A 114752-nucleotide genomic window follows, 5' to 3' on the forward strand; every position below is an offset into this window, starting at 1 on the left:
GAATTTGAGACTTCAAGATATTTCAGAAAAAGATTATTTAACAGATCTTGGCAATAGAAATTTTATAGCAAATGAGCTTGATAAAATCTGCAAAAGGATTCATAGTAAAGAAGAGATTGCGATTTACTATATAGACATAAGTCATTTCAAAAACATAAATACATCTTATGGCCATGAGATGGGAGATAAAATTTTAAAATTAGTTGCAAAAAGGATACTTGAAGTTTGTAACAGGCAAGAGACTATCGCAAGAATTAGTGCTGATGAGTTTATAGTATTAGCAAGGATGGAATTAAACAGTCATACAAAACGTATGAATCTTGGTATTGCACTAAAAGATGCCATAGAAAAGCCAATTGAGCTAGAAAGATACCATTTTAGCATTAAGTGCGCTATAGGCATTCATGTTGTTACAAAAGAAAATGTCGCGAGTCCAAGAAGTATTATAAAAAATGCTGATATGGCAATGTATTACGCCAAGAAAAATCCGACATTAAATCCTATGATGTATAGCGACAAAATTAGTAAGGAAACGCATCTAAGCTCTAGCATTGAACTGGCCCTTAAAAAGTCAAATTTGCAAGAAGACTATCACATTTATTTTCAACCTATATTTGACATAAAAAATTCAAAGATGGTATGCGCTGAGGCACTTTTGAGATGGCAATCACAAGAATATGGACTAATGGATGCAAGAGATTTTATGAGCATAGCTAGCCTAAATAGTGAGATATTAGGCGATATCTGTACACTTGCTGTTTCAAAAACAATAGAACAAGCTGTTATGTGGAAAAGTAGTGGTCTAACGATTCCAAAAATAAGTATAAACGTAGCTCAAATCCAAAGCACCTCTGACAAATTTGTGAACGATTTTATGATCGCGTTACATTCTCACCATTTAAATCCAAAGCAATTTGAGCTAGAATTTAGTGAAGAAATCTGGAAAAACAATGAAGATACTCTTGATAAAATTTTCACTATTTTAAAGAAAAATGGTGTTGATGTTTGTATAGATGATTTTGGCTCTGGATATACGTCTTTTGTCTATATCAGAAAATATGGTATTAACCGAATAAAAATAGCAAGCGAATTTGTTACCCAAGCGCTTAATAGTAAAATTGATGCTCAGATCGTTGCAGCAATTATAAATTTGGCGAGATCTATGAAGATAAAAGTTAGCGCAAAAGGTGTAGAAAGGTCTGAAGATATAGAATTCTTAAAGAGACTTGAATGTAATGAGATGCAGGGATATTTCTTGTCATATCCAATGAGCACAGCTAATTTTGAGGATTTTATAAAACAAAATCCTCACATGGTGGCCGATATTTAAATTTCAGCCTTTATCTCTTCGTTTGATTTTACGACCATGCCTGAGCCATGTATCACGCTTGGGATACAGCTTGTGCAGATATCAACCTCTTCGCCGTTTTTGTGAGCGTGGATGAAAACTGCATTTTTATCATCGCTGCTTTTTAGTCCGCAAACGTTGCAAACTACTAGATCTTTCTCTCTCATCTTTTCTCCTTTGAAATTTTGGGTGATTTTACATCTTGTAAGCTTGCATTAAGATGATTTGGGTCAAGCTTGTCGCTTAAGCATTAATTGTTTTTTGTTATAATCATTTAAAATTTAAAAGGTTTAAAAATGGATGAAAGAACTATTGTTTTAGAGATGTTAAAGATGCAACAAAGCCTAAATGACGAGACAAACGGGCTTGGTTGGGAAAATGGCTATACAAATAAAAATAAACTCATAAGCTGGAGGCGCTGCATATATATGGAGTGCGCTGAGCTCATTGATAGCTTTGCTTGGAAGCACTGGAAGAGCATAGATGCTAAGACTGATGAGCAAAATTTACGTATCGAGGTTGTCGATATCTGGCACTTTATAATGAGCCTAGCGCTACAAATTTACAAGGCAAAACAGCTTGGTGATGTTGAGACATTAGCTGAGGATATCTGCCAGTCAAGTGGCTTTAGCGACTATTGCAAAGAGCCATTAAAGGTCGAAGATGAGAGCATTTATGAGATCATGAACGACGTTGAGATGCTCATACATGAGTGCAGTGGCTTTGACTATGACATCTTTGATATTTTTAAAATTTATTTCTCAATGTCTTTAAAATGTGGCGTAAATTTATACTCACTTTATGAGTGCTACATCGCTAAAAACGTACTAAATCGCTTCCGTCAAAATAATGGCTACAAAGAGGGTAGCTATAAGAAAATTTGGAACGGACGCGAAGATAACGAAGTAATGAGCGAAATTTTATCAAACGGCGTTAGTAAGATTGATGAAATTTACGCCGCACTTGAGCGTGAGTACAAAAAGGTAAAATGATAAATCTTCTTCGTCTTGGCTTTAAAGACTTTTTTACAGCCAAATTTATAACGCTATCTATATTACCGCTTTTTCTTAGCATTTGTAGCCTTGCGTGGCTTACGATCTGGGGCGGCGGCGAGATATTTGACTTTTTAAGTGACGGCGCTAAAAACGAAAATTTCGCCTTTTTAGAGTCAAACTCGACGCTATCTTTTATAGCTATTAAAATTTTAAGCTTTAGCGCTACAAAGTGGATAGTTAGCATACTTTTTTATGTTCTAAGCACCTTTTTAACGATCATCATTAGCATCGTGATCGCTCTAATCGTGGCTGGCTTTTTAACGCCAGTTGTAGCTAAAGAGATAAACAAAAGGCACTACAACTACGTGCTTAAAAGTGAGGCTAGCACGGCTAGAGTGCTAAAGGTGATGATGGTTGAGATCATGAAATTTCTTGGGATCTTGCTCGTTTGCTTGCCACTTTTGTTTGTACCGGTCTTAAATTTCTTCATCATCAACGTGCCGTTTTATTACATATACTATAAACTTTTACTCATAGACGTTGGCTCAAACACGCTTGATAGCGATAAATTTGAGCTAGCACTGCTTGAGGGTGGCGGGGTTAAATTTATAGTTTTTACGCTTTTATTTTATCTGATCTCGCTTGTGCCGCTTGTGGGGTTATTTTTTCAGCTTTATTTTGTGATAGTCTTGTCGCACCTCTTTTATCAAAGAGAGGCGCTAGTTAAAATTTAGAGCCAAAAAGCTCTAAATTTATGCGTAGTAAGATACTTTTTTGCTCTCATCAAGCAATGTGTCAAATAGCCTTTTTGTCGCACTTAGTAGATTTTTATTGGCATCATTTTTAGCTAAAAGTTCGTCAAACATTTTTAGCATATTGTCATTTATGAAATTTTTGTGATCCATATCTTTTGCGTCAGGCAACATCTGCTTGATCTTGTTTGAAAGCTCGCTTATGCTTTGGCTACTACCTGCGATCTTGTCGCCCTCTTTGACATTTTTCATAAACTCATCAACCTGTGGGCGAATTTGCTTCATCGCCTCTTCGATCTCTTTCATATCTTGCTTGTCTATACCGTTGCCTTTATAGGCAAACTCATAGCCGTATTCGTGCGTGAGAGTTAAGCTCCTTTGGCTTGAACTGCCATTTTTCTGGCTTGAAAACTCCAAACTTTTGTTGTCATACATAGAAAAACTTATCTCATCGCCTGAGCTAGTCTTCATCGAAAAGCTCATATTGTTGTAGCTTCCTTGAGAGTAAAAATTTGTTTGCATTTTAAATCCTTTTGAGGCTAAATCGGCAAATTTTTAATTTCATAAAGCAAAATTTTGTAAAATGTGTCAAAAAAGGACGGGCGATGTGTTGTTTTGGGACTAGGATCTTTTTGCTGATGCTTATCACTGTTTTAAGCTTTGTTTTTGCTAAGCTTTGCCCAGTTTTGCCAGTCGTTGGCTACTACTTGATACTTGCAAATTTGCTTGCCATTTTGATGTTTTCACTATTTTTTAAAGGGCTTTTGCCAAGCTTTGTAAAGGTAAATGCGATCCACTATTTTTCGCTAATTGGTGGCTTTTTTGGAGCATTTTTAACAATGCTTGCCTTCAAAAAGGTTGCAAAAGATAAATTTACTTTAATAGAGCTCATTATTTTTACGCTTTGGGTGCTGATAATCGCCATAGTCATCTTTAAATTTCAAACCATTCTTGACATTTTTAGGGGAATTTAGATGGATGAGAGGATAGTTAAATTTTTAAAAAAGATGCATCTTGCAAGTGTCAGCGCCATTGATGATGATGGGCAGCCTTACGCTTTTAGCGCGTTTTACGCCTTTGATGAGCTAAATTTTTGCCTTTTGCTAGCTAGCTGTGATGAGAGCTCGCATGTTAAATTTTTAAAAAACTCAAAGCTCGTTGCTGGCACGGTCGCTCTTGATACAAAGATCGTTGGTAAGATAGAGGGCGTGCAGTTTCAAGGAGCGATGAGTGAGGCTAGCGAAAGTGAGCGAGAAATTTACTTTAAAAGATTTTTTTATGCAAAAGCGATGGATCCAAAAATTTGGTCTATAAGCCTTGAAAAGGTTAAATTTACTAGCAACACTCTAGGTTTTGGCAAGAAAATAAAGTGGGAAAGAGGTGATAAAATTTAGACGTTAAGCTTACATAAGCTACAATCAGTTTAAAAACAAAAACCAAGGAGAATCTATGAAATTTAGCGGAAAAAACGTGCTAATAACAGGTGCAAGCAGAGGTATTGGCGCACAGATCGCAAAGACGCTTGCAAATATGGGCTTAAAAGTGTGGATAAACTACCGCTCAAAGCCTGAGATAGCAGACGCTTTGCAGGCTGAGATCGAGCAAAATGGCGGCAAGGCTGCGGTGATAAAATTTGACGCAACAGACGAAGATGAGTTTATAAAAGGTATAAATTTGATAGTCGATAGCGACGGCGAGCTAAGCTACCTCGTAAATAACGCCGGCATCACAAATGACAAGCTAGCGCTTCGCATGAAAACTAGCGAATTTACAGATGTGATAAATGCAAATTTAACTTCAGCTTTCATAGGATGTAGAGAGGCTTTAAAGGTGATGAGTAAAAAGCGCTTTGGAGCGGTCGTAAATGTCGCATCTATCGTTGGTGAGATGGGAAATGCTGGACAGGTGAATTATTCAGCCAGCAAGGGCGGACTAATCGCTATGAGTAAGAGCTTTGCAAAAGAGGGCGCAAGTAGAAATATCCGCTTTAACAGCGTAACTCCAGGCTTTATCGAGACTGATATGACGCATGGGCTAAGTGATGAGGTGAAAAAAACTTATAGCGATAATATCCCGCTAAAACGCTTTGGTAGCGCTAGCGAGGTGGCCGAGGCTGTGGCATTTTTACTAAGTGATCACGCAAGCTATGTGACTGGCGAGACGCTAAAAATAAACGGCGGACTTTATATGTAATGAAATTTCAACAAGTTTTGAAATTTAAAATAAATAAAAGCGTAAATATTATAAGATAACAGACATTTTTTATAAGGAGACCTTAAATGGCAGTATTTGAAGACGTAAGAGACGTAGTTGTAGAGCAACTAAGCGTAGATCCACAAGCGGTAAAACTAGAGTCTAAAATCATCGAAGATTTGGGCGCTGATTCACTTGACGTTGTAGAGCTAGTTATGGCTTTAGAAGAGAAATTTGAAGTAGAAATTCCTGATAGCGAAGCAGAGAAATTAGTAAGCATTCAAGACGTTGTAAATTATATAGAAAAACTAGGCAAATAATTTAAATTTGCATAGTTTGATTTAAGGAGATGTATTGAAACGAGTCGTTGTAACTGGTATTGGCATGATAAACGCACTTGGTCTTGATAAAGAGAGCTCTTTTAAGGCTATTTGCGAGGGTAAAACAGGTGTGAAAGAGATCACGAGCTTTGATGTAAGCGAATTCCCTGTTAAAATTGCTGCCGAGATAACTGATTTTGATCCAAATAGCATTTTAGACGGCAAAGAGGTGAAAAAAGTAGATCGTTTCATACAGCTTGGCATAAAAGCATCTAACGAAGCTATGGCTGATGCGAATTTTAAGGAGTTTGATGCTCATAAATTTGGTGTTAGCTCAGCTGCTGGTATAGGTGGTTTGCCAAATATTGAGAAAAACTCAATCACATATTTTGAAAAAGGTGTAAAGAGAATTTCGCCATTTTTCATCCCATCTGCACTTGTAAATATGCTAGGTGGCATAGTTTCAATAAATCACGGACTAAAAGGCCCAAATTTATCAAGCGTAACAGCTTGTGCAGCAAGCACTCATGCGATATCACAAGCTGCAAAATGCATAATGATCGGTCAAGCAACAAATATGCTAGTTATCGGTGCTGAGTCTACTATCTGTGGCGTTGGCATAGGTGGTTTTGCAGCGATGAAAGCACTCTCAACTAGAAATGATGAGCCAAGTAAGGCATCAAGGCCATTTGATGCAAACCGCGACGGCTTTGTAATGGGTGAGGGCGCTGGCGCACTTGTGCTTGAAGAGTACGAGTCGGCTGTCGCAAGAGGTGCTAAAATTTACGCTGAAGTAGTTGGATTTGGTGAGAGCGGAGATGCACACCACATCACATCACCAACACTTGAAGGTCCATTAAGCGCGATGAAACAAGCACTTGATATGGCAAAAGGTGTAAAGATAGACTATGTCAATGCACATGGTACTTCAACGCCAGTAAATGATAAAAACGAAACAGCTGCGTTAAAGGCTGTTTTTGGCGATAAGTGCCCACCAGTTAGCTCAACCAAAGGTCAGACTGGACACTGTTTAGGCGGTGCTGGTGCGATCGAAGCTGTCATATCTATAATGGCAATGAGAGATGGCATCATCCCTCCAACGATAAACTACGAAACGCCAGATCCAGATTGCGATCTAGACTACGTTCCAAATAAAGCCAGAAAAGCTGATATAAAAGCTGTTATGAGCAACTCATTTGGCTTTGGTGGAACAAACGGCGTCGTGATATTTAAAAAGTTGGATTAAGATGTCAAATTATTTAGATTTTGAAAAGAGCATAAAGCAAATTGATGAAGATATAGCAAATGCTAAGATCAGAGGCGATGAACATGCTGTTGAAATTTTAAATAAGAACCTATCTAAAGAGATATCAAAAGTATATAAAAATTTAAACGAATATCAACGTTTGCAACTTGCTCGTCACCCAGATAGACCATACGCTATTGATTATATAAATTCATTTTTAGTTGATGGCTATGAGATCCATGGCGATAGGGCATTTCGCGATGACCCAGCAATAGTCTGCTACATCGGCTATATCGGAGGCAAAAAGACTGTCGTTATAGGCGAGCAAAAAGGTCGTGGCACTAAAAATAAACTAAAAAGAAATTTTGGTATGCCTCATCCGGAGGGTTACCGAAAGGCTTTACGCGTAGCAAAATTGGCTGAGAAATTTAATCTACCTATCTTATTTTTGATAGACACTCCGGGCGCATATCCTGGCGTTGGTGCTGAAGAGCGAGGTCAAAGCGAAGCCATAGCTAGAAATTTATTTGAATTTGCAAATTTAAAAACTCCAATAATAGCTGTCGTTATCGGCGAAGGCGGAAGCGGTGGTGCTTTAGCTATTGGCGTGGCTGATAGACTTGCTATGATGAAAAACTCTGTCTTTTCAGTCATTTCACCAGAGGGTTGTGCTGCGATACTTTGGAATGACCCAGCTAAACAAGAGCAAGCTACAAAATCTATGAAGATAACGGCTGATGACTTAAAAAATTTATCGCTTATAGATGACGTGATAAACGAGCCGATAAATGGAGCTCATAGAGATAAAGACGGTGCTGCAAAGGCACTTGCAAACTACTTCATCTCAGAGCTAGCCGAGCTTGAGAAGCTTGATATAAACGAGCTTGTCGCAAAAAGAATAGACAAAATCCTCTCTATCGGGGCTTATGAAGAGTAAAATTTATAGTCGCAAGTGAGTTGAAAGTTTAAGTAAATTCGCTTGTGGCTCTCCTTTACGCTAAATTTAATGTGCCTTTTTTTTAAATTTTAAAAATTAAACAATTTTATATTTTTATCCCGCTCTTTTAAATTTTAATAACTCATCTATGCGACTTTTAAGTCTTTAAAGCTAAAATTCTTAGCAAATTTCATAAAGGCTATTTGTGGATAAATTTCAAGAAAAATATATAAAGCTTTCAAAAGATTACTACAAAAATAATGGCAATGCTACAAGCGTGGAGGCTTTGTATCAGTTCAAAGAAGAGCTTGAGGTAAGCGAGGATATGCAGGCAAAGAGCGTTTTAGTAGATCTTTATCAGCTTTTGTCTATGCAAAAGAGCGCTTACGAGCTACTTTTAAAGATACACGATAAAAACGACAAAAAGCAGCTAAAAACGCTTGGCTACCTTGTGCAGTTTGTGGATGAGGGCGACAAATGGGCGGTGCCAAGGCCAAAGAGCAAAGAGCAAATTTTATCCCAAAAGGCAAAGGCTGCCACCTTGCCAAAGTTTCGCTATCACCCAGAGCCATTAAAAACTGGCGCATTTAAAGATGATATGAGTGTCATCTGCGAGTGTTGCGGTAAAAACACAGAAATTTATTACAACAATGGCGTCTATAGTGAGCAAGACGTCACCTATCTTTGCCCAGTCTGCATCGCAAATGGTGAAGCTGCCAAGAAATTTGACGCTACCTTTGTGCAGGACGCCGACAAACTCGCCACTGAGGATGCTAAAAAAAATGACGAGCTTTTTAATAGAACACCTGGCTATGAGAGCTGGCAGGGCGAGCACTGGGTGGTGTGCTGTGATGATTATTGCGCATTTTTGGGCGATGTGGGCACGAAGGAGCTTTTAGAGCTTGGCATCGCAGACGAGGTTTTTGATGACTACGCAAAAAGAGATGAATATGACGTCAAAATGGCGCGCGAGGTGCTTGTAGCGGGCGGCAACTTTGCTGGATATTTGTTTCGTTGCTTGCACTGCAAAAAGTATCACATCTACATTGATGCTTGCTAGAAAGGTAAAATATGGATCTAAATGAAATTTATAAAGGCTGCAAAGAGCGCGGTCTGGAGGGACTTTTTGAGTTTTTAAAGCCAATGGCTAAAAATGCTATAAAGATAGATACGCAGGCTAAAGATGACGGTGATACCTCCGTTGGAGCGTCTAAATTTGGCGGACAGCCTGATCTGCCAGCTAGCGTACCTTGGCCGTCAAATGAAAACGGCGCGCTTAGCTTTGTGGCGCAGATAAATTTTGCTGAAGTTAGCAAATTTGACACCGATGGGTTACTACCAAAAAGTGGCATGCTCTATCTTTTTTATGATATAAATTTACGCATTTGGGGCTACGACCCTGCTGATAAAAAGGGCTTTGCCGTGATCTTTAGTGAGGCAGCTAAAGACCAGCTTGTTCGACAAAACATGGAGGGCGGAAATTTCACATTTGGCGCACGCTCTCTTAGCTTTAAAAACGAGCTAAATTTGCCAAGTTTGCAAAGCTCGCTCGTACCGTTTGGTAAATTTAGCGAGGAGGAGTGGGAGGCATATCACGAGGTCATCGAGCCAAGCTGGCAGGCCAAAGAAAACAAGCTACTTGGTCACTCTGACAACATTCAAGACGGCATGGAGCTAGAGTGTGAGCTCGTGGCAAATGGCCTTGACTGCGGCGATGGTAGCGCTTATCACCACCAAAATATCGCGGAGTTTGAGAAAAATGCCGCCCAGTGGCAGCTGCTTTTGCAGATAGATAGTGACTGGGATAGCGATATGGACTGGGACGGAGAGGGTAGAGTTTATCTGTGGATAAAGAGGGATGACCTGGCGGCGCGCGACTTTAGCAAGACGTGGCTAGTTTTGCAGACAAGCTAATTATGAAAATTTATTAAGATCGCTTGTTTTTTGTATCATTGACAATCCTTTTAAAGGGATTTATACCTAAAATTTCATCACGTAGGCACTTTCTTGCTACGACTGCTTTGCTTGCAGTAAGTGCCATTTTGCCTACTTTTGCTCACACATCGCCCACAAAAGGTCAAAACCAAACAAATTTAAAAAAGATGATTAAAAATATCGTTTTAGTTCATGGCACATTTGTCGATGGCTCTTGCTACGCTGAGTTGATCCGCCACTTGCAAGAAGCTGGCATTAACGCCGTTGCTGTGCAAAAAGCACCGATGAAAGGTCTTAGCCCAGAAGCAAATGGCGAGATCATCTTGCCAGTAAAGCCACGTTTTAGCAGCGCTTCAAACGCCTATGAATGCAGCTGCATTTAGCGATAAGATAGGCACGGCTGCTTGGCACAAAAGCCATCTCTTTATCTTTTAACTAAAAACGATCACGCTTTGGCGTATGAGGTGCAGCAGCGTTTTACAAAGCAGATAAATGCAAAGCCAAAAGAGCTTGATAGCGGACATCTTTTGATGATCTCAAAGCCAAAAGGGCTGGCAAACTGGCTCATTGAGATTGCGGATTTGATCTAAATTTATACCAAGCAAGCCACTTTAAATGAGTGGCTTGAGGCTAAATTTTGCTAGAATTTTTACTCATCAAAGCTTTAAATTTATATTTTCTTTTTATAAAATACCAAGCTTATCGATGCCCAAATTTAGGCAAAATTTAGTAAAATCCTTAAAAAATTTAAAGGCAAAATATGTTTAATGGCTTAATCAGAGAGCTTGCCGAGGTCATTAGCTACTCGCAAAATGTTTTACGCCTAAAGGCTAAATTTCGCCCAAATTTAGGCGACAGCATCGCAGTAAATGGCGCTTGCCTAAGTGTCATAAAACTATATGATGATGGCTTTAGCGTGGAGCTAAGCGCAGAGAGCAGGGCAAATGTCGCGGTTGAAAATTTAACTGGCGTGGTGCATATCGAGCCTGCGATGAAGCTTGGAGAGCGAGTAGATGGGCATTTGATGCAAGGCCACATCGACTTTATCGGCGTGATCTCAGCTATAAAAAAGCATGAAAACGGCGTTGATTTCTACATCGATCTACCGCGCGAGGCGATGGCTCTTATGGCAAATAAGGGCTCGGTGGGCGTTGAGGGTGTGAGCCTTACGATAAATGAAATTTTGCCAAAGGGCATCAGGCTAACTATCATTCCCATCACATTTAGAGATAGCCTTTTTGGCACTTTCAAGATCGGCAGACGCGTAAATATCGAGAGCGACCTGCTGGCTCGCTACGTGGCTAGAATGCTTGAAGCTAAGCAAAATGGCGGCCTTAGCTGGGATGAGGTCGAGAGAATTTCGAGCCTTTACTAAGCGAGCGAATATGCGTGAAAATTTAGAGATCGTTTTTGATAAAAATGGCATCACTGCTGGCTTTACAAACAGGTTTGGCGGCGTGAGTGAGGGTAAATTTAGCTCGCTAAATTTAGGCGATCATGTGGGTGACAACCCAGCAGATGTCATCAAAAATAGAGAAATTTTAGCTCAAAATTTAGGCGTGAAAAAGCTTAAATTTATGAAGCAGGTTCATTCAGACAAGGTTTTTGTCCTTGAAAACGAGGACGACGAGCTGCCAGAGTGCGACGCTGTGATCACAAATTTAAGCGATGTTGGTATCTGCGTTTTGGTGGCGGACTGCTCGCCAGTTGTGATGATAGATGAGAGGCAGGGCGCTATCTGCGTGGCTCATGCGGGCAGAGCTGGCGTGACGCTAAAAATTTGCACAAAAGCAGTTATGCTCATGGGCGAGAAATTTGGCTCAAGAGCAGATGAAATGAGCGTCTTTGTCGGAGCAAATATAAAAGGTGGCTGCTACGAGGTGGGTGAGCTTGATCTTGGGGAATTTAACACATATAAGATAGGCAGAAATTTTGATATGAACGCAGCCTTGAGAGATGAATTTAAGGCGCTTGGGGTTAGAAATTTAAACTTTAGCGAGGTCTGCACGCACTGCGATGAGAGATATTTTTCGTACCGAAGAGACGGCGTGTGCGGTAGATTTTGCGGATTTGCGGTGAAATTTAAGGATAAAAATGGGATATGAGAGCATTAAAAATCCACTAGCGGCAAAAATAGCTCAAAATGCTAGAAATTTGGGCTTTGAGCAGCTTATGAATGAAGAGTTTGTGCAGATGCTTCTTAGCTCAAAAAAGATGGAGCTAAGTGCCGTGGATAGGGAAAATTTGGAGCAAATTTTTATAAAACTGATGGAGATAGAAGAAAAAGTACAACTTAGCAAATAAAGGAGAAAATATGCTTTTGCTTAAAAATGCTAATCTATACACGCCAAAATTTCTTGGCAAATGCGATATTTTGGTAGGTGGTGGTAAAATTTTAGCTATCGGCGAGGGGCTAAGCTTTAGTGCAGAAGGGCTAGAAATTTACGACCTAAAAGGCAAAATTTTAGCTCCAGGCCTCATTGATCAGCACGTGCATATCACGGGTGGCGGCGGCGAGGCTGGATATCACTCAAGAACGCCTGAGATCACGCTTAGCCAGATCGTAAAATACGGCACTACGACGCTTGTTGGCGTTTTGGGGACTGATGGAGTGACTAGAAGCTTGGAAAATCTCTACTCCAAAGCAAAAGCGCTCGAGTTTGAGGGCATCTCGACCTTCATCCACACCGGCTCATACGCAAGCCCCTGTGTGACATTTACCGGCGACATCGCAAAGGATCTCATACTAATCGACAAAGTGATCGGCGTAAAGATCGCTCTGACCGATAACCGCGGCAGCTACGTCTCAAAAGAGGAGCTCATCAAAATTCTAAGCAAGATACGCATAGGCGGCATGGTCTCTAAAAAAGGCGGCGTGCTTCACATGCACATGGGCGGACTAAGCGAGAAATTTGACAACGTATTTAAGGTGATAAAAGACTACGAATTCCCAGTTCATTACTTCTCGCCGACGCACTGCGCTAGGACGAAAGACTTGTTTAACGAGGCTTTGAAATTTCAAAAAATGGGCGGAAACGTCGATATCACAAGTGGTGGGAGTAAATTTGCCCCACTTCACGAGGTGGTGGCTTACGGCCTTGAAAATGGGCTAAATTTAGAGCGCCTAACGATGAGCTCAGATGGCAACGGCAGCGTGCCTAAATTTAACGAAAATGGCGAGCTAGTGGGATATGGCTGCGCCTCATGTGCATCAAATTTAGAGGTATTGCAAGCTTTGGTGAGAAATAAAATTTTAAAGATAGAAGATGCCTTGGCTTTGATGAGTAAAAACGTGGCGAGATATCTAAATTTAAGCCAAAAAGGCGAAGTGAAAGTTGGCAACGACGCTGATCTTTGCGTCTTTGACGAGGAGCTAAATTTATGCGACGTGATCGCAAAAGGCGAGTTTTGCGTCAAGGATGAAAAGGTCGTTAAAAAAGGCTTTTTCGAGTAAATTTAAAGAAATTTGAGCTTTATTTGTAGCTAAAGAAATCTTTAAATTTAGCTTCAATAAAGCCAAGTTTCAATATAATCCAAGCTTTATTTCACACACGACAATCCTAAATTTGGTTGTGCGAAAGCATTAATGGTCGTGGAGGATAAAACTAAATTCAAGGCAAAATGCCTAAAACAAGGAGAAACTCATGGTAACTATGAGAGATTTATTAGAGTGTGGCGTACATTTTGGTCACCAAACACGCCGCTGGAACCCAAAGATGAAAAAATTTATCTTTGGTGAGAGAAAAGGTATCTATATTATAGATCTACAAAAGACTATCCGCTACTTCCGCTACACTTACAACATCGTTCGTGATGCAGCTGCTGAAGGCAAGTCAGTGCTATTTGTCGGTACTAAAAAACAAGCTATCGATGCTATCAAAGAGTACGCTGAAAAATGTGGAATGCCTTATGTAAATCACCGCTGGTTAGGTGGTATGATGACAAACTTCGGTACTATCCGCCAGTCTATCCGCAAATTAGAAGTTATCGAGACTATGGAAGAAGATGGTTCGATAAATTTACTAACTAAAAAAGAGGCTTTGATGCTTCGCCGCAAAAAAGAGAAACTTATCGCAACTCTTGGCGGTATCCGCAATATGAAAAGCCTACCTGATATGATATTTGTTGTTGATACAGTTAAAGAAAAGATCGCTGTTCAAGAGGCAAATCGCCTAAAAATCCCAGTTGTAGCACCGATCGATACAAACTGCGATCCTGACGTTGTTGATTATCCGATCCCAGGAAATGATGACGCGATCCGCTCTGTTCAGCTTTTCTGCCAAGAGATGGCTGAGGCGATCAATGAAGGTAAATCACTTCTTGAGCAAGATGGTGGCGAGCAAGCTGCTGGCGAAGAAGTAAGCCAAGATGAGAAAGACGCAGTTGTAGCTGAGGCTATGAGCGAAGAAGACTTTGGCGAGGACGAAGAGTAATGGAAATAACTGCACAAATGGTAAAAGAGCTCCGCGAATCAACCGGAGCTGGCATGATGGACTGCAAAAAGGCACTTGGCGAAGCAAATGGCGACATGGAAAAAGCTGTTGATATCCTTCGCGAAAAAGGTCTAGGTCAAGCTGCTAAAAAGGCTGACCGCCTTGCAAGCGAGGGCTTAGTAAGCGTTGAAGTTTGCTCAAAATGCAAAAAAGCAACTATCAGCGAGATCAACTCTGAGACTGACTTTGTTGCTAGAAACCCACAGTTTCAAGCACTTGCAAAAGACGCAACAGCTCACATCCAATCAAGTGGCATAAAAACAGTTGAAGAGCTAAACGCGAGCACTTTAAATGGTGTTAAATTTGAAGAATACTTCAAAACTCAGATCGCAACTATCGGTGAAAACCTTGTAGTTCGCCGCTTTGAGACTATTAGCGCTGATGATAAGGGCGTGGTAAACGGCTATGTTCACTCAAATGGCCGTGTTGGCGTGCTTATCGGTGCAGCTTGCGAAAGTGCTGAAGTTGCAAACAAAGCAGCCGAATTTATAAGAAATTTATGTATGCATGCAGCTGCTATGAAGCCAAGTGTTATAAGCTACAAAGACCTTGATAAAGATTTTGTTGAGAAAGAATTTATCGCACTTCGCGCTGAGCTTGAAAAAGAAAATGAAGAGCTAAAACGCCTAGGCAAACCACTTCACCACATCCCTGAGTATGCTAGCCGCTGCCAGATAGGTGAGGCTGAACTTGCAAAAGCTACAAAAGCGATCGAAGAAGAGCTAAAAGCTGAGGGCAAACCTGAGAAAATTTGGGACAAGATCATTCCTGGTAAGATCGAGAGATTTTACGCTGATAACACAGTGCTTGATCAACGCCTCACACTTTTAGGTCAGTTTTATGTAATGGACGATAAAAAGACTATCGAACAAGTTATCGAAGAGAAGAGCAAAGAGCTTGGCGGCAAGATCGAGATCGTAAAATACGTTCGTTTCGAGCTTGGTGAAGGCTTAGAGAAAAAAGTAGATGACTTTGCTGCAGAAGTTGCTGCTCAAATAGGCTAATGGAAATTTTAAGAGCGTCTAATCTAGGCTTTGCGTATGATTATACGCTCTTTAACAATATAAATTTAACTCTCAATCAAAAACAAAGCATCGCGATAACCGGCGTTAGCGGTTGTGGCAAATCAACACTTTTACACATACTTTCAACACTTTTAAAGCCAAATTTTGGCGAGGTCATCTACCAAGATAGATCGATCTATGAGCTTTCTCAAAACGAGCTTTTGGCCATTAGAAGGCTTCATTTTGGCATTATTTTTCAGTCGCACTATCTTTTTAAAGGCTTTAGCGCTTATGAAAATATCGAGCTTGCAAGCATCTTATCTGGCGAAAATATAGAAAAAAATGATCTTGAAGCGCTAAAAATTTCAAGTGTGATAAATCAAAAAGTTGGCGAGCTAAGCGGCGGTCAGCAGCAGCGCGTCAGCATCGCTAGAGTGCTTACCAAAAAGCCAAAGATCATCTTTGCAGACGAGCCAACGGGCAACCTTGATAAGCAAACAGCAAATGAAGTGATGCAAGTTTTATTTGACTATATAAATGAAAATAATGCTGCCCTTGTTCTAGTCACTCACGACAACGACCTAGCCGCAAAATGCAACAACTCATACAAGCTTGAGAACAAAGAGCTTGTGCAAATTTCTTAAATTTTTAGAAATAGTCCTATCTTTATAATGCAAAAATTTTTAATGTTAAAAATTTATATGTGGAATAAAAATAAAAATTAGAGAAGCCTTAACGTTTATATATTTTAAAAGTTTTTAGCCAGCCATTCGCACTCGCCACATATAGCTGTTTTTATCTTAATCCTCTTTTTGATTACTACACTATCGTAAATTTTATATATGATGATCTCAACTTTCAATGAGTTATAATCAAATGCTATAACATGTGCTATAGCGGTAACCTACACAAAATTTTATCTCTACTAGTCTCATTAAGCCTCTAACAACTGATCAAATGACTCGAAAAAACGTCTTTAATCTTTTATTTGGAACACCTGATTAATTAGATAAATAACTTCAAAATGCAATATAAAAAGAATAAATGGTGCGATAAATTTAAATTATATTATTTTAAATTTCATCTTTTATTTTTTTATAAAGCTCTAGAATTTCATCCTTTTTAATTATAAAACTATTTTTATTTGCGATCAGATAGGCTGAGCTTTGCATGATGTCACCAGCTACTTTTAGCCCATTTTGCTTCATGGTTGAGCCAGTTTCGACCACATCGACAATCGCGTCGCTTAGTCCAACAAGTGGTGCTAGCTCGATCGAGCCATAGAGTTTGATGATCTTCACGCCAACGGCAAGCTTTGCAAAGTAGTTTCTAGTGATATTTGGCATCTTAGTAGCGATCTTTAGCTCAGACCTTGAAAAATCAAGCTCATCTTCGTTTTTTATGCCGATGCAGACCTTGCACTTGCCTATTTGTAGATCAAGCAACCTCACTACATTTGGTTTATGCTCTTCAAGCACGTCAAGGCCGACCACGCCGATATCTGCAGCGCCTTCGGTGACGTATGTTGGAATATCTTGGTTGCGAACCATTAAAAATCTAAAATTTCCCTCTTCAAGGATGAGTTTTCTATCCTCAAACATAAAGCTCGAACCAAAAATTTTTTTAAAAATTTCAAGTGTATCTTCTGCTATTCTGCCTTTTGGTAGTGCTATTGTTAACATATTATTTCATCTCTCTTTTCGGTTATTAATTTTTGCATTGAACGAAAGATTAACATCTTATCTGAAATGGCATTTTTAAAAAATTTAGACAAAAAATCTCCATCTCCGCCCGTAAAATACACTTTTTTATCGCCTGCAAGTTTGTGTAAAAGAGTAATTATAGGTTTAATGATGCCATAACTTACCGCATCGCTTGTTTTTTGTGGTAGAGCATCAATATCTATTTGAGAATTTATAGTTATATCAAGACGCGGAGAAATGCTTTTATAGGCATTTAACATGCTAGATATCCCTGGCAAGATATAGCCTCCAAGATGGATTGAGTTTGCCATTATATCAACTGTTATAGCGCTTCCAGCATCAACTATCACACCGTTTTTTATGGAATAACATGCTGCAATCCTATCTATACCAAGTCCTTGATATATTGTATCTATCGCAAAATAAGGCTCTAAGTTTATAAACATTTTATTATTTTTTAGAAAAGATAAAACTTCATCATTCACAGATATAAAGAATACTTTTTCTTCTGGTTTGTAGTTTTTGAAATCAGATATTTTTAAACGAGTGATTACCCCATCTTTTAAAAATGTAGCATTGGTGTTGCCTATATTACATAAAGTCATAACATCGCCAATTGCTATTTTGTAGCTCTTTTAATGCCTTAGAGCAGATTTCTGAACTATAAAATATTATTTTTTTCTTCAAGCTTATTTGAAATTTTGTTTCTATTTTTTTACAAATTTCTTCAAGTTCTAGGGCTTCTTTACGCAATAATCTACTTTTTGCTGTTCTCAAAAAGATGAGATTATAAAATTTTTTTTCATCAACTCCCCAAAAGATCTCAAGCGTTTTTTTGGAACAAAATTCTTTCGTATCTATTGTCTTGAGATCCCTTAGCAAGATCTTTTTAGCTTCAAAAAGCTCCCAAATTTTTTGGTTCATTGCCCTAGATTAACATACTCGTTATCGTAGTAAAATGCGCCATTACCCATGAAGCTTTTATCTTTTATCTCGTCGCTAAATTCATAAATTTCAGCTCCGCTAAGGTCTAAATTTGTCTTTATAACATAGCCTGTTTTTTCGATGACATAGAGCTTATTGTTGATGATAGTAGCCGCTGAGAAGATAGCAAATTTAAAATTTACCTTATTTTGCTCTTTTAGCATGAGGTCTGTTCTTACTATCGTGCCATCTTTTTTAAAGATGTAAATTTCATCGTTATGAACTAGCACGTCTTTGATCTCGCCGTCATAATAGACTGTCTGACTTGGGTTGATGACGATTAGTTTTTTGGCTGTTGCTGCGATTAGGTTATCGCCCTCAACGCCTAAAAATATGATATTGTTAAAGAAATTTTCAGAGCTTACGACAACGTCGCGTAAAATTCTACCAGTCTCTTTTTGTACGATATAAATTTTACCATCAAGCGCTGGATAGACGATGAGTGAGCTCATAAAGTAAGGTGCCACAACTCTTGAATCAACCGCTGCGATGTCAGATGAGCTATACTCCATTAGTGTCGTAGCTGTGTTGATATCGATAAGGTAAATGTGGTTTGATGCGCTGATAGCTGCAAGTTGGTTTTGATCAAGTGAGGCTGCTACGATCGCAGTTGGGAATTTACCACTATAAACGCTGTGACCGCTAGGATCAGTCACGTTTAGATCGCCATTTATGCTAGCTGAGATGACAAAGCCGTTGTTTTCGTTTAAGAAGTTGAAATTTTCAGGCAAAGTAACGCTTTTGTTTAGCCCATTTTTAGTGATGATGTTGCCATTATCCAGCGTTGCGCCATTTGCATTTGCTGATTTGATGTAAGAAGGAAGATCTTTTGATAAAGATATCTCACCAGAAGTTTGTGCAGGCTCAAAATATTGTCTTTTTGTGCCGCATCCGCTTAGAACTAAAGCCAAGGCAAAAGCCAAGAATAGTGTAAGTTTTTTCATTATTTTATTCCCTGATAGTGTTTTAAATTTTTAACTAAAGTTTGTAGTTGTGAGTCAAGTGCGATCTTGTCAAATTCCACATTTGCCTCTTTGATTTTATTTTGTTTTAAAAGCTCAAAACCTTTTAAAAGTGCGTTATATTCGCTTAAAATTTGAGTATTTGCGTCGCCAGTTTGTGAAAGGATGATATCTTTTACGATCGGATTTACCTTTAAATTTGCAAGCTCGCTAATGCCTTTTGTATCGTTTTTATCAAGCATTTGCCCAAGTGAAAAAAGTGCATATAAGCTTGGCTCTTTCTCCTTTAAAACATTTAAAGCACTTGCATCATTTGGATTTAAGATAAGCTTTGAATAGGCTAAATTTGCCTCCTCAACTCTGTTGTCGTTTAAAACCTTACTAGCGTAAAACCCGATGAGTGCGACGATAGCTGCCACGCAGAGCACGATCAGCAAAGTTTTGTATTTCCTAAAAAAACGCTCTCCCTTTATCATACTCTCAAGAAACTGTTCCTGGGCGTCGATCTCTTTTTTTATCTCGGTTAAGTCTTCTTTTATAGCCAACGTTTTTCCTTGCTTTTGAAAAATTTTAATTCGCAGATTTTAGCATAATTAAATTAAAAGTAGCCCAAAATTAAAGCTTGAATGTGATATAATGCCTCAAAATCAATTAAAAGGTTGCTTAATAATGCAAATAGACGACACTCTCTTAAATAAACTAGAAAAACTCTCAGCATTACAAATTAATGATGAAAAAAGAGAAGAGATCAAGAAGCAATTAAGTGAAATCGTATCTTTTGTCGATATTTTAAACGAGCTTGATCTAAGCAGCGATGAGGCCGTAGTCAGCTCTATAAAAGGTGGCACTCCATTAAGAGAAGATGAGCCACATTTAAGTGACGTTGTCGATGAAATTTTAAAGCACGCCCCTTCACGCGAAGGACACTTTTTTGCTGTGCCAAAGATCATAGAGTAAAATATGGATCTAATCGAACAACTAAGAGCGCAAAGCTCGGATGCCCAAACCAAAGCATCAGAGAGCAATCTCTCTGGTGACATCCAAACGCTTTTAAAAACCGTTGTTTTTAATAAAGCCAGTGACCTCCACCTAGTCTCAAGGTCTGAGCCTCAAATAAGGATAGATGGCACTTTAAGGCCGCTTGAATTTGGCGTGCTAAGTGGCAAAGATATAGAAAATTTATGCTACGCTCTAATCACAGACGCCCAAAAGAGTGAGCTTGAAAATAATAAAGAGCTTGACTTTGCTATTGAGCTTCCAAATATCGGACGCTTTCGTGGTAACTACTACTACACGATGAATGGCGATCTAGCCGCAGCTTTTCGTATCATACCTATCGACATCCCTTCGCTTGATGATCTAAATGCACCACAAATTTTTAAATATATCATCAAACGAGAAAAGGGTCTTATCCTGGTTACTGGACCAACAGGCAGTGGTAAATCAACGACGCTTGCTGCGATGCTTAATGAGATAAATTTAAATTATAGAAAGCACATTATCACCGTTGAGGACCCAGTCGAGTTTGTGCATAACAACAAAAAAGCCCTATTTTCACATAGAAATATCGGCACCGACACGCACTCTTACTCAAAGGCGCTAAAATTTGCACTTCGTGAGGATCCAGATATTATACTTGTGGGCGAGATGAGGGATAGAGAGACGATCTCTACGGCTATTACAGCAGCTGAGACTGGGCACCTAGTCTTTGGCACTCTTCACACAAACTCAGCTATACAAACTATAAATAGGATCGTTGATAGCTTTGATGGAAGCGAGCAGCTTCAAGTAAGAAATATGCTTAGCGTTTCGCTAACTGCTGTCATCTCACAAAGTCTGATCCCAAAAATAGGCGGCGGAAGGTGCGCTGTGCATGAAATTTTGATAAATAACATGGCAATTTCAAACTTGATACGCGAAAACAAAGTGCATCAAATTTACTCTCAAATGCAGCTAAATCAGCAACAAACTGGCATGAGCACGCAGACTCAAGCCCTGATGAAAGCGCTAAAAGAGGGCTTGATCACAAAAGAAAACGCGCTAGCCTACTCAACTAGCCAACAAGAACTTCAAAATTTAATAGGAACTGTATGATGGATTTAGTAACTTGGTTTGACATTATCGTCATCGCCCTTGTCCTGATACTTGGTGTAAAAGGCATAATAAACGGGCTTATAAAAGAGACTTTTGGACTTATCGGACTTATCGGCGGTCTAGTTGTCGCTAGTAGATTTTCAGATGTAGCTGAGAGCTTCATAAGCAAAAATATCTATAAATTTGAAAATCCTTCATTTTTACAATTTGTCGCATTTATCGGACTTTGGCTAGTCTTTTGGCTAGTTTGTCTGCTAGTTGGCAAATTTTTATCAAAGATGGTTTCAGTAAGCGGGCTTGGCTTTTTAGATAGGCTTGGTGGATTTGTCATGGGAAGTGGCAAAATTTTCCTCACATTTTCAGCAGTAGTCGCCGTGATGTCAGGCACTTCGCTAAATAAAATGATCGAGCCATACTTCACAAACAGCAAAGTCTATCCGCTCCTACTTGAAACTGGTAGATGGATAACAAATATTGATGTGAAAAACATCAAAAATGAGCTAGATGAGATGGTAGTAAGACCAAAGGATACAAACAAGAGTGATGCATTTATATCAATGGATGCAAATGCAAGCACAAACACCGACACAAACGTCACTAAAGGGGAAGAAAAATGATAGAAAATTTAGAATATGATGCCTTGCTTGAGAAATTTAAAAGAGTTCTTCGCGACAACGGTTTAAAATATACAAAACAGCGTGAAATTTTACTAAAAACGCTTTATAACAACGACGAGCACTTTACGCCAGAGAGGCTATATCTTTTCATAAAAGAGACCTATCCTGAGCTAAATATCGGCATCGCAACTGTTTATAGAACGCTAAATTTACTAGAAGAATCAGAGATGGTAACATCTATCAGCTTTGGCTCGCAGGGCAAGAAATTTGAGCTTGCCACAAAGCCACACCACGACCACATGATATGTAGAAAGTGCGGCCTTATCATAGAATTTGAAGATCCTATGATAGAAAAAAGGCAGATAAGCATCGCAAAAGAGCATGGCTTTAAACTAACTGGTCACATGATGCAGCTTTATGGAATTTGCGAAAAATGTTCAAAAAATAATATAAAGGGAAAGTAAGGTGATATTTGACAACCAACACGAAATTCAAAGATTAGAAAGCATAGATGAGCTTAGAAATTTAGGTATAAATCCATATCCACATTTTCTTAGAAGAGATATGAATATCTCTAAATTTAGACTTAAATTTAACTATATAAAAGATACAGAAGAGAAAAAAGCAGAGGGGCAGCTAGTTGGCCTTGCAGGCAGGATAAAGCTGATCCGTGACGCTGGTAAAGCGGTCTTTGCAAACATAGAAGACGAAAATGGAAATTTACAAATTTATTTTAGCAACAAGACACTTGACCCAGAGTGGTTTAAAATCGTTAAAAAATATGTAGAAATAGGCGACATCGTCTATGTTAGAGGCTACGCTTTTATAACAAAAACTGGCGAATTTTCAATGCATGTAAATGAGCTTAGCTTAGCTACAAAATCAATTAGTCCGCTTCCAGAGAAGTACCACGGGCTAGTTGATGTTGAGACAAGATACCGCCAAAGATACCTTGATATGATAATGAACCCTGAAGTTAGGGCTGATTTTAAAAAGCGCTCGGTGATTATAAGCACGATTAGAAGATTTTTTGAAGAAAAGGGCTTTTTAGAGGTTGAAACTCCGATGCTTCACCCAATAGCTGGAGGCGCAAATGCAAAACCATTTGTGACATTTCACAACGCCCTTGGAGTTGAGAGATACCTAAGGATCGCTCCTGAGCTATATCTAAAACGCCTTGTAGTTGGTGGTTTTGAAGCTGTTTATGAGATGAACAGAAACTTCAGAAATGAGGGCATGGATCTAACCCACAATCCTGAATTTACAAGTATTGAGTTTTACTGGGCATATCACAACTACCACGATCTAATGGGCATTACAGAGGATCTATTTAATGTCATTTTAGAAAAACTTGGCATGGAGAAAGTGATAAATTTTGATGGCATGGAGATTGATTTTAGTAAGCCATTTAAACGCATAAGCTATAAAAAAGCCCTAGTCGAGATAGGCGGACTTGCTGAAGATATCGTAAGCGATAAGGCTAAAATTTTAGCAAAACTAAGAGCTGATGGCTTTGAAGCAAACGAGAAGCTTGACCTTGGTCACTTGCAGGCTGAACTCTTTGACAACTACGTAGAGAGTAAGCTCATCCACCCAACTTTTGTCATCGACTATCCGATCTCTATAAGCCCACTTTCAAGAAGAAGCGACACAAATCCTGATGTGGCAGAGAGATTTGAGCTATTTATCGCTGGTCGTGAGCTAGCAAATGGCTTTAACGAGCTAAATGATCCAATCGATCAATACAACCGCTTTAAAGCGCAAATCGATGCTAAAAATGCAGGAGATGATGAGGCTCACGAGATGGATGAAGACTATGTAAAAGCCCTAGGATACGGCATGCCGCCAGTTGCAGGAGAAGGCATAGGTATAGATAGACTTGTGATGCTTTTAACAGATAAAAAATCAATCCGCGATGTTGTTCTCTTCCCAGCGATGAGACCACTAAAAACTGAGACAAAGGAGAATGAAAAATGAGTTTGCAAAGCTACGATAAAGAAATTTTTGACCTAGTAAATTTAGAGTTAAAGCGCCAGTGCGACCATCTAGAAATGATCGCTAGTGAAAATTTCACTTATCCAGATGTTATGGAGGTTATGGGCTCAATCCTAACAAACAAATACGCTGAGGGCTACCCTGGCAAGAGGTATTATGGTGGCTGTGAATTTGTCGATGAGATCGAGCAAATCGCGATTGATAGATGCAAAGAGCTCTTTGGATGCGAATTTGCAAACGTTCAACCAAACTCAGGCTCTCAGGCAAACCAAGGCGTTTATGGTGCTTTGCTTAATCCAGGTGATAAAATTTTAGGCATGGATCTAAGTCACGGCGGACACCTAACTCACGGCGCAAAGGTAAGCAGCTCTGGCAAGATGTATGAGAGCTTTTTTTATGGCGTCGAGCTTGATGGTCGCATAAACTACGATAGAGTTATGGATATCGCAAAGATAGTAAAACCAAAAATGATCGTTTGTGGCGCTAGCGCATACACAAGAGAGATCGAGTTTAAGAAATTTAGAGAGATAGCTGACGCTGTTGGCGCGATACTCTTTGCAGACGTTGCTCACATAGCGGGTCTTGTGGTAGCCGGTGAGCATCAAAATCCTTTCCCGCACTGCGACGTCGTAAGCTCAACTACGCATAAAACTCTAAGAGGCCCAAGAGGCGGCATCATCATGACAAACAACGAAGAGTACGCTAAAAAGATAAACTCTTCTATCTTCCCAGGCATCCAGGGCGGACCACTAGTTCATGTCATCGCTGCAAAGGCAGTTGGCTTTAAGCACAACCTTAGCCCTGAGTGGAAAATTTACGCCAAACAAGTAAAAGCAAACGCTAAAAAACTTGGCGAAGTGCTAATAAGCAGAGGCTTTGATCTAGTAAGCGGTGGCACTGACAACCACCTTATATTAATGAGCTTCTTAAACCGCGAATTTAGCGGAAAAGACGCGGACATCGCTCTTGGAAATGCTGGCATAACTGTAAATAAAAACACAGTCCCAGGCGAGACAAGAAGTCCGTTTATCACAAGCGGCATACGTGTAGGCAGCCCAGCTCTAACAGCTCGTGGCATGAAAGAATCTGAGTTTGAGCTAATAGCAAACAAGATCGCTGACGTGCTAAGCGACATCAACAACGCATCTTTACAAGAGAAGATCAAGGGCGAGTTAAAAGAGCTAGCTCATAAATTTATAATCTACGATAAAGCGACATTTTGATGCAAAGTATTGATACATCTCTTATAAAAATCATCACGACACACTACTACATCAAGCGTGATACGATAGTAAATAAGATAGAGTACAAGGGTAAAATTTTCTTTGATAAATTTGAAAAGATCAACGAACCACTAACGTATAGCGTCATGAAGGACCACGAGGATGGCAAGTCTATCATCGCCCACTCGCTAATCAATGCAAGTGACAAGGTCGAAAATATAGTCTTTGACTACAATGGCAGAACTCCAGATAGATTTTGGCATAGAGCGCAGCTTCTTTTAAGAGAAGAAGGCTTTATAAATTTCACAGCCTACGAGACCAAGACGCCAGGACATTTACACCTTTATGTGCATAAAGGTCACACTACGCTAAATGAAGCTTGCACGCTTGCAAATATGCTAAGTGCAAAGCTCTCACAAAAGCTAGCCAAAGAGTGGAGAATGTTCCCAAATCAAGATATGCCAAAAGAATTTAACATCCTAACTTTGCCATATAACCTCTATCAAAAAGAGCGTGGGGCAAGTTGGTCAAAATATATGTAAGGAGAGATAATGGAAAACGAAGAGTTAAAAGATATACTTTTAGAAAAGGATGATGAGGCAAAGGGTGCTAAACTAAAGAAACTTCTTATGTTTATAGCAGCTCTTGTTATACTATTTTTAATCATCATCGTAGCCATGAAGATTATAAACTCAGGCGACTCGACACAAGCACAAAATGAAGCTGACTCAAGACTAGTTCTGCCTCCAGTGCCAGCAGAGCAGCCAGTCGATACTCAGGTGCCTGCACAAGATACAAATTCAGATGTTAAAAAAGGCGATACCCAGCTTTTCGAGCAAGTGCCTATCGTGCCTGAAAATAAGCAACAAGATGATTTTGAAGATATGATCAAAAAGCTAAAAGATAAAGAAGGCGCAAAATCAGCTCCTAAAACTGAAGAGCCAAAAGAGGCGGTAAAAGCTGTCGAGCATCCAGCTGAAGCACCTAAAAAAGCTGAAACAAAGGTAGAGGCTTCAGCTAAAAAAGCTGAAACTAAGAGCGAAGCTAAAGCAGAGAAAAAAGCTGAAGCAAAGCCAGCTAAAACTGAGGCAAAAACAGAGAAGAAAGCTGAAACTAAAGCTGAGAAAAAACCTGAAACAAAGGTAGAGAAAAAGGCTGAAGCTCCTGCAAAAGCAGAAAAAGTAGAGAAAAAAGCTGAAACTCCAGCAAAAGCTGAGAGCGTCGCAAAAGGCTCTTATGTTCAAGTATTTGCAACTAGTAAATTTAACCCAAATGCCGACTATATGAAAAAAATAGCAGCCAAAGGCTATAGCTACAAAACTATAAAAGCTGGCGAGCTAACTAAAATTTTAGTTGGTCCATTTGATGAAAAAGGGCTACAAAAAGCTGTAAATGACATAAGAAAAGATGTCAATAAAGACGCTTTTATCTTTAGAGCAAAATGAAAACCTTCGCAGTTTTTGGAGATCCGATAGCTCACTCGGTATCTCCAAGACTACACAACAAAGCCATTGCCGATCTAGCTCTTGATGCCCTATATACTAGGGTTTTGCTAAAAGATGGCAATGAGCTAATCAATAAATTTAAATCCTTAAAACTAAACGGCGCAAATGTCACGCTCCCACATAAAGAATTTGCTCTAAATTTAGCCGATGAGCGCTCAGAAGCAGCCCAAAAAATAGGCTCTGCAAACACTTTGGTGCTAAAAAATGAAAAAATTTATGCCTACAACACTGACGCACCTGGCTTTTTAAAAGCGATAGCAAATTTCAAAGAGGCAAAAAGCGCCATCATTCTTGGAGCTGGAGGCACAGCAAACGCCCTAGCCTACGCACTTAGATCGCAAAACATAGATGTTTGCATACTAAATAGAAGCAAGGCAAGACTTGATAAATTTAAAGATCATTATGAGTGCTTTAGCTGGGATGATTATAAAGAGCATAAATTTGATCTGGTGGTAAATTCAACCTCAGCAGGGCTAAAAGATGACCTTTTGCCAGCACCAAAAGTGATTTTAGATGGCATTTTAAAAAGCGCTAAATTTGCATTTGATGTTATTTACGGCAAGCAAACGCCATTTTTAAAAGAGGCAAAAAGGCAAAATTTAGCATGTAAAGACGGAGCTGATATGCTCTTGTATCAAGCGGTCTTGGCGTTAAATTTATTTTATAACAGCAGCCTTGATGAGAAAAGGATAGAAATTTCCATGCGAGAGGCTCTTAGTTTATAAAGCTCGCAAGACCACATCGTTTAAAATCAAAATGGATAAATCATCAAGCTTAATAAATAATGCTCTAAAGCTTAGCGATATAAATTTTAACTCCTTTAGCCACTCTAAAAACTGGATCGGCTTTTTTGAGATAGAGGATGAAAGCTGGGCTTCTGGTGTAGATACCGCGCTAAAGCTTTTTGATAAATATTTTAATAAATTTAAAAATGAAGTATTTGTCATAAGCGCCTTAAACTACGATGATACTAACTTGAGTAATGAAACGCTTGAAGTAAAAACTTTGCACGATAAATTTAAAAAGCTAGGCATCTTGCAAGAGCCAAATGAGCACTTTGATCTTGGTTTAAATAGTGAAATTTTGCTGCCTGCCATCTGCCTTAGGATAGATGCTTTGAGATTTAATGAGATCAAAGATCTGGCTAAACTACTTATGCTTTATACATACTCCTTAAACGAGTGGTGCTTTTTTATCTTTCCAAGCCTAAATTTAGCGCTTTATCCACATGATGAGAAGGGCTTTGGCTGCATCGGACTAAATGACGATACAAAAAATGGGAGAGAATTTCTGAAATTTTGTAAAAAAGAGAAAAATGCAAAGGTTGTTTTAAGAGAGCAAAATACCAACTAAATTTTAAGATCACACAAAACCAAAAAGCCCTCCCTTGCCGAAGCAAAGGAGGAAAATTTTTATTTCTCAAACGCTTTTTGCAAGCTAAATGGAAACGCCTGATAGCCCATAACAGTTATATTAGTCTGTACTAGCATTAGATCTTTTTTGATAATGTTCTTGACAAGAAAAAAGAAAATTCTATGCAAGAAGTTCTTAATTTATAGTTTTAAATTTTAAAAAGCAGGGAGAGCTCCCTGCTGTGGTTATTTCTCTTCGTTTGTTTTGATGTAAGCGTAGTCAGAAATTTTAGTCCACTCTCTTGCTTTTTTGAGGAAAGCTCTTTGAGACTCGACGATCTCTTTAAATAGTGGATCTTTTGCGCTCTCTTCATCAAGTAGCTCGTTTGTAGCCTTTTTAAGAGCTGCTATGACCTCTGGTGGGAAAGATTTTACTTGGATGTCTGGGTACTCAGCCTTCATCTTGTCCCAGTACTCTACGTTTGCGTAAAATACCTTAGTATTCACATCTCTTGCCACCTCAGCAGCAGCCGCTTCAAAGATAGCTTTTAGATCATCTGGAAGTTTTTCATACGCATTTTTGTTGAAGAAAAACTGAGTTTCGCCGTTTGGCTCTTGCCAGCCTGTGTAGTAGTATTTTGCCACTTTGTGGAAGCCAAGTGCCATGTCATAAGCTGGGCTTACCCACTCGACTGAGTCGATCGTGCCCATCTCAAGCGCCATGTAAAGCTCGCCAGTTGGGATAGTGTTGATATTTGCGCCAAGTTTAGCGTAAATTTCGCCGCCAAAGCCTGGAATTCTGATCTTTAAGCCTTTGATATCATCAACTGACTTGATCTCTTTTTTAAACCAGCCGCCCATTTGCATGCCAGTGTTGCCAGCTCTAAAAATTTTGATGTTATATGGGTCAAAAACTTTCGCCTCTAGCTCTTTGCCGCCGCCAAATTCATACCAAGCTGTTTGCTCGTCGGTATTCATCATAAATGGTGTCGCTGTAAAGAACATTGTCTTAGGGTCTTTGCCTTTGTAGTAGTAGCTAGCTGTGTAGCCGATGTCGTATTGACCGCTCTTTGCAAAGTCAAGCATCGCAAAAGGCGACTTGTGTTTTGATGGGTAGTCGATCCTGATCTCGATGCGGCCGTTACTCATCTTTTCGACCTTCTCTTTTAGCTCTTTTGGCACGTCACCAAGCACTGGCATAGTGCTTTCCCATGAGGTTGCAAGCTTGAGCTTATAGACTTTGTCATCTCCCATGGCAGCGCAAGCAAGAGCTGCTAGACCAAGAGACGCTAATAAAAATTTATTCATACTCTCTCCTTTAAAAATTTTGCATATTATACAAAAAATTTACATTATTAAAATGTGTTATAATCGCAAAAATCAAATTACAGGGCATAAAAATGATAAAAAAGACGAAAATTGTAGCGACTTTAGGGCCAGCAAGTGACAACGAAGAGACGATGGAGGCGATGGTTAAAGCAGGGGTTAATGTTTTTCGTTTAAATTTTAGCCACGGAACACACGAATACCACAAATCAAACATCGACAAGATAAGAAACATCGAAAAAAGACTAAACAAACGCATAGGCATCTTGCAAGATATCTGCGGTCCAAAGATCAGAGTTGGCAAGCTTAGCGAGCCATTTTACTTAAAAGCTGGCGACGAGCTTAGCATTTATGCCGAGGATATCGTGGGCGAAAAGATCGAAAAGGGCGTTTATAGAGTGAGCCTAAATCAGCCTCAAATTTTACCTATGCTAAAGGCTGGCGAGTACGTCTATCTCTACGATGGCTCGATCAGAGCACGAGTTACAGGCGAGGGCAAAGAGGTGGTAAAAACCATCATCGAAAATGACGGGATTTTAAACTCAAACAAAGGGGTAAATTTCCCAAATACCGCCCTTGGCATCGACATTATCACGCCAAAAGATAAAGAAGATATGGAATTTGGCGCAAAGCAGGGCGTAAATTTCGTTGCTATTAGCTTCGTGCAAGACGCAAATGACGTGATAAAAGCGAGAAATATCTTAAAAGAATTTGGCTCCAAAGCGGCTATCTTGTCTAAGATCGAGAAATTTGACGCGGTCGAAAACATAGACGACATCATCGCAAAGAGTGATGGCATCATGGTAGCTCGTGGCGATCTTGGCATAGAAGTGCCATTTTACAAAGTTCCAACCATACAAAAGCTTATCATCAAAAAGGCAAATGCAGCCAGCAAACCAGTCATCACAGCAACTCAGATGATGCTAAGCATGGCAGAGCATGAAACTGCCACAAGAGCGGAGATCAGCGACGTGGCAAATGCCGTGCTAGACGGCACTGATGCGGTTATGCTAAGTGAGGAGAGCGCGATCGGCAAAAACCCAGTCGCAGTCGTAGAGGCGATGAGCAAAACGATCATCCAGACGCAAAGCATCTATCCATACAATAAATTTGACGAATTTGACTTTTTTGACGAGACTGACATGGTCGCAAATAGCGCAGCTTCGCTAGCCGTGCGTATCAAGGCCAATGCGATACTCTCTATCACAGGCTCAGGCAAATCAGCCATAAAACTAGCTAGAAACCGCACAAATATCGATATCATCGCTATCGCGCACGACGAGCAGACAGCTCACATGCTGACTCTTGCTTGGGGCGTGACGCCAGCGCTCGTGCTTGAAAAAACAAAGCTAAATGTCTTACTTGCAAATGTCATCAAAAAGGCTTACGACGCTGGATATGTCGAGCATGACAAGACCTACCTCGTCACGGCTGGCCACCCAACAGGCGTAGAGGGCAGCACAAACCTCATACGTATCATCAGACGCGACCAGCTTGATTATTACCTAGACCTTGCAACTGAGTAAATTTATGGATTTTAGTGCCTGATATTTTGGGCACTAAAATTTCTTTTAAATTTATACGCTTTTATGCACTCGCCTTGAAAATCTACCGAATTACTAAATTTAGAGCCTGATATGCCAGATCTAAATTTGAAATTTAAACTATGTGCTTTAAAATGAAACTACTACTTTTTTGTAAATTTTAAAAATCCATTCACTCCCAAGAATTGACTACTAAAATTTGGCTTCGCTTACAGCTTAGCTCAATTTTAGAGCGGAAATTACTCGTTCGTGAAATTTTAAAATTTGCTTGACACCTATCTAATTTAACTAAGTTATTCTGAAAATTTTAAAATCTTATTCACTCGCCTTAGCAACTTACTAAATTTAGGGCTCATAACTATTCGCCACTAAATTTAGAAGCGTGATATGCTCGCTCATAAATTTTAAAATTTGTCTGACACTTGTTTGATGATAAACCGCATGCAGTGCGAAGCACTGAAGCATGCACTTCTAACGTCGTAGGGGTTAGGGGATTGTTAAGGGGGAAGGGAGCGACTTCGTAATTCAAGCCTCTTCCCCCTTAACAAAGAAGAAAAAACTTTAAATTTCTAAAAAACTATTTTGCAAATTTTAAAATTCCATTCACCCCTAAGAATTGACTACTAAAATTTGGCTTCGCTTACAGCTTAGCTCAAATTTTAGAGCCGAAATTACTCGTTCATGAAATTTTAAAATTTGACATTTTTCTTTGTAGAACAAAGGATTATTTTGTGCATTTTATACTCGGCATTTGCATATAAAAGCTAAATTTCTTAAAATATGCCAAAAAATTAGGAGCAAAAATGCTATCAGGTGAGCTACTTAAAAGCCATTTTGCTAAATTTGATCTAGTGGCAATGCTTAGTGAGTTTTTTGAGCAAAGTTGTTTTGATAAAGAAAAATTTAAAGTACTTAGGCGAGATGGTTTTAAAAGCTTAGATAAGAGCCAAAGATATGAGCTTCTTAAAATAGCGGACTTTAAGGCGCATCTTGACGCCAAATTTCAGGGCTTTTTGCGTGAGCTGATGCGAAGCAAGATCCTCGTTGTAAGCGGCGTGGAGTATAAATTTGGCGAGCTTGAAATTTACACCTGCTTTGATGCTAACACCTACAAAAGATCGTGCGAGGCGGGCGAAATTTACTTTCACAACTTTGGTTTTGACATCTCTTTTAAGAGCGAGCCAGCGCTTTATGGCGGCATTTTGGTAAGGAGTTTAAAGCCATTAAAAGAGCGAAATTTCATCTTTGGACCAAGAAAATGTGCCTTGCATATCTTAAATAGCAAAATAAGTAATTTAAATTTTGATCTAAAAGAGGCTGATTTTAGAGAGGATGAGGTCGCTTTTACGCCAAGGATTAGATCGTTTAAAGATGAGAGTAAGCTTCAAAATGACGCTTTAAGGGCGGTTAGTGGCGAGTTTATAGAGGCACTTGAAAGTGTAAAAGAGTATAAAAAAAGAGTTGAAAATGCCTATAAAAAGGGGTGAAATTTATCTTTTTGTTGGCTTTGAGGCTGAGAAATTTAGCCAAAAGATGCTAGATAGAAAAGATCGCATGAAGCTAAAAAAATATCCAAATTTAGCAAATTCAAACTCATTTAAACTCTCTAGATATTTAAAATTTAGAGCAAAAAAACGGGGCAAAATTTGCCTATCTCACAAAGAAAATATCGCCGTTTTGGCTATCTCAAAAGAAAAAGTTGGCATTGATGTGGAGGAGCTAAAAGAGCGAAATTTTGACGGAGTGATCAAATTTTGCTTTAGCAAAAAAGAGAGCGAAATTTACGCGAGTGCCAAAGATAAAATGCAAAAATTTTATGAAATTTATACCGCAAAAGAGGCTGTGATAAAAGCCAAAAATTTAGCCTTTAGCGACCTTGCTAGCGTTAAATTTGACGAGATGGAGAGAAGATACTTGATTATTAATAATCTATTTATCATTTGCCTTGCATTTAAGCATTGCAAAGATATAATTGTTAAATTTTTATGATTATTAAACACTAAAAAGGCAAAAAGTGCTTGTAAAAAAGATAGCTATGATCCTTGCAGTAACGCTTCTAGTTCTTGGCTGTGCGAAGAAATTTGATGCGCCAAAGCTGGCGGATTTTAGCTTAAAGGCATTTGAGGTTAGTTCATCAAAAGGGCCGCTAATGCTTTACGTGCAAAATAGTGAGAATGAGTATAAATTTAGCCTTGTAAACGCACTTGGCGCGCCAGAAGCTAGGCGAGTTTTAAAGGACGGCACGTTTGCAAATTTGGGCTTCTTGCCACCAAATAGCGCCTACAACGAGCTTTTTATCAAGGTGCTTGAGATGATAAAAGATGAAAAAAATGAGCAAAAATTTATGATAGATGATCAAATTTATGAGGTAAAAAGCGTTGATATACGTTAGCAAACCAGCCATTATCAGCGCCGCAGGTAGCAGTAGTGATGAAAATTTAAGCTCGCTTTTAAGTGGCAAGAGATTTTTAAGCAAAAGCTCTGAATTTCACCCGCAAAATGAGTTTTTGGTGGGTAAATTTAATGGCGTTTTGCCTAGCTTTTTAAGCAAAACCAAAGAGCACTTCAAAACTCGCACCAACGCCTTGCTTTTAAGCACGATGCTAGAGATTGGTGATGAGATAAAAAGAGCGATAAAAAAATATGGCAAAAGCCGTGTGGGAGTAGTTCTTGGCACTACAACAAGCGGTGTTGAGGAGAATTTCGAGCCATTTAAAGGCTATATCGCGACTGGATTTTTTGATAAAAGCAGGTTTGGCATAAACAGAAACTGCCTTGCAAATGTGGCTGAATTCGTAAGTGACTTTTACGAGCTTAGCGGCCCAAGCTACTGCGTATCGACTGCGTGTACCTCGGGCGTTAAGGCGGTTATTGAGGCAAAAAGGCTAATTGAAAGCGAGCTTTGTGATGCGGTCATTTGTGGCGGAGTAGACAGCCTAAATACGCTTACGATAAACGGCTTTAACTCGCTTAGCATCCTAAGTAGCGCCCCAAGTCAGGCCTTTTCTAAAAATAGAGAGGGGATAAATATCGGCGAGGGTGCTGGGCTATTTTTGCTAAGCAGTGATGAAATTTCAAATGTCGCAGTCGCTAGCTCTGCCTCAAACTGCGACGCTTTTCATATGACGCAGCCTGATTTTAGTGCGAAAATGGCGGTAAATTGCATAGAGAGCGCGCTAAAAAGAGCTGGCATGCGCGGTGTGGATTATGTAAATTTGCATGGCACCGGCACGCAGGCAAATGATAAAATGGAGGCAAAAGCTGTAAATTTAACGCTTAATGCCACATATGCAAGCACGCTAAAGCCACAGATTGGTCACACGCTTGGGGCTGCTGGAGCAATAGAAAGCGCCATTTGTGCCATGCTTTGCATGGAGGAAAATAGCACCTTGCCGCCACACGTTTATGACGGCGAGTATGATGAGAGCTTGGAGGCTATAAATTTAGTAAAAAGTGGCACGAAATTTGACGTAAAAACAGCGATGTCGCTATCTTTTGCCTTTGGCGGAGATAACGCCGCGATAATATTTAAAAGAGTGAGATGATGATAAGTGATTATTTGCCGCACAGCAGCGCCATAACCTTGATCGATGAAATTTTGGAATTTATCCCTTGCGAGAGCATAAAAGTAAGAAGCGTGATAAATGATCAAAATCCATTTTTAGAAGATGGTAAATTTATGACGCAAAAGGCAATAGAGATGATGGCTCAAAGTCTTGGCATCTACGACTCCAAGATGCGTGAGCTAAGGGGCGAGAAGGCGATATTTGGCTTTTTGCTTGGCAGTAGAAAATTTGAAATTTTTAGGCCGTATTTTAAAGTGGGCGATGAGATAGTGATCGTCTCAAAGTGCTCCATTCAAGATGAGAGTGGATTTGGCGTTTATGACAGCGAGCTTTTTGTAAATGGCGAGCTTGGCGCAAGGGCGGTTTTAAACGTGATGAGCCCTGATGAAGAATTTGTAAAAAAGGCACTTAGTGAGTAAGAGAGTATTGATAACTGGATCAAGTAGAGGTATAGGAGCTAGCATCGCTAGGCGCCTTGCTGGTGAATACGAAGTGGTTCTTCATGCAAGAAGTAAGAGTGATGAGCTTTTAAAGATGGCTAGCGAGCTTGGGGTTAAATTTATGACATTTGATGTGGCTGACACTGCTGCGGCAAAAGAGGCCATAGAGGCTGATATGGAGGCAAATGGCGTCTATTATGGCGTTATTTTAAACGCTGGTATAACAAGGGATAATACCTTTGTGGGGCTAAGCGATGAAGAGTGGTTTGACGTGATAGATGTAAATTTAAATGGCTTTTACAACGTCCTAAGACCAGCGCTAATGCCCATGATAAGGGCTAGAAAGCCAGCTAGGATAGTGACGCTAAGCTCTGTTTCAGGGGTTATTGGCAATAGGGGTCAGGTGAATTACTCAGCTAGCAAAGCAGGCATCATAGGAGCTAGCAAAGCCCTTGCAGTCGAGCTTGCAAGCAGAGGCATAACAGTAAACTGCGTGGCACCTGGGCTTATAAAGACAGATATGAGCGAAGAAATTTTAAATAGTGACTTTTTAGACGAAGTGCTAAAGGCCATACCTGCAAAAAGAGCTGGCGAGGCAGACGAGGTGGCTGGACTTGTTAAATTTCTACTAAGCGACGAGGCTAGCTACATCACAAGACAGGTCGTCGGCGTAAATGGAGGACTTTGCTAATGCGTGTATTTGTCACAGGTATCGGCGCAGTCAGTGCTTTTGGCAACAGCTGGGATGAGATGAGGGCTAAATTTCTTGCAGGCAAAAACGCCGTGAGATATATGAGCGAGTGGGAGGACTATAAGGAGCTAAACACACGCCTAGCAGCACCTATCATAGACTACAAACACCCGCAGGAGTGGGACAGAAAACAGCTAAGAAGCCTCGGCAAGGTCTCAACTTATAGCGTACACGCGGCCGGACTTGCCTTAAAAGATGCTGGTTTGCTAAATGGCGAAGGCTTGCAAGCTGCAAATTTAGACCCAAGCGTGCAAGATGGCAGAATGGGTGTGGCAAGTGGCTCAAGCACTGGTAGCACCGACTCTATACTCGACATGGCAAAGCTAGTTTTGGATATGGATAGCGGCTTTAACGCAAATACCTACATAAAAATGATGCCTCACACCACAGCGGCAAATATCGCGCTATTTTACTCGCTAAAAGGGCGCATCATCCCTACATCTTCGGCATGTACGAGCGGTTCGCACGCCATTGGCTACGCGTACGAGAGCATAAAAAGTGGCAGCATAGATATGATGCTAGCAGGAGGCGCTGAGGAGCTTTGCGTGAGCGAGGCGTACGTTTTTGACAAACTTTACGCTACAAGTGTGAAAAACAGCACGCCAAATTTGACCCCAACGCCGTTTGAAAAAGATAGAGATGGCTTGGTGCTTGGCGAGGGGGCTGGATTTTTAGTGCTTGAAAGCGAAGAGAGCGCCTTAAAAAGAGGAGCTAAAATTTACGCTGAGGTCGTTGGCTTTGGCTCTACGTGTGACGGCACGCACATCACTAGACCACAAAGTGCTACGATGAAGGCGGCGATGAGCCTAGCACTTCGCGATGCAAAACTAGAGCCAAAAAGCATAGGCTACGTAAATGCCCATGCGACTGCGACAAAACATGGCGATATAGCTGAAAGTATCGCTACAAACGAGCTTTTTGGGGAGGACATCGCCATTAGCTCACTTAAAAGCTATCTAGGTCACACGCTTGGCGCTTGTGGCGGGCTGGAGGCGATCGCTAGCATAATGATGATGAGAGAAGAGCTATTTTTCCCAACTATAAATTTAAACCTAACTGATCCTGAGTGTGCAAAGCTAAACTACTTAAAGGAGCCAACGCCGATAAAGACGGACTTTGTGATGAGTAACAACTTTGCATTTGGCGGTGTAAATACATCTTTGATATTTAAAAGAGTAGATAACAAATTTTAAAAAGGATAGAAAATGAAAAGATTAGTTTCATTAGTTGCCGTTTTGGCATTTGCCTCAAGCCTTAGCGCGAGAGATGACGTGAAGTACCACTCACTAGACTTCTTAAATGGCCCAAAGGCTAAAGAATTTTTGCTACCAAACGTTAGCATCAGTTTTGGCACAGGTTACACTGGCAAGGTGATCGTAAAAGACCTAACGTCAAACAAAAAGACAAATGGCTTTAACAAAAGCGACGAAGAGGCATGCCAGATCGCACTTCTCTCTGCTCTAAAGTCATTTCAAGAAAGAGCGGTGAAAGAGGGCGGCACAAAGGTTGTAAATTTGACTGGATATTACAAAAAACAGCCATTTAACTCTAAAACTCAGTTTCAGTGCGGCAGCGGTTCTTTGATGTCTGGCGTCACACTAAGAGGCGACATCGCGAAATAATGAAATTTCAAGTTGATTTTTATGACGCTATAGCCTATGGCGAGATCAGCGAGGATCTGGCTAGATATAAAAAAGAATTTGATCTAGCAAAGATCCCGCCCATGCAAAGAAGAAGGCTAAGTAGTGCCGCAAAGTGCGCTTTTAGCCTACTTAGTAGTTTTGAGAGCATCGACATGCCAGTCATTTTTAGCTCTTATGAGGGCGAGATAAATCGCTGTTTTGAGCTAGAAACTGCGCTTGCAAAGGCTGAGCCAGTATCGCCAACGTCGTTTTCGCTCTCTGTGCATAACGCTATCTCGTCGCTTCTTAGCATCGAAGCTAAAAATCACAATGAAATTCTAGCCATTTCTTCTTTTAGCCCAGTAGAAGACGCGCTGCAAGCTGCGTTTTTAAGGCTAAATGACGGATATGAAAAGGTGCTCATCCTTGCCTATCATGAGTCTATATCGCAGAGCTATTTTGATGAGAAAAAGCCATCATTTATGCTAGCTCTTGTCGTCTCAAAGGCAAAAGATAAGAGTGTTTTAACTCTAAAAAGAGTGGAAAAAGAAGAAGAAATTTCAGAAAATTTACTGCAAAGCTTCATCGTAAATTTTGACCCAAATGTGGCAAAAACGTGGCAAAGTAGCAGTCATTTCGCGTCTTGGAATTTTAGCTATGAGCCTTAAAATTTTAAGAGCTGGATTTTTATTTTTCTTTTTTGCGCTAATTTGCATAAGCGGCGACCTTTTGCTAGTGCCAGTCGTGCTTTTGGGGCTAAATAAATTTAAATTTGTGCAAAATTTATGCCGAGATCTTGTTAGAGTTTCTTGGGGATTTTTTATAAAAGTTACTAAAATTTGTGGGTATCTGGACTATAAATTTGAGCTTAGCAAGCTAAATGGCGGCTCAAATTTAGTCATCGCAAACCACCCTTCGCTGCTTGATGTGGTCTTTTTGGTCTCAAAATTTAAAAGGATAAACTGCATCGTAAAGGGCGAGCTTGGCAAAAATATATTTTTATTTGCGGCTATTAGGGCGTGCAATTACATACCAAACACAAATAACGAGGAATTTTTACAAAAAAGCGTAGATGTTTTAAAAAGCGGCGAAAATTTGCTCATTTTCCCAGAGGGTACGCGCACGAAAGAGGAGATCATCTTTCATAAAGCAGCCGCATACATGGGCATAAAAGGCGCGTCTAATGTGGTTTGCGTTGGCATAAATATGGCTCCAAGAAGCCTTAGAAAAAATGAGCCATGGTACAAAACGCCAGATGAAAAGATAAAGTACGTCTTTAAGGAGCTAAAGAAATTTGAAGTTGGTGAGTTTTTAAAAGATAGGCCAAGCCCCGTAAGGGCCAGGGCGCTACACGAAGAGATAAGTAAAATTTATAAGGAGGAATTTAGTGAAAGAACTAGTTAATGAGATAAAAGAGCTGATCATCACAAGCTTAAATTTAGAGGATATGAAACCAAGCGATATCGACGAGAACGCACCGCTTTTTAGCGAGGGGCTCGGGCTTGACAGCGTCGATGCGCTAGAGCTTGGGCTTGCTGTGCAGAAAAAATATGGTCTCGTGCTTGACTCAAAGACAGCAAATTTAAAAGAGATATTTTTTAGCGTATCTTCTCTTGCAAAATACATTTACGAAAATAGGAAATAACAATGAGCGAAGTAGAAATTTTTGAAATTTTAAAGAAGGCTTTGATCGAGCTTTTTGAGATAGATGAGAGCAAGATAAAGCCTGAAACTAGGATATATGAGGACTTACAGATAGATAGCATAGATGCTATTGATATGATTGATTACATCAAGCGCCAAACTGGTTATAGACTGATGCCAGAGGACTTTAAAAACGTAAAAACGCTTGATGATATCGTAAAAGCCGTAGCAAAGAAATTTGAAGCATAAAATAGTAAAAGTAGCGCTAGTTTTAGCAAGCATCGCCTACCCTTTGGTGCTATTTTTTTGGCAAAAGGGTGCAACATTTATCTTTTGCGTGTTATGCGCTCTTTGGCTGGCTAGGGCTTATTTTGAAAGCGCTAAAACAAGGCAGGTTTGCTTAGCAGCTGGGCTATTTTTTGCAGTTTGTGCTATTTTTAGAAGTGTAAATTTGGCGCTTTTATACCCAAGTATCGTAAGTCTTGGCTTTTTGGCGGTATTTTTTTATAGTTTAAAGGGCGAGGCGGTCATAACAAAGCTTGCTAGGCTAAAAGAGAAAAAGATAGATGAAAAAGTCGTTAGCTACACAAGAGGGCTAACTAAAATTTGGTGCTGGTTTTTCGTTTTTAACGCAGTTTTTGCATTTGTTTTGGCGCAGTTTGAAGATAAAATTTACTGGAGCATTTACTGCTCATTTGTATCTTATATCTTGATGGGAGTTTTGTTTTTTGGCGAAATTTTATATCGTAAAATTTTTATTTTAAAGAGGGAAAATGGATTTTAAAAAGAGCCTAAAGGCATTTAAATTTGTAGATATTAACAAGGACCTTTACGAGTATGCAGCTACTTTTGGGGCAAATTTAAAAGAGAAAAATTTAAGCGAGATAGAAATTTATTTAAGCCAGAGCTTTGACTTTTGCACAGCTTTTTTTGGAGCGCTAGCTATTGGCGTAAAACCTATCTTGCTTGCAAAGCCGATATATAGCGGGGATAAATTTGTCATTAATGATGAAAATTTTGGTGATTTTTTAGACTTTAGTAAGAGCATGGAGCTAAAATTTGATCAAAATTCTACATTTTTTCTCCAGACCTCAGGCTCAAGTGGAGCTAGTAAAAATATCCAAAAAAGCCTTGGCGCGATGATAGATGAGGGACTATTTTTAAAAGATGAGCTGGGATTTAGCAGGGAGGATAAATTTTTTGCTAGCGTCTCGCACCAGCACATGTTTGGCCTTACATTTAAGATCTTTTTGCCGCTTATATCTGGAGCAAAGGCTGTTAGCAAGGAGCTAAACTACCCAGAAGCGATCTTTGAGCTTGATCTTACAAATTTAAGCTTTGTAACAAGCCCAGTCTTGCTTCAAACGCTAGTTTCTAGCCCAAGAGCAGCTGAAATTTCAGGGCTAAAAAACATCATCTGCGCAGGTTCAGCACTAAAGAGCGAGCTAAGAGCAAAGATAGAAAGCTTAAGTAGCGCTAGGATAATTGAAATTTATGGTAGCACCGAAACAGGCATAGTTGCTAGAAATTTAGGCGATGAGCTTTTACTTTTTAGCAAGGTAAAAGCGGGTCTTAGCGAGGACGAGGCGTTAAATGTGAGCTCGCCTTGGTGCGAGTTTTTCCAAACTAGCGACTGGGCACAGATAGATGGCAGCAGGCTCACGCTAAAAGGCAGGATCGATAGGATCGTTAAGCTAAACGACAAAAGGGTCAATCTAATAAGTATCGAAAATAAGATGTTTGAAAGTGGTCTTTTAAAAGATTGCTACTGCGACACGCATCCTAAATTTAAGCGTCTAGTTGCGCTTTTGGAGCTTAGCGAAGATGGCGTGAGGCTCTTTAGAGATAGCGGCAAAAAGGGCGTTGTAGCAAGGCTAAATGAGCTTTTAAGACCTGAGTTTAAAAATAGCGTTAGATATTTTAAGATAGTTAGTTCGCTTTGCAAAAACGCTCAGGGCAAGTTTTTAAAGGCAAATTTCAAGCTGCTTTTAGAAAAAAACGAGGAGCTTTCTTGGGATAAAAGTAGCGAAGAGGGCGTTTATAAATTTAAGACAAAGCTTAGCCCAGCACTTGGCATTTTTATGGAGCATTTTCCAAATTTGCCGCTTTTGCCTGGCTTTGTGCAGCTTGATTTTGTATTTAAATTTGCAAGAGAGCTTGGCGCAGAAATAGGCGATCAATGCGTGGTGGAGAATTTGAAATTTTTAAAATTTGTAAGGCCAAATGACGAGCTTTGTATAGAAATTTCACAAAAAGATGAGAAGATTTACTTTGAGATATTTTGCAACGGCACCAAGAGTGCTGGCGGTAGGATAAAGCTGGGCTTATGAAGACGCTCTTTCTCATACCATTTTACAACCATCCAGAAAAGATAAAAGCCCTTTGTGAGGCGCTTGCAAGATATGATCTACACATTTTGATAGTCGATGATGGCTCAGATGAAGCTTCAAAAAAAGCTTTGCAAAATTTGAGCGAATTTGGTGTAGAAATTTTAACTAGAGCGCAAAATGGCGGCAAGGGAGCTGCGCTAAAAGATGGTTTTAGGCACGCTTTGCAAAATGGCTACACGCACGCGTTTCAGATCGACGCTGACTTTCAGCACGACATAAGCGAGGTATCGGAGTTTTTGGAGCTTAGCAAAAGATATCCAAGTGATCTAATAATGGCTGATCCAATTTACGGCGAAGACGCGCCAAAGTCGAGGTTTTATGGCAGAAAGATCACAAATTTTTGGGTCAAGATCAACACTTTAAATTTTGACATCAAAGACGCGATGTGTGGCTTTAGAATTTATCCTCTAAAAGAGCTTGAGAGTGCGACCCTCCAAAGTAGCTCAAATAGAATGGAATTTGACATGGAGATCTTGGTAAATGCCATAAGATCTGGCGTAGAGATCAAGTGGATAGCGCTAAAAGTGAGCTACGAAGCTGGCGGCGTTTCGCACTTTAAAATGCTAAAAGATAACGCGCTAATAAGCCTAATGCACGCAAGATATTTTTTTACTTTAGCGCCATTTTTGCTTGGCAAAGCCTTTAAAGGACAAAAATATGCATGGTGGCAAAAGGGTGAGAGATCAAACGAATTTTTCCTGCGAGTTAGCCTATTTTTAACTAGAAATTTGCCTATATTTCTCATAAAACCTATCGTTATTATCGTCGTTTGCTTTTACTATCTCTTTTCAAAAGTTGAGAGAGAAAATATAAGAGAATTTCTTTTAAATGTAGAAAAATTTAGCGCTAAAAAGCCGGCAACTGGCGTTTTTAGTAACTTTTATGACTTTGGCATAGCAATATGTGATAAATTTCGCATCTGGCAAAATGGCGTGCTTGAAAGCGAGCTAGAGCTTAGTAAATTTAACAGCATCAAAGATGAGTTTGAAGCTTCAAAGCGTGGTAGGATCGTGCTTACAAGCCATCTTGGAAATGTAGAAATTTGCAAGGCGCTCTCACTTAGATCGCCAAATTTTCGCATGATCATCTTGGTTTATAGCAAGGGTAGTGAGAATTTTTATAAAATTTTAGAGCAGATAAGCAAGGGGCAGATCAAACTAATAAGCGTTGAAAAGCTTGATGCGGCTGCGATGATGCAGCTAAAAGAGGCGGTTGAAGATGGCGTAAATATCGGCATAATGGGCGATAGGACACCGTTTAATGGAGATAAATTTATAAGGCTTAGCTTCCTTGGCAAGGAGGCTAAATTTAACTACGGCCCATACTTGCTAGCTGGCATTTTGGGAGTAAAAATGAGCGCGCTTTGGTGCATAAAAAAGGGCGATAAATTTGACATTGAACTAAGTGATATCGCTGATGAGATAAAGCTTAGCAGAGACCGCAAGGCAAGCGTCATGCCATACGTGCAAAGCTATGTAAGGCAGCTTGAAATAAGAGCGTGCAAGAGCCCATCGCAGTGGTTTAACTTTTTTGATTTTTGGAGATGAGAGTGGAAATTTCACACGTTAGCACATTTAAAGTGGCGTTTTTTGACGTTGATAGCATGGAGGTGATGTGGCATGGCAACTACGTCAAGTACCTAGAAATGGCGCGTTGCGAGCTACTTGACAAGCTAGGATACAACTACATCGCTATGAAAAAAGATGGTTACGCCTTTCCTATCGTAAAACTTGACGTAAAGTACGTACGCCCAGCCTTTTTTAACGACGTCATAAAGGTCACGACGACGCTTAGCGAGTGCGAAACGTTTTTGAAATTTCACTACCTTATAGAAAATGAAAAGGGCGAAAAACTAAGCGAGGCAAATACCGCCCAAGCTGTCATCGAGATGAAAAATTTACAAACTTGCTTTGAGATGCCAGAAGCCCTAAAAAAGGCGCTTAAAGCCTACAATGAAAAGGAGAAAAGATGAGAAAAATAGCTCTTTTTTTAGCCATTTTTATATCTTGCTTTGGCTATGAGCTGGATGAGCTTAAAAATATAGTAAAAACAGATAAAGTAAGCGGAAATTTCACACAGACAAAGAGTCTGGCTGGCTTTAACAAAAGTATAAAAAGCACGGGCGAGTTTAGGCTCGAAAATGGCGGTCTTTACTGGGATACGCTTGAGCCTGTTACTTCAAAGGTTTTTATAAATAAAGATGGCATTTTTAAAAACGAAAATGGCAAGCTTGAAAAGACGAGCGCAAATTTTGATGAAAAGCTCTTTTTAGCTATTATCAGCCTCGATGAAAACGAGCTTAGGAAAGAATTTGACATAAAGACAAGTGGCAGCCTAAAAGAGTGGAGCATAGAGCTAAGCCCTAAAAATTTACTCTTTAAACAAATTTTTAAATCCATAAAGATAAGTGGCGATGAGGCGGTAAAAAAGATCGAGCTTGACGAGGTAAGCGGCGATAAAACGCTAAATGAGTTTAGTATAAAATGAAAAAACTAGCCACGATCTTGGCTTTTATCTTTGTTTTTTTAGCCTCGCTTGGATATTCGCTTGCGAGCCTAAAAAACGTCCAAACTGATATATTTTCACTGATAAATTTCAAAGACGCCAAGGAGGCAAAGGTGCTAAAAGAGGTGCAAGATGAGATAGCATCAAATTTTTTGGTACTGGTAAATTCTAAAGAGCTAGCCAATGACGTGCAAAGCTTGGCGCTTAAAAGCTCGCTTTTTAAGAGCTTTGAGGCGAACATCGACGTAAATTTAAATGATATAAAAAGTGACATCAACCGCTCAAAGATCGCGCTTTTAAGTAGGGGTGATTTAGAGCTTTTAAAAAGCGATAAAAACGCCTTTTTCAAAAAGCGCGCAGAGGAAATTTTTAATAGCTTTAGCTTTAGGCTTTTAAATGTAAATGATGATTTTTTCTCGCTAAGTAGCGGCTTTAGCGCAAAAAATGGCAACGTAAGCTTAAATTTAGCAGATCTCATGCTTGAGGTAAAGGACGGTAAAAAGAGCTTTTTCTTGCTAAAAGGCGAGCTGAAAAAGGGAGCTTCGAGCGAGGGGTTAATAAAATTTTATAACGAGCTAAATGCGCTAAAAGTTGAGCAAAACGAGCTTTTTGTGCATTCAAGTGCGCTTTATCAGGCATTTTCAAAGCAAAAAAACGAGAGTGAGAGCCTTTATATGAGTGTGGTTTCGTTAAGCCTAACTGCTATATTTTTGATGCTTGCTTTTAGAAATTTGCGAATTTTTTATGTGATATTTATAGCTGCATTTGGCTTTAGCGTGGCATTTGCAGGCACTTTGCTCTGTCTAAATGAACTAAATATCCTTACTATTTTAATAAGCACGAGCCTCATTGGCCTTATGTTTGACTATGTCTTGCACTGGCTTAGCAAAAACGAGGGCGAAGCGATCAGGGCCAGCAGCATAAAAAATATGCTAAAAATTTTCTTGCTAGGCCTACTTATCACGCTTAGTGGCTATCTGGCTTTTACTTTTTCTGATCTTAGGCTGCTTAAAGAGGTGGCGCTATTTTCGGCATTTGCGCTAGTTGCTGCGTTTTTAGCTAGCTACTTTTTCATGCCTTTAGTCTTTGAAGGGGTGAAATTTTATAGATCAAAGGTTTTTGATAGGTTTTTAACTAAATTTTGTGATCTCTCAGGCGCGGCTGCTAGGCATTTGGGGGTTAAATTTCTAACTATCTCACTTATTTTGCTAGCTATTTTTCTTGTTTTTGATCTTAAAAATTTATCAAAAAGCGAAAACGTAAAAGACTACTCAAATATGCCAAAGAGCCTGCTAGCGGACTCTTCTTATATCTTAAGTCTAACTGGCAACAACCAAAACACGATGATAGTGACAAGATCTAATGGCGACATTTTGGGAGGTGAAAAGAGCCTTTTAGATGAGCTAAAAAAGAGAAATTTGATAAAAGATGAGAGCTCGTTAAGTGATATGTTTTTAAGTAAAAGCGAGCAGAGCGAGCTAAAAGAGGCCTTTAAAAAGGCGCTTGATGATGAGCAAATTTACGCGATTTATGAGAAATTTGGCTTTAGCAAAGATGAAGTGCGAAGTGAAATTTTAAAGGTTTTGGGAGAAAAAGAGCTTAGCGTGAGTGAAATTTTGGCTCTAAAATCGATGAAGGATTTTAAGAAATTTGTGCTTGATGAAAATGCAAGTGTGGCTTACGTGAGTGGCTTTGTAAAAGGGGCAGCAAGTGATGAGGTGCTAGAGCGCCACAACGCTTTTAGTCTAAATTTCGCTAGCTCGCTAAATGAGAGCCTAACTCAGGCAAAAGAGCTTGCACTAAAGCTGAAAATAGCAGCGCTTGTGGTCGCGTTTTTGCTGCTTTGGTTTTATTTTAGTGCGCTTATCTCGGCACTTGTGATGGGCGTCATCATCTTTGGCGTGCTTCTTACGCTCTTTATCTTTGCCGTTTTTGGTGTAAATTTAAGCATTTTTGGCGTCTTTGGGCTCATCCTTGCAAGCGCTGTTGGGATTGATTACATGATATTTGCGCTAAATGAGAGCCTTAGCGAAAAAGAGCGAATTTATGGGATATTTTGTGCATTTATCACGAGTTTTATCTCGTTTTTTACGCTCTCTTTTAGCCAGACCGCCGCTCTTAGCGTCTTTGGGCTAAGCGTTAGCCTTTGCGTACTGATATATGGGCTATGTGCTAGCATTTTGGCTTGTAAAAATATAAAAATTTAGCTTTGTTTTCACGCCCCAAGCGTTTTGGCTAGCTCGGGGCTTTGGTTTTACTTTATAACGGCTAGTTTGCCTGTGCCTGCGTTTTTATTTACTTCGTTTTGGACGCTTAAAGCTTCGAGGAGCTCAAATTTATATGGAGGCTCAAATGGCGGCTTGGTTAGCTTTTCGCAAACGCTGCCCTTTTTAGAAAGGTCTATGTTGCCGCTTTCAAAAATGGTGCCTTTGTTACATTTGTAGCTTATCTTGACGCCATTTGTAAAGTAGTTGTTTTGAGCGTATATTAGCGAGCCAAAGCGCACGCCAATGGCGTATTTTTGGTCATAAAAGCCATCTTTTGAGTCGTAAAAGTTGTTATAGACGTGCACCTTTGCATTGCGTGCCATAGGTAGGCGTTGCGCGCAGTTATTAAAAATATTATGAGCGACCGTTATGGTCCTCGTTTCGCTGCTGCCGTCTGAGTCTCTTGAGCCTATTAGCATCGTTTTGTCGTGATTTTCAAAGATGTTGTGCGAGATCGTGATAGCTGCACTATCTCTCGCACAGTTCCGTCGTAAGTCTGCCATTTGGTAAGCTCTCCGCCTGCTAAATTCACATGGCTAAGCTCAACAGTATCCTTAAAATGGCAGTGATCTATCCAGATGTTTTTACTTGACTCTATGCTAACGCCGTCATATTGCGCATTAAAGCCGTCATTTTTTTGTACATCTGGAAATGGATCAAAAGTATCTTCGATCAATATGTTGCGGATCGCGATATTTTGGACATTTTTTAGCAAAAGTGAGCCACCTTTTATGCCTGAGTTTTCGCCTAGGCCGATTATCGTGGTATTGCTAGCTACCGGCACTACGATGAGCTTTTTGTACTCATTAGCTAAATTTTTGCGAAGCGCTACTAGCTTTGGATCTTGCGAACCATCTAAAAATGCACGGCACGAAGCGCCGTAAGCCTGCATAAATTTGGTATAAGAGCTAAACTCGCCACCGCTAATCTCACTTATAAATTTATCTAGCCCATCGCTATTGCCATTTTGCGGGATCTTGCCTTCACTAAGGTCTATGAGCCCATCCACATAGATGGCGTAACCACCCATTTTGGCGTATTTTACGAGCTCTTGTCTCTCTTTTACGGTGACCTCTTTACTCTCTTTACCGGCATATCCGCCAAAATTTTGCTCTGCACCAATGCTAGCGTAACCAAAGGGCGAGTCACTTGCTTTTATCTCGCCCGCTTGTGCCTCAGCGCCAAATGCAAATAACGCACTAATGGCGAACAACAATATCTTTTTAAACATCTTTAGCCTCCTAAATTTGGCTTTTTATTTTTGATATTTTATTGCAAATGTCGCCGTTAAATTTAGTGCAATTTAAAAAGATAAAATTTACGCGAAAAATATCTCGCTTTTTAGACGAAGCAAACATAGATAGGCGCTTAGCACGCTTTGCTCTCTAACGTAGTTGCGATCCCCTTTTAAAAGTAGCCTCTCAACCTCGATGTTGCCGTTTCTATCGCCAGCTGCGACATATACCGTGCCAACTGGCTTGCTAGCTGTGCCACCACCTGGTCCAGCGATGCCACTAATGGCAAGTGCAAAGTCCGCATTTGTCGTGCTTAGCGTGCCTTTTACCATCGCTTTTACGCAAGGCTCGCTCACGGCTCCGTAAGTATCTAAAATTTCATCCTCAACGCCCAGCCACTCATGCTTTATGTGATTTGCGTAGGTCACTAGCGAGCCATCAAAGCTAGCCGAGACGCCTCCATATCTTGCAAATTTAGCCGCCGCAAGCCCAGCCGTGCAAGACTCAGCAAATGAAATTTTAAGCCCCTTTTGCATGAGCCTATTTGCTACAAATTTGATCACATCTTTTTGCGGGATAAATTTTTGTGAAAATAGCGTTTTTACACCTTGTAAAAAGCTCTCGATCTGGCCAAATTTATTGCTTTTTGCTCTTACTAGTATCAAATTTGGCAGGATCTGCGCAAGAGTGATATCGACCTCGTAAGTTTTAGCAAGTGGCAGCATAAGGATCTTAGCACTATCTGCGTCGATGTCTATTAGATGAAAGTAGCTAAAATCAGGCTCGTACTCGGTGAGAAACTCGCCTAGCTCTTCATTTGGATTAGCTTTTATGAGATTTATCTGGGCGTTATTTAGACTGGTTAAAAAGCTATTTTTTGAGTAGTCTAAGCTATCTTTAAGTGCAAGTGTCGTGCTATCTTTTAGCTCAAGCGAGCCCCCTGTTAGCGTCGCTACGATCTTTGCGGCGATGGCAAAATTTTCATCCGAGCCAAAAATGCTTACAAAGTCGTAATCTTTTGATAAATTTTCGATGATAAAAGGTAGCTCTTTGCTATTTTTTGGAGCAAAACTGACAACTCCAAGCTCGCCAAAATGATCCTCGTAGCTTTGAAAAATGTAGTTTAGAAATTCTCTATTTATCTCAAGATCTTCGCCTATTATCAAGATACTTTGTCTCATTTTTAAGCTCCTTTTTTTGCCTCATTATACTATTTTTCAGTGTGATTTAACCAGCACAGGTGTAAAATTAGCAAATTTTAAAATCAAGGTAAAAAATGGACTACAAAGAGACACTTTTACTCCCAGAGACAAATTTTCCGATGCGCGGAAATCTCCCACAAAATGAACCACAAAGACTAAAATCATGGTACGAAGACCGCAAGGTTTACGAAAAAATGAAGAAAAACCGCCAAAATGCGGCTAAAAGTTTCAACATCCACGACGGCCCTCCGTATGCAAACGGACACCTTCACATCGGCCACGCGTTAAATAAAATTTTAAAAGATATCATTACAAAAACGCACTATTTTTATGGCGAAAACGTCCGCTACGTGCCAGGCTGGGACTGCCACGGCTTGCCGATCGAGCAGCAAGTAGAAGTAAAGCTTGGCGATAAGAAAAAAGAGCTTAGTAAGGTCGAGATCAGAGAGTTTTGCAGGCAGCACGCGAGAGAATTTATAGATATCCAGCGCGATGAGTTTAAAAGCCTTGGCATCATCGGCGACTTTGAAAATCCATACATGACGATGAAATTTGAGTTTGAGGCTGACATCTACAAAGCGCTTTGCGAGATCGCTAAAAAAGGCCTTTTGGTAGAGAGAAGCAAGCCAGTTTATTGGAGCTGGGCGGCTAGATCAGCGCTAGCTGAAGCTGAGGTTGAGTATGAGGAAAAAGAGGACTACTCGATATATGTAGCCTTTGGCCTTGACGCAGACGCGCTAGAAAAGCTTGGCGTAAAAGAGGCGAGCGCTGTCATCTGGACGACCACGCCTTGGACACTTCCAGCAAATCAAGCTATTAGCCTAAATCCAGATGAAATTTACGTGCTAACAGCTGAAAATTTGATCTTTGCAAAGCCTCTGCTTGAGAGTATCATGCAGAGCGGCCTAAGCAAGGGCGAGATCAAAAAAGAGTTTAAATCAAGCCTACTTGAAAACACTCACGCGATAAATCCACTAAACGGTAGAAAGTCGCGATTTTTACTAGGCGACCACGTCATGATGGACGGCGGTACTGGACTTGTTCACACAGCTCCAGGACACGGCGAGGACGACTACTACGTATGTTTGAAATATGGCTTTAGTGAAATTTTGATGCCAGTTGATGACGGTGGCTGCTACGATGAGAGCATAAAACATCACGGACTATTTAGAAGTGACGTGGTAGACGAGTTTGTCGGTATGCACATCTTTAAAGCAAATGAGAAAATTTTAGAGCTACTTGGCAAAAGCTTGCTTAGCGTCTCTAAATTTAGACACTCTTATCCATTTTGCTGGAGAACGCACAAGCCTGTCATTTATAGAGCCACAAAGCAGTGGTTTATAGCTATGGACGAGGCTAAACTAGGTGGAAAAACGCTTAGGCAAACAGCGCTAAAAGAGCTTGAAAAGGTTAAATTCTACCCAAGCGTTGGCATAAAAAGAATAGGCTCGATGATAGAAAATCGCCCAGACTGGTGTATCTCTCGTCAGCGTGACTGGGGCGTGCCGATCGCGTTTTTTAGAGATAAAGCGACAAAAGAAGTTATATTTGATAGTGAAATTTTAGACCACATCGCAGGCATTTTCAAAGAAAAAGGCGCTGATGCGTGGTGGGCGTTAAGCATAGACGAGCTTTTACCAACGGGCTCAAAATACAAGGCTGAAAATTTAGAAAAAGTGATGGACATTCTTGACGTTTGGTTTGATAGCGGCTCGACATGGCATGCGGTCTTGCAAAGCGACAACTACGACGCTGGCAAATACCCTGCAAGCATGTATCTAGAAGGCTCAGATCAGCACCGCGGCTGGTTTCAAAGCTCGCTTCTAGTAAGCACAGCTATAAATTCTCACGCACCTTACGAGAGCATACTAACTCACGGCTTTACTGTCGATGCCAAGGGCGAGAAGATGAGCAAAAGTAAGGGCAACGTCATCGCTCCACAAGACGTGGCCAAAACTCACGGCGTGGAAATTTTACGCCTTTGGGTTGGTATGAGTGATTACTCAAGTGACCTAAAAATAAGCGAAGATATATTAAAACAAATCAGCGAGCAATACCGCAAAATCCGCAACACTATCCGCTTTTTACTAGCAAACGTAAATGACCTTGAGAGCCTAAATACAGAGTTTAACATCCTTGATAAATGGATACTAGCACGCGCTAAAAAGGTCTTTGACGATGCGAGCGCTTGCTTTAGAAACTATGACTTTTCAAAAGGCTTTAACATCCTTTTAAATTTCTTATCAGCCGATCTTAGCGGCGTATATCTTGACATTTGCAAAGATAGACTTTACTGCGACGCAAAAGACGCTCCAAGAAGAAGATCGGCTCAAAGCGCGATGGCGATCATCACAAAGGCACTTTTGCCACTCATCGCTCCAACGCTTACTTACACCGTCGATGAGGTGATGGACTACGCTCCAAATATCATCAAAGGCGAGGCAAAAGACGCGTTTGACCTAGTCTATGAGCCTATCAAATTTGACCTTAGCTTTGAAGATGAGCTGCTTTTTGCCAGCAGGGAGAAATTTAACGAGATCGTGGATGTTCTTAAAAAAGAGAAAAAGATAAAATCAACCCTAGAGCTAAGCCTAGAGACAACTAACCACAACATCACAGGCTACGACGAGCGCGAAGTGGCCGATCTTTACATGGTAAGCTCAGTTAAAGCTTATGATGATAGCGAGCCACTAGCCGAGTTTGAGCTAGAGGGCGATAAATTTAAGATCATAGCAAGCAACCTTCACAAATGCCCAAGATGCTGGAAATTTAACGCTAGCAAAGAAGATGCGCTATGTCCAAGATGTGAAGAGGTCATAAGTGCTAAGTGAGCCAGTAAGCGCAACTATCATAATAGCAACGATCGCTGCGGTGGTCGTTGTTAGCTTGTTTGGCATATTTTTGGTTAATAAATTTAAAGGATAAAAATAGTGGTAACTTTAAAAGAAGCTTTGAAATTTTCAGCTGAAGAGATAAAAAATTTAAGAGCCGAGCTTGAGGCGAAGATCATAAAAGAAAAAGAGCTTGGCGCTTATGTCGAGCAGCTAGCAAATTTAGAGATCGCAAAACTAGGCGAGGGCGTGCCTATCGCTATAAAAGACAACATCCAAGTAAAAGGCTGGAGCGTCACAAGTGCTTCTAAAATTTTACAAGGCTACGTAGCACCTTATAATGCAACCGTTATCGAGAAGCTACTTAGCAAAAATTTAGCTCCATTTGGCCGCACAAATATGGATGAATTTGCGATGGGAAGCACGACTGAGAGCTCATTTTATGGCAAAACACTAAACCCACTAAATCACGCTCACGTCCCAGGTGGCAGTAGCGGTGGCTCGGCAGCAGCAGTCGCAGCTGGTCTTGCAGTAGCAGCACTTGGTAGCGACACTGGTGGCTCGATCCGCCAGCCAGCGGCATTTTGCGGATGCGTAGGACTTAAGCCAACTTATGGCAGAGTGAGCAGATATGGCCTTGGTGCCTACTCAAGCAGCCTTGATCAGATAGGTCCGATCGCTCAAAACGTAGAAGATGCAGCCATTTTATATGACGCGATCGCTGGACACGATCCAAAAGATAGCACGAGCGCAGATGTGCCATTTGTGAGCGTTAGCGACAAGATAGATGGCAACAAAAAACTAAAAATTTGTGTCATCAAAAACTACGTCGAAAACGCAAGCGAGCAGACAAAAGCTGCTTTAAATTTAGCTATAGAGAAGCTAAAATCACACGGCCACAGCGTAACTTACACAAATTTTGAAGACTCAAAATATGACGTCGCAGCTTACTACATCATCGCAACCGCAGAGGCAAGCGCAAATTTAAGCCGCTACGATGGCGTAAGATATGGCAGACGCGCAGATGCTAAAAATTTAAAAGAGCTATATGTAAATTCGCGATCTGAGGGCTTTGGCGAAGAGGTAAAAAGGAGAATTTTGCTTGGTACATTTGTACTAAGTAGCGGATACTACGATGCTTACTACATCAAAGCGCAAAAAGCAAGAGCGCATATAAAAGCTCAGTACGAGAAAATTTTAGAAGAAAATGACCTTATCTTCATGCCAGTTGCTCCAAGTACAGCTTATAAATTTGGAGCACACAGCGATCCGCTTCAAGCCTATCTAAGCGACATCTACACGATCAGCGTAAATTTAGCAGGCCTACCAGCTATCTCTGTGCCAGTTGGCAAAGATGATCAAAATTTAAACGTGAGCGCCCAGCTCATCGCAAAAGCGTGGGACGAACAGACCTTGATAAATGGTGCTAAGAGCCTAGAAAATTTAATAAAAGGATAAAAATATGAAGATAGTAAAGAGAGCTTTAACATTTGAGGATGTGCTTCTTGTACCGCAATACTCTGAAATTTTGCCAAAGCAAGTTGATGTCAAAACCAGGATCAGCAAAAATGTCACGCTAAATATCCCGATCGTCTCTGCTGCGATGGATACGGTGACTGAGCATAGAACTGCTATCATGATGGCAAGGCTTGGCGGTATCGGCGTCATCCACAAAAATATGGACGTCGAAAGCCAAGCAAAAGAGGTCAAACGCGTCAAAAAAAGCGAAAGTGGTGTCATTATCGATCCTATTTTTATAAATCCAGAAGCGACCGTGGCTGAAGCTCTAAGCCTTATGTCAGATCTTCATATTTCAGGCGTTCCAGTCATCGACAAAGACCGCAAACTAATAGGAATTTTAACAAACCGCGATTTGAGATTTGAGACAAATATGAGCACTTTGGTAAAAGACCGCATGACAAAAGCACCGCTAATTACTGCACCAAAGGGCTGCACACTTGATGATGCGGAGAAAATTTTCTCTCAAAATAGGGTTGAGAAGCTACCTATCGTCGATAAAGATGGCAGACTTGACGGACTTATCACCATAAAAGATCTAAAAAAACGTAAAGAGTATCCAAATGCAAACAAAGACAGCTACGGCAGACTTCGCGTGGCTGCGGCTATTGGCGTGGGTCAGATAGACCGCGCTAAAGCGCTAGTTGATGCTGGCGTAGATGTCATCGTCATCGACTCAGCTCACGGCCACTCAAAGGGCATTATCGACACTTTAAGAGAGGTAAAAGCAAATTTTAATGTCGATGTCGTAGCTGGCAATATCGCAAATCCAGCAGCCGTAAAAGACCTAGCAGAAGCAGGAGCTGACGGCATAAAAGTAGGCATCGGACCAGGATCAATATGCACCACAAGGATCGTTGCTGGCGTTGGCGTGCCTCAAATTTCAGCTATTGATGACTGCGCAAGTGAAGCAGCAAAATATGGCATCCCAGTTATCGCAGACGGTGGTTTAAAATACTCAGGCGACGTAGCAAAAGCCCTTGCAGCAGGCGCTGCTTGCGTTATGGCAGGTAGCTTGCTTGCAGGTTGCGAAGAGAGCCCAGGTGAGCTTATAACATTCCAAGGTCGCCAGTACAAAGTATATCGTGGTATGGGCTCAATAGGCGCTATGACAAAGGGTAGCTCAGACCGCTACTTCCAAGAGGGTACAGCTCAAGATAAGCTAGTTCCTGAAGGCATCGAGGGTCGTGTGCCATTTGCTGGTAGCATAAAAGATGTGATCCATCAGCTAATAGGCGGCCTAAGAAGCGCTATGGGCTATGTTGGCGCAAAAGATATCCCGACTCTTCAAGAAAGAGCTGAATTTGTCGAGATAACAAGCGCTGGACTAAAAGAGAGCCACGTCCACGACGTAGTTATCACTCACGAGGCACCAAACTACAAAGTTAATTAGTGTTAGAGCTGCAAACTAGAACTATTAAATTTAACGAGCCACTCTATCTTGAGAGTGGCCGTATGCTATCAAATTTCAAGCTTATTTATGAGACTTACGGCACGCTAAATGCTGATAAAAGCAACGTTATCGTGATCTGTCACGCCCTAACTGGCTCGCACCACGCTGCTGGCACTTACGCAGGTGATGAGAAAGCTGGCTGGTGGGACGGGCTAATAGGCAGCAAAAAGGCGGTTGATACGGATAAATTTTACGTTATTTGCGTAAATATCTTAGGCTCGTGCTTTGGCTCGACCTCGCCGCTAAGCGTTGATCGAAGTAGCGGCAAAGAGTATAGGCTAAATTTCCCAGTCCTTGCCATAAGTGACGTGGTAAAGGCGCAGATGAGGCTATTTAGCGAGCTTGGCATCACAAGGGCAAGAGCCGTGATAGGCGGCAGTCTTGGCGGTATGCAAGCACTTTGCTACGCTATCGAGTTTCCAGAATTTGCGCAAGATATCATAATGCTTGCGAGCACCTATCAGACTAAGCCCTGGGCGATAGCGTTTAATAAAATCGCCATTGAAGCCATTTTAAACGATGAAAATTTCAAAAATGGCGAATATGACGCGGAATTTATAAGAAAAAATGGACTAAAAGGCATGGCTTACGGCAGGATGGCAGGGCACATCAGCTTCTTAAGCCCTGATAGCATGGATAAAAAATTTGGACGCAACTACGTCGAAACTGACGGCCTTTACGATCTTTTTGGGCATTTTCAGGTCGATCGCTACATGGAGTATAACGGCTACAACTTCCCAAAGAGGTTTGACCCGCTAAGCTACCTATACATCGTAAAGATGATGAATATCTTTGACTGCACAAGGCACTACGATAGCCTAAAAGACGCCCTTGCGCCGATCAAAGCAAATTTGCATCTAGTCGCTTTCAAAGGTGATCTACTCTTTCCGCCAAGCTGCATGAGAGAAATTTATGACGCACTTTGCGAGATGGGCAGAGGCGCAAAGACAAATTTTGTTGAGATAGATAGCAACTACGGCCACGACGCCTTTTTGGTCGAGATAGAAAAATTTGATGGATATATAAAAAATATATTAAAAGGATAGAAAATGGAGCAAAAAGAGCAAAGTTTTGAAGAAAAATTAGCCCTAGCTGATAAAATTTTAAACGATCTAAATAAAGATGATGTGAGCTTAGAAAACAGCATAAAGCTGCACGAGCAGGGCAAAAAGCTCTTAAACGAGGCAAGAGAAATTTTAGAAAACGCAAAACTTAGCATAAAGCAGGTGGATGATGAGTAAAATTTGCGCCCTTCAGCTACCAACGCAGCCTTTAAGCGAGGCGAGGCTTGATTATTACCTTAAAATTTGTGCTGATGAAAACGCAAGGCTGGTTGTCCTTGGCGAATACGTGCTAAATAGCTTTTTTAAAGAGCTTGCTAGCATGCCAAAAAGCCTCATAAAAGAGCAGAGCGAGCGCAAAAAAGAGGCACTCTTTGCGATGGCAAAAAAGTATGATCTAAACATCATCGCACCTATCATAAATTTAAAAGGCAAAGAAATTTTTAAAAGCCTAGCCAAATTTAGCCCTACGCAAGTAAAGCTATATGATCAGCAGATCCTCATGCCTTACGCGCACTGGAACGAGGCGAAGTTTTTTAGCAACGCAAGCGAGGAGCTAAATTTGCCTATCTTTACATACGATAAATTTAAGGTTGGTGTCATGTTTGGCTTCGAGGCGCATTTTGACGTGTGCTGGGCCTATATGAGTGCTAAAAAGGTCGATATCGTGCTTGTGCCAACGGCTTGCACGTTTTTCTCGCAGGCGCGCTGGGAGGAGCTTTTAAAGGTTAGAGCCTTTACAAACAACGTTTATGTGCTTCGTGTAAATCGCGTGGGAAGCCACAAAAGTGAGGACGAGCAGTGGAGTTTTTACGGCGACTCGATGCTTATTAGCCCATTTGGCGAGGTCAAAAACAGGCTTGGCAAAAATGAAGAGATGATGATCGATGAGCTTAGCAAAAAGGAGCTTAGCGAGGCTAGAAGCACCTGGGGCTTTATGCAGATAGAGGCTAAATTTAAAAGATGAAGCGCTGCTCCTGGGCCAAAAAGAGCGAATTTAGCAAGAGCTATCATGACTATGAGTGGGGCAGGGCGGTCAAAGATGATAAGAAATTCTTTGAAATGCTCATTTTAGAGGGCTTTCAAGCAGGGCTTAGCTGGGACTATGTGCTACGAAAAAGAGCTGGGCTTGCTCAAATTTTAGATGGTTTTGATGCAAAAAAGATCGCACTTTATGATGAAAATAAGCTTCAAAGCCTTTTAAGAGATGATAGAGCGATCAAAAACCGCCTTAAAATTTACTCCTTGCCAAAAAATGCCAAAGCTTTTTTAGAGCTTTGTGCTGAATTTGGCTCGTTTTATAACTACATCTATAAATTTACAAATGGCAAGCGCGTGATAAATGACATAAAAAGCGCCAAAGATATGCCAGCAAGCAGTGAGCTCTCAGAGCGCATCTCAAAAGATATGAAAAAGCGTGGCTTTAAATTTGTAGGTGCTGTGATCATCTACTCGTTTTTACAAGGTGTTGGCGTCATCGATGATCACGAAAATGAGTGCTTTTGTAAAGGCAAAATTTAAACTCATCACTAGAGCAAATCTTAATACAAAATAAATAATTTTAAGTAATCTTTATCATAAATAATCCTATAATTTTAGTAATCACAAAGGGTTTAAACTAAGGTGTAAATTTAAAATTTACAGGCTTTGGCGTAATACTAAAAAGGAGACGCTATGAGTAAAGTTTCTAGACGTGATTTTATAAAATTTGGTGCTGTTTCGGCTCTTGCTGCAAGCGGAGTTTATGCGAGCGATATGCCAGTCTTTAGAGATAAAGATGTCAAATTTGACGAGGAGTGGGATGTCGTTATCATCGGTAGCGGTTTTGCTGGTCTTGCAGCTGGTATCAAGGCAAATGAGCGAGGCAACAAGGTTCTTATCTTAGAGAAAATGGGGCGAGTTGGCGGCAACTCTGTGATAAATGGCGGAATTTTTGCCGTGCCAAATAGCGAGCTTCAAAAGAAAAACGGAGTCAAAGACTCAAAAGAACTCTTCATCTCAGACTGCGTCAAAGCTGGGCTTGGGCTAAACCACGTGGAGCTTCTTGGCATCCTTGCTGATAGAGCGGTCGATACTTTTAACTTCACCGTAAAACACGGCGCAAAATACCTAGATAAGCTACTTCTTGAGGGCGGTCACAGCGTGCCAAGGACTTATTACACCGAAAACACAAGTGGCTCTGGCATAGTCCAGCCTCTAGCTGAGACATTTAAAAATTTACAAGGCTGCGAGCTAAGAACAAGGTGCAAATTTGATGAGTTTGTGACTGATGAAAATGGCGCAATAGTAGGCGTTGCGGTGCGAAATGACTATAAATTTGATAAAAATCTATTTAGCGATGACAAAGAGAATAAAAGCGGCGAGCGTAAATTTATAAAGGCTAAAAAAGGCGTAGTGCTAGCAAGCGGCGGCTTTTGCAGTGATAAATTTTTTAGAAAGCTTCAAGACCCACGCGCGGTGCCTGAATTTGACACCACAAACCACCCAGGAGCGACTGCAGGTGCTTTGATCTCAGCCCTAAAAATAGGCGCTTTGCCTGTTCAAATCGGCTGGATACAATACATCCCATATAAATGCCCTGACGAAAAAGGCAACGGCATCACAAGTAAATTTGCCTCACAAGCTGCCTTTAGATACGGCATCTCAGTCGATCCAAAGACCGGCAAACGCTATATGAACGAGCTTGCTGACCGCAAGATAAGAGCTGATGCGATGTTTAGGATAATTGACGCTAAAAGCGACAGCTATCCTATAAATTTATGCGACTCAGTAGCTGCTGCAAAGCTAGTCGAGAGCGACCTTGCAAATCCTATGAAAAACGGCGTCATAATGAAATTTGACACGCTAGCAGATCTTGCTAAATACTACAAAATGCCAGCTGGCGAGCTAGAAAAAACGGTTGAGAGATACAACGAATTTGTTAAAAAAGGCAAGGATGAGGATTTTGATAAGCCAATCAAGCTAACTGATGGCATCACTATCTCACAAGCTCCATTTTACGCTATGCGTGGCGCTCCAAAGCTTCACCATACAATGGGCGGCGTAAAGATCAACACCAAAGCTCAGGTGCTAAACATCGACGATGAGCCGATCAAAGGACTTTACGCTGCTGGGGAGGTCACTGGCGGCACGCACGGAGCTAGCAGACTTGGTAGCTGCGCGATACTTGACTGCTTGACATTTGGCATGATAGCTGGGGAGAATATCTAAATTTACTTTCTTACTTAAAACTCTAAGGTAAATTTGATATAAGGGGGAAGGGACTTGAATTACGAAGTCGTACCCTTCCCCCTTAACAACCCCCAACCCTTACGACGTTAGAGGTGCATGCTTCAGTGCTTCGCACCGCATGAATTTACAATTTGTAAATTTAGCCTTTCGGAGTGAAATTTGAAACGAAGCGACGTTGAAAAATATGTAAAAGAGAAATTTGATGTTTTGGGTGAGCAACTTTTCCCAAAGTATCCAAAATCTAGTGTCTTTCGTCACAAGAAAAACAAGAAGTGGTTTGCGCTACTTATGCAGCTAAGCGCTAGCAAGCTAGGTCTTGAAAGTGACGAAGTGATAGAGGTTTTAAATCTAAAATGCAGCCCAGATCTAGCCATGGTACTAGTTGATGAGCGGCAAATTTTTAAAGCCTATCACATGAATAAAAAGCACTGGATAAGCGTAAATTTAAACTCCAAAATCTCACAAAAAACACTTTTTGACCTGATAGAAGAGAGCTTTAGCTTAAGCAAATAAAAGCCATTTTTCAGCCTTAAATTTAGTAGTTTTTGTTAAAATCACGAAAAACTTAAGGATAAAATTTGCAAGAGCTAAACAATGAGATCAGAAAAGTCCATTTCATAGGCATCGGCGGCATCGGCATCTCAGCCATCGCTAGGTTTTTACACGAAAAAGGCCACAAGATAAGCGGCAGCGACATCAAAGAGAGCAAGACGACGCTAGAGCTTCAAAGTGAAGGCATCGAGGTCATCACGCCGCACTGCAAAGAGGCGATAAAAGATCAAGACTTTGTGGTTTATTCAGCTGCGATAAAAGAGGACAACATCGAGCTAGTGGAGGCCAGAAACAAGGGCATAAAGTGCTTTTCAAGAAAAGAAATTTTGCCTTATGTGCTTGAAGATAAGTGCGTTTTTGCAGTTGCTGGCGCACACGGCAAAAGTACCACTTCAGCGATGCTAGCAAGCCTTATTGAAGGCTCAGTCATCATCGGCGCCATCTCAAAGCAGTTTGGCTCAAATATGCGCTACGCCAAAAGCGACAACGTCGTATTTGAGGCTGATGAGAGCGATTCTAGCTTTCTAAACTCAAACCCATATCTAGCCATCGTCACAAACGCAGAGCCAGAGCATATGGAGCACTATGACTACGATCTAGCTAAATTTTACGCAGCATACAAGGGCTTTTTGGAGCGAGCCAAGGTTAGGGTGATAAACGCTGAGGACGAGTTTTTAAGCACGCTTAAGCTTGATGCGATCAGGCTTTATCCAAGCAGTGATATCACAGAGCTTACGATGGTGGTAAGAGACTATCAGCCATACACCAGCTTTAACCTTAAAAATTTAGGCAAATTTGAAGCCTTTGGCATGGGCGAGCACATCGCCATAGACGCATCTTTGGCCATTCTTGCAGCGATGCACGAGACGCCGCTAAAAGACATAAGAGAAAATTTACTAAATTTTAAAGGCATCAAAAAGCGTTTTGACATACTTAGCGCAAATAAAAATTTCGTCCTAATAGACGACTACGCGCACCATCCAACCGAGATAAAAGCGACGCTAAAATCAGTCTTTGAATACGCTAAAATTTTAGGTATAAAGAGCGTCACAGCGATATTTCAGCCACACCGCTACACAAGACTTAGCACAAATTTACCTGGCTTTAAAGAGTGCTTTAAGGGCGTTGATGAGCTTGTCATCTTGCCAGTTTATGCAGCCGGAGAAAATCCGATCGAAGTTGATATGAAGAGCGAATTTAGCGAGTATAATCCGATCTTTACCGACAAGGTCGAGAGGGTTGAAGAGGGGATAGAATTTACAGATGAATTTGGCGTGAAAAACCGCCTAAGTGACGGCATCGTAGTTGGCTTTGGAGCGGGCGATATCAGCGTGCAACTAAGAGGCGGATATTAATGGATCTAAGTAGTTTCAAGCCTCAAGATGAAAATGAAATTTTAAAAGAGATAAAAGAAAAAGAGCTTAGCGAAGAAGAAATTTCAAGCCTTATAAATTTAGGTAAAAAAGATATCTTGATCGCGCTTGCAAGGTCACAAAAGCTAAATAGCGTCCAGATAAAAGAGATGCTGCCAAATGCCCCCTATCTAGCCGTTTGTTTGCTGGTTGAAAAGCAAGATATCAGCGAGGTTAGGGCTGAAATTTTAGAAAAGATCAAGCCTCATGCTGAGCTTTACAAAGAGCTCATCGCAAAATATAAAGGCGTGAAATGGTAAGAAATTTGATAATAATCGCCGGCGTGATGCTACTTTTTGGAGCGATCTGGGCGATAAAAGATGAAAAGATCAGCAAAGGCGTTAAAGCGCTCGTTAGCGCGGTGCTTGTAGTGATCCTTGTTTGCGTCTATTTTTACGAAGAGAATTTATCAAAAAACGAGGACGCCATCTCAAAGCTAGTTAGCGATTTTAAACAGGGCAAAACACTAAAATGTGGCGAATACAACGTGAGCGCTGAGAAATTTAACTACGAATTTGGCACGGCGTCATTTTTGCCAAAACGAGAATTTAGTGATCTCTCAGGCGTCATCGTGCCTATAAAAAGTTGTGAGCAATGACTGAAGAGATATTTTTAAAGCTCGATCTGGGCGAGTATCTGGATAAATTTAACTCCTTTTTAGCAAGGCAAAAACCGCTATTTTTACAAGGCGACAGCAAAATCCACTTTGAAAACATTAGCGAGCTTTCAAAGTATGATTTTAAGGTACCTGACGAGATAAAAGAGCTTGATGATGCGCTTATGAGACTTAGCAAGCAAGCAGTGCTTCACATCAGCGAAATTTACGAGTTTGCAAAGATTATTAAGTATTTTTCATATCTAAAAAAGCAAAAATTTGAAGGCAGGCTTGGCGAGTGGATAGCAAAGGTTGAAATCCCTGAAGCGATGAGCCAGATGGCAAACAGCTTTGATGAAAACGGCGAGTTTAGCGACAGCGTGGATGAGAGATTTGCTGCGATAAAGCAGGCATTTAGCGAGAAAAAGCGCCAGATCGACGCTGAGCTTAAAAAGCTCATCTATTCAAAGCACATCACGCCCTATCTAGTCGATACCCAGACGCACTACATCAACTCGCAAGAGGCACTTTTGGTGCGTGGCGGCTTTAATCACGCCCTAAAAGGCACCGTGATCGCTAGAAGCTCGGGTGGCTACTTCTACGTCGCACCTGCAAGCACCGAGCGCCTAAAAAAGGAGCAAAGCGAGCTACTTGATAGAAAAGAGGAGATCATTTTTGAGCACTGCAAGAAATTTAGCCTGCAGATGAGCAAGAGCCTGCTCTTTTTGAAATTTATAAATAACGCTTTTGATCAGTTTGACGCATATCAGGCTCGTGTAAATTTGGCTAGGTCACGTGACTATGAGTTTGTTTTGCCAAATAGCTCGCATGTTATAAAGCTTGAAAAGTTTGCCCATCCAGCGCTAAAAAATCCAAAAAGCGTGAGTGTGGATTTTAGTAAAAAGGTGCTTTTAATAACCGGCGTAAATGCTGGCGGTAAGTCAATGCTTTTAAAATCAATCATCTCAGCCACGCTGCTTGCAAAGTATCTGCTGCCTATGCGTATCGACGTAAACCGCTCAAGCATCGGCTCTTTTAAAGAATTTGACGCGATCATAGAAGATCCGCAAAGCGTGAAAAACGACATCTCGACCTTTGCTGGCAGGATGGTGCACTTTGCAAAGCTTTTTACTAAAAAATCGATCATCATCGGTATCGACGAGATCGAGCTTGGCACCGATTTTGAGGAGGCTGCGAGCTTGTATGGCGTCATGATAGAGCGCCTCATCACTCAAGATATCAAAATGATCATCACGACCCACCACAAGCGCCTTGCGATGCTATTAGCTAAAAATCCAGAGGTTGAGCTAGTGGCAGCACTTTACGATGAGGCGGCTCAAAGGCCTAAATTTGAGTTTTTAAAGGGCACGATCGGCAAGTCTTACGCCTTTGAAACTGCGGCAAGATACGGCATATCTCAAAATTTAGTGGCGCAGGCAAAGAAAATTTACGGCGAAGATAAAGAGAATTTAAACGAGATCATCACAAAGACGCTAAATTTACAAACCAAGCTTGATGAGGGCATAAAAGAGGTCACGGCAAAAGAGGAGCGGCTGGAGCGCTTGCTTGAGGAGCAAAAAGAGCTAAAAGAGAAAAATGAGATCAGGCTAAATGCGACTATTTCGCGCCTCGAAAAAGAGTATTATGAAGCGATAAATGCGGCAAAAGCTGTTATAAATTTCAAGGATATAAAAGACAAGCAAAGAGCGCTAAACGTGGCAAATGAGAAAAAAGCCGCCATCGTTAAGCCTAAAAAAACTGAGCGTGAGAGCCTAAAAGTAGGCGATAGGGTGAAGTATGAAAATATAAAAGGCACGGTTTTAAGCATCTCTAAAAATGACGCGATGATCGAGTCAAATGGCATAAATTTGCGCGTGCCACTCGAGCTTTTAAGAAAAAATGGCAACGAGGTAGTTTTACCTAAAAAAGGCGGCGTAAGTTTAAGTGTCGATAAGCCAAAAACGGCCTCGCTCTCGCTTGATCTACACGGCATGAGAGCTGACGAGGCGATAGCTAAGCTTGATAAATTTATCTCAGATAGTCTTGTTATGGGGTTTGATGAGGTTAGCGTATTTCACGGTATCGGCACTGGTAAGCTTGCCTTTGCGGTTAAAAATTTCTTAAAAGAGCATCCAAGCGTGAAAGAATTTCATGATGCACCGGCAAATCAAGGCGGATACGGTGCAAAGATCGTTAAGCTTTAGCAGGTTGCTTTTTATAGTAAAAGTTAAATTTTATTTAAAGATGGCTATAATCATCTCAAACACACAAAGGAAAGTTGCTTTTGAAGAACAAGGACGAACTAGAAGTTAAATATCCAAATATTGCTAAGACGGTTATTATTTTAATCTTTATTCTAGGTGGCGTTTTTTTAGCTGGAAATTTGATTGTTTTTTATTATAAATACACAAGTGCTTCTTCTGAGAACAATTACGACCTCAGAAAAAAAGTTGATTATTTAACATATCAATATGTTAATTATTTCAAAAATGTTAGCAAATATGATGTTGCTGATTTTCAATCTTACATAAACGATAGCGCTATTGGTGATATATTTTTGCTAAAAGATGATAATAAAAATGGCTACAAGATCGCAGCATCTTCAAAAAAAAGAATGATAAATCAAGATTTTGAAGATAAGAGCTGTGGGAATATCTTTACTCACAATTTTCAAAAGGATTATTTCTGGGCAAAAATTTTACCAGAGAACACTGCCCAAGTTTGTATGTTTGTACCAGTTGGTGAGTATATACTTGGCCTAAAAACAAAGGTGGATCATCGCATTACAGGCACACATGACGAATATTTTTTTGAGTGGCTTGTAAACAATATGGCTTTAACCGTTTTGTTGAGTCTTTTCGGCGTGATTATTGCATTGGCTATTTGCATCTTTTATGCAGTGAAATATATAAAAGAAAAATTTGAATATAACACTTTAAAAATAAATAGTTCCGAGCAATTAGCAGAACTAGGCGAAAAACTTTATATAGATCCTATGACGGGCCTTTTTAACAAATCAGCTCTTATACGCGATGTTAGTAGCTATAAAAATCCAAAGGTAGTGCTTATAGACATAGATGATTTTGGTAGGATGAATGATTATTATGGCAAATTTGCCTGTGATCAGATTTTAGTCAAGATGGCTGATTTGATTAGCGAATTTGCTAAAAATGAGAATATGAAAGCATATTGTATCGAGGCGGATAGATTTGCTTTAGTAGAAGATAGTGAGAGCTTTATAGATAGATATGAAGATATGGTTGCGGATCTTATTGATGTTTTTAAAGGTCATATGTTAAGTGTTACAGATGAGGATGGTAAAGATATAGAGGGTATCGAGATACATAGTACTATAGGTTTTGCGCTTGATAATGACCAGACTTTAAGAAAGGCAACTATTGCTTTAAAAACAGCAAAAGAGCTGGACAAAGACTATGTTTGTTACTTTAAAGGACTTAATCAAAAAGATGAATATGCCGCCCAGATCGAGCGATCTAAACTTATACAATATGCAACAATAAATAACAATATCGTGCCTTATTATCAACCAATAGTCGATGGTAAAAAATCAATCATAAAATATGAATGTTTGATTAGGATTCTAGATAGAGGCGATGTTATTTCTCCTAACACTTTTTTGGATATTTCAAAACGTATTAAACGTTATGCTGATCTGGAAAAACAGCTTATTAAGAAGTGTTTTGATGAACTTATGGCTAAAGACGATTTGATGCTTTCTATAAATTTAAGTGGCAGGGATATGGTCGATGGCGATGTCAGTGCACTTGTTTTAAATTTGCTTAATAAAAACAATATTGCAAGTAGAGTTGTCTTTGAGATCGTAGAAGATGAAGAACTTAAAAATGTCGAAAGAGTCTCAAATTTTATAGAGCGTGTAAAAAGTATGGGTGCAAAGATCGCGATCGATGACTTTGGCTCTGGCTACTCGAACTTCTCTTACATTATAAAGATCAAGCCAGACTATGTAAAGATTGATGGCTCTATTATTAAAGATATAGATATTAATAAGGATTCGTACTCAATCGCAAGTGCAATCGTAGCATTTGCAAAAGATCTTGGCATAAAGACGATAGCTGAATATGTACATTCAAAAGAGATATTTGAGATATGCAAAGAGATAGGCATAGATGAATTTCAAGGATTTTATATCGGTGTGCCAAAAGATAGGGTGCTTTAAGTGGTAGTTAGCTTTTTAAAAGAGCTTTTAAAATTTCGTTCTATCACGCCAGATGATGCAGGCAGCTTAGAGTTTATCGCTAAATTTTTGCCTAATTTTGAAGCTAAATTTATAGAAAAAAACGGCACAAAAAATCTCATACTTTCTAAAATTTATGGAGACGGCGAACATCTAGCCTTTGCAGGGCACGTTGATGTCGTGCCTCCAGGAGATGGCTGGGATAGCGAGCCATTTACTCCGCTAGAAAAAGATGGCTACATCTACGCAAGGGGTGCGCAGGATATGAAAAGCGGCGTGGCTGCCTTTGTTTGTGCTGCTAAAGATGCAAAATTTAATGGCAAACTAAGCCTCATCTTAACAAGTGACGAAGAGGGCGATGGCACTTATGGCACGCCTTTGGCACTTGAATATCTGCGTGAAATAGGGGATCTGCCCAAATTTTGTGTCGTGGCTGAGCCAACTTGTGATAAAAAATTTGGCGATAGCATAAAGGTCGGCAGACGTGGCTCGATAAATGGCAAGATCGTGATAAAGGGCGTTCAAGGTCACGTGGCATACCCGGAAAAATGCATAAATCCAGTAAATTTAATAGCTCCACTTTTAAGTAAGATAGCTGACCACGATATGGACGGAGGGAGCGAGTTTTTTAGCCCAAGCAAGATCGTGGTGACGGACATTCGTGGCGGCATGCAGGTTTGCAACGTCACGCCAAGCGAGCTTAGCATAATGTTTAACGTTAGAAACTCAAATTTAACCGATGTAAATGACGTTGAGAGCTATCTTAGAAGCGTTTTAGATGGGCTTAGCTACGAGCTTAGTATAAAGCAAAGCTCGAAGAGATTTTTAACGAACAAAGATAGCAAGATCGTAAGAAATTTAATGACATCTGTCACAAAGATCACCGGTGTTACGCCACTTTTAAATACAAAGGGCGGCACGAGCGATGCTAGGCACTTTGCTGAATTTGGCGTAGATGCGATAGAATTTGGCGTCATAAATGACCGCATACACGCCAAAAACGAACGAGTTAGCGTTGATGAAATAAATAAACTTTATGAAGTTTTTAAAGATCTCATAGAAAATTTTAAATCCTAATATTCACAAATTTCACTACTTCAAAACAAAAATGCATATCTTTTTATAAGATGACTTTTTAGCCGGTTATGTTAAATTTCTATTGGAATTTTTTAAAAATAAAATCTGCAAAGGTTTGCTATGAATAGCTCAAAAGTAGATATTGAAAAAAGACTAGAAGAAATACTAAAACGTAAAGTTGGCACATGCATTGTTCTAGATGGTGAATGGGGCGTAGGGAAAACAACTTTTTGGAAAAATTTTTCTGATGCAAAATTTAATGAAAAATCTGTTTATGTCTCCTTGTTCGGTAAGGAAAGCATCCAAGAAATAAAGCAAGAGATAAGTTTAAGATTTTATCAAAAGAATAAAATTTTATCAAAGATATTAGAAAAATGTAAAAAGTTTAATCCTACAGGTTTTTTTAGTTTCTTTACAAAAAGATTTGTCGATAACAAAATTGCAGAATTTAGTTTAATTATGCTGGATCTCCTGTACACGGATAAGTACAAAGACGCAATAATTTGTTTTGATGACTTCGAAAGAATCTCTGATAAATTAAATTTAAAAGATATTCTAGGGCTGATTTCAGAATATAAAGAGCAACAAAATTGTCATATAGTAATGATTTTAAATAGATCAAAAATGACCACCTTTGTCAAAAATAATCAAAATGAGTGCGGTGGAGATATTGAAGATCAAGAGTCTGGAAACAATATTCAAGAAGATAACAGCAAAATGGAACTAGAAAAAATTTTATCAGAACACAAAGATAAAATTATGGATTATGAATTTTATTATAATCCAACTCCTGAAGAATCTTTTAGTATTGTTTCAGGTGAGTTAGTTGGAAATTACCAAGAAGTGGCACGACAATATTTTAAAAAACATGAGATAAATAATATTAGGGTAATTAGACGAGCTATAAATGCTTTAAATGATTATCATAAATATTTAGAGAATGTAGAAGAAAATCATAAAAAAACAAAGGATTGTATTTTGATGTTTATTTTGGGAATATCTGTTATAAACTCTATGAATTCTCTAAGTAAGCTTGAGCAATTCTTTGGTATAAGAAATTTTTATGGTGAATTGGAAGACATATATGGCTTGTTTAAAAACAAAGGATATCTCAGTAATGTAGATGCATTAATATTCTCTAAAGATGTAGACTATCATCAATTAAGTTTAAATATATTTTCTTATGTAAAAAGATCGATTATAGATGCTGATGAATTTAAGAAAATAGTTGGGAGGCTAATAGAGAGGGAGCAATTTGAAGAAGTAAAAAATAGCATTATAAATGAATACTTTAATGGTATATATGATTTGCAATACAAAAATTCTGACTTTACAAATAAACTTTTTGGTTATTTAGAAGAAAATAAGGAAAGAATATTAGATATAGTAGAATTTGATTCTTTTTTATTGTATATAGAAAAACTAGGAGAATTTGACGAAAAGCATAAAGAAAAATATCATAAATTTGCTATCGAAGTATTACTAAAACATTTAAAATCTATATTTGATAATAAACAATATGAATATTTTGATACAGAGATTATCAATAAAATGAATGGTTTTGATGACCAAATTAAAGATTTATACAATAAACTTATGTATGAAAAAGAGTTTTTTAAAATATCTACTGCAGAAGGTATAATAGAAAATATTCTCAAGAGTAAGAGTCCAATACCAGAAGTATTGTCATCTAAAATAAAGAGTGAAGACTTAGAAAAATATTGCTATGCGAATAAAGATTTTGTATATAGTGCAGTAAAATTTTTACGTCCTGATAGGCATCCGGAAGCCAATGAGCTTAAAAATAAAATCCTAGAGGTGTTTAATAAGATATCAAAAAATGGAAATGAAAGCCAAAAACTACAAATGACTTTATTACTTGAGTTTTTAGAAAAAGAAAAGGGTAAGCCAAGCATGGAGTTACTTTAACTCACCCCAGTTTTTGGCGATATTTAGCGATGTTTTAAGTGGCACGTTTAGCGTGTAAATTTCCTCCATCGTCTTTTGCGTCGCCCTGCCAAATTCCTGCGCAAACTCGTCTTTTACTTCAAAGATCAGCTCGTCATGTATCTGAAGCAACATTTTTGCGTTCTCATCTAAATTTGCTCTAACTTTTACCATCGCCATCTTAACTAGATCTGCCGCTGAGCCTTGAAAGACCGTATTTACCGCTTCGCGCTCAAACATGGCTATTTGCATAGGTGTAGCACTTTTAAAGTCAAAGTAGCGCTTTCTGCCAAGTAGTGTCTGCACAAAGCCATCGTTTTTGGCTGAAATTTTTATGCTCTCTAAAAACTCTTTGATCGTCGCAAACGCCTTAAAATAGCGCTCTATATACTCTTTTGCCTCAGCTCTTGTGATATTTACTTGATTTGCTAGTTTGCTTGAGCCCATGCCGTAAATGAGACCAAAATTTATACTCTTTGCCACGGCTCTATTTTGCCTGTCGCTGCTACCAAATATGCTAATAGCCGTCCTTGCGTGGATATCCTCGTCATTTTTAAACGCCTCAAGCAGCGCAGGATCACGGCTAAAGTGAGCTAGCAGTCTAAGCTCGATCTGACTGTAGTCAAGCCCCACAAAGCTATATCCCTCGCGCGCCTCAAAGCACTCTCTGACGTCCTTTGCGAGGCTGCCACGAGCTGGGATATTTTGTAAATTTGGATTTTTACTTGAAAGCCTGCCAGTACTCGTGCCAGTTTGCAAAAAGCTCGTGTAAATTCGTGAGCCCTCATCCTTTTTCGCAAGTGCTAAAAGTGGCTCGCAGTAGGTGCTTTGCAGTTTGTAAAGCTCTCTGTAAGCCAAAATTTTCTCTATCACTGGATGGGCGTCCGTAAGCTCAGCTAGCACGCTCTCATCGGTGCTATATCCTGTTTTTGTCTTCTTTTTGGTAGGGAGTTTTAAGTGCTCAAAAAGTATGACGCCAAGCTGTTTTACGGAGTTTATGTTGAAATTTTCGCCGCTTAGCTCGTAAATTTCACTTGTTAGCGCCTTTAGTTTGGTGTCGTTTTCAAGGATGAGCTTTTGCATCTTAGCTTCATTTATCTTGATGCCGTTTTGCTCCATGTCAAAGAGTGTGAGGATAAAAGGAAACTCGTGTGTATCGGCAAGGGTTAGTAAATTTTTATCAAGTGTGTTTAAAAAAGTTTTATAAAATTTAAGCGTTATCCAAGCGTCCTCGCTCGCGTATTTAGCGGCATTTTCTAGTGGCACATCGCCAAAAGTCTGTCCCTTTTTGACCACATCTTCAAATTTGATCGTGTCGTAGTCATAAAGCCTCTTTGCTAGCGCGTCCATGCCGACACTTGAGTTTGGATCGCTAAGCCAAGCAAGTATCATCGTGTCTTTGAAATTTGCTGGAGGATTAAGACCAAGGTTGTTTTTCACGATCTCAAAGTCATATTTTAAATTTTGTCCGATCACGCAACCTTTATAAATTTGCCCTACCGCCCAAGTGGCAAATTTTAGGTCGATTTGCTTTGGCGCGCCTAGGTAGTTGTGAGCCACTGGCACGTAGTAGGCGTCCTCGTCGTTAAAGCAAAAGCTAAAACCAACGATCTTTGCGCTCTTGCTATCAACGCCCGTGGTCTCGGTGTCAAAGGCGACGATGGTCTCTGGTGTGACGCTAGAGAGTAGCTTTTCAATGCTTGCCTCATCAAGTAGTAAATTTGCTCTAAAGCCAAGCTTAAATTCAGCATTTTCCTCTTTTTGCAAGCTCTTAAGAAGCCTGTTTAGATCGTATTCTTTTAAAATTTCTGAGATATTTATCAAAGGATTTTGCTCTGGAAATTTAGAGTGCTCTAGATCAAGCGAAGTGATCGCGTCATCAAAGAGTGTCGCTAGCTTTTTGCTCAAAAATGCCTCGTCTCTTGCGGCTGCTAGCATATTTTTGGTGCGCTCGTTTCTAAGAAGGGCTAAATTTTCATAAATTCCCTCTAAGCTGCCATACTCGGCTAAAAGCTTCTTAGCTCCCACTGCGCCGATACCTTTGACGCCTGGGATGTTATCTGAGCTGTCGCCAGCGATGGCTAAAAAGTCCCTCACCTGAGCTGGATAGACGCCATATTTTTCAAAGCAGCTAGCGCTATCGTGATCGATCTTGCTTTGTGGGCTGTAGATGCTTACTTTGCCGTCCTCTATGAGCTGGTAAAGGTCCTTATCATGCGTGACTATTCGCACAAATATATCTTTATCTTTGCAAATTTTAACCGCACTTGCGATGATGTCATCAGCCTCGTAGCCCTCGCGGCTAAGGCTATAAAGTCCCATTTTTTCTATCATATCTATACAAACTGGCAGCTGCTCTTTTAGCTGAGCTGGCGGCTCGCTCCTGTTTGCCTTGTATTCGCCCAAAATTTCATGGCGCAGGGTCTTGCCCTTGCTATCAAGTGCGAAGATGAGGTAGTCGCTTTGGTACTCATCTTTTAGGCTCGCTATGAAATTTGCAAAGCCGCTTATCATGCCACTTGGTTTGCCCTCCCTGTTTTTAAGCCCGCTCATAGCGTAGTAAAGCCTAAAAAAGAAGCCAAAAGTATCAATAATCGTAAGTGTTTTCATTCTCTATCCTTTTGCGCCATTTTATGAAATTTAGGCAAAAAATAGGCTGATTTATAAAAATTTTTGATATTATGGCAAAGAACACAAGTAAATTTACAAAAACAAAAAGCTTTGAGGTTATGAAAAAAATAGTTTTTTTACGTATCAATCCAAATGCAGTCGGCGGTGCTGAGCGCTATCTAAGAAGGCTTGCTAAAGCCTTAAAAGACGTGGGCATAGAAACATCTGTGCGATCGTATCTAGGTGAAACTAGTGTCTCATCATGGAAAAAAGCCTTGAGATTTAACGCGCAAGTAAGACGTCAAAAACAAAGTGATGAGCTATATTTTAGTTTAGAGCGGGTGAGCTGCGCGGATATTTATAGAGCAGGGGATGGAGTACATAAAATTTATCGTGCAACAAAGCCTTTTTGGTGGGTAAATCCTCTAAATTTCGTCTATCCGTATTTAGAAAAACGTTGCTTTAAAAACTCTAAAAAGATCATCGCCAACTCAAACTACGTAAGAGAGCAAATCATCTTGGCTTATGGTATCGATGAGTCGAAGATCGTTACTATTTATAACGGCATAAATTTGCCGCAAAAAGTAGAAAAAGGTGAGGCAAAACTTAGTGTTTGTGAGGAATTTGGACTTGATTATAGCCTGCCGATCTTGCTTTTTGTGGGAAATGGCTTTAAAAGAAAGGGCGTAAAAGATTTTTTACGTTTAGTCTCGAAGCTAAAAACACCTGTGAATGCTTTAATAGTTGGCAAAGATAAAAACATAAACTCATATAAAAGATTTGCAAAAAAGCTAAAAATAAAAGCCTTTTTTGTGGGTGAGCAAAAAACAACTGCTAAATTTTATGAAGCGAGCGATATTTTTATATTTCCAACACATTATGAGCCATTTTCAAATGTTGTTTTGGAAGCACTTAGCTTTAAAAATATCGTCTTTACAACTGCGCAAAATGGAGCATCTGAAATTTTAGAAAGACGTTTTGTGATGAGTGAGCCAGGCGATGAGAGCGTGCTGGGGCTGATAGATGAGATACTAAATAGTCATGAGATGTTGCAGGAGCTACAAGAAAAGTCATTTTTGCTGTCACAAAAATTTAGCATCGAAGAAAATGCAAGCAAAACGCTCGAAGTTATAAATGAAGTGCTAAATTTGGAGCAAAAGTGAGAGTTTTTATTGAGCTTCCGACCTGGCTTGGCGATGCTGTGATGGCAAGTGCGGCGGTTGAAAATTTAAGTGGTAAAGCAGATAGTATTGTATTTTTTGGCTCTTACGCAGCTTGTGAGCTTTATAAAGCAAATCCAAAGTGTGAAAAAGTAGTCGTTGATGATAGCAAAAAACAAGGTTTTAGATATCTAAACCTAATAAAAACGGCCCGTTTGCTTGGCAAATTTGATCTTGCTATTAGCTTTAGAAGCTCACTTGCTAGTAAATTTTTGTTATTTTGCTTAAAATCAAAGCAGAAATTTTGCTTTAAAAAGAGTAGTGAGAGTTTGCATCAGGTGCAAAAGTACATAAATTTTATACAGCAAAGCTTGCATTTGAAAGAGATTTCAAATGAGCTAAAAATTTACTATGAAGCTAAAAAGAGCGAGCAAAAACTACTAGTACTAAATCCAGGAGCTAGCTATGGAAGTGCCAAAAGATGGTATCCGCAGTATTTTGCGCAGGTTGCGCTACACTTTAAAGATGAGTTTAGTGTAAAGATAACTGGCTCAAAAGCGGAGCTAGAAATTTGCGATGAGATCGAGCAGATGCTTGCACAAAATGGTGTAGAATGTGAAAATTTAGCTGGAAAAACTGACATAAAAAAACTTTGCGAAGTCATAGGATCTATAAAAAATGGCATCTTTTTAACAAATGACAGCGGTCCTATGCACATTGCAGCTGCTTATAAAGTGCCGCTTGTGGCGCTTTTTGGACCGACTAAATTTAAAGAGACTAGCCCTTGGCAAGATCAAGATGCAAAAATCGTTCGTCTAAATTTAGAATGCATGCCCTGTATGAAGCGAGTTTGTCCTATAAAAACGCACGCATGCATGAAAGAACTCACTCCAAAAATGGTCATTAATGAGATAGATTTTCTAAGAGCAAATTTGGGATTTTAACTTTTAGTCCCAAAGTACGCTATATACGAAAAATAGCACAAAAAATATAACTCCTCTAAATATATTTAAAAGAAAGATTGAGATAAAATCCTAAAAGCAAATAACTAATAGTTAAATTTAAGGAGAGAAGCATGCAAATCCCTATCGCTTATGGTAAAGATGACCATATAAATTTAAAAATAGACGAAAAAAATCTGCTTGGTGTTTTTGATCCAAACAAGGTCGCTAAATTTGACGAAGCAGTGCTTATCGCAAAGGCTTTAGCAAATCCGATAAATCAAAAGAGCTTTGATGAGTTTATCGCTGGCGATGAAAAGATCGTTATCATCGTAAATGACGGCACAAGACCTACGCCAACTGCTAAAATTTTAAAGCAAATTTACCCAAAGCTTCGCGATAAAAATAAAATTTTCATCATCGCCACTGGCTGTCACAGAGAGGGCACGCTAGATGAATATAACATGATATTTTCTAAAGAAATTTACCCAGAGATCAGAGCTAAAAACGAGGTTCACGACCACGACTCAAAGCACGATGAGATGGTCTTTTTAGGCGAGAGCAAAAACGGTACGCAGATGTATTTAAACAAGATCGTGGCTGAAGCTAAAAAAGTGATCGTCATAGGTTCAGTCGAACCCCACTATTTCGCAGGCTACACCGGCGGTAGAAAGGCCTTTTTGCCAGGCACTGCCTCATACGAAAGCATCACGCAAAACCACAAACTAGCACTTAGTCCTGACGCTCAGGCGCTGCGCCTTGAGGGCAACCCTGTGCATGAAGATATGATCGATGCGATGAAAGTTCTTTCAAATATCGACGTATTTTCTATACAAACCGTGCTTGATAGCGAGCACGGCGTCTATTATGCGAGTGCTGGCGATCTGAACGATAGCTTTTATGACTGCGTAAAAAAGGCCGATGAGGTATTTTGCGTAAATATCCCACAAAAGGCTGACATCGTGATCTCTGTGGCACCATATCCTATGGATGTCGATCTTTATCAGGCGCAAAAAGCCCTAGATAACGGCAAACTAGCGCTTGCAAAGGATGGAATTTTAATAATGGTCGCAAAATGCCGCACAGGCATTGGCCCAAAACCTTTCTTTGATCTTATGGCATCTGCCGATACGCCGAAAAAAGTGCTAGAAAAGATAAATTCTGGCTTTAAACTTGGCTATCACAAGGCTGCAAAAATGGCTGAAATTTCGCTCTGGGCGCAGACTTGGGCTGTGACTGATCTAAGCGATGATGAGATGAAAGCTGTGCATCTAAAGCCGTATCGCGACCTACAAAAGGCTGTAGATGAGGCGCTAGCGCAAAAAGGCAAGGACGCAAAAATAATCATCTTGCCATTTGGCTCTATGACTGTGCCTAAGGTGTGAGTTTGGCTAAAATTTTATACTATGACGCAAGCTCTGGCATTAGTGGCGATATGAATTTAGCCGCTCTTGTCGGGCTTGGAGTGGATTTTAGCTATCTTTGCTCTGAGCTAGAGAAGCTAAATTTGAGCGGAGAATTTTACTTAGAGCAAAAAAACGTAGTAAAAAACGGCATCGCTGCGACCAAAATCGACGTCGTGCTACTAAAATCGCAGCCTCACGCTAGAAGCTACGCTGATATCAAGCAAATTTTGGCTAGCTCAAATTTGAGCGAGATTTGCAAGAAAAAGGCCGCTGCGATATTTCACGTGATCGCTCAGGCTGAAGCAAAGGTGCATGCAGTTAGTATAGATGAGGTGCATTTTCACGAGGTTGGAGCGCTTGATAGTATAGTAGATGTCGTTGGAGCGGCGATCTGCTTTGAGTATTTATCAGAAAATTTTGGCATTACCAAAGTCGTCAGCTCAAAAATCGAGCTTGGCGGCGGCGTAGTAAAGTGTGACCACGGCTATCTTAATGTCCCAGCGCCAGCGGTTTGTGAAATTTTAAAAGATGTGCCAGTTAGTCTTGGGCGAGCAAATTTTGAGATGACCACGCCAACAGGTGCTGCGATACTAAAAGCATGCGCAGATGAGTTTGTGGGTGAGATAAATTTCAAAATAGAAAAAGTAGCTTACGGAGCTGGCGAAAAAAATGCTCCAAATTTTGCAAATGCCCTTCGCGCGATGATCTGCGATGTGGATGAGAGCCAAAATTTAGTGCAAAAAATGATATCTACAAACATAGACGATATGGACGCAGAAAGCTTTGCCTTTGCATGTGAAATTTTACGTGAAAATGGCGCTCTAGACGTCTTTAGCCACTCTATATATATGAAAAAAGGACGCATCGGTTTTGAGCTAAGCGTCTTGTGCAAAAGTGAAGATGCGAAAAAGCTAAAAGAGCTTATATTTACGCATACGACGGCCATTGGCGTTCGTGAGATAGATGTCGTAAAAACCGAGCTAAAGCGAAAATTTGTAAGTGTTGAGACTAAATTTGGCGATATAAGACTAAAAATTTCAGGCGAGGATGAAAAGGCAAAGCCTGAATTTGACGAGTGTAAAAGCGCTGCACTTGCACATAAAACATCGATATTTCAGGTAAAAAAAGAAATTTTTAAAAAGTATGACGAAATTAGAAATTCTAAAAAATGATATAAAAAAGCTAGGAAATTTAGCCGTTGCATTTAGCGGCGGCGTGGATAGCTCACTACTGCTAAAGGTTGCTGCGGACGTGCTTGGCGAAAATGTGCTAGCACTCACGGTAAAATCGCCCTATATGTCTTTGCGCGAGATAGATGAGGCGGTAGAATTTGCTAAATTTTATGGCATCAGGCACGAGGTATTTGAGGTAGGCATCGCTGATGAGATAAAGCTCAATCCGCAAAATCGCTGTTATCTTTGCAAAAAAGCAGTTTTTTCAAGGCTTCTTGCTCGTGTAAAAGAGCTTGGATTTACAAATTTGGCTGACGGCACAAACAAAGACGATCTTGGCGAATATCGCCCAGGTTTAAAGGCAAAAGAGGAGCTTGGTGTGCTTTCGCCTCTAATAAATTTACGCAAATTTGAGATACGCGAGCTCTCACGTGAGCTAAATTTAGCAACAGCAGACAAGCCAAGCTACGCATGCTTGCTAACTCGTTTGCCGCATGAAAAAGAGATAAGTGTGAGCGATCTAAATTTAGTAGAGGCGGCTGAAAATTTACTGATAAAAAGCGGCTACGCAAATGTGCGAGCAAGGCTTGATGATAAAAAAATGAAACTGCAAATGCCGTTTTCTAGCATGCAAAGCTTTTTAGACGACGTGAAATTTAAGTCTATCGTTAAGGAGCTAGTTGCACTTGGCGCGGCAGAGGTGACGCTTGATCTAAAGGGGCTTAGAGAGGATGTTTTGGCATGAGCGAGGCTGAAATTTTAGAATTTATCGCCAGTATAAAAAATGGCAAGATGAGCGAGCAAGATGCGCTAAAGTATCTAAAAAACTATCCATTTAATGACATCGGATGTGCTAAGATCGACACTCAGCGTGCTTTACGAAATGGTACTGGTGAGGTGATATATGGGGCAAATAAAACAGATGATGAAATTTTGCAAATTGCTAGTGCGATCGGCGAAAAAAATGAAAATATTCTAATCACAAGAACAAATGAGAATGTTTTTGAACGCATACGTGAGATCTTTCCGCAGGCAGATTTTAATGCTCGTGGCAGGGTGATTAGCGTCAAATTTAAAGAACTAGCACCCACAAAAAGCTACATCTCGATAGTCTCTGCCGGAACTGCCGATGGTGCAGTCGTGGAGGAGGCCTATGAGACGGCAAAATTCTTAGGCAACGATGTGAGAAAATTTACCGATGTTGGTGTGGCAGGACTACATAGGCTGGTCGCAAAGCTCGATGAGATACGTGGTGCAAAGGTCGTCATCGCCGTTGCTGGTATGGAGGGCGCGCTAGCTAGCGTGTTAGCAGGCCTTGTAAGCTCTCTAGTGATCGCAGTGCCTACCAGCGTGGGATATGGGGCAAATTTTGGCGGAGTTGCGGCACTGCTAGCCATGCTAAATAGCTGTGCAAACGGCGTCAGCGTCGTAAATATCGACAACGGATACGGTGCTGCGTATAACGCTAGCCTGATAAATCATCTATAAATTTATGCTTGCGTAGCGGCGGATAAATGAGCTAAATTTAAGGAAAAAACGTTGCAAGAGATAAATTTAGGCGATCAAATAAAAACGCAAAGACAAAGCGTACGAACAAGACTAGCCTTTTTAGTCGCGGCTGGCGTGATCTTGGCGGTCGAAATTTACATCGCAGTTTGCGTAAAGGGCGGCTTCGTGCGCCATTATCTGGGCGATGTTTTGGCGGTTATCTTGCTTTACGCGTTTGTGAGAGCTATATTTAGCGCGCCGCCATCAAATTTAGCGCTTAAAATTTTTGCCTTTGCGGCAGCTTTGGAACTTGTGCAGTATTTTGGCGTCGTGCAAATTCTAGGCGTAGAAAATAAAATTTTAAAAGTAATAATCGGCGGAACGTTTGATCTTACCGATCTACTCTGCTACGCGGCTGGCTGTATTATAAATTATATGCTATTAGAAAAGCACCAAACCATATTTTAAGCAAAATCCTCATTGTGTGAAAATTGACTTTTTATAACAAAATTTTATACAATCGTTATACAAAATTTATAAGGAGATAAGATGAAAAAACTACTTACAGTGGTGTTATTTTTAAACATAGCATTGTATGGGCAAACCGAACTTACAATCGCAACAAAAGAGTGTTTAAAAAAGGCAAGTAATACGCAAGATATTGAGGAATGCATAAGTGCAAATCAGCCAAAAACAGAGGTACAAGAAATAATAGAAAATTTAAAGAAAAAAACACCAGCTTGTAAAGGAATTAGTACATTAGATATGGAGGAGTGTGCGTCAATAGAGGAAAAGGTTTATGATGAAATTTTAAATAAAGAATATAAAGAAGCAATGAATGGTTTAAAAGTACAAAAAATTAAAAATAATCTAAAAGATGCTCAACGTAAATGGATAGCATATAGAGATGCTAAGTGTATCGCAGAACATCCTCTACCTATGTACAATAATACTGAAACTCTTGGACATTCATATTGTCTTATAAACACCATTAAACAAAGAGCAGAAGAGTTAGCAAATATAGTAGAAAATTTAGAATACTACAACCGATTTACTTTTTTAGACAAAGAGTAAAAATAAATATTTTAATTACATAGAGAAAAGGAGCTATTGTCTCTCTTAAATATCTAAATAAGCTAATTAGATTTATGAAAATGCATTAAAATTATTAGATTATAAATTGTACTCCATAAAATAAATAGCTTTTTGATAAAATTTTATATAACTTGCTTGTTAAGGCTTAAGGAGTTGAAATGGATAAACAAAAAGCTGTGCAAAAGATGACTGAGGTCATGGCGAAATTCGTCGGCTACACGGGCAAAGTGCTGCCTGATGACGTGACTGCGAAGCTACTTGAGCTTAGCGAGCGTGAGACGCAGCCGCTGGCAAAGGAGATCTATAAAACGATGTTTGAAAACCAGCGCCTTGCAAAGGAGTTAAACCGCCCGTCCTGTCAGGATACTGGAGTGATCCAGTTTTTTGTAAGATGTGGCGCAAATTTTCCGCTTATCGGCGAGCTTGAAGAGCTACTGCGAGAAGCAGTACTACAGGCTACTCGTGAAGCTCCGCTGCGCCATAACAGCGTCGAGACATTTGACGAGTATAACACAGGCAAAAATGTCGGCAAGGGCACGCCGAGCGTGTTTTGGGAGATCGTGCCAAATAGCAGTGAGTGCGAGATACACACCTATATGGCAGGTGGTGGCTGCAGCCTGCCTGGCAAAGCGACCGTTTTGATGCCTGGCATGGGCTATGAGGGCGTCGTTAAATTCGTCATGGATATAATGACCAGCTACGGCATAAACGCCTGTCCGCCGCTACTAGTGGGTGTTGGCGTGGGCACTTCGATCGACGTGGCATCTTTGCTTTCTAAAAAGGCGCTTATGAGGCCTTTGGGCTCTAAAAATCAAAACGAACGAGCCGCACTAACCGAAAAATTGCTAGAAGATGGCATAAATAAAATCGGCCTTGGCCCACAAGGCATGAGCGGTGCAAGCTCTGTGATGGGCGTGCATATAGAAAACTGCGCCCGCCATCCAAGCGTAATCGCCGTTGCTGTAAATGTGGGGTGTTGGTCGCACCGCAAAGGGCACATCGTTTGGTATGCGGATCTAAATTTCGACGTAAAATCGCATAAGGAGTTCGCGCTATGAGTAAGAAAATTTTAACCACGCCAATAAGCGCCGAGGATCTTTTAAATATCAAAATCGGCGACGTGATCTATCTAACTGGACACATCGTCACTTGCCGCGACGTGCCGCATAGACGCGTAGTAGAGGAGGGTAAGGAGCTGCCACTAGATATCAAAGGTGGTGCGATCTTGCACGCAGGGCCGATCATCAGAAAAACTGGCGAAAAAAGTTTTGAGATGGTCTCAGTAGGACCTACAACTAGCATGAGAATGGAGAAATTTGAGCGAGAATTCATCGCAAAAACTGGCGTTCGTCTCATTGTGGGCAAAGGCGGTATGGGTGAGGGCACGATGAGTGGTTGCAGGGAGTTTGGCGCTATTCACTGCGTATTTCCAGCAGGCTGTGCGGTGGTGGCCGCAACGCAGGTTGAAGAGATAGAGAGTGCCGACTGGATGGAGCTTGGCATGCCAGAGACTCTTTGGAAGTGCCGCGTCAAGGAGTTTGGCCCGTTAATAGTCTCGATAGATGCGCATGGAAACAATCTTTTTGAGCAAAATAAGGTCAAATTTAACGAGAAAAAGGACGAGGCATTAGCTGAAATTTTACCGCAGGTAGGGTTTATAAAGTAGATAAATTTAGGCTTGATAGCTTATAAATGCGCTTTAAAATTTACGTTAATTTAAAGAGCATTATTTATCGCTGCTTCTAAAATCTCTCTAGTTTTTGCTGTGTGCTCGGCACTAAGTTCTACTAGTTTTTCTAAATCTTTATTTTTGTAAGCTTCAAGTATTTCTCTATGCTCGGTATTTGATAGCTCGATATGCTCTTTTTTATACATCAAAGATATTGAAACATAAGGGATGGCTGATGATATTAAATTTTCTACGATAGCAAATGTTCTGCCACCTGTCTCACTCTCCCAAAAACACCTATGAAATTCACTATTTAATATCGCCCACTCATTTAAATCTTTGCATTGTTCTATCTTTTTTTGAATGTTTGATGCTTTTTTATAACATTCATCGCTATATTTGCTAAATCCATCTCTTATTAGCTTGGATTCTAGTAAAATTCTTAAATCATAAATTTCTTTGGCATCTTTATAGCAAAGTCCTTTGACGATCGCACCTTTATAAGAGTCAAAGCTTATCAGCCCTTCTGTGGTAAGAATTTTTAAAGCTTCTCTTACTGGTGTTTGACTGACATTAAATTTTTTTGAAATTTCATTTTGTGTAAGCCTAGTTCCGGACTTTATTTTGCCATTTAGTATCTCTTGGCTTAGGCTGTGGACGATAAATTCTGTTGTGGTCATGGGGCGGCCTGAACTGCTATATGTCATTTACGTAGATCTCCCTTTTTTTGAGAATATTATACATAAAAATGACATATTGGTAGTCTAGGCACTAAAGATCTAAAAATTTTCAAATTCGTTCTTTATCTCTTTTAATGAGATTTTATTGGCTAGCAAAATTATTAAGAGCAATCTTGCTTTAACTGCCGGTAGCCATCCTGACATTATACATTTGTTATTTTGCAGGTCTATCTCTGAGCCTTTATATCCGTAGGTTTTTGTAGCGCACATTCCACTGCCAGTTTTAGACGAGACTATGACTGGTATTTTTAGTTTTTCTATCTCATCCATCATATCAAACGAGACGTGACCTGCGCCAAAGCCGTCTATAACCATGCCTTCAAATTTAGACTCGCCTATAAGTTTGATAATTGAGCCGTCATTGTCCAGATAGCTTTGAACAATGGCTATTTTTGGAAGAGGCTTGTCTGGTAATGGGTAAATTTTTCTCTTTACGGCACAAGTTATATATTTAGCCTCTCTTTCGACCACCATCCCCTGAACTCCGGCGTTTACAGATATGAAAGTTTGTAATGAGAAAGTGTTGCTTTTATGCACCCATTTAGCACTATGAATGGTATCGTTTAGTACTACTAGGACGCCTCTATTTCTACTCTCATCATCAAGTGCTGTAATGACAGAAGCATATATATTTCCAGCTCCGTCAGCACTAATATCATCAGCATTTCTCATAGCCCCAGTCATTACCAGTGGAGCTTCCTCATCCCATATTAAATTTAAAAAAAATGAGCTCTCCTCTAAAGTATCGGTTCCTTGCGTTATCACGACACCCTTTGCACCATTTTTTATTTGTTCTTTTGCCCATTTGTAAACTGAGATTATGTCGTTTAGTTTCAAACTACCACTCGGTAAAGCCAGGATGGTTTGAGCATGTATTGTAGCCATATCTTTTAATACAGGAACTGCTGCGATCAAATCATCAGCACTAAAACTAGGCTTTACGCCACCTTTTTTACCTCCTGCGCTCATGCATATAGTTCCACCCAATGCACCGATTGAAATCTTAGGTTTTGACATTTTTTCTCCTTTCTCCTTTATGTTTACAAAATTGTACCACTTTTTTAAAGATATATCAAATATTATATATAATATATTAAAAAAGACGCTATAATGCTATAAAAAATTTATTATGAAAGGAGAGAAAAAGATGTTAGTTGCTGCACAATGTATTATGGTATTAACACTGCTATTGATGATAAGTGGTAAAACTCCACTATACACAACCGCAATAGTTGGGTCAGCTATTAGTACGCTTGTGGCCGGTTTTCCTATTACTGGAGGCAAAGGTGTGATATCTTTGATGTCTTTAGTAAATGGTGGACTAAACCCTGTAATAGCTGATATGACAGGTATTTTGATGTTTATAGGTGTCATGCAGGCAAGTGGCTTTTTGGATGTTATAATTCGCAACATAGTAAAACTTGGTAACAAGCTAGGCGGTGGTGCTGGTGTTGCTACTGCTGGCGGTATAGCTGCAGGTGTCATAGGCATGCTTACTGGTTTTACTCAACCTGCAATTACAGCTGTTATCACAGGAACAGCATCTACTAAACTAGGTGTAGATCCACACAGATCAGCAGGTATACATGGACACGCTGGCATACTTGGCAACTATGGTGGCTTTACTCACCCAACACAAGTTGCTGTCATAGCTGTTACAAATATAGGCTTTGGTCTTATAAATGTAATCGGCACCCTAGTTTCTCTTTGTGTTTTTGCATGCGCGCTATTTAGGCTAAGAAGAATGCAAAAAAGAGAAGGAGTTTCTATTTCTAAAGAAGAGATGGAAAGAATTTCAAAGGAATTTGAAATAAATAACAGCGGAATTCCTGCATGGAAAGCATTTTTGCCTTTTGTAATGCTATTTGCAGGATTTATATTGGGCTATCCAGTATTTATAGTAGGCATAGCAAGTGCTATTTTTACGATGCTGTTATCTGCTTTAAGCTTGCAAGAGGGTGAACATAATATGCTCGAAGGAGTTAGCAAAATAGCAACCCCATTAGTTGCAACAATAGGCTTTTTGTTTATGAGCGGCGTTATTAAACAAATAGGGCTAGCTGCAGTTATCGGAGATATCTTTACACCTATGCTTACCCATGCTCCGCTTCAAAGTATGCTTTTGGTCTCTGCACTGGCAGGACTAGTCACACAAAGTAATGCAGCATCAGTGGCCATAACCATACCATTTTTGCAAGCTGCTCTTTCGCTGGGTACGGCAAGCCCACTATCTCTAGCTGTCATGGCCGCTGGTGGTAGTGCTATGTTGCAATATTATCTTACAGGTGGTCCAGTCGCTGCTCTTGCGACAGTTATCCCTGTTATTCCAAATTCTGAACTTAAAGCTGCAAATAAATTTCAACGTCCAAATATGTTGTTTGGTTTAGTAATATTGTTTATTTTGTCATTTGTTTTCTCTATTTTTTAATTCGATTATGAGCTATCATTTTTGATAGCTCATTTATACTATGTGACATTTTACTTTATATAATTTAAAGTATTAGATTTATTAAATTTTTGAAAATATTTTGAAAAAATATAACTATTTTATAACTAAAATAACTATTTTATGGTACTAGAGTACAATACACACCACCTTTAAAAGTGATATAATTTTCTTATAAAAAATGTAACGATGTGACAAAAATAAAGTTAAAGGTAATGTTATGGCTAATGAAGTTGCAATAGTAAAAAGTATAATCGGTGGCGCAAAAGCTATAAATAGATTTGGCGAGTCAAGAGAACTTCGCGTTGGTGAAATAGTCTATGTGGGTGAGAAGATAGTAACTGACAGTGATAGTTCAAAAGTAACGATAGCTAAACCAGATGGCAAAGATATAAATCTAATAGGTAAAGATAGTTTAAATTTAAATGAAACTACTTTAGGAGACGATCTAGTAGATGATAAAAAAATAGCAAGTATAGACGAGCTACAAAAAGCTATTTTAAATGGTAAAGATTTGAATGCACTTGAAGAAACTGCTGCTGGTGGTAATAATGGTGGAAGTGCCGGCGGAGATGGAGTTAGCCTAAGCTCTGTAAGTTTTGCAGAGGGCGGACATTATTCAAATATTAGTAGTGATTTTAGAAGCATAAATGACTCAAGTGTTTATCTGTTTCAAGGCGCTCCATCTAGCATTAGTGGAGCGAGTGCTGAAAATACAATTCAAGAAACAGCATCAACTCTAGATGTTTCAGGTGGTATAGAAATTCCATCATCATTTTATGATGACAGCATCTCTAGTGGATATTTTTCAAATTTAGGGATAGCTGCACACAATGCATGGCTAAGTAGTCCTGAAGCCTCTGCTCAGATAGATGATATGAAAGAGCAAATGAGAGCTGTTTTTGAAAGTATCAAAAAACCTTATCCTCACCATATGGAAAATGCTTTTACACATGATCAAATAGAAAATTTATTAAACGAATATACTGATATAAAAACTGCAAAAACACCAGTTGATGACTCACATAGTGCTGATCTAACAAATGCGAATAATCTCGCAAGACTTTTTGATATTTTTGGTACACAAGTTAGTATAGGACAAAAGACAGTCGAGATTGACGGACATTCGTTTCAAAAAGCTATTATAAATTTGCCAGAAGATAGCATAGAAAAGATAGGCGATAGCGGCTGGGGAATAGTAAAAAATGCGGCTGGTGAAGCAGTAGCCATAATGCCAATAGGAGAAGTAAAGACTGGGCTAAAACTCGAAGTTGGAAATGGTGAGATAGTTAAAGAAAATTTGATCACAGACGTTCAAGAGAGGGTATGTGTTGTCTCTCACGGAGATAAGCAAAGGGTTTTTTATAGCGGAAATGAAGAGCAACAGGAATATTTACAAGAAATAGGAGCGCATACTATTCCAAATCCTCTTTTTGATCCAACAAACTTAATGTCTTATGAGCAGTCTACAATCATGGTTGATAAAGATGGTAATAAAATAACTACAAATGATATATATAACAACAACGTAGTCCATCAAATAACGCCTTTAACTACTTTAAAGCTGCCAGCTTCTACTCTTGCAAATTTGAAGATATTTGGCAGTGATGGTGACGATACATTAGTTTTAAACGGCGTAACTGTAAAATCAGTGTACGGTGGCTCAGGGGCTGATAATATAACTATCAATAATTCTACTATTACAGAGTACATTTCAGGAGATGCCGGAAACGACAATATTACAGTAACAAATTCTACTATCAATGGAAAAACTATCACAAATAGCGATGGCTCATCATTACATGAAGCGATCACTGGAAATAGTGGAGAAGATACAATAATCGTAAAGAACTCTGTAATAACAGGCGATATAAACGCTGGAATAGATAATGATAAAGTTGTAATACAAGAAGGTAGTGTAGTAAATGGCAATGTAAAGGGTGAAGAAGGTAATGACTATCTAGTTGTAAATTCTTCAAATGTCACTGGCAATATAGATGCCGGAGAATCGTCTAATAGTGGCGTAATAGGGCATGTTGATGTAAGTAACCATACGCGATATGAGGATAGGATAAGTATAGGCTCTATTTATTATGCTGATCCTATCTTAGAAGTTGGTGGTGATGTAGTTCTTGGAGGACAAGGTGGAATAAGCATAGGAAAAGCTCACGTAAAAGGAAATGTTGTGGCTAATGGCACCTCAAATCAAAGTGCAGATATAATGATAGATGGAAATTCTGAAGTTGATGGAAATGTTATAGGTGGGCACGGAAAAGATTTTATCAATATTAGAGGATACTCTGACGGAACTAAAGACGCCATAATCCATGGCAAAGTCGATGCCAGAGAAGGTGATGACAGGATAGATGTTGCATGGGCTCATGTGGAAGGTTCGGTTGAAGGAGGTGAAGGAGACGATCTATATATTACTGGAGCTTATAATGAGCCAAGAAGTAACGCCTCTACAATAGGAGAAGTAAAAGATATCAGTGGTAAAAGTGATTTCAGGGTATATGGAGGTATTACGATAGATAAGGGTTTGGAGTTTAATGGAGATACCTCCATAGAGGTAATAGGAGGGGGAAAAATCACATCAGATATAAATTTAGATCATAATAACATCATTACAGTTAGTGGTAGTGGCTCTAAAATAACTGGCGATATAAATTTTAGTGGTAATGGCGATCAATTTGTAAAAGTATCTGATGGTGCTGAAGCTGGAACTATAAATTTATCTAACGGGCACAATGAAGTTATGGTAGGTGCTGAGTATAATTATCCAAATAATACTTCTATTATAGATACAATAAATGGCAGCGATGGAGTTGATTCTATCAAAGTATTTAGTAAAGGCAATATAAAAAATTTAAATATTCAAGATGGGCATAATGATGATACAGTATCCATATTTAGTTCTGAGATAACATATAGTAATGGCACCGGGATTACTAATGCTTCAGGTACGATAACAAATTTTAATAAAGACAGCGGAGACAATATTATACATGGTAAAATCGTAACGGATGCTAACTCTAAGAGCCACGTAGTTATAGATAGCTCGGACGACAGTACTATAAATCTATCAAATTTAATGGAGCATAGCGTAAATCAGAACTACACAGGTGTTTTTAATAATACATATAACACAGTAGATATATCTGGTATAAATAACGCCAAATTAAACATAAATATATCAGATGTGTTAAATGTTGCAAAATATAACAATGGCAATGATGATATAACTACCATGCTGCACATCAAAAGTGGCTCTGATGATCAAATAACACTTGAAAATAGTGGAACTAAAAATAATTGGAGAGAGACTACAAGTGATAGTGATGTCGGCTATAAGACATATACAGCAGAACAAGACTACAATGATACTACATATTCTGTAATTATAAAGGTTGATGATACGGCTAATTTAACTATTGTGTAGTTTTTTAATTCCACTATGAGAAATCGTAGTGGAATTCTCTAAGAATATCTTTTTATATCAATATTAAAAAAATAAGAAAATTTTGTAGTGATGTTTTTTATATTTTATTGTTTAGCCATCAATAATCGTTTTTATAAAATAACTACCACATCCCAAAATGATTAAGATAGATCATTAAATGGCACCAATACGACATATATACAAGTCTGAAGACTTTCTAAGACCGATAAAATGAGGATTTATGAAGAAATGGTGGTTAGAGGCAGAATCGAACTGCCGACACGCAGATTTTCAGTCTGCTGCTCTACCGACTGAGCTATCCAACCACCTTAATAAAAGAAATTGGATTATACATTTTAATTATTTAAAACAAGTTTAAAATTGATCTTTATATAACAAAAAGTAATTTACGAAGTCATAAATTTATTGTCATATAAATAAAGCCACAAAGATAAAATTTGTGACTTTATTTTAGTGTAAATGCTATAGGAAAGCGAAGATAGCGAGCTTCTTTTGGCTTTGGAAACTCAGAGCTTGCTTTTTTGACATTTTCTAAAGCGCCGTTGTCAAGCGACTCAAAGCCTGAACTTTTAGTAACCTTTAGCTCGTCTATGCTGCCATCCGTTTTAAGCAAAAATCTAACTTCAACAACGCCTTGATGCTTCATCCTTCTAGCGTTGTTTGGGTAGCTTTTATGCTTTTTCACAGCTGCTATGACCTTGCTAAAGTCCTCATCGCTTTGTGCGTTTGATAAATTTAGCTCTTGCGCTACTTTTTGAGCTGGAGCTGCGGCGATAGATTTGTTATTTGCTGGTAAATTTGAATTTACAGCAGGTGCTGGGGTCGCGGTAGGAGCTGGCGCAGTGATATCAGGTTTTGGCTCCACCTTTGGCTCGATTTTAGGCTCAGGGCGAGGCTCAGGCTTTGGCAGTGGCTTTTTCTCCACCTTTTTTGGCTCAGGTTTTGGTAGTGGCTTTGGCTCTACCTTTGGCTCAGGCTTAGGCTCTGGCTTTGGTGGCTCTGGCGGTGGCGGAGGAGCTGGGGGTGTTGGCTCTGGGATCATCACTTGTTCGCTTATCTGCGGAGCCGTAGTTTGCGGCACTGGGGTGAATGAATTTAGAGCTATTTTTATAGGTTTTTGCTCGCCTATCTTTATCTCACTAAAATTATGTGAAAGCAAGAAATAAGCAGCTGCCACGTGCACTATCGCTGATACCGCTAGGCCACTATAGTTTGAAATTTTACTCAGAGATTGTTTGGATTGCAAAGTTTTCGTGACCTTTTTCTTTTAAGATATCAATTACTTTGACAAAGCTGTCAAATTTAGCGTTTTTATCGCTTTTTAGCTCGATTAAGGTTTTTATATCCACAGCATTTAGCTTATCTTTTAGCTCATCTTCTGAAATTTCTGCATCATCTATAAAAAATTTATTATCTTTATCGATAACGACACTCACTTTTTTCTCATCCTCTTTATCCTGCTGTGCGCTTTTGGCGCTTGGTAGATCAACTGCGATCTTGCCCTGAGCGATGAAGGTCGAGATGCTTAACACGATGGCTAGCAAAACGAGCATGATATCGATAAATGGGACGATATTTAGCCCATCTTTTTTATTTAGACGCATTTTGAGCCTTGTATCTGTTTATTATGACATCGACTTTTCTAACAAAGCCATTGTAGATCATAAGCGTTGGGATCGCCACAAGTAGGCCAAATGCGGTCGCTTTTAGCGCCAAAGATAGACCGATCATGATACTTTTTGTATCGATGCCGCCAGCCATGCCCATGTCGTAAAATGTGATCATGATGCCAGCAACTGTGCCAAGAAGTCCGATATATGGGGCATTTGAGTAGATGATGTAAAGTGTGGTTAAATTTTTTGTTAGCGCCTCATCGAGCTTTCCGATGTTTTTGTAGCCATTTATATCAACACGTGAGTAAAAAATGATACGCTCGATCGTATACCAAAGCACAAAAAAGCTCATGACGCCCAAAATACCGATGATTATATAGTCAATGTTGTGTTTTAAAAGTTCCATAATGCCTCTTAATTTTAAAATTTGAGCGTAATTATAACTATATTGATAGTTAATGTCAATATAGTTATAAGAAAAATAATACATTTTTATTGTTAAAAGTTCGGTTTTGAAGTTTTTTATTGTTAAATAAAATCGTTATTAAACAAAATATTAAAATATACATATCTTTTTTAATTAGTATTTAATTTTAATATTTATATACTCCGCGTGTAATTTTTGAAAAGGGAGAAATCATGGAATTTCTTACAAGTTTGTCTGAGAGTACGCAGTTTTTCTTACAATTGATTGTCGTGCTCGGCTGTTTGTTCTACGGAGCAAAAAAAGGTGGTATGGCACTTGGTGTCCTTGGTGGCATCGGTCTTGTTATTTTGGTATTTGCATTTGATTTAAAACCAGGTAAGCCTGCTATTGATGTTATATTAACTATTCTTGCAGTTGTTGTAGCAAGTGCTACACTTCAAGCAGCTGGTGGTCTTGATGTTATGCTTCAGATCGCTGAAAGAGCGCTTAGAAAACATCCAAAAACAGTTTGTTATCTTGCGCCTATTTGTGGCTGGACACTAACAGTGCTTTGCGGTACAGGTCACACAGTTTATACACTTTTACCGATCATCTATGACGTATCAATGAAAAGTGGTATCCGTCCAGAACGTCCGATGGCAGCTACTACGATCTCATCACAACTTGCTATTATCGCAAGTCCAGTTTCAGTTGCTGGTGTATCTATGGTTGCTGTTCTTCTTGGTACTGGCACAGTTCATATTGAGGGCTTTACAAGCTATGTTGATCTATTAAAAGTTACCATTCCTTCTACATTTTTGGGTGTGCTTTGCATAGGAACTTACTCAGTATTTAGAGGTAAAGATCTTGATAAAGATCCAGAATTCCAAGCAAAAATAGCTGATCCAGAGCAAAGAAAATATATATATGGTTCTGATGAGGCACATTCATTAATCGGTGTGCATTTGCCAAAAAAACAATGGAATGTTATGTGGATATTCCTAGCTACAATCGCTGTTGTTGCGGTTTTGGGTTATTACAAACAACTTCGCCCAAGCTGGACAAGTGACGTTCCTGGTAAATCAATAGAAATAATCGTAGATAAAAAAACAGTTAAAAACATCACTGTTAAAGACGGACAAGTTGTTTCTATGGTTGGAGATAGCAAGATCGTTTCAAACGTAAAAGACAACAAAGTAAAAGACGCTACTAAATTTACAAGCGTTCAAGTGCTAGATAAAGACAATAAAGTAACACAAAGCATTGTTTCAAACGGCGCTGATGTTGTTATCACTGCAGGAGATAAAAGCGAAACTATCGCAAATGCGAGCATTGTAGTAAAAGATACTATGAAAAAGACTGCGCCACTTGGCATGGTTGATACGATCCAAATTTTCATGCTTTTAGCAGCATCTATCATGATGATCTACTCAGGCATTAAAGCAGCCAAAATTGGTCAAAATGAAATTTTCCACAGCGGCATGGTTGCACTTGTTGCGATTTATGGCATTAGCTGGATGGCTGAGACAATGTTCCACTCACACATTGATATGCTTAAAGGCTCACTTGGCGAGGTTATGAAAGCATATCCTTGGATGTATATCATAGTTGGTATGCTTATATCAAAATTCCTAAACTCTCAAGCTGCTGCAGCTGCTACATTTGTGCCACTCGCTGTTCAAATAGGCGTTCACCCAGGCGTTATTGTCGCGTTTGCTACTGCTTGCTATGGATACTTCATCCTTCCAACATATCCAAGCGACCTTGCAGCCGTGCAGTTTGACCGCTCAGGCACAACACATATTGGTAAATATGTAATCAATCACAGCTTTATCATCCCTGGCTTCATAGGTGTATTTAGCTCTTGTGCAGTTGGCTGGGTGCTAGCAAATATCTACGGATATCTTAACTAAGATTTTATTTCTGACAAGCTGTTCTAAAGGCAGCTTGTCTTTTTTCTACAAAATTTACTACTTTATAAAAATTTGGCTTAATGCTCTCAAAGCTTATCTTGAAATTTCTGCTTATCGCTCATATAAACAAAGCTTAGCACCTCAGCCACAGCCCTAAAAAGGTGCGCTGGTATCGTGTCATCGACCTCACAAACTCTATAAAGCTCCCTTGCAAGAGGTGGATTTTCATAAATTTGCACTCCATTTTCAACCGCTACCTTTTTTATCTGAAGCGCCAAGAAATCAACCCCTTTAGCAAGTATTATCGGTGCTTCGTCACGGCTTTTGTCGTATCTAATAGCCACAGCATAGTGAGTTGGGTTTGTGATGACGACGTCAGCTTGTGGGATGTTTTGCATCATTCGGCGTTTGGCTGCACGCATTTGCGCTTGGCGGATCCTGCCCTTAACCTGCGGGTCACCCTCCATCTGCTTGTACTCGTCCTTGATCTCTTGCTTGCTCATGCGAAGGTCTTTAAAATACTGAAAACGCACGATGAGCAGGTCAGCAAGACCGATCACAAAAAGTATAAAAAGCATGACGCTAACTAAAATGATGAGCTTCTCTTTTAGCCACGCAAGCTGGTCAAACATAGAGAAAAATAGCGTGTGAGGCAGCTCCTTGATAAACTGCAAGAAAAAGTAAAATCCAACGCCAAAGACGATGCTTACCTTAACGACGATCTTGACGCTCTCGATCGCCTTTTTCATAGAAAATAAATTTTTTAGCCCTTTTAGCGGATTTATCTTGCCAAAATTTGGCGTTATTGGCTTTGTGGTAAATATAAAGCCAAACTGCATTACATTTGCGATTATGCCAGCAACCGCGACGCAGATGCAAACTGGCAGGATCATCAGAAGTGCCCTGCCAAAGGTATTTACAACGATCATCTTTACCGTTGGCAAAGTCAGTGGCTGACCGATAAATTTAGAGTAGTAGATGTAAAGCGAGATGACCTGATCTTTCATGAAATTTAGCATCGCAAGCAGCACACCAATAGCAATAACTAGGGTCACAAAGCCTGATAGGTCCTGACTTTTGGGGACGTTGCCGTCCTTTTTGGCGTCTTCTATCTTTTTGGGGGTCGCTTCTTCGGTTTTTTCCTGATCTTCGCCTGCCATCTTTGTCCTAAGCTCGCTTAAATTTGGGGCGATTATAGCCAAAATGCGGTTAAACTATCCGCTAAATTTAATTTTTGCAATTCAAAAAAAACTAAGCCGTTTTAGGCATTTTTGGCTAAAATTAGCAAAATTAAGGAGCATGCAAAATGTCATTTTTAGAAAGCTTATTTAATATTTTCAAAGCTAAAAAACCGCCAAAAAGCGATGAAGAGCTACTTTTGGACGAGTATGCAAGCATTTACGCTGAGATAAAAGAGAAAAATTTAAACGAATACGACTTTTTATGTGAGCTCATACGATTACTCTCTTTTTCAAGAGCTAGACGCTACGACTTTTGCCTTGAAAAGTGCCTAGCTGATGGCGACGCCGAGGCACTAAATGATCTCATTTTTCAATACGCTAAGCTAAATTTACTCCCAGGATGCAGCGGCGGATATGATCAGTGCGAGAAGCTCATACCGGCATTTTTTGCTATCGCTTGTGGCGACACAGATAGTATGGCAAGCATCTTTCCAAAAGGCCTGCCACCTAGCAAAAACGGCTACAAATTTCTATGCGTCATGCATGATCTGCTCACGGCGATGCTTTGGCAAGATGAAAATTTACTCGCCCCTGCCCTAGAAAAAGCTCGCACTTTTGCAGAGTCCAAAAAGCCAGCAAATGAAAGAGAGGCGGTTAAATTTGTGCTTGCCTTGCATGAAAAAGATACGGCTGCTATGAGCGAGCATTTGCAGAAATTTTGCTCCACTTTTGGCAGGACGGAGGCGCCCAAATTTGAAAAACGCCTCTACATCTTCGCTCACGGACTTCACGCACTAGCGCGTTACTTTTTGCCATTTGAGCTCTTTAAAGAGATAAAGCTACCAAAAAATGAAAATTTCAGTAAATTTTACGCACAAAGGCTCTTTCAAAATGAAATTCCAAAGCCAAAACTCTATTTTACTTTGCCGCCTGAGTTTGAACTGATAAATGTGATATTAAATGCACCAGCAGCAAAGACGCTGATACACCAGCCGCATTTGCCAAACGATAAAACATTTTTCCTAGATCATAGCTCTATGATAAGAAATTTAGCCGATGAGATCATAAGATCAGGGGCATTAAAGTAGAATTTATAAACTTTTGGCTAATATTCACACCTTACAACCAACAAAGCTCCATAAATCTTTTGCAAAAAAGTGCTTTTTGGTCTTACCAAATTTTAGAAAGGTAGAGTATGTCAAAATACGCTATATTTAAGCATGGCGGTAAGCAATATCGTGTTAGCGAGGGCGAGTTCCTTAAGCTAGATCACTTTAGTGCTGAAGCTAAATCAACCGTTGAGATTACAGAAGTTTTAGCTGTAAACGACGGCGAAGTAAAGGTAGGTGCGCCATTTGTTAAGGGTGCAAAAGTTGTTCTTGAGGTCGTTAATGAAGGCAAAGACAAAAAAGTAGTTATCTACAAAAAACGCAGACGTAAAGACTCAAAACTAAAACGCGGCTTTAGAAGACAATTTACACGTGTAAAAGTCGTAAGTATCGCAGCTTAAGGAGATAAGATATGGCACACAAAAAAGGTCAAGGTTCAACCCAAAATAACCGTGATAGTATCGGACGCCGATTAGGTGTTAAGAAATTTGGTGGCGAGTTCGTTCGTGCTGGAAATATAATCATCCGCCAAAGAGGAACAGCAACTCACGCTGGAAATAACGTAGGTCTTGGCAAAGATCACACTATTTTTGCATTAGTCGATGGCTTTGTAAAATTTGAAAGACTTGATAAAAACAGAAAAAAAGTATCTGTTTATCCAGCTGCATAATCCCAGGGGCATTCGCCCCTTTTTCTTTTAAATTCACTCAAAAATTTAATTTATCTTTTCTAATTCTTTGATTATTTTTATAGCTCTATTTTTCCAAGTATTTTTACTCATACTTTCATAGGCATTTTTTGAAATTTTATTTAGCTCTTCATTACCTAAAGTCTTTATATAGTTAAATTTTTCTTCTAAACTTTTTTCATCACCCGCTTCATATAAAAAACCGTTTTCGCCATCTTTTACTACTTCAGCAACTGGTGGGAAATTTGGAGCTAAGACGACATTTGAATTTGCCATATATTCAAAAAGCTTTAATGGAGTGCTATAAAGCGAATAATCACTTTTTACACTAGGTATTATCAAAATAGTATTGTTATCAATAAGACTTTTTACAACTTCATTTTGAGGCAGCAGTCCTTTAAAACATACCAAATTTTCAATCTCTCTTTCTTTAAGAGTGTTTTTTAAAGTCATAAAACTATTTCCACTATTTTTGCCATAAAGTTCTAGTTTTATACTAGTTTTTAAGGCAAAATCTAGCATCAAATCAAGGCCTTTCCATAACAAGAATGAGCCATAATAGTTTATACTTGAAAAATCAAAATCTTTCTTCTTAAAATCAGAATCTTGCTTGCAACCGTTATAAACAACTGCCGAATTTACTATTTGTAAGCCGAAAAATTTTCTAAGCTCATTTAGCGTACTGCTATTGTGCGAAAATACAAAATCGGCATTTTGTAGTATCTCTTTTTCTATATCATAAAGTGCTTTGTTACCCAAAGTAAAACACTCATGCGCTTCAAATACAACCTTTTGATCGGGCATTTTATTTTCTAGTAAAAATTTAGCTATCTTTAAATGTCTCGTATAAAATATTGCGTCTTTATTTGAGTAGTTATTTATTATCTTTTTTAGAAAAAAATTAAAAATTTTATTACTTTTTAAAAATAGAATCTTTTTTCTTACAAACAATATATCATTAGCTTTTAGCTTTAAAGCGAATTTCTCATTTACCTCATTTAAATTTAAAGGAGACTGCGGTAAAACCAGCTTAGCATCGCACATATTACTAAGCTCAAAAAATGTATTTAGTATTGCTATCTCTCTTGCATTACCTTGCGGAATTTGTTCTGGATATATGTAAAACAGTTTCATAAATCACTCCTTGTTTTTGCACAAAAACACTATAAAAAGACCAAGCATTACATAAAGATGAGTAAAATACATAGTTTCAAATAATCCCCTAAATATATAAGTGCAAAGTATGCTTCCAAATATTGCTATATAAAATTTGTTGTTTGACAAATACCTTTTAAAAGAAACAAAAAGCATATAAAAAACAAGCGCAACAAAAAAAGCAGTACCTACTACACCGTAATGATAATACTGGCCAATAAATACTGGCTCGTCATGATGCGGATACTTAGTTCCATCAGCGCCTACACCAGTTGGGCCAAGGTCATCATTATTAACATTTTTGTCATTTAAAAATTTAGTATATTGTTTACCACCAAAGCCTATACCTATATAAGCTCTATCAGAGTTAAAAAGAAGCGGCAACCTCTTTGTTAAAATATCTCCTCTACCAGAAGTATAAAATCCTTGAGCAACTTTTAACTGCAAAAGCGTAGAGTTGTGATAGACGCAAGCAGAGACGGCAAGTAAAAATAGGCAAAATATCATGGATTTTTTATTTATAAGTTTAATTTTTTCATTTTTAAAAGTTAGAGCCAACATAACCATCAAACTTAGGGCAAGTGCAAGCCATGAGCCCCTAGCACCTGTAAGCAAAATAAAAATTAAACTAACAATAATGTTAAAAACTATGATAAAAAATTTGTAAAAATTATTTTTGATAAAAAATATTGAGACCAAAGAAAAAATAAATAAACTATCAAAAAAGCCTGCATAAAATCTATCTATAGGTTGCGTCCATTGGTCTTTTTCTTTTTTTAAATTTAAAAGAGTGCCATCTTCTATCCCTTTTATAAAAAAATGTATATTATCTATACTAAGTGCTGCAACCATAGCAAAAAATAACCATTTTGAGTTTTTATAGCTACCATCATGCCAAAGAAGAACAATAAAAATAAATATAAACGCTCTTTTAAATTCATTAAGCGCTGAAAGTGCTGCATTTTGCGTAGCATCATAAGGAAAAAATGATATGCCAAAAACATATAAATTTAAAAGCAAAAATAGCAATAAAATAGCTTTATTGTTCTTTGCATTGTTCTTTATATTTTGTACAACATTTTTAGTATCGACTGCAAAAAGAATCAATGTTAATAATAGAGCTAAATATATGGCTAAATTTTTAATAGCAGTTATGTGTTCGTTATACTGACCTATTAAAAATAAAGATAAAAATATTAAAATTGCTATATTTAAATATCTGGTAGTTTTTAGCTTTTCTTGGAAAAATCCTTTCATACCTCAACTAGCTCCTGTGCAAATTTTGACCACTCATACATGCCTTTTATACTCTCTCTTGGTCTTAAATTTTCTATATTTTCTAGCGTTAAATTTATCTTTTCTATCATGTCACTTTCATCAGAAATTTTAAATTTATACCCATTTACTCCGTCTTTTATGATCTCTTTCATGCCACCGTTTAAGCTAACTACGCAAGGCTTATTAGCTGCTAATGCCTCAATGACGGTTATACCAAAAGCTTCATGGCCAATGCTTGGTTGCAAGTAGACATCGCAAGCGTTATAGTACTCATTTAGCTCATCATGTCCGATAGCACCAACAAAAATGACCTTTTGCTCCAAGTTAAGCTTAGCTGCTAGCTCTTTTAGGCTTTGTAAATTTTCTCCATCACCAACTAGCATAAATTTGGCGTTTTTGATCTTGTCTATATTTTTTACCATCATGCCAAAGCCTTTCCAGCCAACTACTCTACCTACGCTTCCTATCAAAATTTCATCACTTTTTACACCAAATTTCTCTCTTGTCTTCTCTTTTAGTGATGCATCTAGATAAAACTTCTCTTTATCTACGCCATTATAAACGACTTTAACTTCTCTGCCATATCTTTCTCTTAAAATCTCCGCATTTGCGTCGCTAACGCTAATTATCTTATCTATAAATTTTATAAAAAATTTATCAAAAAAGTAAAAATCTTCGCCACCGCTTACAAAGACTGCTTTTAAATCCTTATCACGCCTCTTTAAAGCCCATGCAACAAAAAAATCAAATGGCTTATGCACAACTAAAATATCAAATTTCTCAGACTCTAAAAATTTTCTGGCATTAAAATAAAAACTAACTCTTTCGATAAATTTTCTAAATCTATTGCCTATTTTTACGACCTTTTCTCTAGGGCAAAAACCAAACATCTTTAGATCAATGCTACTGTCTTTTAAAAATGCTGGTATAAATTTACCTCTGCCAGTACAAATGGTCACCTCGTGTTCTTTGATAAGCTCCTTTGCTACTGAGTAGTAAAATGTCTCAACACCGCCAATTTTTAGTGCAGTTGTCACGTTATAAAGCAATATTTTCAAAAATTTATTCCTTGTATTGGTTGTAGTAAAACGTTATTTTAGCTTTTATTTTGTAAATCTTAATAAAAAACAAATTTTAATCATTTAAAAGATATAATCTCGCCTAAAATTCAAACTAAATAATAGATAAATTTAAGGTAAAAAATGTTTATAGATAGCGTGAAATTAACCCTAAGCTCAGGGCATGGCGGAGCTGGTGCAGTAAGCTTTCGCCGCGAAAAGCATGTAATTTTAGGCGGCCCAGACGGCGGTGACGGCGGTGACGGCGGAGATGTATATTTTGTCTGCGACAACAACACCCACACACTGGCAAACTACAAGGGCAAAAAGGCGATGAGAGCAAGCGACGGCGAGGCTGGCATGGGCAAAAGAATGACTGGCAAAAAGGGCGAGAGCTTAGAGCTCATCGTGCCACCAGGAACGGCGGTCTATGACGCACAGACAAATGAGCTACTTTGCGACATGGTGAGTGAGGGGCAAAGGACGCTATTTTTAAAAGGTGGCAAGGGCGGACTTGGAAATTTTCACTTTAAAAACTCTATCAACCAAGCTCCAGAGTACGCTCAAAAGGGCATGCCAGAAGAGAGTGTAGAAGTCAGGCTCGAGCTAAAGCTGATAGCTGACGTGGGCCTTGTTGGCTTTCCAAATGTTGGCAAATCAACCCTCATCTCAGCCGTCTCAAACGCCAAACCACAGATAGCAAACTACGAATTTACCACGCTTACGCCAAAGCTCGGACTTGTCGAGGTCGATGAGTTTAGCGGCTTTGTCATGGCTGACATCCCTGGCATCATCGAAGGAGCTAGCGATGGACGCGGCCTTGGCGTGCAGTTTTTAAAGCACATCGAGAGAAATAAAATTTTGCTTTTTATGATAGATAGTGCGAACTACAGAAGCATGAGCGAGCAGTTTAGCGTGCTAAAAGAGGAGGTGGCTAAATTTTCAAGTGTGCTTGCTAGCAGGGACTATGCGATCGCTATCACCAGAGTCGATGCGGCGGAAAATTTAGATGAAAATATAAAAGAATTTATGAAAAGCATAAATTTAGAGCCAAATCAAGTTGGTAAATTTGTCTATAAGCAAGACCTATACAGCTTTGACGCGAAAAAACCATACTTTGTCTTGCCGATTTCTTCAGCAACAAACGAGAATATCGACGAGCTTAAATTTGCACTGCTTGAGCTGCTTAAAAAGGAGCTTTGAGTTGCGAATTTTTAGTGCTTTGAACAGAGATTTTTAAGAGTATAAAATGAAGAAAGTTTTTTGCATTATGTTATTTTGCCTTGGTGCATATAGCTGTGATCCAGCGGATCCAATATATATGTTTTTGGATTTTAATGACATAGATCGCGACGGCACGCTAAATTTAGATGAGTGGAGAGCATGTAAGGCACCGTCTGAACTAAAAATAGCGCCAGATCTATGCACTAGTGAGGAATTTAAGAGCTTAGATGCCGATCAAAATGGCAAAGTTAGCGTTAATGAGCTAAGAAATTTGGTATTGCAAAAGATTAGCTGGCAGAAAGATCCATGCGCCTCTTGGCCGCCAAGCAGTAAAAACGCAGATCAAAATAAAAGTCGTTGAAATTTAAAGGAAAGTGATGAATGTAGTTTTTATGGGGACGCCTGATTATGCTGTTAGGATACTTAGGCATTTAAAAGAAGCTGGCTTTAACATAAAAGCGGTCTTTACCCAGCCTGATAAGCCAGTTGGCAGAAAGCAAATTTTAACCCCAAGCGAGGTTAAAATTTACGCGCAAAATGAGCTAGTAGGCGTGCCACTCTTTACACCAAATACGCTAAAAGATGAGGCGGTGGTTGCCGAGCTAAAGGCATTTGAGCCTAAATTTATTGTAGTGGCAGCTTTTGGCAAAATTTTGCCTGGGAGCGTGCTTGACGTGGCGACTTGTATAAATTTACACGCCTCGATCTTGCCAAAATATAGAGGTGCAAGCCCCATTCAAAGCGCGATCCTAGCAGGCGAGAAGCAAACTGGCGTCACAGCTATGCTAATGGACGCTGGCCTTGACACTGGCGATATGCTAGACTTCATCTACACGTCCTGCGAAAACAAGATGTCAAGCGAGCTTTTTAGTGAGCTAGGCGAGCTTGGCGGTGAGCTAATCGTAAAAGTGCTTAAGAATTTTGAAAATTTAAAGCCACAAAAACAAGACGACGCGCAGGCCTCGCACTGCAAAAAGATAAGCAAGAGCGACGGACTTTTTAGCTTTGATGAAGAGGCAGGGCAAATTTATAATAAATTTCGTGCGCTCACACCTTGGCCAGGGATTTATCTGGCAAGCGGGCTAAAAATTTTATCGCTTGAGCTAAGTGAAAAAAGTGGTAAAAGTGGAGAAATTTTAAGCATAGAAAAGGACCACGTTGTGGTTGCTTGCAAGGGTGGGGCGGTCAAAATTTACGAGCTTCAAGAGCCAAGCAAAAAGCCAACAAACGCAAAAGCATATATAAATGGTAAGCGCCTTAGCGTTGGCGATGAATTAAAATAAATTTAAAGGAGCGGTTATGAAAAATGCGCTAAGTATAGCAGGGGTTGATCCAAGTGGCGGAGCTGGAGTTTTAGCTGATATAAAGGTATTTATAGCACACGGCGTATATGCGATGGGAGCGATCACGGCGGTCACTGCTCAAAATACAAAGGGCATATTTGGCATGCAGTTAGTTGAGCCAAGGCTCATCGAGGATCAGATAAGAGCGATATTTGATGATATAAGGGTTGATGTGGTAAAAATAGGCGTTGTCCCAAGCGTTGAGATCATCAAAAGCGTCGCAAAAACGCTAAGAGAGATCAAAAATTTACCACCAGTCGTGCTTGATCCTGTCATGAGCTGTAAAAATGGCGACATCTGGCTAGAGGGCGCTGCAAAAGACGCGATCGTGGAGGAGCTTTTCCCGCTTGCAAGTGTGATCACACCAAATATCTTTGAAGCGCGCGAAATTTTAAAGCGTGAGCTAAAGGGCGAGAGCGAGCTAAAAGAGGCTTGCAAGGAGCTTTTGAAATTTGGCACAAAGAGCGTCTATCTAAAGTGTGGCGAGATAGAAGGCAAGTCGCTTGATATATTTTATGATGGCAGTGAATATGAAATTTTTAGCGATGAGCGCATAAAAACGACTGCGACACATGGCTCAGGCTGCTCGCTATCAAGTGCGATCGCTTCAAATTTAGCAAATGGACATAGTCTAAAAGAGAGCGTGAAAAATGCGCATGATTATATCTTTAATGCTATTAAAAACGCGGTCATCATCGGCGGCGGACAAAATCCAGTAAATCACTTCTATAAATTTAAGGTGTGATTTGAAGGTTGAGTTTATCCAAAGTCTGCCTTCGACGCAGGAATTTTTGATAGACGCCCTAAAAAACGGCGAGATAAAGCCACCACACATGATCGTAGCGCACAATCAAACTAAAGGGATCGGCAGTCGCGGCAACAGCTGGGAGGGGCTTGGCGGAAATTTATTTATGTCATTTTGCATAGGCGAAGATGAGCTGCCAAGCGACATACCTCCGCCATCGATCTCGATATATTTTTCTATGTTGATGCGTGAGGTCTTGAGCGAACTTGGCTCAAAGTGCTGGCTAAAATGGCCAAATGATTTTTACGTAGATGACCTTAAAATAGGCGGTACTTTGACAAATAAAGTGGATGAAATTTACATTTGCGGCATGGGGATAAATTTAGCTAGCGCGCCCGAAAATGCGGGCATTTTGGATATCAAAACTAGCGTAGATGAGCTAGTTTGGGGCTTTGTTAGCATGCTTGATAAAAAGATTTTATGGAAGCCAATTTTTAGCAAATTTAGGATAGACTTTTGCAAGTCAAAAAGTTTTATTACGCATATTGCAAATAGAGCTGTTTCGCTTCAGGATGCTGAAATTTGCGAGGATGGAGCGATATTATTAAACGGGGAAAAGGTATATTCGTTAAGATGAGCGAGATAATAACAATAGCTAACCAAAAAGGCGGCGTTGGCAAGACCACAACAGCCGTAAATTTAGCCGCATCACTGGCGGTTGCTGAGAAAAAAGTATTATTAATAGACATCGATCCACAGGCAAACGCGACGACTGGACTTGGTTTTAGCAGAAGCGATTATGAGTTTAACATCTATCACGTCTTAACAGATAGGAAAAAGCTCTCACAAATAGTGCTAAAAACTGAGATCCCAACGCTTTTTCTAGCTCCGTCAAACATCGGACTTGTCGGCATCGAGCAAGAATTTAACGATCAAAGCAAAGACTATAAGCTAATCCTTAAAAACAAAATCTCAGAAGTTGTAGACGACTATGATTTTATCATCATCGATAGTCCTCCAGCACTTGGCAGCATCACGATAAATGCTCTTAGTGCAAGCGATAGTGTGATCATACCGATCCAGTGCGAATTTTACGCACTTGAGGGCTTGGCGCAGATCCTAAACACAGTCAAGATCATCAAAAAAACGATAAATCCAAAGCTAAATATAAAGGGCTTTTTACCGACTATGTTTAGCTCGCAAAATAATCTCTCAAAAGAGACTATTGCAAATTTAAAGCAGCATTTTGAAAATAAGCTTTTTAAAAGCAAGGACGGCAAAGAAGAATTTGTGGTCGTCCCAAGAAATGTAAAACTTGCTGAAAGCCCAAGTTTTGGCAAGCCGGTGATACTTTATGATATAAAATCACCAGGCTCAATCGCATATCAAAATTTGGCATATTGTATTTTAAACTAAAAAATAAGGAAAAAAATGGCGAAAAAAGGTGGATTAGGGCGCGGACTTAGCGCGATACTTGAAGATGTAGAGCAGGCCTACAGCAAAGAGATCGCAAATTTAAACGACTCTGAGATAGTCGAAGAGATAAATATAGATGAAATTTTACCAAACCCTTACCAGCCAAGGACGCATTTTGACGAAGAGGCTTTAAAAGAGCTAAGTGCCAGCATCAAAAGGCATGGTCTCATACAACCAATAATCGTCATCAAAAAAGATGACGGCTATATGCTAATAGCTGGTGAGCGTAGATACCGTGCTACAAAAATGCTTGGAGCAAGCAAGATAAAGGCGATCATCGCTGATATCAAGTCTCAAAATTTAAGAGAGCTTGCGCTTATCGAAAACATACAACGTGAAAATTTAAATCCAATCGAACTTGCAAAGTCATATAAAGAGCTCATAAATGAGTATAAGATCACACAAGATGGCCTAGCAAACATCATCCATAAGAGCAGAACTCAGATAACAAATACAATGAGGCTCTTGCTGCTTAGCGACTACACGCAAAGACTTTTGCAAGAAGACAAGCTCACGCAAGGTCACGCTAAAGTCATCGTAGGACTTAGTAGTGAAGAAGAAAGAATGGTCGTTGATACGATCATCGGACAAAAGCTAAGTGTTAGAGATACAGAAATCTTAGTAAAAAAGATAAAAAATAAAGAAGAAGTAAAAGAGCCAAAGCCTCAGATTTCAGAGGAAATGAGCAAAAAGTTATCAAATTTACAAGAAATTTTTAAAAATTTAAAGATAAAAACAAAAGTAAAATCTAAAAATTTAATATTAGAATTTAGCGATATTTCGCAGGTAGAAGAATTTATCGCTAAGCTAAAATAGAATTACAAATTTATTTTTATTTTTAGTATTTTATTGTAAAATCAGACTTTGATTTGAATATTAAATAAAACTTAATAACAAAATAAGGAGAGTGGATGTTAGAAATAGATGTGCCATTGATGCTTTTAACGGCTATCGTTCTCTTTATCTTGATCGCCATTTTAAATCCTTTGCTATACAAGCCAATGCTTAAATTTATAGATGACAGAAATGCCTCTATAAAAAATGACGAAGAGAGCACTAGCAAAAATGCAAGCGACTTAAGCGTTCATGAAAAAGAGATCGAAGAGATCATACAAAATGCAAGATCCGAGGCTAACAAAATAAGACAAGAGGCCTTAAATTTGGCAAAAGAAGAGTCTTTAAAAGAGATAAATGCGGTAAAAAGCAGCTTAGAGGCTGATTATAATGAGTTTTTAAACGCTTTAAGCTCTCAAAAAGATAGCCTAAAGGCAGATCTATCAGCTAAACTACCTGAGCTTAGAGCAGCTTTAAACGCTAAGCTCTCTAAAATTTAAAGGAAATTTATGAAGATAAAAATTTTATTTTTTCTAGCACTTCCATTTCTAGCATACGCTAGCGAGCATGGTGGAACAAACTACGACATAGTCGAGAGAACGCTAAACTTCTTACTTTTTTTTGCTATCTTGGTCTATTTTGCTGCTAAGCCACTAAAAGCTCTTTATCAAAGTAGGATCGATAGGATCGCAAATAAGCTTGAGAGCATCCAAGAGAAGCTTCGTGAGTCAAAAGCCAAAAAAGATGACGTTTTAAAGCGTGTAGAAGAGGCTAAGCAAAATGCAAATGCTCTAATCGAAACTGCGAAAAAAGAGGCTGTAAATTTAGCTGCTAAAGTTAAAAAAGAGGCTCAAAACGATATCGCAAATATCGAAAAAGGCTACAAAGAGCAAAAAGAATTTGAAGAACGCAAGATGACAAAAGGCGTTGTAAATGAAATTTTGAGCGACATTTTCTCAAGTGATAGCCTAAAAGTCGATCAAAAAGAGCTTGTAAATATCATACTTAAAAAGGTTAGCTAATGAATGAAGTAGTAGCTAAAAAATACGTAAAGGCGATCTTAAGCGACGTAAAGTCCAATGAGCTTAATGCATTTGTTGAAAATTTATCAGAGCTAGCTGCTGCTTTTGCTAGCGATAAATTTAAAAGTATTATAAGTTTGCCGACATTAAAGGCTTCACAAAAGGTTGAATTTGTACTATCTTTGGTTAAAAATCAAGATGCTAAATTTGCAAATTTTATAAAGCTTCTTGGTGCAAACAAAAGACTAGAGCTTATACCTGCGATACTAGATGAGATGAAGATAGAGCAATCTTTGCTTGAAAATACATATCGCGGCGAGGTTGTTGGAAATTTTGATCTAAGCGCTGAGCAGCTAAAAGCTTTGGAAGAGAATTTCTCTAAGAAATTTAACTCTAAGATCAAGCTTGATGGCTCAAAGAGCGATTACAACGGTGTAAAAGTTGAGTTAGACGATTTAGGTGTCGAAGTAAATTTCTCTATCGACAGACTAAAAAGTCAAATGAGTGAATATATATTAAAAGCAATTTAAAAAGGAGTGAAAGCGTGAGTGCAAAAATTAAAGCTGACGAAATTAGCACGATAATCAAAGAGCGTATTGAAAATTTTGATTTAAGTGTTGATGTAGAAGAGACCGGTAAAGTCATCTCAGTCGCTGATGGCGTTGCTAACGTTTATGGTTTGAAAAACGTTATGGCTGGCGAGATGGTTGAATTTGAAAGCGGCGAAAAAGGTATGGCTCTTAACCTTGAAGAGAGCAGTGTTGGTATAGTTATCCTTGGAAAAACTAGCGGTATCACAGAAGGAAGCTCTGTAAAAAGACTTAAAAAACTTCTACGCGTTCCAGTTGGCGACGCATTGATCGGCCGTGTTGTGAATTCACTCGGTGAACCAATCGACGCAAAAGGACCAATCGAAGCCACTGAATCTCGCTTCGTCGAAGAAAAAGCAAAAGGTATCATGGCAAGAAAAAGTGTTCATGAGCCACTTCAAACAGGTATCAAAGCTATCGATGCACTTGTGCCAATCGGTAGAGGTCAAAGAGAGTTAATCATCGGCGACCGCCAAACTGGTAAAACAACAGTTGCTATCGATACTATCATCAACCAAAAAGGTCAAGATGTCATTTGTATCTATGTAGCTATCGGTCAAAAACAATCAACCGTTGCTCAAGTCGTTAAAAAACTTGAAGAGTATGGCGCTATGGATTACACGATAGTTGTAAACGCTGGCGCTAGTGACGCAGCTGCGCTTCAATACCTTGCACCATACGCTGGCGTAACAATGGGTGAATACTTTAGAGATAACTCTCGCCACGCGCTAATCATCTATGATGACTTGTCAAAACACGCGGTTGCTTACCGTGAGATGTCTTTGATCCTAAGAAGACCACCAGGTCGTGAAGCTTACCCAGGCGACGTTTTCTACCTTCACTCAAGACTTCTAGAAAGAGCAAGTAAGCTAAATGACGCGCTAGGTGCTGGATCTTTGACAGCTCTGCCTATTATCGAGACACAAGCAGGCGACGTTTCAGCTTATATTCCAACAAACGTTATTTCTATTACAGATGGTCAAATTTTCCTTGAAAGTGACCTATTTAACTCAGGTATCCGCCCAGCGATCAACGTCGGTCTTTCTGTCTCTCGTGTCGGTGGTGCAGCTCAGATCAAAGCTATCAAACAAGTTTCTGGTACGCTAAGACTAGACCTTGCACAGTACCGCGAACTACAAGCATTTGCTCAGTTTGCAAGTGACCTTGACGAGAGCTCAAGAAAACAACTAGAGCGCGGACAAAAGATGGTTGAAGTACTAAAACAACCTCCATATTCTCCGCTTCCAGTTGAGAATCAAGTAGTTATCATATTTGCTGGTGCTAAGGGCTATTTAGATGATGTTGCAACTGCAAATGTAACAAAATTTGAAGCAGAGCTATATCCATATATCGAGGCAAAATACCCTGAAATTTTTGAGCAGATCAGAACTAAAAAAGTTCTTGATAAAGAGGTAGAAGAAATTTTACATAAAGCGTTGAAAGATTTTAAAGCGACTTTTGCCGCTAACTAGGGCTAAGATATGTCAAATTTAAAAGATATAAAACGAAAGATCAAGAGCGTCCAGAACACTCAAAAGACGACGCGTGCTATGAAGCTTGTCTCTACAGCAAAGCTTCGCAAAGCTGAAGAGGCTGCACGCTACTCTAGAGTTTACGCACTTAAGATCAATGAGGTTTTATCGGAGATAGCTTATAAGATCAATCAATACGCTTCAGTTATGACTGAGAGTAAATTTTTTAACACAACAAAGAGTGTAGAAAAGGTTGATATTATATTTGTTACCGCTGATAAAGGGCTTTGCGGTGGCTTTAATGTCCAGACCATAAAGACAGTTAGGCGCATGATCGATGAGCTAAAAGCCAAAAAGATCAAAGTTAGACTAAGAGCTGTTGGTAAAAAAGGCATAGAATTTTTCAATTTCCAAGGCGTTGAACTACTCGAGACTTACGTCGGAGCTAGCTCTTCTCCTACTTATGAAAAAGCTCAAAAGATCATAAAAGACGCTATTGATGATTTTACAAACGGCATAACAGATAAGGTCGTGCTAATACACAATGGCTATAAAAATATGATTTCTCAAGAGATTAGAGTAAATGATATTGTGCCTATTGAGCCGTCTAAGATAGTTGCGGTTGAGACAAATTCTTTGATGGAATTTGAGCCAGAGGACAACTATACTAAGATTATGGATGAATTGCTCAATAAATATTTTGAGTATAGTATGTATTATGCTTTAGTTGACTCTTTGGCGGCTGAGCACAGCGCTAGAATGCAAGCTATGGATAATGCAACAAATAATGCTAAACAACGCGTCAAACAGTTAAATCTTGCTTACAACAAAGCAAGACAAGAGTCTATTACCACTGAGCTTATCGAGATCATCAGTGGTGTTGAATCAATGAAATAAAAGGAGTATGAATGAAGGGTGTTATTAGTCAAGTTATGGGCCCTGTGGTCGATGTTGACTTTAATGACTACTTGCCGAAGATCAATGAAGCTATCGAAGTTTTCTTTGAGGTTGAGGGCAAGAAACATAAACTAATATTAGAGGTTGCTGCTCACCTAGGTGATAATAGAGTTAGAACGATCGCTATGGATATGAGTGAGGGTCTGACTCGTGGCTTAGAGGCTAAAGCGCTTGGTGCACCTATAAGTGTGCCAGTTGGCGAAAAAGTTTTGGGTAGAATTTTTAACGTAGTTGGCGATTTGATCGACGAGGGCGAGGGTATAAATTTTGATAAGCACTGGTCTATCCACCGCGATCCTCCTCCATTTGAAGAGCAAAGTACAAAGAGTGAAATTTTCGAAACTGGTATCAAGGTAGTTGATCTTCTAGCTCCTTATGCAAAGGGTGGTAAAGTTGGTCTATTTGGTGGTGCTGGTGTTGGTAAAACAGTTATTATTATGGAGCTTATCCACAACGTTGCGTTTAAACATAGCGGTTACTCTGTATTTGCAGGCGTTGGTGAGAGAACTCGTGAAGGAAATGACCTTTATCACGAAATGAAAGAAAGTAATGTTTTGGATAAAGTTGCCTTGTGCTATGGCCAAATGAACGAGCCACCAGGAGCAAGAAACCGTATCGCGCTAACTGGTCTTACAATGGCTGAGTACTTCCGTGATGAGATGGGACTTGACGTTTTGATGTTTATCGATAACATCTTCCGTTTCTCTCAATCAGGTGCAGAGATGTCAGCTCTACTTGGACGTATTCCGTCAGCTGTTGGTTATCAGCCAACTCTTGCAAGTGAGATGGGTAAATTCCAAGAGAGAATTACATCAACCAAAAAAGGTTCGATCACCTCTGTTCAAGCTGTTTATGTTCCAGCTGATGACCTTACAGACCCAGCTCCTGCAACTGTTTTTGCTCACCTTGATGCTACGACAGTTCTTAACAGATCGATCGCAGAAAAAGGTATCTATCCAGCTGTTGATCCACTTGATTCAACATCAAGAATGCTAGATCCTCAAATTTTAGGAGCAGATCACTATAAGGTAGCTCGCGGCGTTCAAGCTGTGCTTCAAAAATATAAAGACCTTCAAGATATCATCGCTATCCTTGGTATGGACGAGCTTAGCGAAGAAGATAAGCTAACAGTTGATAGAGCAAGAAAGATAGAGAGATTTTTATCTCAGCCATTCTTCGTTGCTGAAGTATTTACAGGTAGCCCTGGCAAATATGTAAGTCTTGACGAAAATATCGCTGGCTTTAAGGGAATTTTAGAAGGTAAATACGATCATTTGCCAGAAAATGCATTTTATATGGTCGGAAATATAGATGAGGCTTTAGCTAAAGCTGAAAAACTTAAGGCTTAAATTTAAAAAGGAAGCGTAATGGATAAATTACATTTAGAGATCGTAACTCCTCAAGGTCAGATATTTAATGATGACGTGAGTAGTGTAGTGCTTCCAGGTAGCGAGGGTGAGTTTGGTGTTTTGCCAAACCACGCCTCATTAATATCTCTTTTAAAAGCAGGTATTATAGATATAGAAGATAAGCATAAAAAGCATGATGTAGTTGCTATTAACTGGGGCTATGCAAAGATCGATGAGGGCAAAGTAGTTATACTAGCTGACGGTGCGGTCTATGTCTCTGGCAATAGTGAAAGCGAGCTTGCAAATTCATTAGAAGCTGCTAGAAATTTGATAGAGAGTATGAGCAGTGATACAAATGCTTTTGCAGCAACTATATCAAAAATGGAAAATGTAGTGAGAGCAAGATAAGTGGGCGGAATAGATATATTTTTAAATTACATTCAAAGAAGTAGTTTTATTACAATTATAGTTTTAACTTGGTTGTCAATATATTTTATAGTTAGTTTTACAATTCTTTTTTCAAGAATGGCTGGTATAGGGGCTTGGCAAAAACGCGAACAAAATGCGCTTGAAGCATTACTTATGGGCGCTAAAAATATACCAAACGACTCATCTTTAAAGAAATGCGCAAGTGGTAGAATTTCGAAAGAAAAGCTAAATGTTTGCATAAGCATTGCCGAAAAAAATGCTACAAGTGGGCTTACATGGCTTAGTGTAATAGCTTCTACTTCTCCATTTATCGGTCTTTTTGGAACAGTCGTATCTATCTTGGAGACATTTTCACAGCTAGGAAATGGTGCAGGCTCATCTCTTGGAGTTATAGCCCCAGCTATCTCTGAAGCACTTGTTGCGACAGGTTGTGGAATTTTTGTTGCCATCCCAGCATATACATTTAACTTGCTTATAAAAAGAAAAGCTTATGAACTAATGAGCGTTATCGAGCGTCAAGCTGACGTTATGATAGCACTTAAAAAAGATGACGAGACGTTATAGATGGCTCTTAAATTTGACGACGAAACACCAGAGTTAAACATAACGCCTCTTGTTGATATCATGCTTGTTTTGTTGGCTATTTTAATGGTTACAATGCCAACTATAACATATCAAGAAGATATAACATTGCCAGATGGCTCAAAGGCAAAAACATCTACGTCTAAACAAAAAGATCTTATAGTGTCTATAAATGCACAAGGACAAGTTAGAATAGATCAAAGTACAATGAGCCTTGCTGAACTCCCAGATAACATTGCACTAATGAGTGCAAAATATGACAAAACCTCGCCTATATATATAAAGGCTGATAAAAATTTAAAATACGATGATGTTATGTTTGTATTAAAGACTTTAAAAGGTGCTGGTTTTAATAAAGTAGCTTTAGAGACAAACGGTTAAGATGCCTAATAAAGTTAAATTTCCAACGCTTAGTTCGTTTTTTGTAGCGTTTTGCATTTACATTATCATTGTGCTTGCTTTGTTTATAAAGCTTACTTTTTTTAGCGAACCTCCTAAAAAATATACTGATGACAAAGATGCTATTATGGATGTAGTTATGGTTGATAGAGAAGTTGATCAAACCATAAAAGCGCCAAAACAAGCAAAAGAGGTCGTAAAAGAGACAAAACCAGAGCCAAAAAAAGAGTCAGAAGAAGATAAACAAGAGACTACAAATAAACCTGTTGTGCCAGATGAGCCATTACCAACCCCAAGCTTGCCAACTCCTCCAAAAGAAGAGCCAAAGCCTGAGCCTAAAAAACCAGAACCAAAGCCTGAAATCCCAAAACCTAGTGAAGAGCCTAAAGAGGATGTTAAGCCAGAGCCAAAACCTGAGCCTAAACCTACGCCAAAGCCAGTTGAAAAGCCAAAACCAAAAGAGCCAAATATAAAAGATCTTTTTAGTGATATTGACTCAACTAAACTTAAAAAAGATGATGGTATAAAAAAGGTGGAAAATAAGGTACAAAGCCGCAAAAAAAGCGAGGCTTCTAGCTCAAAAGCTGCAAAAGAGGCTAGTGATATTATAAAAAGCCTAAAGATCGATCAAAATCCAACCGCACCAAAATCGCAAACTACTGGTACATATGATCCTTTTAAAGGTGCAATAACAAAACAAATAGAAAGAAGATGGCTAAGTTATAAAGCTGATTCTGATAATATAGCCAAAATTAAAATTATGATAGATCAAAGTGGAAATTTTAGCTATGAAATTTTAGAGCTATCGTACAATGAAGAATTTAATGCAAAGGTAAAAGAGTGCCTAGAAAAGCTTACAATGGAGAAATTTCCTTTCAATCCAGACAAAAGCACTACTTTTGATTTAAATTTAAAAGATAAAATAGATCAAAGATTATAAATTTACGGAGTAGAGATGAAGAAAATTTTTCTTTTTTTATGCGTTGCTCTAGGGCTTTATGCTGCTGATGCGACCATATCTGTTGTAAACCAAGGTGTTGCTTTGCCAAAGATAGCTTTGCAAGATGCAACTACGGCTGTTAGTGATATGAATTTTAAAGATAAATTCTTTAAAATCATGCTAGGTGACTTAAAAGTTAGCTCAGACTTTGAGGTTATCGAAGATCACGTGCCTTCAACCTACGAGGGAACAGCAGCTACAAATACAATGAGCGACAAAGGTGTTGAGCTTATCTTTAGATATGCTCTTGAAGGTTCTATGGGCTCACCTCTTACTTTAAGAGTAAAACTCATCGACGCAAAGACTGCAACTACAAGGTATGAGAGAGTTTATAACATGCCTGATGGTGCAAAGTATCCGTTTTTGGCACACAAAAGTATAGTTGAGCTAACAAATGAGCTAAATTTACCACCAGTTGGCTGGATGGAGAAATTTATCATCCTAGCAAAATACACTTCAGCTCGCCAAAGCTCTATTATAGTGGCTGATTACACACTTACATATCAAAAGACAATCGTAAGTGGCGGCCTAAATATCTTCCCTAAATGGGCAGGCGCTGATCAGAGTAAATTTTACTACACATCTTATGTAAATAACAGACCAACTTTGTTTAGATATGATCTAAATTCAGGCACTAAAACAAAGATAATAGATAGTATGGGTATGCTTATAGCATCTGATGTTAGCAAAGATGGAAGTAAAATTCTATTAACTATGGCTCCAAAAGATCAACCAGATATTTTCATCTATAATACAGGTAGCAAAAAATTAACTCAGATCACAAACTATCCAGGCATTGATGTAAATGGAAATTTCGTAGATAATGACAGCAGAATAGTTTTTGTCTCAGATAGACTTGGATATCCAAACATCTTTGCAACACCTGCAACTTCAGGCGGAAGTGTTGAGCAAATGGTATTTCATGGCAAAAATAATAACTCAGTAAGCACTTTTGAAAACTATGTAGTTTATTCAAGTAGAGAGGCTAGTGGTGGCTTTAATATCTATCTAATCTCAACTCAAACAGATTTTATCCGTCAGCTTACAGCAAATGGTAAAAATAACTATCCAAGATTTTCAAGTGACGGTCAAAGTGTTGTATTTATCAAAGAACTTGGCGGTCAAAGCTCGCTTGGCGTTGTTAGATTAAATGAAAACAGAAGTTTCCAATTTCCACTAAAAGTAGGTAAAATTCAATCTATTGATTGGTAATATTTAAAAAAAATATGTTATAATTCGACCAAATTTTTCAAAAAGGATAAGGAATGAAAAAAGTAGTTCTAGCAAGTGTTGCAGTTGCAACTTTATTGTTGAGCGGTTGTAGCTCTAAAAACCCTGAAGTTGATATGAATGCAAATTCAAATCAATCTGCAGATAACTCAGGTAGCATGAGTGATGCTGATAGATTAGCAGCTCTTATCGCTAACATCGAGAGCCAAGTTAAAAGCGTATACTTTGACTTTGATAAATTCAATATCAAAGCTGACCAACAAGGTGTTGTTAGCTCAAATGCATCAGTATTCAACCAAGCTGACGCTCAAGCTCTTTCTATAAAAGTAGAAGGTAACTGCGACGAGTGGGGTACAGATGAGTATAACTATGCTCTTGGTCTAAAACGTGCTAAAAGTGCTAAAGACGCTCTTGTAAGAAATGGCGTTAGCGCTGATAGAATCGCTGTAGTAAGCTTTGGCGAAAGCAACCCAGTTTGTACAGACAAAACAAAAGCTTGCGACGCTCAAAACAGACGTGCAGATTTCAAAGTACTTCCTTAATCTGTAAGTAATTAAGTAATAATGAATAAAAAAATAATCATTGCGGCTCTTCTTGGAGCCGCTTTCTCTATAGGTTCAGCTCAAGAAGTTTCGGCATTTGACGCAGGTAATATGGATAGCGCAAATCCATATGGACTAACAGATGATGAAAAGGCAACTCTAAGCAATAAAAGAAGTGTTCAAAATATTGAAGAAAACATGGATAATGTTTCAGAACAACTTCAAGGTTTGCAAAGCTTGATCGAGAGCATGAGTGCTAGGATGAACAAGCTTGAGCAAAGAATGAACGATATCGAAACCAAAGTCAATGGTGGTATAAGCGATTCTGGTGTAAGTTTGACATCATTAAAAGCTTATGTTGATGAGACTAGAGATATACAAGATAAAAACTATAAAAATATTACTGCTGCCTTAAATAAATTAGGCGCGATAATGGATAAGAACGCTGCTCAACCAAAGCAAAATGCAAATCCAAAACAACAAAATAAGCCAACTTCAAATTTTAGTGGCAAAAGCGACAAGGACATTTTAGCTGATGGCATTAAGCTTTTAAATTCTGGCAATAGCACAGAAGCAGCTGAGTATTTTGAATATTTAAACAAAAAAGGCTATAAAACTGGTGCTTCAAATTATTATCTAGGTGAAGTTGCTTATAGTCAAAAATCATACAGTACAGCCATACAATACTATAAAAAAAGTATACAAAGTGAAGATAAGGCTGACTACACTCCAAAACTTTTGTATCACACAGCTATAAGCTTTGATAAGATCGGTGATACTCAAAGTGCAAATAGGTTTTATAAGGCTTTAAAAGTAGGCTATCCAGATAGCAAAGAAGCCAAAGCCGCTCCTAACAGAAACTAAAATTTACTCTTTTTTAGATATAATCTCACATTAATCAAAACTAAATTCCAAGGAGATTATTGTGAGTAAAGATCAAGTTATAACAATGTTTTATGAGCTAAAAGACGCTAATACTGGCGAAATTTTAGAGTCAAATATGCAAGAAGGTGGTCAAATTTCTTTTATTACGAGACATGGTCACATTATAGAAAAGCTTGAAGAAGAAGTTAGCAAACTAAAATCAGGCGACAAAGCTACTATAAACATTAAGGCTGCTGAGGGTTGTGGCGAATACAATAAAGATGCCATCCAATCACTTCCAAAAGAGCAATTTGCTGGTATAGACCTACATGAAGGCATGGAACTTTTTGGTCAAAATGAAGATGGCTCAAGCGTTCGCGTCATCGTTAAAGAGATCAAAGATGACGAAGTAACAGTTGATTTTAACCACCCATACGCTGGCAAAGACTTGCTATTTAATGTTGAAATTTTAGAAGTTAGAGACGCAACTGAAGATGAAAAAGCAACTGGCATGGTAGCAGGCGCTCACACTTGCGGTTGTGGAGGACATGATCATGATCACGAGCATGAGTGCTGCGGTGGTCACGGACATGGCGAAGGTGGTTGCGGTTGCGGTGGTCACGGACATCACCACCACTAAGAAGCCAAAATGAAAAAATTTGCTTTTATTTTTGCGGGTCAAGGCTCGCAAAGTGTTGGCATGGGGAAAGATTTTTATGAAAATTTCTCTTCGGCAAAACTTCTATTAAATGACGCTTGCAACGATACAGGCATTGATTTTGAAGAGCTTTTATTTACGCAAAACGACAAGCTAGATAAGACAGAATTTACTCAGCCTGCCATCGTTTTAAACTCGCTTATGAGCTATCTAGCTTTTAGCGAGCACATAAAAGCTAAGCCAGAGTTTAGCCTAGGTCACTCGCTAGGAGAATTTACAGCCCTTGCGGTTAGTGGCGCATTTAGCTTTGTTGAAGCGATTAGACTTGTAAATTTACGTGGTAAATTTATGCAAGAGGCTTGTGTTGGTAAAGATGCTGGCATGATGGTAGTGCTAGGTCTTAGTGACGAGGTCGTTGAGGAAATTTGCAAAAACGCACAAAATGAGGGCTTAAAAATTTACGCTGCAAACTACAACTGCGACGGACAGATAGTAGTTGCCGGCGTGAGGGCTGATCTGGCAAGCTATGAGGCAAAATTTAAAGAAGCAGGTGCAAAAAGAGCGATGCTTTTAAATATGTCAGTAGCTAGCCACTGCCCGATACTTGAGCCAGCTAGCGTTAGGCTAGCAAACGAGCTTGAGGGCGTTTTGGCTGCGAATTTTGCCCCAGTCGTTTCAAACGTAAATGCAAAAATTTATACTGATAAAAATGAAGCGCTAGTTCTTTTAAAAGAGCAGCTAACGCATCCAGTTCGCTACAAGCAAAGCATCAAAAACTACGAAAACGAGGTTGATTGCTTTATCGAGCTAGGTGCTGCGACACTAAAAGGCATAAACAAAAAGATCACGGAAAAACCGACATATAGCGTCACTGATATGGCGAGCCTTGAAGAGGTTGTGAAGATTTTGGAGGAGAGATGATAGCGATACTTGGAGCGATGCAAGAGGAGATAACGCCGATCCTTGAGATGGTTGGCGAGTATAAAACTACCGAATATGCAAATAATAAATTTTATGAGGCAAACTACAAAGGCAAAGACCTAGTCATCGCCTACTCGAAGATCGGCAAGGTAAATGCGGCGATCACTGCGACCTTGATGATAGAGAAATTTAGGGCTTCAAAGCTGCTTTTTACTGGCGTTGCAGGCTCACTTGATGAGAACTTAAAGATAGGCGATATGCTATATGCCACTAGCCTTGTGCAGCATGACCTTGACATCACGGCTTTTGGACATCCATACGGCTTTGTGCCAGGGACAAGTATCTTTGTAAAAAGCGATGAGAGCCTAAATGAGCTAGCTAAAAATGTCGCTAGCAAAAAGGGCATGAGCTTAAATTCAGGTATCATCGCAACTGGTGATCAGTTCATCTGCGACAACGAGAAAAAAGAGTGGATCAAAAAGAT

Annotated in this window: 125 protein-coding genes and 1 tRNA gene (2 of these 126 only partly in view); 104 read left to right on the forward strand and 22 right to left on the reverse strand. The window is 39.3% G+C overall.

All coding sequences use genetic code 11. The annotated features are described in order from the left end of the window. Positions 1-1330 carry the 3' portion of a putative bifunctional diguanylate cyclase/phosphodiesterase gene (locus CVS89_RS01780; RefSeq protein WP_107848156.1) on the forward strand. 911 nt of this gene lie to the left of the window's left edge, so 1330 of the gene's 2241 nt are visible here — the last part of the coding sequence; its start codon lies beyond the left edge, outside the window; the stop codon is at positions 1328-1330. Here the strand turns inward: CVS89_RS01780 and CVS89_RS01785 are convergent. Continuing rightward, positions 1327-1515, reverse strand: coding sequence for a hypothetical protein (locus CVS89_RS01785; protein WP_002940779.1), 189 nt, complete (start codon positions 1513-1515; stop codon positions 1327-1329). The genes CVS89_RS01780 and CVS89_RS01785 overlap by 4 nt on opposite strands. A gap of 129 nt (positions 1516-1644) precedes the next feature. Here CVS89_RS01785 and dut point away from each other — a divergent pair, with 129 nt between their 5' ends. Both dut and CVS89_RS01795 read left to right on the forward strand, forming a co-directional pair. Then, positions 1645-2340, forward strand: coding sequence for a dUTPase (dut, locus tag CVS89_RS01790; protein ID WP_103598002.1), 696 nt, complete (start codon positions 1645-1647; stop codon positions 2338-2340). After that, positions 2337-3077 (forward strand): EI24 domain-containing protein, encoded by a 741-nt coding sequence (locus tag CVS89_RS01795; RefSeq protein WP_107848114.1) that lies wholly within the window; start codon positions 2337-2339, stop codon positions 3075-3077. The genes dut and CVS89_RS01795 overlap by 4 nt, the downstream gene beginning before the upstream one ends. Positions 3078-3095: 18 nt before the next feature. Here CVS89_RS01795 and CVS89_RS01800 read toward each other — a convergent pair whose 3' ends face one another. Next, positions 3096-3617, reverse strand: a complete 522-nt coding sequence (locus CVS89_RS01800; protein WP_107848115.1) for an ATP/GTP-binding protein — start codon at positions 3615-3617, stop codon at positions 3096-3098. An 83-nt stretch (positions 3618-3700) separates the two neighbouring features. Between CVS89_RS01800 and CVS89_RS01805 the strand changes: the two genes are divergently transcribed. The 17 genes from CVS89_RS01805 to CVS89_RS01880 all read left to right on the forward strand — a co-directional run bounded on the left by CVS89_RS01805 (position 3701) and on the right by CVS89_RS01880 (position 15867). Next, complete coding sequence (locus CVS89_RS01805) at positions 3701-4069, forward strand: hypothetical protein (protein ID WP_009294964.1); 369 nt, start codon at positions 3701-3703, stop codon at positions 4067-4069. Next, the gene (locus tag CVS89_RS01810) at positions 4070-4489 is read left to right on the forward strand and encodes a hypothetical protein (protein ID WP_107848116.1); all 420 of its coding nucleotides are present in this window, start codon (positions 4070-4072) and stop codon (positions 4487-4489) included. Positions 4490-4544: 55 nt separating this feature from the next. After that, positions 4545-5288, forward strand: coding sequence for a 3-oxoacyl-ACP reductase FabG (fabG, locus tag CVS89_RS01815; protein ID WP_021083753.1), 744 nt, complete (start codon positions 4545-4547; stop codon positions 5286-5288). A gap of 86 nt (positions 5289-5374) precedes the next feature. Further along, the gene (acpP, locus tag CVS89_RS01820) at positions 5375-5608 is read left to right on the forward strand and encodes an acyl carrier protein (protein WP_002941395.1); all 234 of its coding nucleotides are present in this window, start codon (positions 5375-5377) and stop codon (positions 5606-5608) included. Between the two features lie 34 nt (positions 5609-5642). Next, positions 5643-6854, forward strand: coding sequence for a beta-ketoacyl-ACP synthase II (locus tag CVS89_RS01825; RefSeq protein WP_021085320.1), 1212 nt, complete (start codon positions 5643-5645; stop codon positions 6852-6854). Position 6855: 1 nt separating this feature from the next. Next, positions 6856-7791: an acetyl-CoA carboxylase carboxyl transferase subunit alpha gene (gene accA, locus CVS89_RS01830; protein WP_087582860.1), complete on the forward strand. Its 936-nt coding sequence runs from the start codon at positions 6856-6858 to the stop codon at positions 7789-7791. A gap of 205 nt (positions 7792-7996) precedes the next feature. Beyond that, a complete protein-coding gene (locus CVS89_RS01835) occupies positions 7997-8851 on the forward strand; it encodes a CbrC family protein (RefSeq protein ID WP_107848117.1) in 855 nt (284 codons plus the stop codon). 11 nt (positions 8852-8862) lie between these two features. Next, a complete protein-coding gene (locus CVS89_RS01840; protein WP_107848118.1) occupies positions 8863-9705 on the forward strand; it encodes a YwqG family protein in 843 nt (280 codons plus the stop codon). A gap of 38 nt (positions 9706-9743) precedes the next feature. After that, positions 9744-10109 carry a hypothetical protein gene (locus CVS89_RS09890; RefSeq protein ID WP_199907216.1) on the forward strand — a complete coding sequence of 122 codons (366 nt, stop codon included), beginning with the start codon at positions 9744-9746 and terminating at the stop codon, positions 10107-10109. 21 nt (positions 10110-10130) lie between these two features. Then, positions 10131-10316, forward strand: coding sequence for a hypothetical protein (locus tag CVS89_RS09895; RefSeq protein WP_198425269.1), 186 nt, complete (start codon positions 10131-10133; stop codon positions 10314-10316). 170 nt (positions 10317-10486) lie between these two features. Continuing rightward, entirely contained in the window at positions 10487-11101 is a 615-nt protein-coding gene (locus tag CVS89_RS01850; RefSeq protein ID WP_107848119.1) for a riboflavin synthase, read from the forward strand. 10 nt (positions 11102-11111) lie between these two features. Then, a complete protein-coding gene (gene pgeF / locus CVS89_RS01855) occupies positions 11112-11831 on the forward strand; it encodes a peptidoglycan editing factor PgeF (protein ID WP_107848120.1) in 720 nt (239 codons plus the stop codon). Continuing rightward, positions 11821-12030, forward strand: a complete 210-nt coding sequence (locus CVS89_RS01860; RefSeq protein ID WP_107848121.1) for an acetyltransferase — start codon at positions 11821-11823, stop codon at positions 12028-12030. The genes pgeF and CVS89_RS01860 overlap by 11 nt, the downstream gene beginning before the upstream one ends. A gap of 10 nt (positions 12031-12040) precedes the next feature. Continuing rightward, positions 12041-13180, forward strand: a complete 1140-nt coding sequence (iadA, locus tag CVS89_RS01865; RefSeq protein ID WP_107848122.1) for a beta-aspartyl-peptidase — start codon at positions 12041-12043, stop codon at positions 13178-13180. 190 nt (positions 13181-13370) lie between these two features. Next, positions 13371-14159 (forward strand): 30S ribosomal protein S2, encoded by a 789-nt coding sequence (gene rpsB / locus CVS89_RS01870; RefSeq protein ID WP_002941277.1) that lies wholly within the window; start codon positions 13371-13373, stop codon positions 14157-14159. Continuing rightward, positions 14159-15223 carry a translation elongation factor Ts gene (gene tsf, locus CVS89_RS01875; protein ID WP_103615434.1) on the forward strand — a complete coding sequence of 355 codons (1065 nt, stop codon included), beginning with the start codon at positions 14159-14161 and terminating at the stop codon, positions 15221-15223. The genes rpsB and tsf overlap by 1 nt, the downstream gene beginning before the upstream one ends. After that, positions 15223-15867, forward strand: coding sequence for an ABC transporter ATP-binding protein (locus tag CVS89_RS01880; RefSeq protein WP_087581587.1), 645 nt, complete (start codon positions 15223-15225; stop codon positions 15865-15867). Before tsf ends, CVS89_RS01880 begins: the two co-directional genes overlap by 1 nt. A gap of 429 nt (positions 15868-16296) precedes the next feature. On the opposite strand, the gene hisG is transcribed toward CVS89_RS01880, so the two are convergent. From hisG to CVS89_RS01905, 5 genes are read right to left on the reverse strand one after another with little or no spacing between them, the layout of a single operon-like run. Further along, positions 16297-16905: an ATP phosphoribosyltransferase gene (gene hisG, locus CVS89_RS01885; RefSeq protein ID WP_107848123.1), complete on the reverse strand. Its 609-nt coding sequence runs from the start codon at positions 16903-16905 to the stop codon at positions 16297-16299. Next, positions 16899-17531, reverse strand: a complete 633-nt coding sequence (locus tag CVS89_RS01890; protein ID WP_107848124.1) for a type III pantothenate kinase — start codon at positions 17529-17531, stop codon at positions 16899-16901. Before CVS89_RS01890 ends, hisG begins: the two co-directional genes overlap by 7 nt. Next, positions 17518-17850 carry a hypothetical protein gene (locus tag CVS89_RS01895; RefSeq protein WP_021085298.1) on the reverse strand — a complete coding sequence of 111 codons (333 nt, stop codon included), beginning with the start codon at positions 17848-17850 and terminating at the stop codon, positions 17518-17520. Before CVS89_RS01895 ends, CVS89_RS01890 begins: the two co-directional genes overlap by 14 nt. After that, positions 17847-18854, reverse strand: coding sequence for an L-seryl-tRNA selenium transferase (locus CVS89_RS01900; protein WP_012140326.1), 1008 nt, complete (start codon positions 18852-18854; stop codon positions 17847-17849). The genes CVS89_RS01895 and CVS89_RS01900 overlap by 4 nt, the downstream gene beginning before the upstream one ends. Continuing rightward, complete coding sequence (locus CVS89_RS01905) at positions 18854-19417, reverse strand: hypothetical protein (RefSeq protein ID WP_021085040.1); 564 nt, start codon at positions 19415-19417, stop codon at positions 18854-18856. The genes CVS89_RS01900 and CVS89_RS01905 overlap by 1 nt, the downstream gene beginning before the upstream one ends. A 124-nt stretch (positions 19418-19541) precedes the next feature. Here CVS89_RS01905 and gatC point away from each other — a divergent pair, with 124 nt between their 5' ends. Genes gatC through CVS89_RS01955 form a run of 10 tightly spaced genes read left to right on the forward strand, consistent with a single transcriptional unit; the run spans position 19542 to position 27659 of the window. Then, the gene (gatC, locus tag CVS89_RS01910) at positions 19542-19829 is read left to right on the forward strand and encodes an Asp-tRNA(Asn)/Glu-tRNA(Gln) amidotransferase subunit GatC (protein WP_021087429.1); all 288 of its coding nucleotides are present in this window, start codon (positions 19542-19544) and stop codon (positions 19827-19829) included. A gap of 3 nt (positions 19830-19832) precedes the next feature. Beyond that, positions 19833-20966, forward strand: coding sequence for a type IV pilus twitching motility protein PilT (locus CVS89_RS01915; protein ID WP_021085022.1), 1134 nt, complete (start codon positions 19833-19835; stop codon positions 20964-20966). Then, positions 20966-21583 carry a CvpA family protein gene (locus tag CVS89_RS01920; protein ID WP_107848157.1) on the forward strand — a complete coding sequence of 206 codons (618 nt, stop codon included), beginning with the start codon at positions 20966-20968 and terminating at the stop codon, positions 21581-21583. Before CVS89_RS01915 ends, CVS89_RS01920 begins: the two co-directional genes overlap by 1 nt. Then, complete coding sequence (locus CVS89_RS01925) at positions 21580-22047, forward strand: Fur family transcriptional regulator (RefSeq protein ID WP_002941362.1); 468 nt, start codon at positions 21580-21582, stop codon at positions 22045-22047. Before CVS89_RS01920 ends, CVS89_RS01925 begins: the two co-directional genes overlap by 4 nt. Before the next feature lie 4 nt (positions 22048-22051). Further along, positions 22052-23560 (forward strand): lysine--tRNA ligase, encoded by a 1509-nt coding sequence (gene lysS / locus CVS89_RS01930; RefSeq protein ID WP_223154912.1) that lies wholly within the window; start codon positions 22052-22054, stop codon positions 23558-23560. Further along, positions 23557-24801 carry a serine hydroxymethyltransferase gene (locus CVS89_RS01935; protein ID WP_107848125.1) on the forward strand — a complete coding sequence of 415 codons (1245 nt, stop codon included), beginning with the start codon at positions 23557-23559 and terminating at the stop codon, positions 24799-24801. The genes lysS and CVS89_RS01935 overlap by 4 nt, the downstream gene beginning before the upstream one ends. Continuing rightward, positions 24801-25343: a DUF1882 domain-containing protein gene (locus CVS89_RS01940; protein WP_107848158.1), complete on the forward strand. Its 543-nt coding sequence runs from the start codon at positions 24801-24803 to the stop codon at positions 25341-25343. The genes CVS89_RS01935 and CVS89_RS01940 overlap by 1 nt, the downstream gene beginning before the upstream one ends. A gap of 9 nt (positions 25344-25352) precedes the next feature. Then, positions 25353-26246, forward strand: a complete 894-nt coding sequence (locus CVS89_RS01945) for an SPOR domain-containing protein (RefSeq protein WP_107848126.1) — start codon at positions 25353-25355, stop codon at positions 26244-26246. After that, positions 26243-27031 (forward strand): shikimate dehydrogenase, encoded by a 789-nt coding sequence (locus tag CVS89_RS01950; protein ID WP_107848127.1) that lies wholly within the window; start codon positions 26243-26245, stop codon positions 27029-27031. The genes CVS89_RS01945 and CVS89_RS01950 overlap by 4 nt, the downstream gene beginning before the upstream one ends. 31 nt (positions 27032-27062) lie before the next feature. Then, complete coding sequence (locus CVS89_RS01955) at positions 27063-27659, forward strand: hypothetical protein (protein WP_107848128.1); 597 nt, start codon at positions 27063-27065, stop codon at positions 27657-27659. Between the two features lie 245 nt (positions 27660-27904). On the opposite strand, the gene CVS89_RS01960 is transcribed toward CVS89_RS01955, so the two are convergent. Continuing rightward, on the reverse strand, positions 27905-28966 hold the full coding sequence (locus CVS89_RS01960) for a TRAP transporter substrate-binding protein (protein WP_103574330.1): 1062 nt from the start codon (positions 28964-28966) through the stop codon (positions 27905-27907). Between the two features lie 92 nt (positions 28967-29058). Here CVS89_RS01960 and pyk point away from each other — a divergent pair, with 92 nt between their 5' ends. The 19 genes from pyk to CVS89_RS02055 all read left to right on the forward strand — a co-directional run bounded on the left by pyk (position 29059) and on the right by CVS89_RS02055 (position 45653). Continuing rightward, complete coding sequence (pyk, locus tag CVS89_RS01965) at positions 29059-30510, forward strand: pyruvate kinase (protein ID WP_107848129.1); 1452 nt, start codon at positions 29059-29061, stop codon at positions 30508-30510. Between the two features lie 821 nt (positions 30511-31331). Continuing rightward, on the forward strand, positions 31332-32015 hold the full coding sequence (locus CVS89_RS01970) for an ABC transporter substrate-binding protein (protein ID WP_107848130.1): 684 nt from the start codon (positions 31332-31334) through the stop codon (positions 32013-32015). Further along, on the forward strand, positions 31996-32517 hold the full coding sequence (locus CVS89_RS01975) for a 4'-phosphopantetheinyl transferase family protein (RefSeq protein WP_107848131.1): 522 nt from the start codon (positions 31996-31998) through the stop codon (positions 32515-32517). The genes CVS89_RS01970 and CVS89_RS01975 overlap by 20 nt, the downstream gene beginning before the upstream one ends. A 25-nt stretch (positions 32518-32542) precedes the next feature. Beyond that, positions 32543-32920, forward strand: a complete 378-nt coding sequence (locus tag CVS89_RS01980; protein ID WP_232523996.1) for a hypothetical protein — start codon at positions 32543-32545, stop codon at positions 32918-32920. Then, positions 32907-34073 carry a beta-ketoacyl synthase N-terminal-like domain-containing protein gene (locus tag CVS89_RS01985; protein ID WP_103613590.1) on the forward strand — a complete coding sequence of 389 codons (1167 nt, stop codon included), beginning with the start codon at positions 32907-32909 and terminating at the stop codon, positions 34071-34073. Before CVS89_RS01980 ends, CVS89_RS01985 begins: the two co-directional genes overlap by 14 nt. Next, entirely contained in the window at positions 34070-34513 is a 444-nt protein-coding gene (locus CVS89_RS01990; RefSeq protein WP_103613589.1) for a thioester dehydrase, read from the forward strand. The genes CVS89_RS01985 and CVS89_RS01990 overlap by 4 nt, the downstream gene beginning before the upstream one ends. Then, positions 34506-35225 carry a 3-oxoacyl-ACP reductase FabG gene (gene fabG / locus CVS89_RS01995; RefSeq protein ID WP_107848132.1) on the forward strand — a complete coding sequence of 240 codons (720 nt, stop codon included), beginning with the start codon at positions 34506-34508 and terminating at the stop codon, positions 35223-35225. Before CVS89_RS01990 ends, fabG (CVS89_RS01995) begins: the two co-directional genes overlap by 8 nt. Beyond that, entirely contained in the window at positions 35225-36478 is a 1254-nt protein-coding gene (locus CVS89_RS02000) for a beta-ketoacyl-ACP synthase (RefSeq protein ID WP_107848160.1), read from the forward strand. Before fabG (CVS89_RS01995) ends, CVS89_RS02000 begins: the two co-directional genes overlap by 1 nt. Positions 36479-36490: 12 nt before the next feature. After that, the gene (locus CVS89_RS02005) at positions 36491-36907 is read left to right on the forward strand and encodes an excinuclease ABC subunit A (protein WP_103581387.1); all 417 of its coding nucleotides are present in this window, start codon (positions 36491-36493) and stop codon (positions 36905-36907) included. Further along, on the forward strand, positions 36907-37575 hold the full coding sequence (locus tag CVS89_RS02010) for a beta-ketoacyl synthase chain length factor (protein WP_107848133.1): 669 nt from the start codon (positions 36907-36909) through the stop codon (positions 37573-37575). Before CVS89_RS02005 ends, CVS89_RS02010 begins: the two co-directional genes overlap by 1 nt. After that, complete coding sequence (locus CVS89_RS02015) at positions 37511-38311, forward strand: lysophospholipid acyltransferase family protein (RefSeq protein ID WP_233091268.1); 801 nt, start codon at positions 37511-37513, stop codon at positions 38309-38311. Before CVS89_RS02010 ends, CVS89_RS02015 begins: the two co-directional genes overlap by 65 nt. After that, positions 38295-38552: a phosphopantetheine-binding protein gene (locus CVS89_RS02020; RefSeq protein ID WP_012140381.1), complete on the forward strand. Its 258-nt coding sequence runs from the start codon at positions 38295-38297 to the stop codon at positions 38550-38552. Before CVS89_RS02015 ends, CVS89_RS02020 begins: the two co-directional genes overlap by 17 nt. Before the next feature lie 2 nt (positions 38553-38554). Further along, on the forward strand, positions 38555-38800 hold the full coding sequence (locus CVS89_RS02025; protein WP_012140380.1) for an acyl carrier protein: 246 nt from the start codon (positions 38555-38557) through the stop codon (positions 38798-38800). Beyond that, entirely contained in the window at positions 38790-39335 is a 546-nt protein-coding gene (locus CVS89_RS02030) for a hypothetical protein (protein WP_107848135.1), read from the forward strand. Before CVS89_RS02025 ends, CVS89_RS02030 begins: the two co-directional genes overlap by 11 nt. Then, on the forward strand, positions 39325-40881 hold the full coding sequence (locus tag CVS89_RS02035) for an AMP-binding protein (protein WP_107848136.1): 1557 nt from the start codon (positions 39325-39327) through the stop codon (positions 40879-40881). Before CVS89_RS02030 ends, CVS89_RS02035 begins: the two co-directional genes overlap by 11 nt. After that, on the forward strand, positions 40878-42488 hold the full coding sequence (locus CVS89_RS02040; protein ID WP_107848137.1) for a glycosyltransferase family 2 protein: 1611 nt from the start codon (positions 40878-40880) through the stop codon (positions 42486-42488). The genes CVS89_RS02035 and CVS89_RS02040 overlap by 4 nt, the downstream gene beginning before the upstream one ends. Further along, positions 42485-42913 (forward strand): acyl-CoA thioesterase, encoded by a 429-nt coding sequence (locus CVS89_RS02045; protein WP_107848138.1) that lies wholly within the window; start codon positions 42485-42487, stop codon positions 42911-42913. The genes CVS89_RS02040 and CVS89_RS02045 overlap by 4 nt, the downstream gene beginning before the upstream one ends. Next, complete coding sequence (locus tag CVS89_RS02050) at positions 42910-43428, forward strand: LolA family protein (RefSeq protein WP_107848139.1); 519 nt, start codon at positions 42910-42912, stop codon at positions 43426-43428. Before CVS89_RS02045 ends, CVS89_RS02050 begins: the two co-directional genes overlap by 4 nt. Further along, positions 43425-45653 (forward strand): hypothetical protein, encoded by a 2229-nt coding sequence (locus tag CVS89_RS02055; protein ID WP_107848140.1) that lies wholly within the window; start codon positions 43425-43427, stop codon positions 45651-45653. The genes CVS89_RS02050 and CVS89_RS02055 overlap by 4 nt, the downstream gene beginning before the upstream one ends. A gap of 47 nt (positions 45654-45700) precedes the next feature. Here the strand turns inward: CVS89_RS02055 and CVS89_RS10125 are convergent, their stop codons facing one another. The 3 genes from CVS89_RS10125 to CVS89_RS02065 form a co-directional block, all read right to left on the reverse strand. Next, positions 45701-46216 (reverse strand): hypothetical protein, encoded by a 516-nt coding sequence (locus CVS89_RS10125; RefSeq protein WP_265094322.1) that lies wholly within the window; start codon positions 46214-46216, stop codon positions 45701-45703. Then, the gene (locus tag CVS89_RS10130; RefSeq protein ID WP_265094323.1) at positions 46126-46944 is read right to left on the reverse strand and encodes a hypothetical protein; all 819 of its coding nucleotides are present in this window, start codon (positions 46942-46944) and stop codon (positions 46126-46128) included. The genes CVS89_RS10125 and CVS89_RS10130 overlap by 91 nt, the downstream gene beginning before the upstream one ends. Positions 46945-47031: 87 nt before the next feature. Then, on the reverse strand, positions 47032-48129 hold the full coding sequence (locus CVS89_RS02065; RefSeq protein ID WP_107848141.1) for a CinA family protein: 1098 nt from the start codon (positions 48127-48129) through the stop codon (positions 47032-47034). A 95-nt stretch (positions 48130-48224) separates the two neighbouring features. Between CVS89_RS02065 and ileS the strand changes: the two genes are divergently transcribed. From ileS to CVS89_RS02145, 16 genes are all read left to right on the forward strand, one after another. Beyond that, positions 48225-50981, forward strand: a complete 2757-nt coding sequence (gene ileS, locus CVS89_RS02070; protein WP_107848142.1) for an isoleucine--tRNA ligase — start codon at positions 48225-48227, stop codon at positions 50979-50981. Between the two features lie 99 nt (positions 50982-51080). Further along, positions 51081-52439, forward strand: a complete 1359-nt coding sequence (gatA, locus tag CVS89_RS02075; protein WP_107848143.1) for an Asp-tRNA(Asn)/Glu-tRNA(Gln) amidotransferase subunit GatA — start codon at positions 51081-51083, stop codon at positions 52437-52439. A 4-nt stretch (positions 52440-52443) separates the two neighbouring features. Continuing rightward, complete coding sequence (gene guaB, locus CVS89_RS02080; protein ID WP_107848144.1) at positions 52444-53892, forward strand: IMP dehydrogenase; 1449 nt, start codon at positions 52444-52446, stop codon at positions 53890-53892. Further along, entirely contained in the window at positions 53892-54998 is a 1107-nt protein-coding gene (gene metX / locus CVS89_RS02085; protein ID WP_103642546.1) for a homoserine O-acetyltransferase MetX, read from the forward strand. Before guaB ends, metX begins: the two co-directional genes overlap by 1 nt. Before the next feature lie 3 nt (positions 54999-55001). Then, positions 55002-55193 (forward strand): exodeoxyribonuclease VII small subunit, encoded by a 192-nt coding sequence (gene xseB, locus CVS89_RS02090; protein WP_004317712.1) that lies wholly within the window; start codon positions 55002-55004, stop codon positions 55191-55193. Continuing rightward, positions 55186-55980 (forward strand): carbon-nitrogen hydrolase family protein, encoded by a 795-nt coding sequence (locus tag CVS89_RS02095; RefSeq protein ID WP_103590118.1) that lies wholly within the window; start codon positions 55186-55188, stop codon positions 55978-55980. Before xseB ends, CVS89_RS02095 begins: the two co-directional genes overlap by 8 nt. Then, complete coding sequence (locus tag CVS89_RS02100) at positions 55977-56534, forward strand: DNA-3-methyladenine glycosylase I (protein ID WP_107848145.1); 558 nt, start codon at positions 55977-55979, stop codon at positions 56532-56534. Before CVS89_RS02095 ends, CVS89_RS02100 begins: the two co-directional genes overlap by 4 nt. 153 nt (positions 56535-56687) lie before the next feature. Continuing rightward, positions 56688-58223: a flavocytochrome c gene (locus tag CVS89_RS02105; RefSeq protein WP_107848146.1), complete on the forward strand. Its 1536-nt coding sequence runs from the start codon at positions 56688-56690 to the stop codon at positions 58221-58223. A 180-nt stretch (positions 58224-58403) separates the two neighbouring features. Then, positions 58404-58757 (forward strand): MmcQ/YjbR family DNA-binding protein, encoded by a 354-nt coding sequence (locus tag CVS89_RS02110; RefSeq protein WP_107848147.1) that lies wholly within the window; start codon positions 58404-58406, stop codon positions 58755-58757. Positions 58758-58843: 86 nt separating this feature from the next. After that, positions 58844-60151 carry a UDP-N-acetylmuramate--L-alanine ligase gene (murC, locus tag CVS89_RS02115; RefSeq protein ID WP_107848161.1) on the forward strand — a complete coding sequence of 436 codons (1308 nt, stop codon included), beginning with the start codon at positions 58844-58846 and terminating at the stop codon, positions 60149-60151. After that, on the forward strand, positions 60151-60468 hold the full coding sequence (locus tag CVS89_RS02120) for a hypothetical protein (protein ID WP_107848148.1): 318 nt from the start codon (positions 60151-60153) through the stop codon (positions 60466-60468). Before murC ends, CVS89_RS02120 begins: the two co-directional genes overlap by 1 nt. Further along, the gene (locus CVS89_RS02125; RefSeq protein ID WP_107848149.1) at positions 60462-60806 is read left to right on the forward strand and encodes a hypothetical protein; all 345 of its coding nucleotides are present in this window, start codon (positions 60462-60464) and stop codon (positions 60804-60806) included. The genes CVS89_RS02120 and CVS89_RS02125 overlap by 7 nt, the downstream gene beginning before the upstream one ends. Then, the gene (locus tag CVS89_RS02130) at positions 60803-63007 is read left to right on the forward strand and encodes an endonuclease MutS2 (protein WP_107848150.1); all 2205 of its coding nucleotides are present in this window, start codon (positions 60803-60805) and stop codon (positions 63005-63007) included. The genes CVS89_RS02125 and CVS89_RS02130 overlap by 4 nt, the downstream gene beginning before the upstream one ends. 80 nt (positions 63008-63087) lie before the next feature. Then, positions 63088-65001 (forward strand): EAL domain-containing protein, encoded by a 1914-nt coding sequence (locus CVS89_RS02135; RefSeq protein ID WP_107848151.1) that lies wholly within the window; start codon positions 63088-63090, stop codon positions 64999-65001. Beyond that, on the forward strand, positions 65002-66096 hold the full coding sequence (gene dapE, locus CVS89_RS02140) for a succinyl-diaminopimelate desuccinylase (RefSeq protein WP_107848152.1): 1095 nt from the start codon (positions 65002-65004) through the stop codon (positions 66094-66096). It abuts the gene before it with no gap. Between the two features lie 120 nt (positions 66097-66216). Next, positions 66217-68025: a P-loop NTPase fold protein gene (locus CVS89_RS02145; RefSeq protein ID WP_107848153.1), complete on the forward strand. Its 1809-nt coding sequence runs from the start codon at positions 66217-66219 to the stop codon at positions 68023-68025. Here CVS89_RS02145 and polA read toward each other — a convergent pair. Further along, positions 68017-70653, reverse strand: a complete 2637-nt coding sequence (gene polA / locus CVS89_RS02150; RefSeq protein ID WP_107848154.1) for a DNA polymerase I — start codon at positions 70651-70653, stop codon at positions 68017-68019. The two genes, CVS89_RS02145 and polA, sit on opposite strands and share 9 nt — an antisense overlap. Positions 70654-70772: 119 nt before the next feature. Between polA and CVS89_RS02155 the strand changes: the two genes are divergently transcribed. The 10 genes from CVS89_RS02155 to ttdB all read left to right on the forward strand — a co-directional run bounded on the left by CVS89_RS02155 (position 70773) and on the right by ttdB (position 79581). Then, on the forward strand, positions 70773-71816 hold the full coding sequence (locus CVS89_RS02155; RefSeq protein WP_107848162.1) for a glycosyltransferase family 4 protein: 1044 nt from the start codon (positions 70773-70775) through the stop codon (positions 71814-71816). Beyond that, complete coding sequence (gene waaF / locus CVS89_RS02160; protein WP_103572151.1) at positions 71813-72757, forward strand: lipopolysaccharide heptosyltransferase II; 945 nt, start codon at positions 71813-71815, stop codon at positions 72755-72757. The genes CVS89_RS02155 and waaF overlap by 4 nt, the downstream gene beginning before the upstream one ends. A gap of 131 nt (positions 72758-72888) precedes the next feature. Beyond that, positions 72889-74139 carry a nickel-dependent lactate racemase gene (larA, locus tag CVS89_RS02165; protein ID WP_103634865.1) on the forward strand — a complete coding sequence of 417 codons (1251 nt, stop codon included), beginning with the start codon at positions 72889-72891 and terminating at the stop codon, positions 74137-74139. Positions 74140-74141: 2 nt separating this feature from the next. Next, entirely contained in the window at positions 74142-75332 is a 1191-nt protein-coding gene (gene larC, locus CVS89_RS02170; protein ID WP_103634864.1) for a nickel pincer cofactor biosynthesis protein LarC, read from the forward strand. Beyond that, on the forward strand, positions 75304-76077 hold the full coding sequence (gene larE, locus CVS89_RS02175) for an ATP-dependent sacrificial sulfur transferase LarE (protein WP_107892586.1): 774 nt from the start codon (positions 75304-75306) through the stop codon (positions 76075-76077). The genes larC and larE overlap by 29 nt, the downstream gene beginning before the upstream one ends. After that, on the forward strand, positions 76074-76820 hold the full coding sequence (gene larB, locus CVS89_RS02180) for a nickel pincer cofactor biosynthesis protein LarB (RefSeq protein ID WP_103601088.1): 747 nt from the start codon (positions 76074-76076) through the stop codon (positions 76818-76820). The genes larE and larB overlap by 4 nt, the downstream gene beginning before the upstream one ends. A gap of 51 nt (positions 76821-76871) precedes the next feature. Next, the gene (locus CVS89_RS02185) at positions 76872-77288 is read left to right on the forward strand and encodes a DUF2809 domain-containing protein (protein WP_196376816.1); all 417 of its coding nucleotides are present in this window, start codon (positions 76872-76874) and stop codon (positions 77286-77288) included. Positions 77289-77369: 81 nt separating this feature from the next. Continuing rightward, positions 77370-77894 (forward strand): lysozyme inhibitor LprI family protein, encoded by a 525-nt coding sequence (locus CVS89_RS02190; protein WP_103574851.1) that lies wholly within the window; start codon positions 77370-77372, stop codon positions 77892-77894. 179 nt (positions 77895-78073) lie between these two features. Continuing rightward, positions 78074-78973 carry a L(+)-tartrate dehydratase subunit alpha gene (gene ttdA, locus CVS89_RS02195; RefSeq protein ID WP_107848523.1) on the forward strand — a complete coding sequence of 300 codons (900 nt, stop codon included), beginning with the start codon at positions 78074-78076 and terminating at the stop codon, positions 78971-78973. Next, the gene (gene ttdB / locus CVS89_RS02200) at positions 78970-79581 is read left to right on the forward strand and encodes a L(+)-tartrate dehydratase subunit beta (protein ID WP_107848522.1); all 612 of its coding nucleotides are present in this window, start codon (positions 78970-78972) and stop codon (positions 79579-79581) included. Before ttdA ends, ttdB begins: the two co-directional genes overlap by 4 nt. Before the next feature lie 50 nt (positions 79582-79631). On the opposite strand, the gene CVS89_RS02205 is transcribed toward ttdB, so the two are convergent. Then, a complete protein-coding gene (locus CVS89_RS02205; protein ID WP_107848521.1) occupies positions 79632-80291 on the reverse strand; it encodes a GntR family transcriptional regulator in 660 nt (219 codons plus the stop codon). Positions 80292-80363: 72 nt separating this feature from the next. Beyond that, positions 80364-81341, reverse strand: a complete 978-nt coding sequence (locus tag CVS89_RS02210) for an asparaginase (protein WP_107848520.1) — start codon at positions 81339-81341, stop codon at positions 80364-80366. 340 nt (positions 81342-81681) lie between these two features. Between CVS89_RS02210 and CVS89_RS02215 the strand changes: the two genes are divergently transcribed. Then, on the forward strand, positions 81682-82752 hold the full coding sequence (locus CVS89_RS02215) for a citrate transporter (protein ID WP_233091259.1): 1071 nt from the start codon (positions 81682-81684) through the stop codon (positions 82750-82752). Positions 82753-82990: 238 nt separating this feature from the next. Further along, entirely contained in the window at positions 82991-86209 is a 3219-nt protein-coding gene (locus tag CVS89_RS02220; protein WP_107848519.1) for a retention module-containing protein, read from the forward strand. Positions 86210-86459: 250 nt separating this feature from the next. Here the strand turns inward: CVS89_RS02220 and CVS89_RS02225 are convergent. The 4 genes from CVS89_RS02225 to exbB form a co-directional block, all read right to left on the reverse strand. Beyond that, positions 86460-86535 (reverse strand) — tRNA-Phe (locus CVS89_RS02225). A gap of 140 nt (positions 86536-86675) precedes the next feature. Then, positions 86676-87476, reverse strand: coding sequence for an energy transducer TonB (locus tag CVS89_RS02230; protein ID WP_107848518.1), 801 nt, complete (start codon positions 87474-87476; stop codon positions 86676-86678). Further along, entirely contained in the window at positions 87451-87834 is a 384-nt protein-coding gene (gene exbD / locus CVS89_RS02235) for a TonB system transport protein ExbD (RefSeq protein WP_002939576.1), read from the reverse strand. The genes CVS89_RS02230 and exbD overlap by 26 nt, the downstream gene beginning before the upstream one ends. Then, on the reverse strand, positions 87821-88249 hold the full coding sequence (gene exbB, locus CVS89_RS02240) for a TonB-system energizer ExbB (RefSeq protein WP_107848517.1): 429 nt from the start codon (positions 88247-88249) through the stop codon (positions 87821-87823). Before exbB ends, exbD begins: the two co-directional genes overlap by 14 nt. Positions 88250-88482: 233 nt before the next feature. On the opposite strand from exbB, the gene CVS89_RS02245 reads away from it, so the two are divergent. Then, on the forward strand, positions 88483-90162 hold the full coding sequence (locus tag CVS89_RS02245; RefSeq protein ID WP_103598189.1) for an anaerobic C4-dicarboxylate transporter: 1680 nt from the start codon (positions 88483-88485) through the stop codon (positions 90160-90162). An 86-nt stretch (positions 90163-90248) separates the two neighbouring features. Here CVS89_RS02245 and flhB read toward each other — a convergent pair whose 3' ends face one another. Continuing rightward, the gene (gene flhB, locus CVS89_RS02250) at positions 90249-91322 is read right to left on the reverse strand and encodes a flagellar biosynthesis protein FlhB (RefSeq protein ID WP_107848516.1); all 1074 of its coding nucleotides are present in this window, start codon (positions 91320-91322) and stop codon (positions 90249-90251) included. Between the two features lie 146 nt (positions 91323-91468). Here flhB and CVS89_RS02255 point away from each other — a divergent pair, with 146 nt between their 5' ends. From CVS89_RS02255 to rpmA, 3 genes are all read left to right on the forward strand, one after another. Then, positions 91469-92431 (forward strand): hypothetical protein, encoded by a 963-nt coding sequence (locus tag CVS89_RS02255; RefSeq protein ID WP_107848515.1) that lies wholly within the window; start codon positions 91469-91471, stop codon positions 92429-92431. Positions 92432-92538: 107 nt separating this feature from the next. After that, complete coding sequence (gene rplU / locus CVS89_RS02260) at positions 92539-92853, forward strand: 50S ribosomal protein L21 (RefSeq protein ID WP_002942523.1); 315 nt, start codon at positions 92539-92541, stop codon at positions 92851-92853. An 11-nt stretch (positions 92854-92864) separates the two neighbouring features. Next, a complete protein-coding gene (gene rpmA, locus CVS89_RS02265; RefSeq protein WP_002942569.1) occupies positions 92865-93122 on the forward strand; it encodes a 50S ribosomal protein L27 in 258 nt (85 codons plus the stop codon). 45 nt (positions 93123-93167) lie between these two features. Here rpmA and CVS89_RS02270 read toward each other — a convergent pair whose 3' ends face one another. The 3 genes from CVS89_RS02270 to CVS89_RS02280 all read right to left on the reverse strand — a co-directional run bounded on the left by CVS89_RS02270 (position 93168) and on the right by CVS89_RS02280 (position 96631). Continuing rightward, positions 93168-94184: a glycosyltransferase gene (locus tag CVS89_RS02270; RefSeq protein WP_196376817.1), complete on the reverse strand. Its 1017-nt coding sequence runs from the start codon at positions 94182-94184 to the stop codon at positions 93168-93170. Between the two features lie 93 nt (positions 94185-94277). Beyond that, complete coding sequence (locus CVS89_RS02275) at positions 94278-95552, reverse strand: O-antigen ligase family protein (RefSeq protein ID WP_107848513.1); 1275 nt, start codon at positions 95550-95552, stop codon at positions 94278-94280. Then, complete coding sequence (locus tag CVS89_RS02280) at positions 95549-96631, reverse strand: glycosyltransferase family 4 protein (protein WP_107848512.1); 1083 nt, start codon at positions 96629-96631, stop codon at positions 95549-95551. Before CVS89_RS02280 ends, CVS89_RS02275 begins: the two co-directional genes overlap by 4 nt. A 144-nt stretch (positions 96632-96775) precedes the next feature. Here CVS89_RS02280 and obgE point away from each other — a divergent pair, with 144 nt between their 5' ends. The 23 genes from obgE to CVS89_RS02395 form a co-directional block, all read left to right on the forward strand. Further along, positions 96776-97834 (forward strand): GTPase ObgE, encoded by a 1059-nt coding sequence (obgE, locus tag CVS89_RS02285; protein WP_107848511.1) that lies wholly within the window; start codon positions 96776-96778, stop codon positions 97832-97834. A 46-nt stretch (positions 97835-97880) separates the two neighbouring features. After that, on the forward strand, positions 97881-98216 hold the full coding sequence (locus CVS89_RS02290) for a GDP-mannose dehydrogenase (protein ID WP_107848510.1): 336 nt from the start codon (positions 97881-97883) through the stop codon (positions 98214-98216). 16 nt (positions 98217-98232) lie between these two features. Further along, complete coding sequence (fmt, locus tag CVS89_RS02295; protein ID WP_107848509.1) at positions 98233-99138, forward strand: methionyl-tRNA formyltransferase; 906 nt, start codon at positions 98233-98235, stop codon at positions 99136-99138. Positions 99139-99154: 16 nt separating this feature from the next. Further along, entirely contained in the window at positions 99155-99943 is a 789-nt protein-coding gene (gene thiD, locus CVS89_RS02300; RefSeq protein ID WP_107848508.1) for a bifunctional hydroxymethylpyrimidine kinase/phosphomethylpyrimidine kinase, read from the forward strand. Between the two features lies 1 nt (position 99944). Continuing rightward, positions 99945-100580 (forward strand): biotin--[acetyl-CoA-carboxylase] ligase, encoded by a 636-nt coding sequence (locus CVS89_RS02305; protein WP_107848507.1) that lies wholly within the window; start codon positions 99945-99947, stop codon positions 100578-100580. Further along, positions 100577-101359 carry a ParA family protein gene (locus CVS89_RS02310; protein WP_002939402.1) on the forward strand — a complete coding sequence of 261 codons (783 nt, stop codon included), beginning with the start codon at positions 100577-100579 and terminating at the stop codon, positions 101357-101359. Before CVS89_RS02305 ends, CVS89_RS02310 begins: the two co-directional genes overlap by 4 nt. Before the next feature lie 15 nt (positions 101360-101374). Beyond that, a complete protein-coding gene (locus CVS89_RS02315; RefSeq protein ID WP_009294347.1) occupies positions 101375-102235 on the forward strand; it encodes a ParB/RepB/Spo0J family partition protein in 861 nt (286 codons plus the stop codon). A 95-nt stretch (positions 102236-102330) separates the two neighbouring features. Further along, on the forward strand, positions 102331-102753 hold the full coding sequence (locus tag CVS89_RS02320; RefSeq protein ID WP_107848506.1) for a FoF1 ATP synthase subunit B': 423 nt from the start codon (positions 102331-102333) through the stop codon (positions 102751-102753). Between the two features lie 9 nt (positions 102754-102762). Further along, positions 102763-103275, forward strand: a complete 513-nt coding sequence (locus CVS89_RS02325; RefSeq protein WP_012001332.1) for a F0F1 ATP synthase subunit B — start codon at positions 102763-102765, stop codon at positions 103273-103275. After that, entirely contained in the window at positions 103275-103805 is a 531-nt protein-coding gene (locus tag CVS89_RS02330) for a F0F1 ATP synthase subunit delta (protein ID WP_002939419.1), read from the forward strand. The genes CVS89_RS02325 and CVS89_RS02330 overlap by 1 nt, the downstream gene beginning before the upstream one ends. Before the next feature lie 14 nt (positions 103806-103819). Continuing rightward, positions 103820-105337, forward strand: a complete 1518-nt coding sequence (gene atpA / locus CVS89_RS02335; RefSeq protein WP_009294343.1) for a F0F1 ATP synthase subunit alpha — start codon at positions 103820-103822, stop codon at positions 105335-105337. Between the two features lie 9 nt (positions 105338-105346). After that, complete coding sequence (gene atpG / locus CVS89_RS02340; RefSeq protein WP_002939426.1) at positions 105347-106234, forward strand: ATP synthase F1 subunit gamma; 888 nt, start codon at positions 105347-105349, stop codon at positions 106232-106234. An 11-nt stretch (positions 106235-106245) separates the two neighbouring features. Beyond that, on the forward strand, positions 106246-107643 hold the full coding sequence (gene atpD / locus CVS89_RS02345; protein WP_087578452.1) for a F0F1 ATP synthase subunit beta: 1398 nt from the start codon (positions 106246-106248) through the stop codon (positions 107641-107643). An 18-nt stretch (positions 107644-107661) separates the two neighbouring features. After that, complete coding sequence (gene atpC / locus CVS89_RS02350; RefSeq protein ID WP_002939398.1) at positions 107662-108051, forward strand: ATP synthase F1 subunit epsilon; 390 nt, start codon at positions 107662-107664, stop codon at positions 108049-108051. Next, positions 108052-108636, forward strand: coding sequence for a MotA/TolQ/ExbB proton channel family protein (locus CVS89_RS02355; RefSeq protein WP_009294341.1), 585 nt, complete (start codon positions 108052-108054; stop codon positions 108634-108636). It begins immediately after the preceding gene. Further along, positions 108637-109035: a biopolymer transporter ExbD gene (locus CVS89_RS02360; protein WP_002939405.1), complete on the forward strand. Its 399-nt coding sequence runs from the start codon at positions 108637-108639 to the stop codon at positions 109033-109035. 1 nt (position 109036) lies between these two features. Next, positions 109037-109993, forward strand: a complete 957-nt coding sequence (locus tag CVS89_RS02365; protein WP_103605467.1) for a TonB C-terminal domain-containing protein — start codon at positions 109037-109039, stop codon at positions 109991-109993. Between the two features lie 15 nt (positions 109994-110008). Further along, positions 110009-111265 (forward strand): Tol-Pal system protein TolB, encoded by a 1257-nt coding sequence (gene tolB, locus CVS89_RS02370; RefSeq protein WP_103605468.1) that lies wholly within the window; start codon positions 110009-110011, stop codon positions 111263-111265. Positions 111266-111318: 53 nt separating this feature from the next. After that, positions 111319-111825 (forward strand): OmpA family protein, encoded by a 507-nt coding sequence (locus CVS89_RS02375; RefSeq protein ID WP_002939415.1) that lies wholly within the window; start codon positions 111319-111321, stop codon positions 111823-111825. A gap of 21 nt (positions 111826-111846) precedes the next feature. Further along, positions 111847-112689, forward strand: coding sequence for a tetratricopeptide repeat protein (locus tag CVS89_RS02380; protein WP_002939416.1), 843 nt, complete (start codon positions 111847-111849; stop codon positions 112687-112689). 55 nt (positions 112690-112744) lie between these two features. Continuing rightward, positions 112745-113329 (forward strand): FKBP-type peptidyl-prolyl cis-trans isomerase, encoded by a 585-nt coding sequence (locus CVS89_RS02385; protein WP_232524017.1) that lies wholly within the window; start codon positions 112745-112747, stop codon positions 113327-113329. 9 nt (positions 113330-113338) lie between these two features. Beyond that, positions 113339-114268, forward strand: a complete 930-nt coding sequence (gene fabD / locus CVS89_RS02390; RefSeq protein WP_107848504.1) for an ACP S-malonyltransferase — start codon at positions 113339-113341, stop codon at positions 114266-114268. Then, positions 114265-114752: the 5' portion of a 5'-methylthioadenosine/adenosylhomocysteine nucleosidase gene (locus CVS89_RS02395; RefSeq protein WP_107848503.1), read on the forward strand. The gene runs 196 nt beyond the window's last position; only the first 488 of its 684 coding nucleotides appear in the window; it begins with the start codon at positions 114265-114267; its stop codon lies beyond the right edge, outside the window. Before fabD ends, CVS89_RS02395 begins: the two co-directional genes overlap by 4 nt.

This window comes from Campylobacter concisus, assembly GCF_003048615.2.
GTDB lineage: Bacteria > Campylobacterota > Campylobacteria > Campylobacterales > Campylobacteraceae > Campylobacter_A > Campylobacter_A concisus_C.

Excerpts from the sequence above, each read along its gene's own strand:
- fabD (WP_107848504.1), top strand. The coding sequence starts at position 113,339 with ATGAAAAAATTTGCTTTTATTTTTGCGGGTCAAGGCTCGCAAAGTGTT.
- CVS89_RS02145 (WP_107848153.1), top strand. The coding sequence starts at position 66,217 with ATGAATAGCTCAAAAGTAGATATTGAAAAAAGACTAGAAGAAATACTA.
- atpD (WP_087578452.1), top strand. The coding sequence starts at position 106,246 with ATGAAGGGTGTTATTAGTCAAGTTATGGGCCCTGTGGTCGATGTTGAC.
- larE (WP_107892586.1), top strand. The coding sequence starts at position 75,304 with ATGACGAAATTAGAAATTCTAAAAAATGATATAAAAAAGCTAGGAAAT.
- CVS89_RS02320 (WP_107848506.1), top strand. The coding sequence starts at position 102,331 with ATGTTAGAAATAGATGTGCCATTGATGCTTTTAACGGCTATCGTTCTC.
- pyk (WP_107848129.1), top strand. The coding sequence starts at position 29,059 with ATGATAAAAAAGACGAAAATTGTAGCGACTTTAGGGCCAGCAAGTGAC.
- CVS89_RS02010 (WP_107848133.1), top strand. The coding sequence starts at position 36,907 with ATGAAATTTCAAGTTGATTTTTATGACGCTATAGCCTATGGCGAGATC.
- CVS89_RS02190 (WP_103574851.1), top strand. The coding sequence starts at position 77,370 with ATGAAAAAACTACTTACAGTGGTGTTATTTTTAAACATAGCATTGTAT.
- CVS89_RS01900 (WP_012140326.1), bottom strand. The coding sequence starts at position 18,854 with ATGAAAAAACTTACACTATTCTTGGCTTTTGCCTTGGCTTTAGTTCTA.
- CVS89_RS01920 (WP_107848157.1), top strand. The coding sequence starts at position 20,966 with ATGGATTTAGTAACTTGGTTTGACATTATCGTCATCGCCCTTGTCCTG.
- CVS89_RS02365 (WP_103605467.1), top strand. The coding sequence starts at position 109,037 with ATGCCTAATAAAGTTAAATTTCCAACGCTTAGTTCGTTTTTTGTAGCG.
- CVS89_RS02105 (WP_107848146.1), top strand. The coding sequence starts at position 56,688 with ATGAGTAAAGTTTCTAGACGTGATTTTATAAAATTTGGTGCTGTTTCG.
- CVS89_RS02360 (WP_002939405.1), top strand. The coding sequence starts at position 108,637 with ATGGCTCTTAAATTTGACGACGAAACACCAGAGTTAAACATAACGCCT.
- CVS89_RS02050 (WP_107848139.1), top strand. The coding sequence starts at position 42,910 with ATGAGAAAAATAGCTCTTTTTTTAGCCATTTTTATATCTTGCTTTGGC.
- CVS89_RS02125 (WP_107848149.1), top strand. The coding sequence starts at position 60,462 with ATGGTAAGAAATTTGATAATAATCGCCGGCGTGATGCTACTTTTTGGA.
- CVS89_RS01785 (WP_002940779.1), bottom strand. The coding sequence starts at position 1,515 with ATGAGAGAGAAAGATCTAGTAGTTTGCAACGTTTGCGGACTAAAAAGC.
- CVS89_RS01955 (WP_107848128.1), top strand. The coding sequence starts at position 27,063 with ATGGATAAATCATCAAGCTTAATAAATAATGCTCTAAAGCTTAGCGAT.
- larB (WP_103601088.1), top strand. The coding sequence starts at position 76,074 with ATGAGCGAGGCTGAAATTTTAGAATTTATCGCCAGTATAAAAAATGGC.
- exbD (WP_002939576.1), bottom strand. The coding sequence starts at position 87,834 with ATGCGTCTAAATAAAAAAGATGGGCTAAATATCGTCCCATTTATCGAT.
- larA (WP_103634865.1), top strand. The coding sequence starts at position 72,889 with ATGCAAATCCCTATCGCTTATGGTAAAGATGACCATATAAATTTAAAA.
- CVS89_RS10125 (WP_265094322.1), bottom strand. The coding sequence starts at position 46,216 with ATGGCAGACTTACGACGGAACTGTGCGAGAGATAGTGCAGCTATCACG.
- CVS89_RS01975 (WP_107848131.1), top strand. The coding sequence starts at position 31,996 with ATGCCTATAAAAAGGGGTGAAATTTATCTTTTTGTTGGCTTTGAGGCT.
- CVS89_RS02025 (WP_012140380.1), top strand. The coding sequence starts at position 38,555 with ATGAGCGAAGTAGAAATTTTTGAAATTTTAAAGAAGGCTTTGATCGAG.
- CVS89_RS02155 (WP_107848162.1), top strand. The coding sequence starts at position 70,773 with ATGAAAAAAATAGTTTTTTTACGTATCAATCCAAATGCAGTCGGCGGT.
- obgE (WP_107848511.1), top strand. The coding sequence starts at position 96,776 with ATGTTTATAGATAGCGTGAAATTAACCCTAAGCTCAGGGCATGGCGGA.
- CVS89_RS02255 (WP_107848515.1), top strand. The coding sequence starts at position 91,469 with ATGTCATTTTTAGAAAGCTTATTTAATATTTTCAAAGCTAAAAAACCG.
- rplU (WP_002942523.1), top strand. The coding sequence starts at position 92,539 with ATGTCAAAATACGCTATATTTAAGCATGGCGGTAAGCAATATCGTGTT.
- CVS89_RS02220 (WP_107848519.1), top strand. The coding sequence starts at position 82,991 with ATGGCTAATGAAGTTGCAATAGTAAAAAGTATAATCGGTGGCGCAAAA.
- CVS89_RS02040 (WP_107848137.1), top strand. The coding sequence starts at position 40,878 with ATGAAGACGCTCTTTCTCATACCATTTTACAACCATCCAGAAAAGATA.
- CVS89_RS01895 (WP_021085298.1), bottom strand. The coding sequence starts at position 17,850 with ATGAACCAAAAAATTTGGGAGCTTTTTGAAGCTAAAAAGATCTTGCTA.
- tolB (WP_103605468.1), top strand. The coding sequence starts at position 110,009 with ATGAAGAAAATTTTTCTTTTTTTATGCGTTGCTCTAGGGCTTTATGCT.
- atpG (WP_002939426.1), top strand. The coding sequence starts at position 105,347 with ATGTCAAATTTAAAAGATATAAAACGAAAGATCAAGAGCGTCCAGAAC.
- CVS89_RS02310 (WP_002939402.1), top strand. The coding sequence starts at position 100,577 with ATGAGCGAGATAATAACAATAGCTAACCAAAAAGGCGGCGTTGGCAAG.
- CVS89_RS02035 (WP_107848136.1), top strand. The coding sequence starts at position 39,325 with ATGGATTTTAAAAAGAGCCTAAAGGCATTTAAATTTGTAGATATTAAC.
- CVS89_RS01925 (WP_002941362.1), top strand. The coding sequence starts at position 21,580 with ATGATAGAAAATTTAGAATATGATGCCTTGCTTGAGAAATTTAAAAGA.
- guaB (WP_107848144.1), top strand. The coding sequence starts at position 52,444 with ATGAAGATAGTAAAGAGAGCTTTAACATTTGAGGATGTGCTTCTTGTA.
- CVS89_RS02210 (WP_107848520.1), bottom strand. The coding sequence starts at position 81,341 with ATGTCAAAACCTAAGATTTCAATCGGTGCATTGGGTGGAACTATATGC.
- thiD (WP_107848508.1), top strand. The coding sequence starts at position 99,155 with ATGAAAAATGCGCTAAGTATAGCAGGGGTTGATCCAAGTGGCGGAGCT.
- CVS89_RS01960 (WP_103574330.1), bottom strand. The coding sequence starts at position 28,966 with ATGAATAAATTTTTATTAGCGTCTCTTGGTCTAGCAGCTCTTGCTTGC.
- CVS89_RS01850 (WP_107848119.1), top strand. The coding sequence starts at position 10,487 with ATGTTTAATGGCTTAATCAGAGAGCTTGCCGAGGTCATTAGCTACTCG.
- CVS89_RS02205 (WP_107848521.1), bottom strand. The coding sequence starts at position 80,291 with ATGACATATAGCAGTTCAGGCCGCCCCATGACCACAACAGAATTTATC.
- CVS89_RS02045 (WP_107848138.1), top strand. The coding sequence starts at position 42,485 with ATGAGAGTGGAAATTTCACACGTTAGCACATTTAAAGTGGCGTTTTTT.
- fabG (WP_021083753.1), top strand. The coding sequence starts at position 4,545 with ATGAAATTTAGCGGAAAAAACGTGCTAATAACAGGTGCAAGCAGAGGT.
- dut (WP_103598002.1), top strand. The coding sequence starts at position 1,645 with ATGGATGAAAGAACTATTGTTTTAGAGATGTTAAAGATGCAACAAAGC.
- CVS89_RS01890 (WP_107848124.1), bottom strand. The coding sequence starts at position 17,531 with ATGACTTTATGTAATATAGGCAACACCAATGCTACATTTTTAAAAGAT.
- CVS89_RS02330 (WP_002939419.1), top strand. The coding sequence starts at position 103,275 with ATGAATGAAGTAGTAGCTAAAAAATACGTAAAGGCGATCTTAAGCGAC.
- pgeF (WP_107848120.1), top strand. The coding sequence starts at position 11,112 with ATGCGTGAAAATTTAGAGATCGTTTTTGATAAAAATGGCATCACTGCT.
- CVS89_RS01860 (WP_107848121.1), top strand. The coding sequence starts at position 11,821 with ATGGGATATGAGAGCATTAAAAATCCACTAGCGGCAAAAATAGCTCAA.
- CVS89_RS02380 (WP_002939416.1), top strand. The coding sequence starts at position 111,847 with ATGAATAAAAAAATAATCATTGCGGCTCTTCTTGGAGCCGCTTTCTCT.
- accA (WP_087582860.1), top strand. The coding sequence starts at position 6,856 with ATGTCAAATTATTTAGATTTTGAAAAGAGCATAAAGCAAATTGATGAA.
- polA (WP_107848154.1), bottom strand. The coding sequence starts at position 70,653 with ATGAAAACACTTACGATTATTGATACTTTTGGCTTCTTTTTTAGGCTT.
- xseB (WP_004317712.1), top strand. The coding sequence starts at position 55,002 with ATGGAGCAAAAAGAGCAAAGTTTTGAAGAAAAATTAGCCCTAGCTGAT.
- CVS89_RS02065 (WP_107848141.1), bottom strand. The coding sequence starts at position 48,129 with ATGAGACAAAGTATCTTGATAATAGGCGAAGATCTTGAGATAAATAGA.
- CVS89_RS10130 (WP_265094323.1), bottom strand. The coding sequence starts at position 46,944 with ATGTTTAAAAAGATATTGTTGTTCGCCATTAGTGCGTTATTTGCATTT.
- ileS (WP_107848142.1), top strand. The coding sequence starts at position 48,225 with ATGGACTACAAAGAGACACTTTTACTCCCAGAGACAAATTTTCCGATG.
- CVS89_RS01990 (WP_103613589.1), top strand. The coding sequence starts at position 34,070 with ATGATGATAAGTGATTATTTGCCGCACAGCAGCGCCATAACCTTGATC.
- CVS89_RS02325 (WP_012001332.1), top strand. The coding sequence starts at position 102,763 with ATGAAGATAAAAATTTTATTTTTTCTAGCACTTCCATTTCTAGCATAC.
- CVS89_RS02000 (WP_107848160.1), top strand. The coding sequence starts at position 35,225 with ATGCGTGTATTTGTCACAGGTATCGGCGCAGTCAGTGCTTTTGGCAAC.
- iadA (WP_107848122.1), top strand. The coding sequence starts at position 12,041 with ATGCTTTTGCTTAAAAATGCTAATCTATACACGCCAAAATTTCTTGGC.
- exbB (WP_107848517.1), bottom strand. The coding sequence starts at position 88,249 with ATGGAACTTTTAAAACACAACATTGACTATATAATCATCGGTATTTTG.
- CVS89_RS01945 (WP_107848126.1), top strand. The coding sequence starts at position 25,353 with ATGGAAAACGAAGAGTTAAAAGATATACTTTTAGAAAAGGATGATGAG.
- CVS89_RS02130 (WP_107848150.1), top strand. The coding sequence starts at position 60,803 with ATGACTGAAGAGATATTTTTAAAGCTCGATCTGGGCGAGTATCTGGAT.
- CVS89_RS02055 (WP_107848140.1), top strand. The coding sequence starts at position 43,425 with ATGAAAAAACTAGCCACGATCTTGGCTTTTATCTTTGTTTTTTTAGCC.
- rpmA (WP_002942569.1), top strand. The coding sequence starts at position 92,865 with ATGGCACACAAAAAAGGTCAAGGTTCAACCCAAAATAACCGTGATAGT.
- rpsB (WP_002941277.1), top strand. The coding sequence starts at position 13,371 with ATGGTAACTATGAGAGATTTATTAGAGTGTGGCGTACATTTTGGTCAC.
- CVS89_RS01950 (WP_107848127.1), top strand. The coding sequence starts at position 26,243 with ATGAAAACCTTCGCAGTTTTTGGAGATCCGATAGCTCACTCGGTATCT.
- CVS89_RS02290 (WP_107848510.1), top strand. The coding sequence starts at position 97,881 with ATGAAGAAAGTTTTTTGCATTATGTTATTTTGCCTTGGTGCATATAGC.
- CVS89_RS01970 (WP_107848130.1), top strand. The coding sequence starts at position 31,332 with ATGCTATCAGGTGAGCTACTTAAAAGCCATTTTGCTAAATTTGATCTA.
- CVS89_RS02275 (WP_107848513.1), bottom strand. The coding sequence starts at position 95,552 with ATGAAAGGATTTTTCCAAGAAAAGCTAAAAACTACCAGATATTTAAAT.
- CVS89_RS02120 (WP_107848148.1), top strand. The coding sequence starts at position 60,151 with ATGGATCTAAGTAGTTTCAAGCCTCAAGATGAAAATGAAATTTTAAAA.
- CVS89_RS01805 (WP_009294964.1), top strand. The coding sequence starts at position 3,701 with ATGTGTTGTTTTGGGACTAGGATCTTTTTGCTGATGCTTATCACTGTT.
- CVS89_RS02095 (WP_103590118.1), top strand. The coding sequence starts at position 55,186 with ATGAGTAAAATTTGCGCCCTTCAGCTACCAACGCAGCCTTTAAGCGAG.
- CVS89_RS02270 (WP_196376817.1), bottom strand. The coding sequence starts at position 94,184 with ATGTGCGATGCTAAGCTGGTTTTACCGCAGTCTCCTTTAAATTTAAAT.
- CVS89_RS01940 (WP_107848158.1), top strand. The coding sequence starts at position 24,801 with ATGCAAAGTATTGATACATCTCTTATAAAAATCATCACGACACACTAC.
- CVS89_RS02215 (WP_233091259.1), top strand. The coding sequence starts at position 81,682 with ATGTTTATAGGTGTCATGCAGGCAAGTGGCTTTTTGGATGTTATAATT.
- ttdB (WP_107848522.1), top strand. The coding sequence starts at position 78,970 with ATGAGTAAGAAAATTTTAACCACGCCAATAAGCGCCGAGGATCTTTTA.
- CVS89_RS01800 (WP_107848115.1), bottom strand. The coding sequence starts at position 3,617 with ATGCAAACAAATTTTTACTCTCAAGGAAGCTACAACAATATGAGCTTT.
- CVS89_RS02245 (WP_103598189.1), top strand. The coding sequence starts at position 88,483 with ATGGAATTTCTTACAAGTTTGTCTGAGAGTACGCAGTTTTTCTTACAA.
- CVS89_RS01840 (WP_107848118.1), top strand. The coding sequence starts at position 8,863 with ATGGATCTAAATGAAATTTATAAAGGCTGCAAAGAGCGCGGTCTGGAG.
- CVS89_RS02315 (WP_009294347.1), top strand. The coding sequence starts at position 101,375 with ATGGCGAAAAAAGGTGGATTAGGGCGCGGACTTAGCGCGATACTTGAA.
- fmt (WP_107848509.1), top strand. The coding sequence starts at position 98,233 with ATGAATGTAGTTTTTATGGGGACGCCTGATTATGCTGTTAGGATACTT.
- ttdA (WP_107848523.1), top strand. The coding sequence starts at position 78,074 with ATGGATAAACAAAAAGCTGTGCAAAAGATGACTGAGGTCATGGCGAAA.
- atpC (WP_002939398.1), top strand. The coding sequence starts at position 107,662 with ATGGATAAATTACATTTAGAGATCGTAACTCCTCAAGGTCAGATATTT.
- CVS89_RS02015 (WP_233091268.1), top strand. The coding sequence starts at position 37,511 with ATGTGGCAAAAACGTGGCAAAGTAGCAGTCATTTCGCGTCTTGGAATT.
- CVS89_RS01880 (WP_087581587.1), top strand. The coding sequence starts at position 15,223 with ATGGAAATTTTAAGAGCGTCTAATCTAGGCTTTGCGTATGATTATACG.
- CVS89_RS01915 (WP_021085022.1), top strand. The coding sequence starts at position 19,833 with ATGGATCTAATCGAACAACTAAGAGCGCAAAGCTCGGATGCCCAAACC.
- flhB (WP_107848516.1), bottom strand. The coding sequence starts at position 91,322 with ATGGCAGGCGAAGATCAGGAAAAAACCGAAGAAGCGACCCCCAAAAAG.
- CVS89_RS01795 (WP_107848114.1), top strand. The coding sequence starts at position 2,337 with ATGATAAATCTTCTTCGTCTTGGCTTTAAAGACTTTTTTACAGCCAAA.
- CVS89_RS01935 (WP_107848125.1), top strand. The coding sequence starts at position 23,557 with ATGAGTTTGCAAAGCTACGATAAAGAAATTTTTGACCTAGTAAATTTA.
- CVS89_RS02005 (WP_103581387.1), top strand. The coding sequence starts at position 36,491 with ATGAAAAGATTAGTTTCATTAGTTGCCGTTTTGGCATTTGCCTCAAGC.
- CVS89_RS02100 (WP_107848145.1), top strand. The coding sequence starts at position 55,977 with ATGAAGCGCTGCTCCTGGGCCAAAAAGAGCGAATTTAGCAAGAGCTAT.
- CVS89_RS01810 (WP_107848116.1), top strand. The coding sequence starts at position 4,070 with ATGGATGAGAGGATAGTTAAATTTTTAAAAAAGATGCATCTTGCAAGT.
- tsf (WP_103615434.1), top strand. The coding sequence starts at position 14,159 with ATGGAAATAACTGCACAAATGGTAAAAGAGCTCCGCGAATCAACCGGA.
- CVS89_RS02375 (WP_002939415.1), top strand. The coding sequence starts at position 111,319 with ATGAAAAAAGTAGTTCTAGCAAGTGTTGCAGTTGCAACTTTATTGTTG.
- gatC (WP_021087429.1), top strand. The coding sequence starts at position 19,542 with ATGCAAATAGACGACACTCTCTTAAATAAACTAGAAAAACTCTCAGCA.
- acpP (WP_002941395.1), top strand. The coding sequence starts at position 5,375 with ATGGCAGTATTTGAAGACGTAAGAGACGTAGTTGTAGAGCAACTAAGC.
- hisG (WP_107848123.1), bottom strand. The coding sequence starts at position 16,905 with ATGTTAACAATAGCACTACCAAAAGGCAGAATAGCAGAAGATACACTT.